Origin of the sequence: Bradyrhizobium sp. SZCCHNS30572 (genome assembly GCF_032484415.1) — a bacterium.
Lineage (GTDB): Bacteria > Pseudomonadota > Alphaproteobacteria > Rhizobiales > Xanthobacteraceae > Bradyrhizobium.
Window position 1 is genome coordinate 1 of record NZ_JAUESY010000009.1, and the last position, 110,546, is coordinate 110,546.

Annotated in this window: 108 protein-coding genes and 3 tRNA genes (1 of these 111 running past the window's edge); 53 read left to right on the forward strand and 58 right to left on the reverse strand. The window is 65.5% G+C overall.

Annotated features, from left to right (window positions below; translation table 11 throughout):
* Positions 1–631: 631 nt before the first annotated feature.
* Positions 632–1,651 (reverse strand): 1-aminocyclopropane-1-carboxylate deaminase, encoded by a 1,020-nt coding sequence (locus QX048_RS25015; protein WP_315711969.1) that lies wholly within the window; start codon positions 1,649–1,651, stop codon positions 632–634.
* 145 nt (positions 1,652–1,796) lie between these two features.
* Between QX048_RS25015 and QX048_RS25020 the strand changes: the two genes are divergently transcribed.
* Both QX048_RS25020 and QX048_RS25025 read left to right on the forward strand, forming a co-directional pair.
* Entirely contained in the window at positions 1,797–2,273 is a 477-nt protein-coding gene (locus QX048_RS25020; RefSeq protein WP_315711971.1) for an Lrp/AsnC family transcriptional regulator, read from the forward strand.
* Between the two features lie 91 nt (positions 2,274–2,364).
* Entirely contained in the window at positions 2,365–3,237 is an 873-nt protein-coding gene (locus QX048_RS25025; RefSeq protein ID WP_316200774.1) for a DUF2147 domain-containing protein, read from the forward strand.
* 77 nt (positions 3,238–3,314) lie between these two features.
* Here QX048_RS25025 and QX048_RS25030 read toward each other — a convergent pair whose 3' ends face one another.
* Positions 3,315–3,722, reverse strand: coding sequence for a cupin domain-containing protein (locus tag QX048_RS25030; protein WP_008965351.1), 408 nt, complete (start codon positions 3,720–3,722; stop codon positions 3,315–3,317).
* A 48-nt stretch (positions 3,723–3,770) separates the two neighbouring features.
* Positions 3,771–4,469, reverse strand: coding sequence for a ribonuclease activity regulator RraA (locus QX048_RS25035; protein ID WP_257164758.1), 699 nt, complete (start codon positions 4,467–4,469; stop codon positions 3,771–3,773).
* 247 nt (positions 4,470–4,716) lie between these two features.
* Between QX048_RS25035 and pxpB the strand changes: the two genes are divergently transcribed.
* Genes pxpB through QX048_RS25050 form a run of 3 tightly spaced genes read left to right on the forward strand, consistent with a single transcriptional unit; the run spans position 4,717 to position 7,297 of the window.
* Complete coding sequence (gene pxpB / locus QX048_RS25040) at positions 4,717–5,448, forward strand: 5-oxoprolinase subunit PxpB (RefSeq protein WP_316188443.1); 732 nt, start codon at positions 4,717–4,719, stop codon at positions 5,446–5,448.
* Positions 5,445–6,479: a biotin-dependent carboxyltransferase family protein gene (locus QX048_RS25045; protein ID WP_315751582.1), complete on the forward strand. Its 1,035-nt coding sequence runs from the start codon at positions 5,445–5,447 to the stop codon at positions 6,477–6,479. The genes pxpB and QX048_RS25045 overlap by 4 nt, the downstream gene beginning before the upstream one ends.
* Before the next feature lie 50 nt (positions 6,480–6,529).
* Complete coding sequence (locus tag QX048_RS25050; RefSeq protein WP_315711978.1) at positions 6,530–7,297, forward strand: 5-oxoprolinase subunit PxpA; 768 nt, start codon at positions 6,530–6,532, stop codon at positions 7,295–7,297.
* Between the two features lie 6 nt (positions 7,298–7,303).
* Here the strand turns inward: QX048_RS25050 and QX048_RS25055 are convergent, their stop codons facing one another.
* The 5 genes from QX048_RS25055 to QX048_RS25075 all read right to left on the reverse strand — a co-directional run bounded on the left by QX048_RS25055 (position 7,304) and on the right by QX048_RS25075 (position 13,092).
* On the reverse strand, positions 7,304–7,453 hold the full coding sequence (locus tag QX048_RS25055) for a hypothetical protein (protein WP_315711980.1): 150 nt from the start codon (positions 7,451–7,453) through the stop codon (positions 7,304–7,306).
* Positions 7,454–7,612: 159 nt separating this feature from the next.
* On the reverse strand, positions 7,613–9,214 hold the full coding sequence (locus QX048_RS25060; protein WP_316167947.1) for a sulfite reductase subunit alpha: 1,602 nt from the start codon (positions 9,212–9,214) through the stop codon (positions 7,613–7,615).
* An 8-nt stretch (positions 9,215–9,222) separates the two neighbouring features.
* Positions 9,223–11,004, reverse strand: coding sequence for a NirA family protein (locus tag QX048_RS25065; protein ID WP_316170517.1), 1,782 nt, complete (start codon positions 11,002–11,004; stop codon positions 9,223–9,225).
* A gap of 346 nt (positions 11,005–11,350) precedes the next feature.
* Entirely contained in the window at positions 11,351–12,505 is a 1,155-nt protein-coding gene (locus tag QX048_RS25070; RefSeq protein WP_315751585.1) for a CmpA/NrtA family ABC transporter substrate-binding protein, read from the reverse strand.
* Positions 12,502–13,092, reverse strand: a complete 591-nt coding sequence (locus tag QX048_RS25075) for an ANTAR domain-containing response regulator (protein WP_008965342.1) — start codon at positions 13,090–13,092, stop codon at positions 12,502–12,504. Before QX048_RS25075 ends, QX048_RS25070 begins: the two co-directional genes overlap by 4 nt.
* A 113-nt stretch (positions 13,093–13,205) precedes the next feature.
* Between QX048_RS25075 and rimO the strand changes: the two genes are divergently transcribed.
* The gene (gene rimO, locus QX048_RS25080; RefSeq protein ID WP_315828492.1) at positions 13,206–14,531 is read left to right on the forward strand and encodes a 30S ribosomal protein S12 methylthiotransferase RimO; all 1,326 of its coding nucleotides are present in this window, start codon (positions 13,206–13,208) and stop codon (positions 14,529–14,531) included.
* A gap of 91 nt (positions 14,532–14,622) precedes the next feature.
* Here the strand turns inward: rimO and QX048_RS25085 are convergent, their stop codons facing one another.
* Positions 14,623–15,744 (reverse strand): DUF2336 domain-containing protein, encoded by a 1,122-nt coding sequence (locus QX048_RS25085; protein ID WP_316200773.1) that lies wholly within the window; start codon positions 15,742–15,744, stop codon positions 14,623–14,625.
* A gap of 420 nt (positions 15,745–16,164) precedes the next feature.
* Here QX048_RS25085 and QX048_RS25090 point away from each other — a divergent pair, with 420 nt between their 5' ends.
* The 3 genes from QX048_RS25090 to QX048_RS25100 all read left to right on the forward strand — a co-directional run bounded on the left by QX048_RS25090 (position 16,165) and on the right by QX048_RS25100 (position 18,850).
* The gene (locus QX048_RS25090; RefSeq protein WP_316167941.1) at positions 16,165–17,361 is read left to right on the forward strand and encodes an acetylornithine transaminase; all 1,197 of its coding nucleotides are present in this window, start codon (positions 16,165–16,167) and stop codon (positions 17,359–17,361) included.
* Between the two features lie 299 nt (positions 17,362–17,660).
* The gene (locus tag QX048_RS25095) at positions 17,661–17,939 is read left to right on the forward strand and encodes a hypothetical protein (protein ID WP_315711990.1); all 279 of its coding nucleotides are present in this window, start codon (positions 17,661–17,663) and stop codon (positions 17,937–17,939) included.
* A gap of 122 nt (positions 17,940–18,061) precedes the next feature.
* On the forward strand, positions 18,062–18,850 hold the full coding sequence (locus QX048_RS25100; protein ID WP_316167939.1) for a hypothetical protein: 789 nt from the start codon (positions 18,062–18,064) through the stop codon (positions 18,848–18,850).
* Here QX048_RS25100 and QX048_RS25105 read toward each other — a convergent pair.
* From QX048_RS25105 to pcsA, 3 genes are all read right to left on the reverse strand, one after another.
* Entirely contained in the window at positions 18,840–19,814 is a 975-nt protein-coding gene (locus QX048_RS25105; protein ID WP_315751589.1) for a quinone oxidoreductase, read from the reverse strand. The two genes, QX048_RS25100 and QX048_RS25105, sit on opposite strands and share 11 nt — an antisense overlap.
* A 184-nt stretch (positions 19,815–19,998) precedes the next feature.
* A complete protein-coding gene (locus QX048_RS25110; RefSeq protein WP_315828489.1) occupies positions 19,999–20,727 on the reverse strand; it encodes a TerC family protein in 729 nt (242 codons plus the stop codon).
* The gene (pcsA, locus tag QX048_RS25115; RefSeq protein WP_315711995.1) at positions 20,724–21,458 is read right to left on the reverse strand and encodes a phosphatidylcholine synthase; all 735 of its coding nucleotides are present in this window, start codon (positions 21,456–21,458) and stop codon (positions 20,724–20,726) included. The genes QX048_RS25110 and pcsA overlap by 4 nt, the downstream gene beginning before the upstream one ends.
* A 118-nt stretch (positions 21,459–21,576) precedes the next feature.
* On the opposite strand from pcsA, the gene QX048_RS25120 reads away from it, so the two are divergent.
* Entirely contained in the window at positions 21,577–22,776 is a 1,200-nt protein-coding gene (locus QX048_RS25120) for a UbiH/UbiF family hydroxylase (protein ID WP_315828488.1), read from the forward strand.
* Positions 22,777–22,782: 6 nt separating this feature from the next.
* On the opposite strand, the gene QX048_RS25125 is transcribed toward QX048_RS25120, so the two are convergent.
* On the reverse strand, positions 22,783–23,736 hold the full coding sequence (locus QX048_RS25125) for an AEC family transporter (protein WP_316170513.1): 954 nt from the start codon (positions 23,734–23,736) through the stop codon (positions 22,783–22,785).
* A gap of 144 nt (positions 23,737–23,880) precedes the next feature.
* On the opposite strand from QX048_RS25125, the gene hspQ reads away from it, so the two are divergent.
* Entirely contained in the window at positions 23,881–24,213 is a 333-nt protein-coding gene (gene hspQ / locus QX048_RS25130) for a heat shock protein HspQ (RefSeq protein WP_315711998.1), read from the forward strand.
* A 149-nt stretch (positions 24,214–24,362) separates the two neighbouring features.
* On the opposite strand, the gene QX048_RS25135 is transcribed toward hspQ, so the two are convergent.
* Positions 24,363–25,139 (reverse strand): invasion associated locus B family protein, encoded by a 777-nt coding sequence (locus tag QX048_RS25135; protein ID WP_315751592.1) that lies wholly within the window; start codon positions 25,137–25,139, stop codon positions 24,363–24,365.
* A 261-nt stretch (positions 25,140–25,400) separates the two neighbouring features.
* Between QX048_RS25135 and QX048_RS25140 the strand changes: the two genes are divergently transcribed.
* The 3 genes from QX048_RS25140 (at position 25,401) to QX048_RS25150 (ending at position 30,132) form a co-directional block, all read left to right on the forward strand.
* Positions 25,401–27,227, forward strand: coding sequence for an extracellular solute-binding protein (locus tag QX048_RS25140; RefSeq protein ID WP_315828485.1), 1,827 nt, complete (start codon positions 25,401–25,403; stop codon positions 27,225–27,227).
* 51 nt (positions 27,228–27,278) lie between these two features.
* The gene (locus QX048_RS25145; protein ID WP_315751594.1) at positions 27,279–28,787 is read left to right on the forward strand and encodes a class I adenylate-forming enzyme family protein; all 1,509 of its coding nucleotides are present in this window, start codon (positions 27,279–27,281) and stop codon (positions 28,785–28,787) included.
* Positions 28,788–28,899: 112 nt separating this feature from the next.
* Positions 28,900–30,132, forward strand: coding sequence for a GGDEF domain-containing protein (locus tag QX048_RS25150; RefSeq protein WP_315828484.1), 1,233 nt, complete (start codon positions 28,900–28,902; stop codon positions 30,130–30,132).
* Positions 30,133–30,431: 299 nt separating this feature from the next.
* Here QX048_RS25150 and QX048_RS25160 read toward each other — a convergent pair whose 3' ends face one another.
* Both QX048_RS25160 and opgC read right to left on the reverse strand, forming a co-directional pair.
* Positions 30,432–30,665: a hypothetical protein gene (locus tag QX048_RS25160; RefSeq protein WP_315712004.1), complete on the reverse strand. Its 234-nt coding sequence runs from the start codon at positions 30,663–30,665 to the stop codon at positions 30,432–30,434.
* A 60-nt stretch (positions 30,666–30,725) separates the two neighbouring features.
* Positions 30,726–32,099: an OpgC domain-containing protein gene (opgC, locus tag QX048_RS25165; RefSeq protein WP_316159437.1), complete on the reverse strand. Its 1,374-nt coding sequence runs from the start codon at positions 32,097–32,099 to the stop codon at positions 30,726–30,728.
* Positions 32,100–32,680: 581 nt separating this feature from the next.
* Between opgC and QX048_RS25170 the strand changes: the two genes are divergently transcribed.
* Positions 32,681–33,343, forward strand: coding sequence for a response regulator transcription factor (locus tag QX048_RS25170; RefSeq protein ID WP_315751597.1), 663 nt, complete (start codon positions 32,681–32,683; stop codon positions 33,341–33,343).
* On the opposite strand, the gene QX048_RS25175 is transcribed toward QX048_RS25170, so the two are convergent.
* Entirely contained in the window at positions 33,338–35,452 is a 2,115-nt protein-coding gene (locus QX048_RS25175; RefSeq protein ID WP_315826935.1) for an MASE1 domain-containing protein, read from the reverse strand. The two genes, QX048_RS25170 and QX048_RS25175, sit on opposite strands and share 6 nt — an antisense overlap.
* Positions 35,453–35,798: 346 nt before the next feature.
* Between QX048_RS25175 and QX048_RS25185 the strand changes: the two genes are divergently transcribed.
* Entirely contained in the window at positions 35,799–36,092 is a 294-nt protein-coding gene (locus QX048_RS25185; protein WP_315712009.1) for a hypothetical protein, read from the forward strand.
* A gap of 86 nt (positions 36,093–36,178) precedes the next feature.
* On the opposite strand, the gene QX048_RS25190 is transcribed toward QX048_RS25185, so the two are convergent.
* Positions 36,179–36,385, reverse strand: coding sequence for a DUF2283 domain-containing protein (locus QX048_RS25190; RefSeq protein ID WP_315712010.1), 207 nt, complete (start codon positions 36,383–36,385; stop codon positions 36,179–36,181).
* A gap of 215 nt (positions 36,386–36,600) precedes the next feature.
* Here QX048_RS25190 and QX048_RS25195 point away from each other — a divergent pair, with 215 nt between their 5' ends.
* The gene (locus QX048_RS25195) at positions 36,601–36,822 is read left to right on the forward strand and encodes a hypothetical protein (RefSeq protein WP_315712011.1); all 222 of its coding nucleotides are present in this window, start codon (positions 36,601–36,603) and stop codon (positions 36,820–36,822) included.
* 12 nt (positions 36,823–36,834) lie between these two features.
* Here the strand turns inward: QX048_RS25195 and mfd are convergent, their stop codons facing one another.
* Positions 36,835–40,350 carry a transcription-repair coupling factor gene (gene mfd / locus QX048_RS25200; RefSeq protein ID WP_315826934.1) on the reverse strand — a complete coding sequence of 1,172 codons (3,516 nt, stop codon included), beginning with the start codon at positions 40,348–40,350 and terminating at the stop codon, positions 36,835–36,837.
* Positions 40,350–40,637 carry a succinate dehydrogenase assembly factor 2 gene (locus QX048_RS25205; protein WP_315751602.1) on the reverse strand — a complete coding sequence of 96 codons (288 nt, stop codon included), beginning with the start codon at positions 40,635–40,637 and terminating at the stop codon, positions 40,350–40,352. The genes mfd and QX048_RS25205 overlap by 1 nt, the downstream gene beginning before the upstream one ends.
* A 195-nt stretch (positions 40,638–40,832) precedes the next feature.
* Between QX048_RS25205 and recG the strand changes: the two genes are divergently transcribed.
* Positions 40,833–42,935, forward strand: coding sequence for an ATP-dependent DNA helicase RecG (recG, locus tag QX048_RS25210; RefSeq protein ID WP_315826933.1), 2,103 nt, complete (start codon positions 40,833–40,835; stop codon positions 42,933–42,935).
* 196 nt (positions 42,936–43,131) lie between these two features.
* Here the strand turns inward: recG and QX048_RS25215 are convergent, their stop codons facing one another.
* Both QX048_RS25215 and QX048_RS25220 read right to left on the reverse strand, forming a co-directional pair.
* Positions 43,132–43,983 (reverse strand): NAD(P)-dependent oxidoreductase, encoded by an 852-nt coding sequence (locus tag QX048_RS25215; protein WP_315826932.1) that lies wholly within the window; start codon positions 43,981–43,983, stop codon positions 43,132–43,134.
* Between the two features lie 163 nt (positions 43,984–44,146).
* Positions 44,147–46,024 carry an autotransporter domain-containing protein gene (locus QX048_RS25220; RefSeq protein WP_315826931.1) on the reverse strand — a complete coding sequence of 626 codons (1,878 nt, stop codon included), beginning with the start codon at positions 46,022–46,024 and terminating at the stop codon, positions 44,147–44,149.
* 281 nt (positions 46,025–46,305) lie between these two features.
* On the opposite strand from QX048_RS25220, the gene QX048_RS25225 reads away from it, so the two are divergent.
* Positions 46,306–46,680: a VOC family protein gene (locus QX048_RS25225; protein WP_315712017.1), complete on the forward strand. Its 375-nt coding sequence runs from the start codon at positions 46,306–46,308 to the stop codon at positions 46,678–46,680.
* Positions 46,681–46,724: 44 nt separating this feature from the next.
* Here QX048_RS25225 and QX048_RS25230 read toward each other — a convergent pair whose 3' ends face one another.
* The 3 genes from QX048_RS25230 to glmS all read right to left on the reverse strand — a co-directional run bounded on the left by QX048_RS25230 (position 46,725) and on the right by glmS (position 50,492).
* On the reverse strand, positions 46,725–47,522 hold the full coding sequence (locus QX048_RS25230; RefSeq protein WP_315712018.1) for a DUF502 domain-containing protein: 798 nt from the start codon (positions 47,520–47,522) through the stop codon (positions 46,725–46,727).
* Positions 47,523–47,716: 194 nt separating this feature from the next.
* The gene (locus QX048_RS25235; RefSeq protein ID WP_315751608.1) at positions 47,717–48,331 is read right to left on the reverse strand and encodes a LysE family translocator; all 615 of its coding nucleotides are present in this window, start codon (positions 48,329–48,331) and stop codon (positions 47,717–47,719) included.
* Between the two features lie 334 nt (positions 48,332–48,665).
* Positions 48,666–50,492, reverse strand: coding sequence for a glutamine--fructose-6-phosphate transaminase (isomerizing) (glmS, locus tag QX048_RS25240; protein ID WP_316200772.1), 1,827 nt, complete (start codon positions 50,490–50,492; stop codon positions 48,666–48,668).
* A 228-nt stretch (positions 50,493–50,720) separates the two neighbouring features.
* On the opposite strand from glmS, the gene QX048_RS25245 reads away from it, so the two are divergent.
* Positions 50,721–50,948, forward strand: a complete 228-nt coding sequence (locus QX048_RS25245) for a hypothetical protein (protein WP_315712023.1) — start codon at positions 50,721–50,723, stop codon at positions 50,946–50,948.
* Between the two features lie 9 nt (positions 50,949–50,957).
* Here the strand turns inward: QX048_RS25245 and glmU are convergent, their stop codons facing one another.
* A complete protein-coding gene (gene glmU / locus QX048_RS25250; RefSeq protein WP_316170504.1) occupies positions 50,958–52,304 on the reverse strand; it encodes a bifunctional UDP-N-acetylglucosamine diphosphorylase/glucosamine-1-phosphate N-acetyltransferase GlmU in 1,347 nt (448 codons plus the stop codon).
* A 135-nt stretch (positions 52,305–52,439) separates the two neighbouring features.
* Here glmU and QX048_RS25255 point away from each other — a divergent pair, with 135 nt between their 5' ends.
* A complete protein-coding gene (locus tag QX048_RS25255) occupies positions 52,440–53,792 on the forward strand; it encodes a hypothetical protein (RefSeq protein ID WP_316200771.1) in 1,353 nt (450 codons plus the stop codon).
* 108 nt (positions 53,793–53,900) lie between these two features.
* Positions 53,901–54,281, forward strand: a complete 381-nt coding sequence (locus tag QX048_RS25260; protein ID WP_284416120.1) for a hypothetical protein — start codon at positions 53,901–53,903, stop codon at positions 54,279–54,281.
* Here the strand turns inward: QX048_RS25260 and QX048_RS25265 are convergent.
* Positions 54,241–55,770, reverse strand: a complete 1,530-nt coding sequence (locus tag QX048_RS25265) for a beta-(1-6) glucans synthase (protein ID WP_316200775.1) — start codon at positions 55,768–55,770, stop codon at positions 54,241–54,243. The two genes, QX048_RS25260 and QX048_RS25265, sit on opposite strands and share 41 nt — an antisense overlap.
* 435 nt (positions 55,771–56,205) lie before the next feature.
* Between QX048_RS25265 and QX048_RS25270 the strand changes: the two genes are divergently transcribed.
* From QX048_RS25270 to QX048_RS25280, 3 genes are all read left to right on the forward strand, one after another.
* A complete protein-coding gene (locus QX048_RS25270) occupies positions 56,206–56,787 on the forward strand; it encodes a beta-1-3, beta-1-6-glucan biosynthesis protein (RefSeq protein ID WP_315712028.1) in 582 nt (193 codons plus the stop codon).
* 355 nt (positions 56,788–57,142) lie between these two features.
* Positions 57,143–59,848: a glycosyltransferase gene (locus QX048_RS25275; protein ID WP_316200770.1), complete on the forward strand. Its 2,706-nt coding sequence runs from the start codon at positions 57,143–57,145 to the stop codon at positions 59,846–59,848.
* Positions 59,849–60,278: 430 nt separating this feature from the next.
* Positions 60,279–60,354: transfer RNA gene (locus tag QX048_RS25280), tRNA-Lys, on the forward strand.
* 133 nt (positions 60,355–60,487) lie between these two features.
* On the opposite strand, the gene QX048_RS25285 is transcribed toward QX048_RS25280, so the two are convergent.
* On the reverse strand, positions 60,488–60,667 hold the full coding sequence (locus tag QX048_RS25285) for a hypothetical protein (protein WP_315826925.1): 180 nt from the start codon (positions 60,665–60,667) through the stop codon (positions 60,488–60,490).
* Between the two features lie 159 nt (positions 60,668–60,826).
* Between QX048_RS25285 and QX048_RS25290 the strand changes: the two genes are divergently transcribed.
* On the forward strand, positions 60,827–61,990 hold the full coding sequence (locus QX048_RS25290) for a TylF/MycF/NovP-related O-methyltransferase (protein WP_316200769.1): 1,164 nt from the start codon (positions 60,827–60,829) through the stop codon (positions 61,988–61,990).
* A gap of 694 nt (positions 61,991–62,684) precedes the next feature.
* Here QX048_RS25290 and QX048_RS25295 read toward each other — a convergent pair.
* The 3 genes from QX048_RS25295 to QX048_RS25305 form a co-directional block, all read right to left on the reverse strand.
* The gene (locus QX048_RS25295; protein ID WP_316200768.1) at positions 62,685–63,320 is read right to left on the reverse strand and encodes a hypothetical protein; all 636 of its coding nucleotides are present in this window, start codon (positions 63,318–63,320) and stop codon (positions 62,685–62,687) included.
* 312 nt (positions 63,321–63,632) lie between these two features.
* The gene (locus QX048_RS25300; protein WP_315712035.1) at positions 63,633–63,938 is read right to left on the reverse strand and encodes a hypothetical protein; all 306 of its coding nucleotides are present in this window, start codon (positions 63,936–63,938) and stop codon (positions 63,633–63,635) included.
* Between the two features lie 441 nt (positions 63,939–64,379).
* Complete coding sequence (locus QX048_RS25305; protein WP_316200767.1) at positions 64,380–64,940, reverse strand: hypothetical protein; 561 nt, start codon at positions 64,938–64,940, stop codon at positions 64,380–64,382.
* 1,045 nt (positions 64,941–65,985) lie between these two features.
* On the opposite strand from QX048_RS25305, the gene QX048_RS25310 reads away from it, so the two are divergent.
* The gene (locus QX048_RS25310) at positions 65,986–66,282 is read left to right on the forward strand and encodes a hypothetical protein (RefSeq protein WP_316200766.1); all 297 of its coding nucleotides are present in this window, start codon (positions 65,986–65,988) and stop codon (positions 66,280–66,282) included.
* Positions 66,283–66,405: 123 nt separating this feature from the next.
* Positions 66,406–67,026 carry a LysE family translocator gene (locus tag QX048_RS25315; protein ID WP_316200765.1) on the forward strand — a complete coding sequence of 207 codons (621 nt, stop codon included), beginning with the start codon at positions 66,406–66,408 and terminating at the stop codon, positions 67,024–67,026.
* Between the two features lie 342 nt (positions 67,027–67,368).
* Here the strand turns inward: QX048_RS25315 and QX048_RS25320 are convergent, their stop codons facing one another.
* Entirely contained in the window at positions 67,369–69,006 is a 1,638-nt protein-coding gene (locus QX048_RS25320; RefSeq protein ID WP_316200764.1) for an isocitrate lyase, read from the reverse strand.
* A gap of 144 nt (positions 69,007–69,150) precedes the next feature.
* Here QX048_RS25320 and QX048_RS25325 point away from each other — a divergent pair, with 144 nt between their 5' ends.
* From QX048_RS25325 to QX048_RS25340, 4 genes are all read left to right on the forward strand, one after another.
* Positions 69,151–70,626, forward strand: a complete 1,476-nt coding sequence (locus tag QX048_RS25325) for a short-chain fatty acyl-CoA regulator family protein (RefSeq protein ID WP_315826916.1) — start codon at positions 69,151–69,153, stop codon at positions 70,624–70,626.
* A 158-nt stretch (positions 70,627–70,784) separates the two neighbouring features.
* On the forward strand, positions 70,785–71,195 hold the full coding sequence (locus QX048_RS25330; protein ID WP_316170498.1) for a hypothetical protein: 411 nt from the start codon (positions 70,785–70,787) through the stop codon (positions 71,193–71,195).
* A gap of 141 nt (positions 71,196–71,336) precedes the next feature.
* Positions 71,337–71,750 carry a response regulator gene (locus tag QX048_RS25335; protein ID WP_315712626.1) on the forward strand — a complete coding sequence of 138 codons (414 nt, stop codon included), beginning with the start codon at positions 71,337–71,339 and terminating at the stop codon, positions 71,748–71,750.
* A gap of 95 nt (positions 71,751–71,845) precedes the next feature.
* On the forward strand, positions 71,846–72,274 hold the full coding sequence (locus tag QX048_RS25340; RefSeq protein WP_316200763.1) for a group II truncated hemoglobin: 429 nt from the start codon (positions 71,846–71,848) through the stop codon (positions 72,272–72,274).
* Positions 72,275–72,286: 12 nt separating this feature from the next.
* Here the strand turns inward: QX048_RS25340 and QX048_RS25345 are convergent, their stop codons facing one another.
* From QX048_RS25345 to QX048_RS25365, 5 genes are all read right to left on the reverse strand, one after another.
* Positions 72,287–72,481 carry a hypothetical protein gene (locus QX048_RS25345; protein ID WP_315712046.1) on the reverse strand — a complete coding sequence of 65 codons (195 nt, stop codon included), beginning with the start codon at positions 72,479–72,481 and terminating at the stop codon, positions 72,287–72,289.
* A 47-nt stretch (positions 72,482–72,528) separates the two neighbouring features.
* Complete coding sequence (locus QX048_RS25350; protein WP_315712048.1) at positions 72,529–72,915, reverse strand: NUDIX hydrolase; 387 nt, start codon at positions 72,913–72,915, stop codon at positions 72,529–72,531.
* A 152-nt stretch (positions 72,916–73,067) separates the two neighbouring features.
* Positions 73,068–73,952, reverse strand: a complete 885-nt coding sequence (locus QX048_RS25355) for a hypothetical protein (protein WP_409999247.1) — start codon at positions 73,950–73,952, stop codon at positions 73,068–73,070.
* A 279-nt stretch (positions 73,953–74,231) separates the two neighbouring features.
* A complete protein-coding gene (locus QX048_RS25360) occupies positions 74,232–74,369 on the reverse strand; it encodes a hypothetical protein (RefSeq protein WP_315826914.1) in 138 nt (45 codons plus the stop codon).
* A gap of 44 nt (positions 74,370–74,413) precedes the next feature.
* Positions 74,414–74,659 carry a hypothetical protein gene (locus QX048_RS25365; protein WP_315712050.1) on the reverse strand — a complete coding sequence of 82 codons (246 nt, stop codon included), beginning with the start codon at positions 74,657–74,659 and terminating at the stop codon, positions 74,414–74,416.
* Between the two features lie 323 nt (positions 74,660–74,982).
* On the opposite strand from QX048_RS25365, the gene QX048_RS25370 reads away from it, so the two are divergent.
* Positions 74,983–75,336: a DUF6481 family protein gene (locus tag QX048_RS25370; protein ID WP_315712052.1), complete on the forward strand. Its 354-nt coding sequence runs from the start codon at positions 74,983–74,985 to the stop codon at positions 75,334–75,336.
* Between the two features lie 119 nt (positions 75,337–75,455).
* Here the strand turns inward: QX048_RS25370 and QX048_RS25375 are convergent, their stop codons facing one another.
* Positions 75,456–75,695: a pentapeptide MXKDX repeat protein gene (locus QX048_RS25375; protein ID WP_315826913.1), complete on the reverse strand. Its 240-nt coding sequence runs from the start codon at positions 75,693–75,695 to the stop codon at positions 75,456–75,458.
* Between the two features lie 362 nt (positions 75,696–76,057).
* Here QX048_RS25375 and dctP point away from each other — a divergent pair, with 362 nt between their 5' ends.
* From dctP to QX048_RS25390, 3 genes are read left to right on the forward strand one after another with little or no spacing between them, the layout of a single operon-like run.
* Positions 76,058–77,080, forward strand: a complete 1,023-nt coding sequence (gene dctP, locus QX048_RS25380; protein ID WP_315826912.1) for a TRAP transporter substrate-binding protein DctP — start codon at positions 76,058–76,060, stop codon at positions 77,078–77,080.
* Positions 77,081–77,083: 3 nt separating this feature from the next.
* Positions 77,084–77,629: a TRAP transporter small permease gene (locus QX048_RS25385; protein WP_315751628.1), complete on the forward strand. Its 546-nt coding sequence runs from the start codon at positions 77,084–77,086 to the stop codon at positions 77,627–77,629.
* Positions 77,626–78,984 carry a TRAP transporter large permease gene (locus tag QX048_RS25390; RefSeq protein ID WP_315712058.1) on the forward strand — a complete coding sequence of 453 codons (1,359 nt, stop codon included), beginning with the start codon at positions 77,626–77,628 and terminating at the stop codon, positions 78,982–78,984. Before QX048_RS25385 ends, QX048_RS25390 begins: the two co-directional genes overlap by 4 nt.
* Positions 78,985–79,048: 64 nt before the next feature.
* On the opposite strand, the gene QX048_RS25395 is transcribed toward QX048_RS25390, so the two are convergent.
* From QX048_RS25395 to QX048_RS25405, 3 genes are read right to left on the reverse strand one after another with little or no spacing between them, the layout of a single operon-like run.
* Entirely contained in the window at positions 79,049–79,963 is a 915-nt protein-coding gene (locus tag QX048_RS25395) for a hydroxymethylglutaryl-CoA lyase (protein ID WP_315826911.1), read from the reverse strand.
* A 22-nt stretch (positions 79,964–79,985) separates the two neighbouring features.
* Positions 79,986–81,989: an acetyl/propionyl/methylcrotonyl-CoA carboxylase subunit alpha gene (locus QX048_RS25400; RefSeq protein WP_315826910.1), complete on the reverse strand. Its 2,004-nt coding sequence runs from the start codon at positions 81,987–81,989 to the stop codon at positions 79,986–79,988.
* 2 nt (positions 81,990–81,991) lie between these two features.
* A complete protein-coding gene (locus QX048_RS25405; RefSeq protein WP_315712061.1) occupies positions 81,992–83,599 on the reverse strand; it encodes a carboxyl transferase domain-containing protein in 1,608 nt (535 codons plus the stop codon).
* A 326-nt stretch (positions 83,600–83,925) separates the two neighbouring features.
* Here QX048_RS25405 and QX048_RS25410 point away from each other — a divergent pair, with 326 nt between their 5' ends.
* Both QX048_RS25410 and QX048_RS25415 read left to right on the forward strand, forming a co-directional pair.
* Positions 83,926–84,570: a TetR/AcrR family transcriptional regulator gene (locus tag QX048_RS25410; RefSeq protein ID WP_315826909.1), complete on the forward strand. Its 645-nt coding sequence runs from the start codon at positions 83,926–83,928 to the stop codon at positions 84,568–84,570.
* A 13-nt stretch (positions 84,571–84,583) separates the two neighbouring features.
* Positions 84,584–85,072 (forward strand): Lrp/AsnC family transcriptional regulator, encoded by a 489-nt coding sequence (locus QX048_RS25415; protein ID WP_315826945.1) that lies wholly within the window; start codon positions 84,584–84,586, stop codon positions 85,070–85,072.
* A 24-nt stretch (positions 85,073–85,096) separates the two neighbouring features.
* Here QX048_RS25415 and QX048_RS25420 read toward each other — a convergent pair whose 3' ends face one another.
* Entirely contained in the window at positions 85,097–85,402 is a 306-nt protein-coding gene (locus QX048_RS25420; RefSeq protein ID WP_315751632.1) for an ETC complex I subunit, read from the reverse strand.
* 222 nt (positions 85,403–85,624) lie between these two features.
* On the opposite strand from QX048_RS25420, the gene QX048_RS25425 reads away from it, so the two are divergent.
* From QX048_RS25425 to QX048_RS25445, 5 genes are all read left to right on the forward strand, one after another.
* Positions 85,625–86,767 (forward strand): OpgC domain-containing protein, encoded by a 1,143-nt coding sequence (locus tag QX048_RS25425; RefSeq protein WP_315712065.1) that lies wholly within the window; start codon positions 85,625–85,627, stop codon positions 86,765–86,767.
* Between the two features lie 172 nt (positions 86,768–86,939).
* The gene (locus QX048_RS25430) at positions 86,940–87,344 is read left to right on the forward strand and encodes a translational machinery protein (protein ID WP_315712066.1); all 405 of its coding nucleotides are present in this window, start codon (positions 86,940–86,942) and stop codon (positions 87,342–87,344) included.
* Positions 87,345–87,386: 42 nt separating this feature from the next.
* Complete coding sequence (locus QX048_RS25435; RefSeq protein WP_315712067.1) at positions 87,387–88,466, forward strand: efflux RND transporter periplasmic adaptor subunit; 1,080 nt, start codon at positions 87,387–87,389, stop codon at positions 88,464–88,466.
* On the forward strand, positions 88,463–89,698 hold the full coding sequence (locus QX048_RS25440) for an ABC transporter permease (protein ID WP_315751634.1): 1,236 nt from the start codon (positions 88,463–88,465) through the stop codon (positions 89,696–89,698). Before QX048_RS25435 ends, QX048_RS25440 begins: the two co-directional genes overlap by 4 nt.
* Positions 89,695–90,387, forward strand: coding sequence for an ABC transporter ATP-binding protein (locus QX048_RS25445; RefSeq protein WP_316191239.1), 693 nt, complete (start codon positions 89,695–89,697; stop codon positions 90,385–90,387). The genes QX048_RS25440 and QX048_RS25445 overlap by 4 nt, the downstream gene beginning before the upstream one ends.
* 326 nt (positions 90,388–90,713) lie before the next feature.
* Here QX048_RS25445 and QX048_RS25450 read toward each other — a convergent pair.
* From QX048_RS25450 to QX048_RS25460, 3 genes are all read right to left on the reverse strand, one after another.
* Positions 90,714–90,790: transfer RNA gene (locus QX048_RS25450), tRNA-Pro, on the reverse strand.
* Positions 90,791–90,952: 162 nt separating this feature from the next.
* On the reverse strand, positions 90,953–91,606 hold the full coding sequence (locus QX048_RS25455; protein WP_315712071.1) for a cold-shock protein: 654 nt from the start codon (positions 91,604–91,606) through the stop codon (positions 90,953–90,955).
* 200 nt (positions 91,607–91,806) lie between these two features.
* Entirely contained in the window at positions 91,807–92,568 is a 762-nt protein-coding gene (locus QX048_RS25460; protein WP_316173688.1) for an SIR2 family NAD-dependent protein deacylase, read from the reverse strand.
* Positions 92,569–92,936: 368 nt separating this feature from the next.
* On the opposite strand from QX048_RS25460, the gene QX048_RS25465 reads away from it, so the two are divergent.
* Positions 92,937–93,101, forward strand: coding sequence for a hypothetical protein (locus QX048_RS25465; RefSeq protein WP_315712073.1), 165 nt, complete (start codon positions 92,937–92,939; stop codon positions 93,099–93,101).
* Positions 93,102–93,163: 62 nt separating this feature from the next.
* Here the strand turns inward: QX048_RS25465 and QX048_RS25470 are convergent, their stop codons facing one another.
* Positions 93,164–93,454 (reverse strand): hypothetical protein, encoded by a 291-nt coding sequence (locus QX048_RS25470; RefSeq protein ID WP_316191238.1) that lies wholly within the window; start codon positions 93,452–93,454, stop codon positions 93,164–93,166.
* Positions 93,455–93,587: 133 nt separating this feature from the next.
* On the opposite strand from QX048_RS25470, the gene QX048_RS25475 reads away from it, so the two are divergent.
* Positions 93,588–93,737, forward strand: coding sequence for a hypothetical protein (locus QX048_RS25475; protein WP_315712075.1), 150 nt, complete (start codon positions 93,588–93,590; stop codon positions 93,735–93,737).
* 467 nt (positions 93,738–94,204) lie between these two features.
* Here QX048_RS25475 and QX048_RS25480 read toward each other — a convergent pair whose 3' ends face one another.
* Positions 94,205–94,507 carry an HU family DNA-binding protein gene (locus QX048_RS25480; RefSeq protein WP_172109121.1) on the reverse strand — a complete coding sequence of 101 codons (303 nt, stop codon included), beginning with the start codon at positions 94,505–94,507 and terminating at the stop codon, positions 94,205–94,207.
* A gap of 590 nt (positions 94,508–95,097) precedes the next feature.
* Here QX048_RS25480 and QX048_RS25485 point away from each other — a divergent pair.
* Positions 95,098–95,550, forward strand: coding sequence for a VOC family protein (locus QX048_RS25485; protein WP_315712076.1), 453 nt, complete (start codon positions 95,098–95,100; stop codon positions 95,548–95,550).
* Positions 95,551–95,817: 267 nt separating this feature from the next.
* Positions 95,818–96,459 carry a glutathione S-transferase family protein gene (locus tag QX048_RS25490; RefSeq protein WP_315712077.1) on the forward strand — a complete coding sequence of 214 codons (642 nt, stop codon included), beginning with the start codon at positions 95,818–95,820 and terminating at the stop codon, positions 96,457–96,459.
* A gap of 5 nt (positions 96,460–96,464) precedes the next feature.
* Here the strand turns inward: QX048_RS25490 and QX048_RS25495 are convergent, their stop codons facing one another.
* The 4 genes from QX048_RS25495 to QX048_RS25510 form a co-directional block, all read right to left on the reverse strand.
* Complete coding sequence (locus QX048_RS25495) at positions 96,465–96,734, reverse strand: porin (RefSeq protein ID WP_316191237.1); 270 nt, start codon at positions 96,732–96,734, stop codon at positions 96,465–96,467.
* A gap of 44 nt (positions 96,735–96,778) precedes the next feature.
* Entirely contained in the window at positions 96,779–97,036 is a 258-nt protein-coding gene (locus QX048_RS25500) for a PilZ domain-containing protein (RefSeq protein WP_315826902.1), read from the reverse strand.
* A 167-nt stretch (positions 97,037–97,203) separates the two neighbouring features.
* Positions 97,204–97,278: transfer RNA gene (locus QX048_RS25505), tRNA-Glu, on the reverse strand.
* A gap of 213 nt (positions 97,279–97,491) precedes the next feature.
* Positions 97,492–97,824 (reverse strand): Rieske 2Fe-2S domain-containing protein, encoded by a 333-nt coding sequence (locus tag QX048_RS25510; protein WP_316191236.1) that lies wholly within the window; start codon positions 97,822–97,824, stop codon positions 97,492–97,494.
* 215 nt (positions 97,825–98,039) lie between these two features.
* Here QX048_RS25510 and QX048_RS25515 point away from each other — a divergent pair, with 215 nt between their 5' ends.
* Positions 98,040–98,792, forward strand: coding sequence for a hypothetical protein (locus QX048_RS25515; protein ID WP_316191235.1), 753 nt, complete (start codon positions 98,040–98,042; stop codon positions 98,790–98,792).
* Between the two features lie 274 nt (positions 98,793–99,066).
* On the opposite strand, the gene QX048_RS25520 is transcribed toward QX048_RS25515, so the two are convergent.
* The 4 genes from QX048_RS25520 to QX048_RS25535 form a co-directional block, all read right to left on the reverse strand.
* Positions 99,067–99,285 carry a hypothetical protein gene (locus tag QX048_RS25520; RefSeq protein WP_315751642.1) on the reverse strand — a complete coding sequence of 73 codons (219 nt, stop codon included), beginning with the start codon at positions 99,283–99,285 and terminating at the stop codon, positions 99,067–99,069.
* A 78-nt stretch (positions 99,286–99,363) separates the two neighbouring features.
* Positions 99,364–99,942 carry a hemerythrin domain-containing protein gene (locus QX048_RS25525; protein ID WP_315712084.1) on the reverse strand — a complete coding sequence of 193 codons (579 nt, stop codon included), beginning with the start codon at positions 99,940–99,942 and terminating at the stop codon, positions 99,364–99,366.
* A 140-nt stretch (positions 99,943–100,082) separates the two neighbouring features.
* Positions 100,083–101,312: a 5-aminolevulinate synthase gene (gene hemA, locus QX048_RS25530; RefSeq protein WP_315712085.1), complete on the reverse strand. Its 1,230-nt coding sequence runs from the start codon at positions 101,310–101,312 to the stop codon at positions 100,083–100,085.
* Positions 101,313–101,497: 185 nt separating this feature from the next.
* On the reverse strand, positions 101,498–102,646 hold the full coding sequence (locus QX048_RS25535; protein ID WP_315712086.1) for a PLP-dependent cysteine synthase family protein: 1,149 nt from the start codon (positions 102,644–102,646) through the stop codon (positions 101,498–101,500).
* 778 nt (positions 102,647–103,424) lie between these two features.
* Between QX048_RS25535 and QX048_RS25540 the strand changes: the two genes are divergently transcribed.
* The 3 genes from QX048_RS25540 (at position 103,425) to QX048_RS25550 (ending at position 106,486) form a co-directional block, all read left to right on the forward strand.
* Positions 103,425–104,453, forward strand: coding sequence for a PrsW family intramembrane metalloprotease (locus tag QX048_RS25540; protein ID WP_316200762.1), 1,029 nt, complete (start codon positions 103,425–103,427; stop codon positions 104,451–104,453).
* Positions 104,454–104,582: 129 nt separating this feature from the next.
* The gene (locus tag QX048_RS25545; RefSeq protein WP_315712090.1) at positions 104,583–105,170 is read left to right on the forward strand and encodes an HdeD family acid-resistance protein; all 588 of its coding nucleotides are present in this window, start codon (positions 104,583–104,585) and stop codon (positions 105,168–105,170) included.
* A 230-nt stretch (positions 105,171–105,400) separates the two neighbouring features.
* On the forward strand, positions 105,401–106,486 hold the full coding sequence (locus QX048_RS25550) for a 3-deoxy-7-phosphoheptulonate synthase (protein WP_315826900.1): 1,086 nt from the start codon (positions 105,401–105,403) through the stop codon (positions 106,484–106,486).
* A gap of 49 nt (positions 106,487–106,535) precedes the next feature.
* Here QX048_RS25550 and QX048_RS25555 read toward each other — a convergent pair whose 3' ends face one another.
* The 3 genes from QX048_RS25555 to epmA are packed head-to-tail and all read right to left on the reverse strand — an operon-like array spanning position 106,536 to position 108,970.
* A complete protein-coding gene (locus tag QX048_RS25555) occupies positions 106,536–106,793 on the reverse strand; it encodes a hypothetical protein (RefSeq protein WP_315712092.1) in 258 nt (85 codons plus the stop codon).
* Between the two features lie 36 nt (positions 106,794–106,829).
* A complete protein-coding gene (locus tag QX048_RS25560; protein ID WP_315826899.1) occupies positions 106,830–107,924 on the reverse strand; it encodes a lysine-2,3-aminomutase-like protein in 1,095 nt (364 codons plus the stop codon).
* The gene (gene epmA / locus QX048_RS25565; protein WP_315751647.1) at positions 107,921–108,970 is read right to left on the reverse strand and encodes an EF-P lysine aminoacylase EpmA; all 1,050 of its coding nucleotides are present in this window, start codon (positions 108,968–108,970) and stop codon (positions 107,921–107,923) included. The genes QX048_RS25560 and epmA overlap by 4 nt, the downstream gene beginning before the upstream one ends.
* 138 nt (positions 108,971–109,108) lie before the next feature.
* Between epmA and efp the strand changes: the two genes are divergently transcribed.
* Positions 109,109–109,675, forward strand: coding sequence for an elongation factor P (gene efp / locus QX048_RS25570; RefSeq protein WP_315712097.1), 567 nt, complete (start codon positions 109,109–109,111; stop codon positions 109,673–109,675).
* A 39-nt stretch (positions 109,676–109,714) separates the two neighbouring features.
* On the forward strand, positions 109,715–110,546 hold the 5' portion of the coding sequence (locus QX048_RS25575; protein WP_315826898.1) for a M23 family peptidase. 785 nt of this gene lie beyond the right edge of the window; 832 of the gene's 1,617 nt are visible here — the first part of the coding sequence; the start codon lies at positions 109,715–109,717; its stop codon lies beyond the right edge, outside the window.

The following is a 110,546-nucleotide window of genomic DNA, read 5'->3' on the forward strand; positions in this document are numbered from 1 at the left end:
AACTCCAGCAGAAGCGCTTGACGAGCTGCTGTCACGAATGAAAACACTTGGTGTTGCGACCACCGATTGAGCCCGCCGGTTGATCGGCAGCACCTGTGGTACCTGCCGCCTGCATTTTTTACGCAGGCGGGCCATGGGTGAGGCCCTCACCCGGCATTCCCTGCGCCCTCTTGTTTTAGGGAGGGTTCGAATGAAGGATCACTCGGACGTAGATGCGTCGCGAGAACGCGGGATCATGTTTGGAGCGCTCTCTCGACAGACTCGCCGTCATTCCGGGGCGCGCGGAGCGCGAGCCCGGAATCCATACTCTGTGACGAGGTTGTTGGAGCGAGATGGAGCAGCCAGCGTGGCCAATGCCGTGCACCTGTGGTTATGGATTCCGGGCTCGCGCGACGCGCGCCCCGGAATGACAACGGCATGTGTGGATTGCTCGCGCGTCACACTCCGTGTCGTCCCGGCCTCGAGCCGGGACCCAGATTCACAGGCCAAGGTTTGTGGCAGGCGCGTCAGATGCAGCGGAGCAGAACAGCGCCGCCGGTGGTTATGGGTCCCGGCTCGGAGGCCGGGACGACGGTGTATGTGTTGCGGCACCCCGGCTCATTGCGAGGAGCACGTGCGGCGCGAGCCGCCCTCACCCGTTGCGATACGTGTAGCTGTAGCCGTTGATCGCCGGGGCGCCGCCGAGATGCGCATAGAGCACCTTCGACCCTTCCGGGAAGTAGCCCTTCTTGACCAGGTCGATCATGCCCTGCATCGACTTGCCCTCATAGACCGGGTCGGTGATCATCGCCTCGGTGCGGGCGGCCAGGCGAATGGCCTCGTTGGTCTCGGCGCTCGGCACGCCATAGGCCGGATAGGCGTAGTCGTTGAGGATCACGATCTCGTCGTCGCGGACCTTGCGGCCGAGCTCGACGAGCTCAGCGGTGTTGTCGACGATCTGCCGCACCTGGCTGCGGGTCTGCTGCGGCGTGCCGGAGGCGTCAATGCCGATGACGCGGTCGGCGCGGCCGTCGGCAGCGAAGCCGACGATCATGCCGGCCTGGGTCGAGCCGGTGACGACGCAGACGATGATGTAGTCGAACTTGATGCCCATCTCGGCTTCCTGCGCCCTCACCTCCTCGGCGAAGCCGACATAGCCGAGACCGCCGAACTTGTGCACGGAGGCGCCGGCCGGAATGCCGTAGGGCTTGCCGCCGGCATCCTTGACCGACTGGATCGCATCTTCCCAGCTCTTGCGGATGCCGATGTCGAAACCGTCCTCGACGATGCGGCTGTCGGCGCCCATCAGGCGCGTCATCAGGATGTTGCCGACCCGGTCATAGACGGCGTCCTCGTGCGGCACCCAGCTCTCCTGCACGACGACGCACTTCATGCCGATCTTGGCCGCGGTCGCCGCCACCATGCGGGTATGGTTCGACTGCACGCCGCCGATCGAGACCAGGGTGTCGGCATTCGATTCGATCGCATCGGGCACGATGTATTCGAGCTTGCGCAGCTTGTTGCCGCCCATCGCGAGACCGGAATTGCAGTCGTCGCGCTTGGCATAGATCTGCACCTTGCCGCCGAGCGCCGCGGTCAGCCGCGGCAGATGCTCGATCGGGGTGGCACCGAAGGTGAGCGGATACTTCTTGAACTTGTCGAGCCGAAGCACGGGTCTCTCCGTGGGTGGATGAAAGGGCCGGCCGAAACATACGAAAAAGGCGGAGAAAGGTGCTCTCTTTATTGGCCTGCGTTTTTGTGCTCACGTCCGCAAGAATTGATACCGGCAAGAGATATGTCCGCACATGACGGAAAAAATGAGAGAATCTTCCACCGCTGATCTCGACCGGGTCGATCGGCGCATCCTGCAACTGCTGCAGAAGGACGGCCGGATGAGCAATGCCGAGCTTGCCGCCACCGTTCATGTCAGTCCAGCCACCTGCCATCGCCGCACCCAGCGCCTGTTCGAGGAGGGCTACATCAAGGGCGTGCGCGCCCAGATCGCGCCGGAGAAGGTCGAGCGCAGCGCGCTGGTGCTGGTCGGCGTCGTGCTCGATCGCTCGACGCCGGAGAGCTTTCGCACCTTCGAGGCGGCGATCCGCAAACTGAAATTCGTGCTCGATTGCCATCTCGTCGCCGGCGATTTCGACTTCTTCCTGAAGATCCGCGTTCGCGACATGCACGACTTCAACCGGATGCATGGCGACCAGCTGATCTCGCTGCCGGGCGTGCGGCAGACGCGCACGTTTTTCGTGATGAAGGAGGTGGTCGACAATGCGCCGCTCGATTTCTGAGCAGGCCGGGCATTGAACCGGTGGCGCCGCATCGGCGACTTACCAGCGCGTGAGCTCGCTCACATCAGCAACCGACATCGCGGAGACACGGATGAAGAGGCTGTTGGCCGTCGCGGCTTTGGTTCTGGCCAGCAGTGCCGCCGAGGCGCAATACGTCATCGAGTATGGCGGCAAGACGATCCGCATCGATCCCGACCGCGGCACCGTGCAGATCCCCGGCGTCTACGACAATACCGAGCAGAAGAAGACCAAGCGCACCAAGCGCGACCAGGACAATGCGACCAAGCCGCCTCCGGCGCCCACCGAGGCGGCGGTCACGCCGGCCCCGCCCGCGCAGGCTCCGGCTACGACCGCGCCCCCTGCTCCCGTCCCTGCGGCGCCCGCTCCGACGGCAGCCGCACCAGCGAGCCCGCCGGCGGCGCCTCCTCCCGTCCAGGCGGCCGCGCCACCGGCGCCGCTGCCGCCACCTCCGGCGGCCCCAGCCGCCAACGCCACGGCACCGGTTGCGCCGCCAGCCGCTGCAACGGCCGCTGCGGCTCCTGCTGCCGCGCCGGCTCCCGCCGCCGCGCCGCCGCCACCGCGGCCAGCCCAGACGCCTGCCGTGACCACGGCAGCTGCGCCGCCCGCCGCGGCGCAGACCGCCGGTCGCGATCCCAGCTCGCCGGTCGGCATCTGGTTGACCGAGGAGAAGGAGGGCCAGATTCGCATCGAGCCCTGCGGCACCAATCTCTGCGGCTACGCCGTGGATGCGAAGACCAAGCAGAACGGCGAGCAGATCCTGATCAACATGCGGCCGAGCGACAAGGCCCAGGAGAAGAAGTGGACCGGCCGCATCTTCGATCCGAACAGCGGCAGCACCTACGATTCGACGATCGCGCTGAAGGGGTCGGACAGTCTGCGCGTGCAGGGCTGCGCCTTCGGCGGCATGTTCTGCGGCGGCCAGACCTGGACGCGGGTGAACTGAGCCCGGCGCGCGACGCGCCTCCAAACGCAAAGCGCGCGGCCCTGCGACCGCGCGCTCGCACCGTTCTCAGTGATGTATCAGCCGACCGGGGTGGCGTATTCCTCGTCGGTGACGTGCTCCATCCAGGTCACGTGCTCGCCATTGAGCGATTCATGCATCGCGACGTGGACCATGCCGGTGGTCGGCGCGGCGCCATGCCAATGCTTCTCGCCCGGCGGGATCCAGACGACGTCGCCGGCCTTGATTTCGCGCACCGGCCCGCCCTTGGCCTGCACCCGGCCGACGCCCTGGATGACATAGAGCGTCTGTCCGAGCGGATGGGTGTGCCAGGCCGTGCGCGCGCCCGGCTCGAACGCGACGCGCGCCGAGGCGACGCGGGCTGGAGCCTGCGGCGTGATGATCGGGTCCTGCCAGACCGTGCCCGTAAAGCTTTCCGCGGCTGCACGGCGCGTGGGGCGCGAGCCCGCGAGATAAACGTCGACCATTGTTCTGCCTTTCCTGAAGCTGTGTCGTTGATCAATCGGTGCCGTGAACTACTTCTTCGACGCGGCGTAGCGCGCCTTGGTCTCGGCGTTCATCGGATAGAGACCCGGCAGCACCGCGCCCTTGTTCACCTCATCGACGATCCAGGCTTCCATGCGCTCCTGCTCGGGGCCTTCCGCGAGCACGTGATCGAGCATCGCCTGCGGGATCAGCACGGCGCCATCCTGGTCGGCGACGATGACGTCGTTCGGAAACACGGCAACACCGCCGCAGCCGATCGCCTCGCCCCAGCCGACGAAGGTGAGCCCTGCGACCGACGGCGGCGCGGCGTAGCCATCACACCATACGGGAAGGCCGGTGCCGAGCACGCCTTCGAGGTCGCGCACGACTCCGTCGGTGATCAGCGCGGTGACGCCGCGCTTGACCATGCGGGCGCACAGAATGTCGCCGAAGATGCCGGCGTCCTTGACGCCCATCGCATCGACCACGGCGATGCAGCCTTCGGGCATGGCCTCGATCGCGGTGCGGGTCGAGATCGGCGACGACCAGGATTCCGGGGTCGCCAGATCCTCGCGCGCCGGCACGAAGCGCAGCGTGAAGGCGGGACCGACCAGCCGCTTCTGTCCCGGGCGCAGCGGCTTGGCGCCGCGCAGCCAGACATTGCGCAACCCCTTCTTCAGCAGGACCGTGGTGATGGTCGCGGTGGTGACTTGAGACAGGGTGGCGATGGCTTCGGGAGTGAGGGACATCTTGAGACTGGCGCTCCAAACGGGCTGGCTGAAAAAGCAGGCGCATCTTGCGAGCGACGAAGGCGGCGTCAAGGGCATGCGCGGTGCGTCCGGCGCATGCGGGGCTTGCGTGCACCCGATAAGGCCTCCTTATCGCAAGACATCCGATTAATTTATTGAATTTTCGAGACTTTTTGCCTTGGACCCAATTCCACTGGCGCATGAAAACAGCTAGATGAGGAACACCAACGCGGATCACTTCGGACTCATGGCCGATCCTTTTCCACCTCCTCGCCTGCTGCCCAGCGGCGACAGCGCCGTCACCGTCGAGTTCAGCCGGACGATCGACGAGACCGCCAACCGCCGCGTCCTGGCGCTCGACCATGCGGTGGCAGCGGCCGGGATCGAGGGCATCACGGAGACGGTGCCGACCTATCGCTCGCTGCTCGTGCACTATGATGCAGGTGTGATCGACCACGACACCCTTGGAGCAAAGCTGTTGGCGCTGTCGGCCGGGTCGCTCGCGCCGGAAAGTGAGGTCAGGCGCTGGCGGGTTCCAGTCTGCTATGGCGGAGAGAATGGCATCGACCTCGAGGATGTCGCCAAGGCGTTGAGCCTCACGCCGGACGAAGTCGTCGCACGCCATATCGCCAGCACTTATCGCGTCGCAATGATCGGCTTCACGCCGGGCTGGTCCTATTTGTCCGGTCTCGATCCCACGCTGCAGATGTCGCGCCGCCAGAATCCGCGGCTCTGGACACCGGCCGGCATCATCGCCATCGGCGGCATCCAGACCGGCATCCAATGCCTTGCCGGCCCGTGCGGCTGGCACCTGCTTGGCCGCACCGCGATGCGGACATTTCAACTGCATCGCGAGCCGACCTTTCTGCTCGAGCCCGGCGACGAGGTCAGCTTCTATGCCGTTGACGTCAAGACCTTCGCCGAGCAGGAGCGCGCCGCCGAGGGCGGCGAGCTCATCGCCGAGCGGATCGCCACATGAGCACGCTCGTCGTCTCACAGATCGGCCCGGCAAGCTCGGTCCAGGATGGCGGGCGTTTCGGCGCGCAGCGCTACGGGCTGACGCCGTCCGGCGCGATGGACAAGCTGGCGCTGGCGGCAGCCAACAGCCTCGTCGGCAATGCGCTGATGGCGGCTGCGATCGAGATCGGCCCATTCGGCGCGACGTTCGCGGCGAAGGGCGGCGCGGTGCGCGTGGCGCTCGCCGGCGCGCAACGGCTGGCGGATGTCGCCAAGCGGCAGGTCGAGATCAACACGTCGGTGACGCTGAACGACGGAGAGCAGCTCACGCTCGGCTTTGCGCGCGGCGGCTCGTTCACCTATCTCGCCATCGCCGGTGGCATCGCCGGCGAACCGATGTTCAACAGTCTCTCGGTGAATGCGCGCGCCGGGCTCGGCAGCCCCTACCCCCGCCCGCTTCAGGCCGGCGACGTGTTCGAAGTCGCCCCCGCCGGCGATGCGCCGGAACTGCGGATCGATCTGCCGAAAGCCGGCGGCGCGATTCGCGTCGTCATGGGACCGCAGGACGACGAGTTCAGCGACGAGATGAAAGCGCTATTCCTCGGCAGCGACTGGATGGTCTCGGCGACCAGCGACCGCATGGGCTATCGCCTCGAGGGGCCGCAGATGCGCCACCTGCACGGTCACAACATCGTCTCGGACGGCACCGTGGACGGCAGCATCCAGGTGCCCGGCAACGGTTCGCCGATCGTGCTGATGTCGGACCGCGGCACCAGCGGCGGCTATCCGAAGATCGCGACCGTCATCACGGCCGATTTCGGACGCCTGGCGCAGACGCCGGCCGGCACGCCGTTCCGCTTCAAGGCCGTGAGCATGGCCGAGGCGCAGGCCGAACTGCGTCGTTACAAGGATCTGCTGCGCAGCTTGCCCGGCCGCGTCACCGAGCTTGCGAGCAGCGACTTCAACGTCGATGCGCTGTTCACGGCCAATGTGGCCGGTCATGCCGTCAGCGCAACCGACGCCACCACCTGGCCCGGAGTCACTCCCGATTAGTTTGATCACATCTCACGTTGCTTCGGACCCATCAACGAGCGGACCCTGACATGACCAGCACCGTCGATCTGAACTGCGACCTCGGAGAGAGTTTTGGCCCGTGGGAAATGGGCAATGACGCCGCCATGATCGAGCTGGCGACATCGGTCAACGTCGCCTGCGGCTTTCATGCCGGTGACGCCGACATCATGCGGCGGACGGTCGAGATGGCGAAGGCCAAAGGCGTCAGCGTCGGCGCGCATCCCGGCTATCGCGATCTGCATGGTTTCGGTCGGCGTCCGATGCCGGGGCTGAAATCATCGGAGATCGAGAACCTCGTCGCCTATCAGATCGGCGCCCTGCAGGCGATCGCCACTGCGGCCGGTCACAAGGTCACGCATGTGAAGGCACACGGCGCGTTGTCCAATGTCGCCTGCGAGGACGACATGACGGCGAACGCCATCGCCAAGGCGATCAAGGCCGTCGATCCGAGCCTGATCTTCGTCGTGCTCGCCAACTCCAAGCTGGTGACCGCTGGCGAGAAGGCCAATCTGAGGATGGCTCACGAGGTGTTTGCCGATCGCGCCTATGGCGACGATGGACTCCTGGTGTCGCGCAGCAAGCCCGGCGCCGTGCTGCACGATCCCAAGGTCATCGCCGATCGTGTGGTGCGCATGGTTCAGGACGGCGCGGTGATTTCGGTGACTGGCAAGGTGATGAAGATGCGGACCGACACCGTCTGCATCCATGGCGACACCGCCGGCGCGGTCGAGATTGCGCGGGAGGTCCGCAAGGCGCTCGACGCGGCCGCCATCACGGTCGCGCCGTTCAAGAGGTGATGAGAATCAGAATGGATGCGTGAAAGACGTGCCCAGGGTGATCGCGGCAATCAGCGCCATCGCGCTGTAGAAGGCAACCAGCGCGACGGTTGCGCCGCGTTCGCGAATGGCGCGGGCCTGGGGCATCTGTCGCAGGGGCGTGGATATCGTGCGCATGGCCGGTCTCCTGAAGTTCCGGCCATGAGAAAAGCGTTCCCGCGGCCGGGTGCAAGGCAACCGGCGAAATAACGACAAGCCCCCTGTTTCGGGTCCGCTTGGAACCAAAAAATTCTCGGCCGATGTTGCGACCGAGAATATTCTCCGCCGGGTTCCAGCTCAGTAGACGTCGAGCTGGAACCGGCCCTTCTTCTTGAGGTCCGCGACGAAACTCACCGCCTCGTCCGTCGAACGCGCGCCGAACTGGGCGACGATGTCGACCAGGGCGCGCTCGACGTCCTTGGCCATGCGCTTGGCGTCGCCGCAGATGTAGAGATGGGCGCCGTCGGCGAGCCAGGTCCACACCTCGCGGCCGACCTCGCGCATGCGGTCCTGGACGTAGAATTTCTTGTCGCCGTCGCGCGACCACGCCAGCGACAGCCGCGTCAAGAGGCCGGCGGTCTTCATGGCGTTGAGCTCGTCGGCGTAGAAGAAGTCGCAGTCGCTGCGCTGATGGCCGAAGAACAGCCAGTTTTTGCCCGGCGCTCCGGTCGCCCTGCGGTCGTGCAGGAAGGCGCGGAACGGCGCAACGCCGGTGCCGGGGCCGACCATGATGATCGGCGTCTTCGGATCGGCCGGCAACGCAAAGCCATGCGCCTTCTGCACATAGACGCGCAGCTTGTCGCCGGGATTGATCCGCTCGGCCAGGAAGGTCGAGGCAAGTCCCAGCCGCTTGCGCTTGCCAACGACGTAGCGGACGCAGTCGACCGTCAGCGACAGCTTGCCGGGCGTGGCATTGTGCGACGACGAGATCGAGTAGAGCCGCGGCTGCAGCGGCTCCAGCGCCTCGACGAAGGCCTCGGGATGCGGCCGGACGCCGGAGAACTTCTGCAGCACCGCCATCACATCGAGCGTCGCCGCGTCGCCATCGGGATCCTCGCCCTGCGCCAGCTGCCGCGCCTTCTCGCGGGTCGCGCCGCCGGTGATGAAGGAGATCAGCTCGAACAGCGAATCCGGCGCCGGCGCCAGCGAGACGTCCTCGAGCAGGCACTGCCGCAGCGGCTTGCCGTTCACCTCGGTCATGTGCGAGGCGCCGAGCAGCGCGATGATCTGATCGACCAGGCCGAGATCATTCTTGGCGAAGATGCCGAAGGAATCGCCGACGACGTAGTCGAGCCCGCTCTCTCCGAGATCGAACTCGATGTGCCAGGTCTCCTTCTCCGAGCCCGGCTTGTTGAGCAGACGCCGCGACAGGAACGTCGCCTCGACCGGATTGTCGCGCGAGCGACCGGGCTCGCTGACGACGACGGAGACGGTGGCCGGCGCAGCCGCAGCGGGCTTGGCCGCGGCCGGAGCCTTGTCGATCTCCTCGTAGAGCGCCTTGAGCATCCGCGCGGTTTCCTTGCCGCCGGGGACGCACAGGTTGAGCCGCGCCTCGCTGCGATCGGCAATCGCATCCGAATAGTCGCTGCAATTGTAGCCGCATTGGCCGCAGTCCTGCTGTGCCATGGCCGCCATCATGCGCCGGCGCAGCGGACGGCCCTCGGCGAGCTTCATGCGCTCGCCGATCGGCATGGTCTGATCGTGCCATGGCGCCTCGCCGTCATCACCGTCGCCCGCGGGCGCGAGCACGGCGCCGTTCTGCGCCGGCGACAATGCCGTCGCGCCGTCGAGACCGAGCGCTCCGGCCAGGAAGCCGTTGAGCCACGAGCGCTGCGCCTCGGAAAATGGCGCCGTCGGAGGAATGATCTCGATCTTGGACATGGGCGTGATCTGGTTCATGCTGAGACCTACGACGAAATCTGGGCTTCGGCGAGATTGCGCAGCGTTTCGCCGTCGTGACGACGTGCGAACGACAGGAAGGTCTCGTCGGGTGAGGTGCGGTGCGCGAGATAGGCCTTGAGCAGCTTCTCGACGGTGCGGGGCGCATCCTCGGCCTTGAGATCGCGATAGACCTCGCGGCCGATATCGGCCTGCGGGCCGAAGCCGCCGCCGGCGAACAAATGATAGCCCTCGACGGTGTCGTCGCCATCGCCGACCGGCACCTTCGCGCCGATCATGCCGATGTCGCTGATGTAGTGCTGGGCGCAGGAGTGATGACAGCCGGTCAGATGGATGTTGAGAGGCGTGTCGACATCCACCCTCGTCTCGCACCAGTCGCCGATCTCGGCCGCATGTTTCTTGGTGTTGGATGCTGCGAACTTGCAGCCGGCGTTGCCGGTGCAGGCGATCAGTCCGGCGCGGATGTGCGAGGCCTTGACCGAAAGTCCGATCTGCTCGACCGCGGCGCAGGCCAGCGCGACCTTGTCGTCGCGGACGCCCGATAACAGCAGGTTCTGCCACACCGTGAGCCGGATCTCGCCGTCGCCGAGATCCGCAGCGATCTTGGCGAGCGCGCGCATCTGATCCGTGGTCAGCTTGCCCAGCGGCAGCACGACGCCGATCCAGTTCAACCCTTGCTGCTTCTGCTGGTGCACGCCGACATGGGCCATGCGGTCGGAGTCGGGCCGCGGCTCGAGCGCCTCGTCGGGGACGCGCGCCAGCTTGCGGCCGAGCCTTGTTTCAACGGCTTCCATGAACTTGTCGTGGCCCATGCTGTCGAGCACGTATTTGAGCCGCGCCTTGAGGCGATTGGTGCGGTCGCCGGTCTCGATGAACAGCCGCACGATGGCGTCGGCCACCTCGGTCGCCCGCTCCGGCTCGACGATGATTCCTGTCGGCTTGGCGAAATCCTTGTGTCCGGTGATGCCGCCGAGGCCGAGCTTGAACCACACGCCCGGCGCAACGCCGAATCCGTCCTTCACCTCGACCGCCGAGAACGCGATGTCGTTGGTGTCCTCCAACGCCGCGATCCGACCGGCGCCGTCGAAGGCGACATTGAACTTGCGCGGCAGGCCGTAGAGCGAGCGGTCGTTGAGGATGTGGAAGTGCCATTCGCGCGCGAAAGGACGCGTGTCCAGCAGCTCCTGCGGATCGATGCCGGCGGTCGGCGTTCCCGTCACGTTGCGGATGTTGTCGGCGCCGGAGCCGCGCGCCGTCAGGCCGAGATCCGACAGACCTTCCAGCAGCATCACGGCATGCTTGGGCGGGATCTCGCGTAGCTGCAGATTGGCGCGCGTCGTGACGTGGCTATAGGGACCGCAGAGCCGGTCGGCGAGGTCGGCAAGCCCCGCGAGCTGCCAATGCTTCATTACGCCGTTGGGAATGCGCAGGCGGCACATGTAGGAGTCCTGCGCCGGCGCGACATGAAACAGGCCGTAATAGCGCCAGCGGAAATTGTCCGCCGCGGACGGCGCAGCATTGCTGCGGGCCTGCTCCTTCAGCCGCTCATAGGCATCGAACGGGTGCAGCTCGCGCTTGACCTTCTCCTGGTCGGCGAGCTTGCGCCCGGATGCGATGACCTTGTCCTGCGCCTTGATGTGAATGGCGTCGGGCCCGGTCGGCTCGGCAATCGTCGTCGCGGCAGCAGCCTGCCCGCGGCCGGCCAGCGTGACCTTGAGGCCGGCGGCCAACCCCTCAAGGTAGCGCTTCTGCTCGTCGTTGAAGTCGACTGACAAGGGTTCGATTTTCATGATGGCGGACGAAGCTCCAGCGGCCAGGACGAATGGCGTTTGCGGATGGGACGAGGATCGCGTCGTCGAACGGCCGATGGGGGGCGGTTCAAATGAGCGATCCGACCAGCTTCGTTGCTGCGGAAATCCGGTAATGGACTGCAGTCAGCGGCATCTGTGGCGGCTGACCGCACTGCAATATTCAAATTGCGTGCCAGCCGGGACAAGCAGGAAATGTAAGAGAATTCAGAGGGCTGCTCAAATCGGCGAACCCGCACTGGCAGGCTCAAGCCCTCAAATGCGGGCACTTCGCCCAAAATTTGATCGGCGGAGCGAGTTGCCCAAATTGGGTGCTGAGTGGAAGACCTCAGGCCGTCCAGCGGCCGATCTTGAAGGCCTTGAGATGGCCGATCACGTCGTCCGCCGCGAAAGGCGGACCGGCGAAGGCGCCGATGGCGCCATCCGTGCCGACCGCGGCCGTGCCCATCGCCGCGTCGTAGATGTCCGGCCGGAACACGCCCATGGCGGTGCCCAGGGCTTCAGTGCTGAGGGGAGTCTGGCCCCACCGCACCATCTGGGCATAGAGCCAGGCCGCCTGGATCTTCTCGGGCCGTCCCGCCTCTTCCCGGCCCACCAGCAGATAGCGCGAGCTTTCGCGGAAGGTGCCGTCCGGCGAGATTTTGAGGCGGCCGTCCAGCGTGCGCTGGAGCACCTCCGCATCGACGCCGATCCGCTCCGGCTGGGCTAGGATACGCGCGGCTTCTGCGTGGTTCTGCTCGATGAATTCGGCGGCCTTGGCGCAGGCGCGGACCAGGCCGGCGAGGGCGTCGGGATTCTTGTCAGCCCAGCTCTGCCTGACCGCCAGCACCTTTTCGGCCGCGCGCACCAGCACGTCAGACACGAAGTGGAGAATATGGCCGATGCCGAGATCGACCGCGATCGAGTTCCACGGTGCTCCGACGCAGAACGCGTCGACGTGACCGTTGGCGATGCTCTCCACCATGTAGGGCGGCGGCAGCACCACGAGACGGACGTCCTCATCGGGGTCGACACCGCCTGCGGCCATCCAGAACCGCAACTGATAGTTGTGGGTCGAGAACGGAAACGTCATGCCGAACGTCAGCGGCTCGGCGCCGGCCTTGCGCCGTTCAGCGACGACGCGCGCCAGCGCCAGCGCCGTCGCCATCGGGTCGAAACGATCCCCCTCGAGGTGGGCCATGATCGCCGCATGCAGCGCTGGCGTCACGGTGATCGCGTTGCCATTCACTCCGAGATTGAAGGGAGCCACGATCGGCACCTTGACATGGCCGATGCCCAGGCTGGACGCAATGGCGACGGGAGCCAGCAGATGCGCCGCGTGGAACAGGCCGATGTTGAGCTTGTCGCGCACGTTCGACCATGACACTTCGCGGACCAGCGTGACATCGAGACCTTCAGCCGCGGTGAATCCGTTGTCGACGGCGACGATCAGCGCGGCGGCATCGACCAGCGGGATGAAGCCAATGCGAAGCGGGCCGGTCATTTCAGCATCTCCGAGGCGGTCAGGATCGATTGCGCGATCTCGCCGATCTTCTTCTTTTCGCGCATCGCCGTGGAGCGCAACAGCACATAGGCTTCCTCTTCGGTGAAGCCCTTCATCTTCATCAGAATGCCCTTGGCGCGATCGATCACCTTGCGGTCTTCGAGCGCGGACTTGGTGCGCTCGAGCTCGTCCTGAAGCTTGGAGAACGCATTGAAGCGGGAGATGCAGAGATCGAGGATCGGCTTGATCCGCTCCTTCTTCAGGCCGTCGACGATGTAGGCGGAGACGCCCGCCTCCACCGAGGCCTGGATCGAAGCCGCGTCGCTCTGGTCCACGAACATCGCGATCGGCCGGCGGACGGCGCGACTGACCTGGAACATCTGCTCCAGCACGTCGCGGCTCGGGTTCTCCAGGTCGATGACGATGACGTCCGGATCCAGGGCATAGATGCGCGCCAGGAGACCCTGCATCTCGCTGACATGCACGACGCCGGTAAAGCCCGCTTCCCGCAAGCCTTCCTCGAGGATGGCCGCGCGGATCGGGCTTTCGTCGACGATCACGATTTTAGGCGATTGCTCGGCGCTCATCGATCACCAGGTTGTCCGGGCCCTCACCCATAGCATGGACGTGGCCGCGTCAAAGCCTTGTCTTTCTGGGCAATTCGGACTAGCTGACGCCTATCTCATCAGGCAGTTCCAAGATGCAGCAGGGTTCGGCGCCCAAGATCAGCTTTGTTTCGCTCGGATGTCCCAAGGCTTTGGTCGATTCCGAGCGCATCATCACGCGCCTTCGCGCCGAGGGCTACGAGCTTGCCCGGAAGCATGACGGCGCCGACGTCGTCATCGTCAATACCTGCGGGTTCCTGGACAGCGCCAAGCAGGAATCCCTGTCGGCGATCGGCTCGGCCATGGCCGAGAACGGCAAGGTCATCGTGACCGGCTGCATGGGCGCCGAGCCGGAGCAGATCGAGCAGGCCTATCCCGGCGTGCTGTCGATCACCGGCCCGCAGCAGTACGAGAGTGTGCTGGACGCGGTCCACCGCGCATCGCCGCCTGCGCACAACCCTCACCTCGATCTGGTTCCTCCGCAGGGCATCAAGCTCACGCCCCGGCACTACGCCTATCTGAAGATCTCCGAAGGTTGCAACAACCGCTGCACCTTCTGCATCATCCCGAAGCTGCGTGGCGATCTGGTGTCGCGCCCCGCAGCCGACGTGCTGCGCGAGGCCGAGCGGCTGGTCGCAGCCGGCGTCAAGGAGCTCCTGGTCATTTCGCAGGACACCTCGGCCTATGGGCTGGACCTGAAATATGCCGAAAGCGCCTGGAAGGACCGCAGCGTCCGGGCTCGCTTCCTCGATCTGGCGCGCGAGCTCGGCGAGCTCGGCGCCTGGGTCCGGCTGCATTACGTCTACCCCTACCCGCATGTCGACGAGGTGATCGGCCTCATGGCTGACGGTAAAATATTGCCTTATCTCGACATCCCGTTCCAACATGCCAGCCCGAACGTCCTGAAGGCGATGCGCCGCCCGGCGGCGCAGGACAAGACGCTGGACCGGATCAAGGCGTGGCGGACCACCTGCCCCGACCTCGCGCTGCGCTCGACCTTCATCGTCGGCTTCCCCGGAGAGACGGACGCCGATTTCGCCTATCTGCTGGACTGGCTGGATGAGGCCGAGATCGATCGGCTCGGATGCTTCAAATACGAGCCTGTGGCCGGCGCGACCTCCAACGCCCTACCCGACCAGGTCCCGGACGCGGTCAAGCAGGAGCGCTGGGACGCCCTGATGGCTCGCCAGCAGAAGATCTCGGCACGCCGGCTCAAGCGCAAGGTTGGAACGCGTCAGCAGGTGATCATCGACGAGGTCGGGCCAAGCGTCGCCAAGGGCCGCACCAAGGCTGATGCGCCCGACATCGATGGCGCCGTTTATCTGTCCAGCCGGCGGCCGCTGCGTGTCGGCGAGATCGTCACGGTCAAGATCGAGCGGGCCGACGAATACGACCTGCACGGCACGGTCGCTGGGTTTTAGCGCGGCTCTGTCGGGTCTCGGGCCACCCGCCGGGAACTCCGGGGAATCGCAGACGGGCGTGTAGATGCGTCCTGGACCTGCGGACCGGCCCTCAGTGCGAGGAGCCCGTGGTGCGAACCGACCAGAGCTTCAGCAGGCGAAGCGCCTCGTCCTGCTTCAGTTCGAGATATTTGTTCTTGAGCTTGGTCAGCTCGTCGGGAGGCGTTGCACCTGAAACGAACCGGCTATCGAGGATCGCGGCAACCGTGACCCAGCTCAGTCCAGCGGCCTTGCACGGCACGAGAATGCCGTCGCTGCGCAGGCTCTGCATCAGCGGCCGCACCAGCTCGATGCTGCATTTCGCGAGCTCCGCGATGGCCGCGATCGTCTCGCCGTAGCGCCGCTGGCGGGCAAATTCGAGCAACTCGGCCTCGGTGAGCTTTCCGCCCTGTTTGAGTTGGCCGATCGCCGCCTTGGCGCTGCCGCCGACGCGGTTTCGTGACATCTCGCGCTCGGCGTCGAGCGTGGCCGCCGAAATGGCGCTGCGGATTTCCTCGTAGAGATGCGGCGGCGCCGAGGCGAGCAGGCGCACCCTCACCGCCTCCGTCGCGCGCTGCAACAGGGTCCTGCGCAAGGCTGCCGGCAGATCGGCGCGGATGCCGGCCGCGACCGTGAGCTCCGCATCTCCAGCCGCTTGCGCCACGATGGCGGCAAATCCGGCGGGAGACACCCGCGCACCGGGATTCTTCATCAGTTGCCGGCTCACGCTCGGATAGCGTCGCGCGAGCAGCGCATCGGTGACGATCTCCTGCAGCCACCAGCGCCCGGCGATCGCCACCAGGTGCTTCTCGCTGCGCGTCTGCGCGATCTCGATCAGATCCTCGCTGCTCAGCCGCGGCGATTCCGAAAGCACCGGCCCCGCGACGGCGATGTCGTCATGATGAGCCAGCCGCCGGATCACGCCAGCCGGCGCCTGCGGGATCGGGGCAAGCTGGGCGCTGAGTTCGGCGAGTGCGATCCGGGCACCGACGTCGGCCAGCGCGCGCAGCTCGATGGTGTTGACGAGACGCTCGAAGACGTCGGCAAACAGCGCGTGCTGCTCGATATCCAGGCTGCCGGCGGAGGCGACGAACAGGGAGGCGACTCGCTCGGCCACGCCGGAGCAGCGATCGGCTGAGCCGGTGGCTATGGCCGCCTGCACTTCTTCGGCGATCGTGAGATGGGGGTTCGACATCGCTCATCCTGAGCAGCTTGCATTTTCAAGCTGGCCGGCAAAGTAAACGCAGCCGCTAAATGTTTGGTAAAGTTGTCACTAAAGCGCGAGACCCGAGATTGGATCGTGCGGCCTTCGCGCCGGCCGGCGCTTCCCTCGCCGCTTCCCGGAGCGGCGGCCCGTATTGCACCCTGCAGGCCGGCATCTTGACACCGGTTGCGATTTGCCTGTATGGCCGCCGCATGATCTTCAACCGGACCAACCGCCGCGCCGCCGTTTGCCGTCGTCACCGCCGTGACGATGCCGGGGCGCGCCATGTCCGAAGACGTTGCTGATCAGCTAGCTCATCAGCTCCAGGTTTTCGAGAAGGCCGCTCCCGCAAAGGAGCGGCCTTCTCGCTTTTTGGCCCACCGTTTCCCCCCTGAGCACAGGAGATTGCACATGCTGACCGCCTCCCATCCCTACGACGCTCTGATGGAGATCACGGCGCGTCCGCGCACCGTCTTCGTTCAGGGCAAGGGCTCCTGGCTATGGGACGACGACGGCAAGCGCTATCTGGACTTCATCCAGGGCTGGGCCGTGAACTCGCTCGGCCATGCGCCGCCGGAGCTGGCCAGCGCGCTCGCCAGCCAGGCGGCGCGCCTGATCACGCCGAGCCCAGCGTATTTCAACGACACCAGCCTGCAGTTCGCCAAGGCACTCGTCGACCGCTCGTGCTTCGACCAGGTGTTCTTCACCAATTCGGGCGCCGAAGCCAATGAAGGCGCCATCAAGCTCGCGCGCAAATACGGCGCTCTGCGCAAGAACGGCGCGTATGAGATCATCACCTTCGAGGGCGGCTTCCACGGCCGCACGCTGGCGACGATGTCGGCTTCTGGCAAGAAGGCGTTCGAGCCGCTGTTCGAGCCCAAGGTCCCGGGCTTTCCAAAGGCACGCCTGAACGACATCGCCTCGGTCGAGGCCCTGATCTCCGACAAGACGGTGGCGATCATGCTCGAGCCGATCCAGGGCGAGGCCGGCGTGTGGCCCGCGACGGACAGTCTCCTGCAGCAGTTGCGGGCGCTGACCACCAGGCACGGGCTGCTGCTGATCGTCGACGAGATCCAGACCGGCATGGGCCGCACCGGAAAGCTGTTCGGCTATGAGCACGCCGACGTCCTCCCGGACATCATGACCTTGGGCAAGGGCATCGGCGGCGGCGTTCCGCTCGCCGCCCTGCTGGCGACCGAAGCGGCGTCTTGCTTCGAGCATGGCGATCAGGGCGGTACCTTCAACGGCAATCCGCTGATGTGTGCGGCGGGACTCGCCGTGCTCGACGTCATCGAGAAGCCGGAGTTTCTGAAGGCTGTCACGGACAACGGGATCTATCTGGAGAGCGAGTTGCAGCGCATCTCGGCAAGGCACGGCCTGGGCGAAGTGCGCGGCCGTGGTCTGTTGCTTGCGCTCGACGTGATCAGGCCGATCGCGCCGGCGATCGTCGCGCATGCCTTCGAGCTCGGCCTGCTGCTGAACGCGCCGCGTCCGGATGCGCTGCGCTTCATGCCGGCCCTCAATGTGACGCGCGATGACATCGCGGCGATGATCGACACGCTGGACGGAATCCTGACCAAGGTCGGCGCCGCGCGCTGCGTCGCCTGATCGAATGCCGTTCGGGACGCAGGCTCCGTGCCATACGCGAAGCCTGCGTCCCGCTGCCTACAGATGAGGCACAAACATCGAGGTCGGGCTCGCCGCCATTTGACCTGGATCAAGGACAGCCGTCCCTCTGAACAACGATCCTGATCGCGCCAAACACCTGCGATCCGATGACTTACGTTATATCTCTACTGATATAGCGTTGTACGGGATGTGATCAGCTCGGAGGAAAGAGGCTTGCCGGGACCAAGCTGATGATCATCCGCCGACAACGAGGTCGGCACGATAGAGGAGATGCAAGAATGGCGAGAGACAATCTGGCTCGGGCGTTGCCGGTCGAAGACAGCGGCAGCCAAATCGCCCTGGCCGCGACCGAAGAGGTGCTGATCCACGTTCGCTTCTTCCCGAACTCGGACATCAACTCGATCGGCGAGAAGCCCGCCAGCCTGACCGCCAATGAATGGTATGAGCGCCTGCTCGACATGGCGCGTCCGCATTATCAGACCTTCGCCGGCGGCCGCGGCTTCTTCCGCATCCCCCGCCCCTGTTTCGAGGCGATCCTGAAGGGCGTTGCTGCCTGACGTCGGCTCTCTCTCCGGATGAGGCCGCGAGCGTCCTCTCTGCCTCATCCCTGTCGACCGCGGTGCGCCGGGTGCGCCGCGGTCGCTGGCGTTTTGGTCCGTGCGCGCGTCGGAGGACAACATTGAGCGAAGCGGCTTTCAACGAACTGCGACGGGTCTTCAACGCGCTGCTGGCGTCCGGGTTGGCCTCGCAGAACCTGGCAGACATGCTCGCCGACCGCGCCTTCGATCTGTTCGAAGCCAACATCGATGCCCAGACGGCGCATCTGCCCACCCTCGCCTGCGCCAAGGGCTGCCCCTCCTGTTGCGCGCTGCGCGTGACCGCGACGGCACCGGAGATCTTCCTGCTCGCGCGCTACGCCCGGCAGATCGATCAGCGCATGCCGGCAACCGCGCTCGGCTCGCTGTCACGCCGGATCAAGCTCGCCAACCGCGCGACGCGTGGCCTGAGCGAGACCGAGCGAATGAAGCTGCGCCAGCCTTGCCCATTCGTCGTGCGCGGCGGCTGCATCATCCATCCCGCGCGTCCGCTCGCCTGCCGCGGCCATGCCTCGTTCGACCGGCGCGCCTGCGCGCAGGCCATGGCCGGCCGCGAGGTGGACGTGCCGGTCTCGGCGCCACACGTCGCGCTGCGCGCCCTGGTGCAGGATTCGCTCAGGGACGCGCTCGGTGCTGCGGGGCTCGCCTCTGGCCTCTATGAGCTCAACCAGGGTCTCGTTCTGGCGCTCGACGCCCCCGAGCGCGAGCGCGCCTGGCGCGACGGACAGGACAGCCTCGCGCCGGCGCGGATCGAGGCGTCGACGACGGCAGCGCAGACGGACGCGGTGCTCTGGAGCTCGGCGGCGGGTGACGCTTCGATCCGGGACGAGGTTCCAGAGGCAGAGCCAGGTCGCCAATCTCCTATGGCTTGAGGATCGAGGCCCCGGTCGTGACGCGGCTTTCGAGATCGGCGTGCGCCCGGCCCGCATCCTTCAGCGCATAGGCGTGATTGATCTGCACGTGCAGCTTGCCGCTGATCACCGCCGAGAACAGCGTGTCGGCGCCCTCCAGCAGCTCGGACCGTTTGCCGATGTAGTCGTTGAGCTTCGGCCGGGTCGCGAATAGAGAGCCGTGACTGTTGAGCTCGGCGATCGAGAATGGCGGCACCGGACCCGAGGCATTGCCGAAGCTAACGAACAAACCGCGCGGCTTCAGGCAGGACAAGGAGCCGGGGAAGGTCGACTTGCCGACGCCGTCATAGACCACGTCGCACAATTCGCCGCGGCTGATCTGCTTGACCCGCGCGACGAAGTCCTCCTCGTTGTAGAGGATGACGTGGTCGCAGCCATTGGCCAGCGCCAGATCCGCCTTCGCTGTGGAGCCGACGGTGCCGATGACGTGCGCGCCGAGCGCGCGCGCCCACTGGCAGGCCAGCAGGCCGATGCCGCCCGCGGCGGCGTGGATCAGGACGCGATGGTGCGGCTCGACCTTGAAGGTCTTGTGCAGCAGGTACCAGACCGTCAGCCCCTTGAGCATCAGCACCGCGCCCTGCTCATAGGTGATGTGGTCGGGCAGCTTGACCAGCCGCTGCCAGCCGATGTTGCGCTCGGTGGCATAGCCGCCGAGGTTCTCATAATACGCGACGCGGTCGCCGGGATGGAAATGCGTGACGCCCGGCCCCACGGCGATCACCTCGCCTGCCGCCTCGTTGCCGGCGATGAACGGCAGGCCGGGCGCCTTGTACAGTCCGGTGCGATAGTACACGTCGATGAAGTTGAGGCCGATCGCGTGCTGGCGGATGCGGACCTCGCCGGGGCCGGGCGCGACGAGATCAACCGGCTCATAGACGAGCGCTTCGGGGCCTCCCACCTTGTGCACGCGCACCGCCTTGACCATCCCGCCATCTCCCCTTCGGACTCTCCATCGCCGCCTCCGGGAATCCGGCGAAAGAACCTTCGACACTTACCTGATTCTCATCGACATCCGGCTCCGTTGAAGGAGCCGACCTCCGGCCGCGCATCCGGCGCTGCCGGCGGCAAAAGCGAAGGCGATCACGACGGCCTTGTCAACTCGGCGCCTGTCAGGCGTTGCGCTTCCTGCGGTTGCGCGAGGCCATCACGTTGAAGGCTTCGACTGCCAGCGCAAAGACGATCGCGAAGTAGATGTAGCCGCGCGGGATGTGGAACTCGAAGCCGTCGGCGACCAGCGCGACGCCGATCAGCACCAGGAAGGCCAGCGCCAGCATCTTGGTGGTCGGATGGTTTGCCACGAAACGCGCGACGGGTCCCGAGGACACGTACATGATGACGACCGCGATGATGACGGCGGCGATCATGATCTCGAGATCCTGGGCCATGCCGATCGCGGTGATGATCGAGTCCAGCGAGAACACGAGATCGATGACGATGATCTGCAGAATCACCCAGAAGAACTTGTTGGCGCCGCCGCCCTGCGACCCCTCCTCCCCCTCACGCGCCTCGACCTCGGCATGGATCTCGTGCGTGGCCTTGGCGATCAGGAACAGGCCGCCGGCGATCAGGATGATGTCGCGCCAGGAGAAGCCGAGGCCACCGATCGTGAACACCGGCTGCGTCAGCCCGATCAGCCAGACCAGCACGCTGAGCAGCAGGATGCGGAAGATCAAGGCCAACGCCAGCCCGATCTGGCGGGCGCGTGTCGCCTGCGGCTGCGGGATGCGCGAGGTGATCACCGACAGGAAGATGACGTTGTCGATGCCGAGAACGATCTCGAGGGCGGTCAGGGTGAGCAGCGCGGCCCACGCTTCGGGACTGGTCAGAAGGTCGATCATGCTTTCAAGGATCTCAACAGGCGGATCGCGGAGTCGCTCGCGACGATGTAGAGGGCGATCGCGCACAACAGCGTCGTTACAATCGGGCCCACGGCGAAGTTGTTTCCCAGCGCGTCGATGACCAGGACGCCCCAGAGCGCGACCAGCGGCAGCGTCAGCCAGCGCAGCCGCTCGACGCGCACCGGGTGGATGACATGGAATGGGACGAAGGTCAGCGCGATCAGGACCGCGAGACCCAAGGTCGCCAACGATGGCGAGGGATGCAGCAGGAACAGGTAGAATGCCGCGATGTTCCAGAGTCCCGGAAACCCGCGAAAATGATTGTCGTCGCTCTTCATGCGGCGATCGGCGAAATACAGTGCGCCGGTGACGGCGATGCCGACGCCGATGACCGGCGCGGCGAGCGGCAGCAGCATCCCGCTGGCGGTGATGGCGTAGGCCGGCACGAACACATAGGTCGTGAAATCCACCACCAGATCGAGCACGTCGCCCGACCAGTCCGGCTGCACATGGACGACGTCGAGCCGGCGCGCCAGCGGCCCGTCGATGCCGTCGATGATGAGCGCGCCGCCGAGCCACCAGAACATCGCAGTCCAATGCTCGCGCACGGCCTCGAGCATCGCGAGCAGCGCGACGCCCGCACCGAGCGCGGTGAAGACGTGCACCGAGAACGCCGCGGCACGATGCGCGGGCGTTGCGGCCACCCTGCTCTCTGGTCTCAACTGATCCATGCGACGCCAGTGCTATCAGGAATCGGAGCCAATTGCATATCCGCAGTTGCGGCCATGCGCCGCGCAGGCTCACGCAATACCCTTGAAAAAGCCCTGCAGGAACGTCAAATGTTCCCGCATGAGCAACACAGACGCCAGCTTTGATGTCATCGTCGTCGGCGGCGGACCCGCCGGGCTCGCCGCCGCGATTGCATTGTCGCAGACCGGGGCGCGGACGGCGCTCGTGGCCCGCAAGGCTCCATATGCCGACAACCGCACCACCGCCCTGCTCGGCGGCTCGGTCGATTTCCTCGACGAGATCGGCGTCTGGTCATCGTGTCGTGACCGCGCCGCCGGCCTGAAGGCGATGCGGCTGGTCGACGATACCGGCCGGCTGTTCCGAGCCCCGGAGGTGCGCTTCGTCGCCGACGAGATCGGTCTCGACGTGTTCGGCTACAACATCGCCAATGCCATCCTGGTCGAGGCGCTGGAACAACGCGCCAGCGAAATCGACGGCCTGGTGCGGATCGCCGAGGATGCGGAAAGCGTGCGCAGCGATGCCGATGCGGTGACCGTCACCAGCGCATCGGGCCGCGTGCTGACGGCGCGGCTCGTGGTCGGCGCCGATGGCCGGCATTCGCTGTGCCGCGAGGCCGCCGGCATCGGCGTGAGCCGGCGCACGCTGCAGCAGTCTGCGCTGACCTTCAACATCACCCATGCGCGGCCGCATCACAACGTGTCGACGGAATTCCACACGCCGCAGGGCCCCTGCGTGTTCGTGCCGCTGCCGGGCGACCGCTCCAGCGTCGTCTGGGTCGCAGCCCCGAAGGAGGCCGACCGGCTGTTCGCGCTCGACGACGACGCCCTGTCCGACGCCGCCGAGCGGCAGTCGCATTCGATCTTCGGACGCGTTCGCGTCGAGCCGGGCCGCCATGTGTTTCCGCTCGCGATCGAGCGGCCCCTGCGCTACGCGCAAAACCGCATCGCCCTGGTCGGCGAGGCCGCGCATGTGGTGCCGCCGATCGGTGCGCAGGGACTGAACCTCGGCCTGCGCGACGGCATCGACATCGCCGATGTCGTGCGCAAGGCCAATGCGGCCGGCGAGGATATCGGTGCCCCGCAGGTGCTCGCGCGCTACGGTGCCGCGCGCCGCGCCGACATCCTGAGCCGCACCTTCGCCATCGACGTCGCCAACCGCTCGCTGCTCAGCGATCTCCTGCCGATGCAGTCGCTGCGCGCCGTCGGCATGCACCTGATGAGCGGCATCGGTCCGCTGCGGCGGCTCGCGATGCGCGAGGGCCTGGCGCCGTCATGGAGAGCCACGCGCAAGGCCGGTTGAGCACCGTCAGGGAAACACCAGCCGGCCAGTCTGGATCAGCCACATCACGCTGGTCAGGGTGATCACCGAGGCGAAGGTGCCGATCAGCACCGCCGATGAGGCCGGCTCGATCCAGCTGTCATTCTGGCGCGCGATCACGAACACATTGAGCGCCGGCGGCAGCGCCGCCATCAGCACCGCAGTCGCCGCCCAAGGCTGCGCGAACGGCCCGAACAGCAGCATCAGCCCGAACGACAGCAGCGGGTGGACGACGAGCTTCACCACGGTCAGGACCGGCACCTCCCAGGGCAGCCGCTCGAACGGGCGCAGCGCCACGGTCACGCCGAGCGCGAACAGCGCCGTCGGCGCAGCGGCGTTTTGCAGGAACTGCAGGGTGCGGTCGAGCACGGTCGGCGGATGCAGCTGAAACGCCGCCGCCAGCATGCCGGCTGCCGTCGCCATGATCAGCGGGTTCTGCAGGATCTGGCGCAGCACCGTGCGCAGCGCATGCACCACCGAGGCGTGGTCGCGCTCGGTCAGCTCGACGAGCAGCGGCACGATCGAGAACAGGAAGATGCTGTCGCAGCAGAAGATCAGCGCGGTCGGCGCCGCCGCCTTGGTCCCGAGCACGGCCAGCGCCAGCCCAGGCCCCATATAGCCGATGTTGCCGTAGCCGCCCGCGAGCCCGGCCATGGTCGCCTCGCGTAGCGACAGCCGCCCGATGGCCTTGCCGAGCACGAGCGCCAGGGCGAAGGTGAGCATGGTAGCGAGCGTCGTTGCAACCAGGAAGGGAGGGTTGCTCAGCTCCGTGAACGGCGTGCGCGCGATGAGGTTGAACATCAAAGCGGGCAGCGAGACGTAGAGCAGGAAGAAGTTCATCCAGGCGAGCCCGGCTTCGGGCAGCCTCCTCCACTTACCGCAGGCGAAGCCTATGAAAACGACGCCGAAATAAGGCAGGGCCAGATTGAGAATGTCGAACATGGGCTCGGAAGATGACCCCCTGAGGGGGCCTGGGAAGGGCCTGGAATGCGGGGGCGTCGCGGCTTGACGCGAATCGGATCGGTCTAGATCAAATCCGCCCGCGGGGCACTAGCATCGCTCCCCATCCTGGTCTATTCGACTGGGATGATCAAAGCGCGAACTGCCAAGTTTCAGATCGGCCAGATCGTCCGGCATCGGGTGTTCTCGTTCCGGGGCGTGATTTTCGACATCGATCCGGAGTTCAACAACACCGAGGAATGGTGGTTGTCGATTCCCGAGGAGGTCCGTCCGCACAAGGACCAGCCATTTTATCACCTGCTGGCCGAGAACGCGGAATCCGAATACGTCGCCTATGTCTCCGAGCAGAACCTGGTTCCCGACGAGTCCGGCGAGCCGATCCGCCATTCCCAGGTTGCGGAGATCTTCATCAAGGACAAGTCGGGCGGCTATCGTCCGCGCAATCCGCTGATGAACTGACCTGTCGACCGGAGGGTTTCAACCCAGCGCCGCCGGCGCAGGCTTGATCTTTGGTCCCGGCGCGCAAGTTCCCCTCACATCCGTCCGCAGAACGAAAAAGGCGCTCCGAATGGAGCGCCCTTGATTTTGCGGAATGGACCCGACCGGCGTTACTGCTTCGCCTGCGGCTGGCCCGGCTGGGTCTGCTCGAGCTTCTTGCGCTGCTCCTCGGCGCGCTTCTGCAGCTCTTCCTGCAGCTTCTTCTGGGTTTCTTCGAACTGCTTCGGGTCGGTCGGCGGACCATCATAGGCCTTGGCGAAGCTGCTGTTGCCTTCCTGCAGCGGCAGCGGCAGCGTCAGCGCGGTGCCGTTCGAGTTGATCGCCTGGACGTAGAGGGTCTGGCCCTTCTTGAGGCTGTTCACGAATTCGGGCGTTGCTTCGTAGTCCGACATGCAGCCGTTCTGGAAGCAGATGACGTATTTGCCTTCCATGAACTGGTTGTTGTCGATGACGATGCGGGTGCCGGGCTGCAACTGCATGCCGAGCGGCAGGGTCACACGCAGGATCTTCTTCGGCTCGCCTTCGGGCTCGATGATGACCGCTGCAACCACAGGCTGACCGGATTCGATGCGGCCGTCCTTGCCGATGAAGCAGACCTGCTTGGCGTTGGCATCCTGCCCCTTCAGGCAGAACTTGGTCCACGGCGCATAGATCAGCTGCGGCATCTCCTGCTGAGCCTGGGCCTGAGGCTGGCCGCCGGCGGGAGGAGTGGCAGGGGCCTGGGCGGCCGGAGCGGGAGCCTTGGGAGCGGCAGCCGGAGCCTTCGCCTTCGGCGCTTGAGCCTGCGCAACCGAAGGAGCGAAGGAAACGGCCAGCGCGGTGACCGCGAGCAGCGCGACAAGCCGCCCACGCGGCCCAACCGACGAGGCCAAGTCACGGAAATTCATTGCGGAAAACCCTTTCTGAACGGCAGCGCCCGAGACCGCCAAAGGCGCCACACCAAGCCGTTGAAGCGGCTGTCTCCTCAGGAAATGAGGCGGTTGAGTGACAGGCGTTACCGCCGTAACTCAATCGCCCGCCTTCTTAACGCGGTGCGCGGAAGAATCAATGCCGCGAGACCATGTCGAAGCCGCGGTCTAGCGCTGGCGAGCGTGTGGTAAAAGCCCCTTGTGACCTGTTCCGAATCAAATGCTTGCGCCCCGATCCTGATGCTGCAGCGCATGTTCAGCGCGGCCGTGCGATGTGTCGCCGTCACCCTGGCATTGTTGCCCGAGGTCTACACTCCCATGGCGAAAGCGGCAGAAACTGCGGCGATCGCCATGCATGGTCACCCGGCCTTGCCCGCCGACTTCGACCACATGGCGTACGCGAATCCCGACGCGCCCAAGGGCGGTCGTCTGGTCTGGGGACTGCTCGGCACCTTCGATAGCCTGAACCCGTTCATCGTCCGCGGCATCGCAGTGCAGCAAATCCGCAGCTATGTGGTCGAGAGCCTGCTCACCCGCGGCAATGACGAGCCGTTCACGCTGTATGGCCTGCTGGCGAAAACCGTCGAGACCGACGAGAACAGGACCTATATCACCTTCCGGCTCGACCCGCGCGCCCGCTTCTCCGACGGCAGCCGGGTGCGCGCCGAGGACGTGGCGTTCTCCTTTGCGCTGCTGCGTGATCACGGCCGCCCCAACCACCGGCAATACTACGGCAAGGTCGCCAGGGTCGACGTGCTTGATCCGCTGACCATCCGGTTCGATTTCGGCGGCGCCGAAGACCGCGAGTTGCCGCTGATCCTCGGCCTGATGCCGATTCTGGCGAAGCACGCGACCGACCTGGCGAGCTTCGAGGACACGACGATGACCGCGCCGCTCGGGTCGGGCCCGTATCGTGTCACCGCGGTGCAGCCGGGATCCAGTGTCACCCTCATCCGCAATCCGGACTATTGGGGACGCGACCTGCCGGTCAACCGCGGATTGTGGAACTTCGACGAGGTCCGGCTCGATTACTACCGCGAGTCCAATGGACAGTTCGAAGCCTTCAAACGCGGGCTGTACGACTTCCGCGTCGAGACCGAACCGCTGCGCTGGCACGACGGCTACGACTTCCCGGCCGCGCGCAATGGCGAGGTCATCCGCGACAGCTTCACCTCGGGGATGCCGCAGCCCTCGCAGTTCCTGGTGTTCAACACGCGGCGGCCGGTGTTCGCCGACGTGAAGGTGCGCCGTGCGCTGACGCTGCTGTTCGATTTCGAATGGATCAACCGCAACTACTTCTTCGGGCTGTACCGCCGCAGCGGTGGCTATTTCGCCGGATCCGAGCTTTCGGCCTATGGACGTCCAGCCGATGCGGCCGAGCTCGATCTGTTGAAGCCGTACGCCGCGCAGATCCCCCCCGATATCATGGACGGCAGCTACCGCCTGCCGATCACCGACGGGTCCGGCCGCGACCGCGCAACGCTGAAGGCGGCGCTCGATCTGCTTGGCGAGGCCGGCTATGGCTTCGACGGGACGGTCTTGCGGTATCGGACGACGCGGGCCCCCCTCGCCTTCGAGATCCTGGTCACGACGCGCGACCAGGAGCGTATTGCGCTGGCTTACGCCGGCAGTCTCAAGCGGGCCGGCATCAATGCGTCCGTCAGGGTCGTCGATCCCGTGCAGTTCGACCAGCGCCGCCTGAGCTTCGAGTTCGACATGATCCAGAACCGCTGGGACCAGTCGCTGTCTCCCGGCAACGAGCAGGCGTTCTATTGGGGCAGCGAGGCCGCCGACCGCACCGGAACCCGCAACTACATGGGCGCCAAGGACCCGGCGATCGACGCCATGATCGCGGCGCTGTTGCGCGCCCGCGACAGGCCGGAATTTATCTCGACGGTTCGCGCATTGGACCGTACCCTGATGGCGGGGTTCTACGCTATTCCAGTGCTCAATGCCGCCGAGGAATGGATCGCGCGGTGGAATCGTATAGAACGGCCAGAGAGGACAGCTTTGACGGGAGCGCTCCCGGAGAGCTGGTGGCAGCGGCCGGAGCCGGCACGGAAGTGACCAATCGGGGCAATTGGTCGTGGCCGGGTCCGTGAAAGTACGGGGCAACAGGTGAATCAGGCCAATACGTCGCCGACGCTCGACGCGTTGTTTCAACGCATCCTGGCGCGCAAGCCGGATGCGGTTGCGCTGGTCGATCCGATCAACAAGCAGCGCGTCACCGGGCGACCGCCGATGCGCCTGACCTATGCCGAAGCCGATCGCGTGATCTCGGCGCTGGCCGCGCACTTCGTCGACGCCGGCCTGCCGGCTCATTCGGTGATCGCGGTCCAACTGCCCAACACGATCGAGTTCGTGCTGACGGTGCTGGCCGCGCATCGCGCCGGCCTCGTGGTCGCCGTATTCCCGCTGCTGTGGCGTCAGTCGGAGCTCGTGGCGGCGCTGAACCGCACCAGCGCGCGCGCCATCGTCACGATGTCGAAGATCGACGGCGTGATTCACTCCGATCTCGCGATGAATGCGGCGGCGGAGGCGTTCTCGATCCGCCACGTCTGCGGCTTCGGCTCCGACCTGCCCGAGGGGATGTATTCGCTGGACCAGTCGATCGCAAAACCCTCGCGCTCGACGCGCGGGCTCATGCCGGACGGCCGCAAGGCCGCGATCGTCTCCTTCGACGTGACCGCCGACGGCTTCCGCGCCGTGCCGCGCACCCATTTGAGCCTGATCGCCGGTGGGCTCGCCGTCTCGCTCGAGAGCGATCTGCCGCAGGGCGTGAACATGATGTCGGCCTTCCTGCCGTCGTCATTCGCCGGCCTCGCCGCCTCGGTCGTGACATGGCTGTTGTCCGGCGGCACCCTTGCGCTGCACCACCCGTTCGACGCCGACGCGCTGGAACAGCAGCTCGCAGAGCTGGCCTGCGATACGCTGGTCGCCCCGGCTCAACTCGCCTTGCGTCTCGACGAGGGCAATCTGGCCGCGCGGCTGCCGAACCTGCGCTATGTGCTCGGCCTGTGGCGCGCGCCCGAGCAGGTGGCGTCGAGCGCATCGTGGAAGACACGCGACATCGAGATGACCGACGTCTATCTGTTCGGCGAAGCCGGACTGTTCGCCGTGCGCCGCACCGCGGCCGATGGCAGTCCCGGGCCGGTCAAGCCGGGTCGCCAGGGCGCGCCGCGCGAACAGCCGGGCTCGTCGATCGCCGGCGAGATCCTGGTGACGCCGAAGGGCACGCTCGGGCTGCGTGGGCCCATGGTCGTGTTGGCCGCCTACGCGCCGCCGCAACCGCCGAGCGACTCGCTGATGCCGGCAGCGCCGCGCGACTACGTCGACACCGAATACGCCGTGCGCCTCGACCGCGCCCAGGACACGATCTCGATCACGGCGCCGCCGGCCGGCGTGATGGCCGTTGGCGGCTACCGCTTCCTCGCCCAGGATCTGCACGAATGGTCGAGGCGGCTGGGCCAGGGCGCGCTGCTGACCGCTCTGCCCGACCGTCTCAGCGGTCACCGCCTCGCGGGCCGCGCGATGGACAATGCGCGCGCGCGGGAAGCGCTTGCCGAGCTGGGACTCAATCCGCTGATGGTCGAGGCCTTCCGCGACCGCGCCGGCTCGGGCGGCTGATCCTGCCGTCCGGACAGCTACGGAACCGTCATGTTTGGAACAGTGTTGACGCTGCGTTAACGGGAGGGACCTAGGATCGCGATGTAACGTCAGCGTATCCTGAGTTCCCTGGATGTCCCCACAAGGCCCGCTTCTCATCGTCTCCTCGTCCACGCGGCCTTCGCTGAGTGCGGCCCTCGCGGTGGCGCAAATTCTCCCCTCCGTCGAGACGCGCTGGGCTGATGCGATCAGCATGATGTCCAAGGTTCAGCCGGCGGCGGTCGTTGCCGTCGTCGAGGATGTTGATGCAACCGAGCTTGCGGCGTTCTCGCGTCATGTCGGCGCGCGCAAGCCGTACGTGCCGCTGATCGCAATCGCACCCGGTGGCGCTGTCCTGCCCGACCACGCCATTCCCTTGCATGGCAGCGACAATCACGAGCGGCTGCTGGCGCGGCTGCGCGCGGCGTTGCGCGTCCGCACGCTGCACACCACCGTGCTGCGCCGTCTCGATGAGAAGAAAGCACCCGACGCCACATTGCCGGAAACAGATCCGCTCGATGACGCGACCGTGCTGCTGCTCGGCCGCGGCAGCTCCCTGCCCGGCCTGTCGGTCGCGCTCGGCGAACGCATGGCGGTCGTCGGCGCGCTGAGCATCGAAGCCGCCGCCAAACATCTGTCGAGCCGCGACATCGACGGCATCGTGCTCGGCGAAGGGTTTTCGCCGCGCGTGGTCGATGCGTTCCTCGCGGTGCTCGCCGAGGACACCCGCTTCCGCAACCTTGCCGTCGTCGTCACTGCCAACCAGCCGGCGCCGCTGCAGGAACTCGCCAATCTCGAGATCATCGCCGGCGCTCCCGCGCACATCGCGGCCAGCGCGCTGCCCTTGATCCGCCAGCACGCCTTCGAAGCCCGCCTCAACCGCACGCTGCGCGCCATCGAAGCCGGCGGCATGCTCGACCCGCAGACCGGCCTGCTCACCCGGAACGCCTTTGCGCGCGACTTTGCCACCGCCGTCAGCCAGACCCAGAAGAGCGGCGGCAGCCTGGCGGTGGCCCGCTTCGCCTTCGATCCGGTCAATCCGCGCGCCCAGTATGACGGCGCCCGCATCATCAGCCGCCTGATGCGGCGGATGGATTTCGGCACCCACGAGGACAACGGCTCCGTCGTCGTCGTGTTTGCCGAGACGGATCTGCGCTCGGCCCACGCCATCGCCCGCCGCCTCTCCAGCGTGATGCGCCACACCTCGCACGGCAAACGCGACACGCGCACGGAGCCTTCGGTCACCGTCGCCGCGCTGCAGCCGGGCGACACCGCGCGCACCTTGCTGGCCCGCGTCTACGGCGAGGCGCAACGCGCGGCTTCATAGAACGATGTTGCCTGCGTCACGGGCGTCATTGCGAGTGACCTGCCACCGAAGTTTCATCCAGGAGCATTTAGAGTCCTGTTGGGCTTTACGCCGAGTGGCGCGGGTGCCGCAACGGGCGAATGGCGGAGCTGGTGGGGGGTGCGCAGCCGATCGCCCGTTACGGTGCGGTTGGCCGCATAGGCCGCAAACTCCTAGGGGCAGGTCACTACAGCAAAGCATATAACGTCAGATCTGAGCCCTTCGTCTGGACCAAGAAAAAGGCCCGGCAACGCCGCTTCAAAGACCGCCGTATCACCGAGCTATGATTCCGGGTACCAGGTCCGCTTGCGCACGCCAGTTGAAACGGTCTCGTGTGCACGCACATGGGTGCAGATCGTGATAACGAGCGCAAGCCGGCTGCACTGCCAGTCAGCGCCGAGCGCGGCGCTAGTGGGTGACGTCACGTTGACCGACAATAATGCCGCTACGCTGGCAAACATCACGCACGCCGCGATCAGCACCGCTCCCTTGTGGGTCCTTGGGTGGGAAATCATGGCCTTGGCTCCTGTACGATGGCCGGAAGAATAAAGGGCAGGCTCCACAGTCCTTGTGAACTAATTCACGACCTGACCCACAGTTTTCGCTGGTGGCCCGAAGGCGTGCGCGATTGCTGGCGCTGGATCAGCGCCGCAGCCGGACTCGCGCACCGGAGCAAACAGCATCTTTGTTCGGCCACCTCGTCGGCCCGAGGCGGGCGGCGTGGACGGAATGTCAACGCCGAGCGCCTTGGCTGTCTTGAGATTGACGACCAGCTCAAACCTGGTTGTCTGCTCGACGGGCTTCGCGTCCGGCTGCTGCCTCGGCTCGATCTTGATCAAGTTCAGCAGCGTCGCCGCCACGATCATCACCAGGACGCCGCCAACACTGAGCGCGATCTGCATCGTCAGCCCCTCCGAGATGCCGAGCAGCGCCAGGCGGCTGGCGAACGTCAGCAGAACGCCGAGGCAGTAGATTGGCAGCGAATTCTGGCCACAGAGAATGGCGCCGCGCATCACCGCCGTCGTCAGCCCTCGCCAATTGCGAGGCACTAACCATACTACCAAAACCGCAAGGGCCAAGAAATGCAGCAGTCGCAATGGATCGAGATTAGATTTGTCCATCGGGTAAAGCAGCGTCAGCAGCGCCTGCGGGACCAGCGCTTCCAGCGGTTTGATGCTCCAGCTCAATGCGATGATGAGGCTGAACACCAGATAGAGAGCGGCAGCCACAAGCGCGGTGCGTGAGGTCACCCATGGCCGGGCTCTCTTGTCTTCGATCATCCACCACACGCCAAGCACGACCAGCAGCTGCCAAGCCAGCGGATTGAAGGCCCAGTGGCCGTTCGGCCATGCCGGGATGGTCCATCCGAAGACGTGCACCAGTGCGTAAAGCAACAGCGACGCGCCGAGCGTTGCGTTCGGCGCTCGCAGCAGCAGCCACAGCAGCGGCGCGAACAAAAGGTGATAAAGCACGAAGAGCGGCAAGACGTCGGTGTTGACGGGGCAGTATTGCAGGATCGCCGCGTGCGCGAGCGTCACGCCCGGCTGTTCCAACAGAATGCGCGTATTGCTCTCGTCGGCAAGATGGCCGCCGCCTGCGAGGTGAACCATGATGGCGCAGGCGAGCGTGAGCAGCAGAAATGCGACATAAATATCCCAGCTTCGCCACAGCGTCCGGCCGATCACGCCGGTCCACCCCCCGCAGCGCCATGCCTTGCCGTAGGCCAACGTGCAGCTTACGCCCGACACGAACATGAACACTTCCGCGGCATCGCTGAAGCCGTAGTTCCGCAGTGTCAGCCAGCTCCCGATGTTGTTGGGGACATGATCAAGAAAGATGCACCAGAGCGCGATGCCGCGGCAGGCATCAATGCGCAAATCGCGGCCGTAGCCTTTCAGCTCCGGCAACGCGCCTACCGATGGCTTCAGGTCGGCAGTTCGATCATGCATCTGATTGCCCCGTCCGGCGTACGAGCACGCTTCAAGAGGGACCGAATTTGACAGAAAGTCACCGCCGCGCTGCCGGATCGTGACAACGCCGCAATCTAGATTTGCTTCACGCCGACCCCGGCCACCAAAGCTATTACGATAATGATCATATGGCGGCTGGCGGCGCTTGGTAGAACCTGCTGGCGCGTGAGGCTGTCCGTTTGACGATCATCGTTCAAACGGCAGAGCGCGTAAATCAGCCGGAGGTCCACAGAGAGAGGTTCCTAGGTCCTATGATCAAGGTACCGTACAGATCTCGGCATCAATCACCTTTGCCTACAGGCGAAGGAGACCCTGAGTCCCACGACTTTCGTGGTCCGTACTCGCGCTCCTACCGTGCGGTGACTACAATTACACCACACAACGGCATTCGGCTCCTACCTTGAGTGCCCGGCGGCGAACCGCTGGTTGGGCCAAGGATGATGGTGGATAGACGGTATCGAGAGCCAGTCTTCCGCCAGCTTCTTCCTCGCCAAAGACCCGAAGGTGGGTGTATGTTTTTTGAGTTGGATCTCCGTGCAATGGGATGACGGAGAGCTTTTATGAAAGTTCTTATTGTCGACGACCATGCATTAATCCGCGAGGCGTTGCACGCTGTCGTGAAACAACTGAAGCGAGACTCCGTCATTTTTGAAGCTTCGAACGGCCGTGAGGCAGTGCACATAGTCGAGGAACATCCTGACATCAGCCTCATTTTGCTTGATATCAATTTGCCTGATCGAGATGGCTTCTCTGTCCTCCGCGAACTGCGTGACCGCTATGCGACCATTGCTATCGTCATTCTCTCGTCCTCGGATGATCAAGATACAGTCAAGCGTGCCTTCAAACTTGGCGCTCTGGGTTTCATCCCGAAAACTACCGAACGTGAGGTCATGCTCAACGCCATCAAGTTAGTGTTCTCTGGCGGCATTTACATTCCCTCGGAGATACTTGAGGAACCAACGTCTCCGCGGCCTGCAAATAAGCTAGCGACGCGGGACTCTCCCAAGGGTCTCGGGTTGACCGATCGGCAGATTGAAGTGCTTGCGCTCCTGATGAAGGGAAAAAGCAACAAGATCATTGCCAAGACCCTCGATATGGCCGTGCCGACCGTGAAGAACCACATCACGGTCGTTCTCAAGGCACTCAATGTAACGAGTCGCACCGAGGCAGTAATAGAAGTAGGAAAAATGGGCTGGGACTTGTCGCCGAAATCTGATTCATAACGCCGCCCCGGTGTCTCTCCTATCGCCTTGATCCCTCAAGAACTCGTGCATGACAGCGCGGAGCCGCATTGGGTCGACAGGTTTGTGCAGCAAAATGTACCCTCTGTCCTTAGCGTCACGTAATGGTTCGGGTGCCGTATCGCCGCTGGTGAGGATAGCTGGAATTGACGAGCCAAACGCCGCACTAATTTGTTCAATTGCTCGGATACCGGTCTTTCCGCTGGCAAGATGATAGTCCGAGATTATAAGATCGAGGCGTTGTTGGCGCTCAGCCAGTCGGATGAGCGCAGCTTCGTCGGATCCGGCGGTAAGGACGGAGTATCCCCATTTGCCAAGCAATCCGCCCGTCTCCTCTCGCACAATTGGAGCATCGGCAATAACAAGAATTACCTTACCCTCGACCGCTGCGGGGCGAGGTGAGTCGACGGGCTCAGTGGACCTGACGCATTTATCGGCCATCGGAATCAGGATTGAGAATCGCGAACCTCGGCCCATAGTCGAAGCTAAGTCGACTTGATGGTTGAGAAGTACGCGAAGCCTGTCGACAATAGCCAGGCCGAGCCCCAGGCCGCCGTACCGGTTCCGTTCTGGGCCGGGTAGTTGAAAAAACTCGCCAAAGATATTCTGCTTCTGATCCTCAGGAATGCCGGGACCGCTATCCCATACTTCGATACGCAACATTTCACCGCGCCGACGACATCCGACAATGATCCCGCCCCGTGACGTATAGCGCACAGCATTGGATACCAGATTGAGCAGTATGCGTTCGAGCAGCATGGCGTCGCTCCGCACCCAGGCGTCACTTCGCCGAACGCGTAGACGCAAGCCTTTTTCTCGCGTTGCCTGATCAAACGTAGTCTCAATTGTTTGCAACAGGCGCGCGATCGGGAATTCGGTAATTTTGGGTGTAAGGATTCCAGCATCGAGCCTGGAAATATCCAGGAGCGAGTTGAACATTTCATCCATTTCTTTGCGCGTTGCATCGATCCGCTCGATCGTCTTTGTCCTTTCCCCCGATTTGAGCGGCGTGCGCAGCTGTGCAACGAACAGGCCTAGTGCATGTAATGGCTGCCGCAAATCATGGCTTGCCATGGCAAGAAAGCGCGATTTTGCTGCATTGGCGAGCTCCAGCTCTTGCGTACGCTCAGCGACCTTCCGTTCGAGTTCCATCTGCGCGTGGCGCAGACTTTCCTCCGCTTTCTTGCGCACCTCGACGTCGGCGCTCAGTAGCAAGCTTGGAACGGCAATACTGATCAAAAACATCAATACCAGCAGGAATGAAACGTTGAGATCCACGGTCGTGAAGGGGCCGCCGCCCGTGAGCGTCCCCCAAATCGTGATCCCCGCAAGCACCAGCGCAACCGTTGCGGTGTCACGTGGACCGCAGCGCAGCGCCGCCCACAACATTGGCAGGATCGCGAGAAAACCCAGTGGATTTCGGCTCGGCGTTTGCTCGATCAGGGGGCTGAAAGCAATGAGTCCAACAGCCGCCGCTGTTGCGAGGACGCCGACCGCCTCCAAGAATTCCTTGCGGTTGAAAGCATGGTAGGGGCTTGATGCCCAAAGCACGATAACGGGGGCAATGACCAGCGCGCCGGTCACATCTCCCAGCCACCATGTGACCCAGGCGTTTGCGAAATTCGTCCGTTCGATGTACCCGGCGGTTGCCAGGCTGGACAGTCCAATGCTGGCGCTGATCGGTGTCGCGATCACGAGGCAAATCAGGGTAAACTTCGCGACAGAATATGGCGTCGAAAACGTATTACATCCGCTCGACCATCGATTGATTAGGTAAGCGCCAACAACCGCTTCAAGAGAGTTACCGGTCGCAATCGCAATCGCGGTGGCAACCGAGCCGGCGGTCGTCGCATTGGCGATCACCGCCGCCGTGAAAATTGCGGGCCAAGTCCGATATCCCCACAACAGCACCGCCGCCAGCGCGACACCTGTCGGTGGCCAAATTGGCGTTGCACTGGGATGAATAGAGGCGAGAGCAAGGCCACCTTTTGCCAGGGCGAAATAGATCAGTCCAATTGCGACCAGACCGCCGGCATAGCTAATGCCTCGGCGGAAATTTATCTCCGGCGATAGTGATCGTGGATCGGACATCGTCGATGCCTGAACTAGGCAGTTGGATCGCCCCCCACAACTGACCTTTGATCTTCTTGAAGATCTGCGAAACTGATCTCGTTGATAAAAATCTGTGAAACATTAATCCTCTTTAGGGACTCGTGCGACCATCTCAAGGTTGCACACGCGTTCGAGCCGGACTTAGCTAGCGCTCGCATGATGCCGATACCGGCGAGCATCGCAGGCCCGCCCTGTTCTGCAACTGACCTGCCACCGAAGTTTCATCCGGTAGGATTTAGAGTCCTGTTGGGTTTGACGCCGAGTGGCGCGGGTGCAGCAACGGGCGATTGGCGGAGCTGGTCGGGGTTGCGCAGCCGTTCGCCCGTTGCGGGGAGGTTGGCGGCTGAAGAATGGCGGCGGCCTTGCCGTCGCGCGCTTCGCCTTCGATCACGTCAACCCCCGCGCCCAATATGACGGCGCGCGCATCATCAGCCGGCTGATGCGCCGGATGGATTTCGGGACCCACGAGGACAACGGCTCGGTCGTGGTCGTGTTCGCCGAGACCGATCTGCGTTCGGCCATGCGATCGTGCGGCGGCTGTCGAGCCGTGATGCGCCATACCTCGCATGGCAAGCGCAACGCGCGCATGGAGACGGCGGTGACCGTCGCCGCGCTGTAGCAGGGCGACACCGCACGCACGCTGCTGGCCCGGGTCTATGGCGAGCCGCAGCGCGCGGCGTCGTGAAGCCCACTAGTAAGCCTGCCTCAGGCAAGCACTTCAATTCCGATGAGCCGCCCATCCGCATCGAGATCCAGGATTATGTCGGCGCCAACGTATGAAAGAAGGTCAGACAATGGTACTTGCCTGGCAGAGCACCCCTTTGTTCCTGACCCGGGATGCTCAGGCAACATCAGATACGCCACGTTCGGATCGTCTGCACTGATGCGAAGTGCGATGTTACGTTGCGTCATCGACATCTCCCAAGCAGGCGCATCAACGTCCGTAAGGTGGGTACACGCGCATGCACGATCTCGCCATATGTGAGCGCAAGACGGCGCCGTGCCCGCCATCCCAAGAAATTAGCCGAGCGTACCATAAATTGTAAGGGATCGCTTCCAGCAAGTCCAAGACACGGCGTGTGCGCGTGGCTCGCATATCCTGACTTCGGTCGTCAGATCTCATCGGCTTGGCCACGATCTCAACCGAACACTGGCATCTTCAGATCGCGCATTTGCCCCACTCGTCTGATGCTATCACCCTTAGTTCGGGGGCGTCTGACGAAGCGAAGGATGGCGCGATGCAAAACCGACAATCTCGCGATGAGACCGACTGGATCAGCGTGATCGCGATCGTCTCAGTCTTCACGATCGCCAGCCTTGCGTTGCATTTCGGCTGGATGCTTCGCTAACGCTCCATTGCGCTACGCCGCCTTCTTCTTCTCCGCGAGCTCCGCCAGGTCCTTCAGAATATCCGTGGTCCCGGCCAGCCGCTCTTCCGGCGTCTCCCAGACCTGCAGGAACACGACCTTCATGTCCGGGCGGACCTTGGCGGCCTGGCCGTGACGCTTGATGAAGGCGACGAGGCGGTCCGGATAGGCAAAACTGTTGTCGCGGAAGGCGATGACGGCGCCCTTCGGGCCGGCATCGACCTTCTCGACATTGGCGCGGCGGCAGTAGTTCTTGATCGCGGCGACCTTGAACAGATAGCGCGTCTCGTCCGGCAGCTTGCCGAAGCGATCGCGCAATTCGGCGGCGAAGTTCTCGATCTCGTCGTCGGTCTCGAGATCGGCGAGCCGGCGGTACAGCGACAGCCGCACGGAGAGGTCGGAGACGTAGTCCTCGGGGATCAGCACGGGCATGCCGATCGTGATCTGCGGCGACCAGCGGTCGACCGTCGGCTCGGTGATGCCGGCCTTGAGGTTCTCGATCGCCTCCTCCAGCATCGACTGATAGAGCTCGAAGCCGACCTCCCTGATGTGGCCGGACTGTTCGTCGCCCAGCAGATTGCCGGCGCCGCGGATGTCGAGGTCGTGGCTGGCGAGCTGGAAGCCGGCCCCCAGCGTCTCCAGCGACTGCAGCACGCCCAGGCGCTTTTCGGCCAGTGGGCTGATCTTGTGCGTCGACGGCAGGGTGAACAGCGCATAAGCGCGCAGCTTGGAGCGGCCGACGCGGCCGCGCAGCTGATAGAGCTGGGCAAGGCCGAACATGTCGGCACGGTGCACGATCAGCGTGTTGGCGCGGGGAATGTCGAGGCCGGATTCGACGATCGTGGTCGACAGCAGGATGTCGAACTTGCCGTCGTAGAATGCGCCGATGATGTCCTCGATCACGGTCGGCGCCATCTGGCCGTGCGCGACCGCGACCTTCATCTCCGGCACGGTCTTGTCGAGGAACTCCTTGACCTCGGCGAGATCGTCGATGCGCGGCACCACGTAGAACGCCTGGCCACCGCGATAGCGCTCGCGTAAGAGCGCCTCGCGGATCATCACGGGATCATGCGGCGCGACGAAGGTGCGAACGGCGAGACGATCGACTGGCGGCGAGGCGATGATCGACAACTCGCGCACACCGGTGAGAGCGAGCTGCAAGGTGCGCGGGATCGGCGTTGCCGACAGGGTCAGCACATGCACCTCGGCGCGCAGCTGCTTGAGCCGCTCCTTGTGGCTGACGCCGAAATGCTGCTCCTCGTCGACGATGACGAGGCCGAGATCGCGGAACTTGATCGCCTTGCCGAGCAGCGCATGGGTGCCGACGACGATGTCGACCGAGCCGTCGGCGAGGCCCTTCTTGACCTGATTGAGCTCCTTGGTGCTGACCAGCCGCGACGCCTGTGCGACGTTGACCGGAAAGCCCTTGAAGCGCTCAGCGAAAGTCTTTGCATGCTGGCGCGCGAGCAGCGTGGTCGGCACGACGACGGCGACCTGCTTGCCGTCGAGCGCGACCGCGAACGCGGCCCGCAACGCCACCTCGGTCTTGCCGAAACCGACGTCGCCGCAGACCAGCCGGTCCATCGGACGTCCCGCTTCGAGATCGGCGAGCGTCGCCTGGATCGCAGCGAGCTGATCCTCGGTCTCGTCATAGGGGAAGCGCGCGCAGAACTCGTCATAGAGGCCGGCCTGCACCGGCAGCTTCGGCGCCTCGTGCAGCATGCGTTTGGCGGCGATCTTGATCAGCTCGCCGGCCATCTCGCGGATTCGGTTCTTGAGCTTGGCCTTGCGTGTTTGCCAGCCGGAGCCGCCGAGCTTGTCGAGCTCGACATTGGTCTGGTCGGAACCGTAGCGCGACAACAGCTCGATGTTCTCGACCGGCAGATACAGCTTCGTTTCGCCGGCGTAGCGCAGCTCGAGACAGTCATGCGGCGCGCCGGCGACCTCGAGCGTCTGCAGCCCGACGAAGCGGCCGATGCCGTGATCGACATGAACGACGATGTCGCCGATCGCGAGGCTCGTCACCTCCGAGATGAAATTGTCGAGCTTGCGGCTCGCCCGGCGCGGCCGCACCAGGCGGTCGCCGAGAATGTCCTGCTCGGAGATGACCGCGATCTGATCGGTCTCGAAGCCGGTCTCGAGACCGAGCACCGCGAGCATGGTCTCGTTGCGCGGCGTCGCCTGCACCACGCGCCAGGTGTTGACGCTGGTGACATGGATCAGCTTGTGATCCTTCAGCATGCTCGCCATGCGGTCGCGCGAGCCTTCGCTCCACAGCGCGATCACGACCTTCTTGCGCACCGATTGCAGCGCTTGCACGTGCGCCACCACGGCCTCGAATACGTTGACGGCGGAATCGTTGCGCTCGGGCGCGAAGTTGCGGCCCTGTCGCGCGCCGATGTCGACGACGTTGGCGCTCTCCGGCACCGCGAACGGAGTGACACGCGCCAGCGGGACGGCGGCGAGCCGCTCGGCCCATTCGGAGGACGTCAGATAGAGGCGGTCGACCGTCAGCGGCTTGTAGATCGCCCCGCCGCCGGGATGCTCCATCGCCTCGCGGCGCGCGTCGTAATAATCGATGATCTGCTTGAAGCGCTCGCGCGCGGCATCCTCGCCCTGCGGCTCGATCACGATGGGTGTGTTCGGCAGATAGTCGAACAAGGTCTCCATCTTGTCGTGGAACAGCGGCAGCCAGTGCTCCATGCCCGGATAGCGGCGGCCTTCGCTGACGGCCTCGTACAGCGCATCGTCGCGCTCCGGCGCGCCGAACTCGGCGACATAGCCCATGCGGAAGCGGCGGATGGTGTCGGTGACGAGCTGGAATTCGGAAACGGGCACGAGGTCGAGCGAGCGCATGTCGAGCAGGGTGCGCTGGGTCTCGGCGTCGAAGGTGCGGATCGATTCCAGGCTATCGCCGAAAAAGTCGAAGCGCACGGGCTGGTCGAGGCCGGCCGGGAACAGGTCGAGGATGCCGCCACGCACGGCATATTCGCCGCTTTCGCGGACGGTCGACGAGCGGTGGTAGCCATTGTGCTCAAGCCAGGCGATCACCGAATCCATCGGCACGACATGGCCCGGAGCGACCGACAGCGCCTGCCCCGCCATGGTGTCGCGCGAGGGGACGCGCTGCACGATGGCGTTGACGGTGGTCAGCACGATCAGCGGCTTGTCGCTGCCGGCGAGGCGCGACAGCCGTGCGAGCGTGGTCACGCGCTGGGCGAGGATGCCGCCATGTGGCGAGACGCGGTCATAGGGCTGGCAGTCCCAGGCCGGGAACTGCATCACCGGCAGATCCGGCGCGAAGAAGTCGAGCGCTCGCGCCAGCTGCTGCATCCGGTTGCCGTCGCGGCAGACCACGGCGAGGCTCACCGCCGGCGGCTTCGGCTTGGCCGCGATGGCGCGCGCGAGGTCGGAGACGACGAGGCCTTCGGCGCCTTCCGCGACGTTGGCGAGCGTGAGCGCGCGCCCCGGCGCGAGGTGCTCGGCGGGCGACTTGACCGGGCTCTTCATCAATCGGCGCCCACCGCGCGGAACGCCTTGATGCGCTCGAACAGCGCCGGAGTCTGCTCCGGCGGCAGCGGCCGGGCGCCGGTGACCGCGGCATAGAAGTCCGGGTCGGGGACTTCGAGCAGTTGCTCAAGCTCGGCCAGCTCGCCTTCGCTGAGGGCGCCGATCTCGGCGTCGGCAAAGCGGCCGAGGATCAGATCCATCTCGCGGGTGCCGCGATGCCAGCAGCGGAACAGGAGCCGCTTGCGGCGGTCGTCAAGGCCTTGGCTCGATCGGGTCGTTCCGGTCATCGCGACATCCTGCTGTTCAACGCCAAAAGCCCGGACGGTGCCGGGCGCGGTTGATATAGCGGTGCACAGCGCCCCTGTCAGCCCCTCCCGGGCTGCAGAACCGGCATGCCCGGCACCTCGAACCTGAGAAAAAGACGTGGATGTCTCGGCATTCGCGGCTATTCCGGCTCCCAAACCGCTTTAAGTGTTCGCTCCATGCGCCCCAGCATCCTCAATCCTCTGTTTGCGCCGGTCACGACCCTGTCGGGGGTCGGACCGAAGCAGGACAAGCTGCTGCGCTACCTGCTCGGCTGCACCGAGACGCCGCGGCTGGTCGACCTGCTGCTGCATCTGCCGGCCAGCGTGATCGACCGCCGCAACCGGCCGAAGGTCCGCGACGTCGAGGTCGGAACCGTGGTGACGCTCGAAGTCACGGTCGACCGCCACCGTCCCTCGCGCAACGCGCGCGCGCCATACCTCGTTTACGCCAGCGACGAGACCGGTGACGTCGTGCTGACGTTCTTCCGGCCCAAGGGCGACTACATCGAGAAGATGCTTCCGGTCGGCGCCAAGCGCTACGTCTCCGGCACCGTGCAGATGTATGACGGCGTGCCGCAGATCGTGCATCCCGACCGCATCCTGGACGAGGCCGGCTTCGCCAAGCTCTCGGGCATCGATCCGGTCTATCCGCTGACCGAAGGCTTGGCGCTCGGCTCGCTGCGGCGGGCGATCGCTGCGGCGCTGACCAAGCTGCCTGAGCTGCCGGAATGGATCAGTCCGGAGGTGCTCCGACGCTGCAACTTCCCCTCGCTGAAGGAGGCGCTGACGCGGGTGCACGTGCCGCAGGAGCTGACCGACATCCTGCCGGAAAACCCGTTCTGGTCGCGGCTGGCCTTCGATGAGCTGCTCGCCGGCCAATTGGCACTGGCCCTGGTGCGGGCGCAACTGCGCCGGCCCGCGGGCAACCGCCATGCCGGCGACGGCCGGCTGCGCCGCAAGATCATCGACGCCCTGCCCTATGCGCTGACGAACTCGCAAGCCGAGGCGATGGCCGCGATTGCCGCCGATCTCGAAAAGCCGGTGCGGATGCTGCGGCTGCTGCAGGGCGACGTCGGCTCCGGCAAGACGGTGGTAGCGCTGCTGGCGGCGGCCGCCGTGGCCGAGGCCGGCAAGCAGGCCGCGCTGATGGCGCCGACCGAGATTCTGGCGCGCCAGCATGCCAAGACCATCGCGCCGCTCGCCGCGCGCGCCGGCATGAACGTGGTCATCCTGACCGGACGCGAGAAGGGCAAGGAACGCCGCGACATCCTCGCCCGACTCGAAGCCGGTGAGATCGACATCCTCATCGGCACGCACGCGCTGATCCAGGACGACGTGGTCTTCAAGTCGCTGGCGCTCGCCATCGTCGACGAGCAGCATCGCTTCGGTGTGCGCGAGCGGCTGGCGCTGACCTCGAAGGGCGAGGCCGTCGACGTGCTGGTTCTGTCGGCGACGCCGATCCCGCGCACCCTCGTGCTGACCTATTTCGGCGACATGGACATTTCCGAGCTGCGCGAGAAGCCGGCCGGTCGGCAGCCGATCGACACCCGCGCGGTGGCCGACACCAGGCTCGGCGAGGTCGTCGACGCCGTCGGCCGCGCGCTCGATGCCGGCAAGCTGGTGTACTGGATCTGCCCGCTGGTCGAGGAATCCGAGGCCGAGGGCATCGATCATCTCACCAACGCGACGGATCGCTTCGAGAGCCTGCGCGAGCGCTTCGGCGACAAGGTCGGCCTCGTCCACGGCAAGATGAAGGGCAGCGAGAAGGACGAGGTCATGGGGCGGTTCGCGGCCCATGAGCTGCGCCTGCTGGTTGCGACCACCGTGGTCGAGGTCGGCGTCGACGTGCCGGCGGCCAGCATCATGGTGATCGAGAACGCCGAGCGCTTCGGCCTGGCGCAGTTGCACCAGCTGCGCGGCAGGATCGGCCGCGGCTCGGAAGCCTCGACCTGCATCCTGCTCTATCGCGAACCGCTCGGGCCGATGTCGAAGGCCCGCCTCGCCGTGATCCGAGAGACTACCGACGGCTTCCGTATCGCCGAGGAGGATCTCAAGCTGCGTGGCGAAGGCGACGTGCTCGGTATCCGCCAGAGCGGCCTGCCCGGCTACCGCATCGCGCGGCCCGAGGTGCATGCCCAACTGATCACCCAGGCCCGCGACGAGGCGCTGCGGATACTCAAGGAAGACCCGAAGCTGAAGGGCCCGCGCAGCGATGCGCTGCGCTGCCTGCTGTATCTCTACGAACGCGACGAGGCGATCCCGCTGCTGACGGCGGGTTGATCAGCAGAAGGTGCATCAACAAACTCCCCTGTCGTCCCGGCCCTGAGCCGGGACCCTTAACCCCAGGGATCAGTTTGAGGCAGGATGGCGATGGGCTTTTTCGCACCTCACAACCGCCGCGGAGTATGGGTCCGGGTCTGCGCCACGATGGGCTATCGCGCGTCGTGGCTCGCACGGGACGACGAGCTGAAATCGTCTACTTCGTTTTGCAACTCTCGGCGAACGCCACCAGCTGCGCCGCGTCGGTGCCCTCGCCCTGCACGTCCGCCGCAATGTGCTCGAACAACCGCGCAAAGCCCTCGTAGATCAGAGCAGCCGGATGATCCTCGCCGAGGAACCCCGCGATCTCGCGCATTTCGGCGACCCAGCGATAGGCCTTCGGCAGCATGTCCGGCAGTGCGTTGGCGAGACGGGCCTGGACGTGCGGCAGGCTCAGCGCCAGCTCGTCGCGCAGCGCGTCGGCGGCGCCGGCGCGGGTGGCGGCCAGCACCATCGCGGCGCCGAGCCCTGTCAGTCCCTTGTTGATGCCGGCATAGGCCATCTTCAGCGCCGAAGCCGCGCCGATCGGCCCTTCGATCCGGCGCAGATCGAGCCCGAGTTCGCCCAACGCGGCGACATCGGCTGCCGCCTCGCCGCTCACATAGAAGGCCGGTCCCTTCGTGCCGGGCTTCGGCGGCAGACCGATGATGGCGGCGTCGACCAGGCGCGCGCCCGACGACAGCACGATGTCCTCGATTGTCCGGATGGTCTCGACGTTGACGGCGTTGCAGTCGACGATGATGGGCTTCTTCGAATTCCGGTTGATGACCGTCGCGAGCTGCTCCGCCAGCGCCACAGCCTCGCCCGGCGGCACGATCGACAGGATGATGTCGGCATTGGCGATCTCGGCGTCGCTGGCGCCGACCATGCCGGATGCGGCCGCCCTCGCCCGCGTCGCCGCGCTGCGCTCCTCGAGCGACGTCAGGACCTTGCAGCCGTGCTCCACGAGACGGGCGGCGATGGCGCTGCCCATGGCGCCGGGCGCGATGACGGCAATGCTGGGAGGCATGATGACGCTCCGATTCCAACGATGGTCTCGAAGACTATGCGCACCCCATGACAAAATTGAAGGCACGAAAACGAAGGGCAGCCCTTCCGGGCTGCCCTCGCCTTGGCCGCAACGTCAACGCTCCCCTCAGAGCCCCCGAGAACGCTGACCGCCGCGGCAGACCTCAGAACGCAATCTTCAAGCCTCCGCTGCCGAAGAAATCGTCGCCACCCGTGCGTCCGATCGTGCGCGACACGTTCACCGTCAGCGCCACATGGCTCCAGAACGGCGCCACGACGCCGGCGCTCACCCGGCCGTAGACGTTGTGCGAGGTGCCGTTCGGAACCGTCCAGTTGTTGACGATGACGGGCGCCGAGGTCGCGTTGTACTGAATCAGGCGGCCGTTGCCGATGATGTCGTCATCGAGCGTCAGGTTCAGGTACGGATTGATGACGTTGCCCTGCACCTGGAACGGGGTGCGCAGCTGCACGCCGACGCTGCCGATCAGGGTCTCGGCGGTCTGCGAGCCGACCGCGAGCGTGAGCGCAGGATCGCCGGTCTCAGTGAAGCCGTCGACGCGGGCGCGGGCATAGGTCAGCCCGCCGATCGGGCCGAGCTTCGCCCCGCCTGCATCGAACAGGTAACCGGCTTTGCCGGCCGCGACGAAGGTGGTGCCGCCGGGATTGGAGGTGATGGTGTCGACCACGCCCGGCCGCGTGTTGCGATAGTCCTGATGGCCGATCGTCGCCAGGCCCTCGGCAAACAGGCTGCTGCTGGCCCAGGCCCCGTAGAGGCCGAACTGATAGGAGTTGGCATCCGTGGTGCCGGCGCTGTTGAACAGCCTCGCCTTTGGATTGGAATAGTCGAAGGCGGTACCGATCATGGTGTTCGCCGACAGCCGGTACTCGACGCCGATGGTGCCGCCGATGCTGTCGAGATTGAAGCCGTTCGAGGCGGCGCTGCCCTGGCGGTCGCTGACGCCACCATTGCCCTGCATGTAGAACGACCATGGACTGACCGGCGCGAGCGGCGGCGCCTTGGTGTAGGGCGGGCGGCCCATTGCCCCATAGGCGTTCATCGTCGACGGAGCAAAGCCCGCGGTCTCGCGGAACATGTCGAGCTTGCCGAACAGGGTCGAGGCGAAGCCCATCGCGGTGATCGACCCCACCTCGCCTTGCGGCGCGAAGGTCAGCGGCGCGTTGAGGCGGTTGACGATGTACTGCCCCAGCACCTCGAAGCCGTGTGACGTCAGGTGCACGCCATCGACGTAGAACAGATACTGGTTCTGCAGCGCAGGATTGCCGATGCACGCGATCGGACAGGCGCCGACATTGGTGAAGCCATAGCGCGACGGATTGGCCTGGATCAGCGTGCCGATCAGTCCGGTGTCGACGTACTCGACACGCACGCCCGAACGCGCGACGCCAGCGAGCGACTGCTGCATCAGGCTGTTATAGGTCGTGCTGTAGGCCTTGCCGGCCGGAGCATTGGCGTTGCCAACGGCCTCCGGCAAGGTGCTGACATCGCCGACCGTGAACACGATACTGCGCGCGCCGTCGCCGACCAGCGCGTTGATGCCGGCCATGGCCTGCTGGGCCGTGACGGCCGCGGCCGTCGGCGCGCCAGCGAGCGAGCCGCCGGCGCGGTAATAGGCCCGCGCATCGTTGCCGCCGACCGAGATCTCGACCAGGTCGGTCGACGAGATCCTGCCGGAGAAGCCCGTCAGTCCGCTCCATTCCTGGAAGAAGCCGGGAATGCCCGGCGCCACCACGTTGGTATCGCCCGCCATGGCGCCGCCGATCGCGTAGTTGAGCTGGGGAATGCCGAGCAGCGCCGAGGTCGTGTCGACGAAATTCGTGCCGCCGCTGAAGCGACCGGTGGGATAGAGCGGCAGCTTGCCGGCGCCGCCGGTGAAGGTCCAGAGATTGCCCGTGTCGGCGTAGCTGTCGCCAAAAGCCTGAATGCGCGTATAGGTGGTCTGGGCCGCCGCCGGCGCGGTCAGTTGCAGGGACGCCGCGGACAGCGCGACCGCACACAACGATGTCGTCCTACTCACAGGCATCCTACGCGCCTCCCCAACGCCCTACTTTTGTTTGCCCGATGTTTCCATGGTGACCATTCGAAACACCACCGCCCATTGGTTGTAGGAACGATGACATCCGTGGCTGTGCTTTCCCCGCATCATCATGCAGTGCAAAGCGCCGCGATGCGCACGTTCGCCCGCTGGGCGGACCGGACCGCCACCGACCATGCTCACGAAGGCTGCTGACAGAATCTGGCAGAGGGCTCGGCTAGTCGTGTGGCTGAAGCGCCGCAGCCGGCGCCGCCACCGGAGAGACGACGATGCCCGACTTCAATTTCCTGATCCTCTATGTCGACAACCCGCCGAGGAGCGCGGCCTTCTATGCGGATCTGCTCGGCCGGCCCGTGATCGAACAATCGCCGACGTTCGCCATGCTGCCGCTGCGCGAGGGCGTCATGCTGGGCTTGTGGTCGCGGCACACGGTCGAGCCGCCAGCGACGGGCGCCGCAGGCTTCGGCGAGGTCGCGTTCGCGGTCGGCGATGCCGGCGAGGTCCAGCGGCTGCACGACGACTGGAAGGCGCGCGGACTTTCGATCGCGCAGGCGCCGACACGGATGGATTTCGGAACCACGTTCGTCGCGCTCGATCCGGACGGGCATCGCCTGCGCGTGTTCGTTCCGCAGGATGCGGCCTAGCTCTTCCGCAGTGGCTGGCCTTTCGCGCCAGTCGGCCTTTCAGCCTAGTCCGCCTTGGCCGGCTCGGGCTCACGGTGCGGCGATGGCTGCGCGGGTGCGTTGGCGAGGCGCGCGGCGTTGGCCATGTTGGCCAGCGCCGCGACTTTTTTCTGCTGGTCCGATCCCGGCTGCACCACGCCGCAGGACATGATCAGCGTCGCCGCGTCCTCGGCGCTCATGTCGACCTCGATGATCTTGCTCCGCGGCAGATAGAAGAAGAAGCCGGTGGTGGGGTTCGGTGCGCACGGCAAGAACACCGAGATCTGCTCGTCGTCACCGGGCAGCCGGCTCGAAATCTCCGCGCTCGGCGGCTGCGAGATCAGGACGATCGACCACATGCCGGGCGAGGGAAACTCGACCAGGCCGACACGGCGCAGGCTCGAGCCCTTGCCCGAGAACAGCGTCTCGAACACCTGCTTGAGGCCGCGATAGATCGCCCGCACCGCCGGGATGCGGCCGAGCAGCCGCTCGCCGAGGTCGACCAGGGTGCGGCCGATCAGGTTGGCCGTCAGGAAGCCGAGCAGCGTCAGCCCGATCACGGCTACGATCAGGCCGGAGCCGGGCACGCCGAACGGCAGATAGGTCTCCGGACGATAGACCAGCGGCACGAACGGCCGGACCAGCCCGTCCACCCAGGTCACGAACCACCAGGTGATGTAGAGCGTGATGGCAACGGGACCGGCGACGACGAGGCCGGTCAGGAAATAGTTGCGAAACCGGAACATCAGCCCATGGTGGGGCGTCTCGGCCGGAGCATCGGCCAAGGGATCGGTCTCAGGCGGCAGGTCGTCGCGGGAACTCATGCGAACTTCCGGGTCGGATCAAATCTCACCTAGGGGTCTTAGCAGATTTTTGAAGGGCGAAGGCCCTCTTTCCGACACATGCGCGCTTTGCCGCTGACCTGTGGCCCGGCAGCCGGGCACCAAGTCAACGCGCAAGGCGTCGAATTCAATCCCTGCTGCGGCGAGGAGCCACTCATAAGGGCCAACGCGCCGCCCTAGGCGCTACGCAGCGGCAGGGCCAGCCCGACCGCCACGAAGATGCCGCCGCAGACCTGGTTGAAGCGCCGCCCGACCCGCGCGAGCCATGGACGAACCTGGGCCGCCGCGCTGGCAATGGCGCATTCGGTGACAAACTCGGTCACCGTATAGGTGACGGCCACGACGGCGAACTGCACCGCCAGGCTGCGATCGGGGTCGATGAACTGTGGCAGCAAGGCGCTGAAGAACAGCAGGCATTTCGGGTTGGTCGCCGCGGTCAGGAAGCCCTGGCGGAACAGCACGTGCGAGCGGGCCGCCACGATCTGGCCGGCCAGATCGACGCCCACCGGCGGCGCGAACCATAGCTTGATCCCGAGCCAGGCGAGATAGAGTCCGCCGACCCACTTCAGGACCACGAGCCAGGTGATCGACGATTGCACCAGCGCACCGATGCCGAACATGCACAGCGCGATGACGAGGATGAAGCCGATCAGGCCGCCCGCGATCGTGAACAATGTCCTGCGGCCGCCATGCAGCGCCCCGTGGGTCAAGGCGAGCAGACCGTTCGGCCCGGGCGTCAGGGAGATGCCCACCGACGTGACGAAGAACAGCAGCCAGGTGTTGAGGGCCATCGGGATCCCTATCCGGAAGCGGACCGGCCGATCCGCTGCCGGGGTCGTCGCGACATGCTGATGTCGGATTATGGATCAGATGACAAGCGCGTCGTCGGTAAAATCAGGGCAGCGCCAAATCCGGCAATTAACTCCGGGTCATGCCCGGGCTCGTCCCGCCTGCGCGGCCGAAGCCGCTTCGGCGCGGCGACGGCCCCGTCCTCCACGTCGTGCTCAGCGCGCCGGAGAACGTGGATGGCCGGGACAAGCCCGGCCATGACGATGTGACGAGATCGAGGCATGAGCCCACAAGGTGCTGGCTCCAGCAGCGAAGCATCCCAGGCGACGTCGCCGCCTACTCCACCGTGACCGACTTGGCGAGATTGCGCGGCTGGTCGACGTCCGTCCCCATCACCACGGCAGTGTGATAGGCCAGGAGCTGGACCGGGATGGCGTAGACGATCGGCGTGAATGTCGCGGCCATGTCCGGCATGGTGATCGTCACCAGCGAGTCCACGGTCGCCTCCTCGGCGCCCTTGGCATCGGTCATCAGGATGATCTTGCCGCCGCGCGCGGCGACCTCCTGCATGTTCGACACCGTCTTCTCGAACACGCGATCATAGGGTGCGATGACGACGACCGGCATGGTCTCGTCGATCAGCGCGATCGGGCCGTGCTTGAGCTCACCGGCGGCGTAGCCCTCGGCGTGGATGTAGGAGATCTCCTTCAGCTTCAGCGCGCCTTCCAGCGCCAGCGGATAGGAGGTGCCGCGGCCGAGATACAGCACGTCCTTCGACTTGGCGATCTCGCGCGCGAGCTTCTCGATCTGCGGCTCGGTCGTCAGCGCGGCCGCGATCAGACGGGGCACCTCGACCAGGCCGTGGACCAGCTTGGTCTCGTCGGCCTCAGAGAGTTCGCCGCGGCCGCGACCGGCGGCGATCGCGAGCGCCGCCAGCACCATCAACTGGCAGGTGAAGGCCTTGGTCGAGGCGACGCCGATCTCGGGACCGGCCAGCGTCGGCATCACGATCTCGCTCTCGCGCGCGATCGTCGATGTCGGCACGTTGACGACGGAGAGCGTATGCACGCCTTGCGACTTGGCGTAGCGCAGCGCCGCCAGGGTGTCGGCGGTCTCGCCGGATTGCGAGATGAAGATGGCGAGATCGCCCTGGCGGAGCGGCGCCTCGCGATAGCGGAACTCGGAGGCGACGTCGAGCTCGACCGGCACCCGCGCGAAGCGCTCGAACCAGTATTTGGCGACGAAGCCGGCGTAGCTTGCGGTGCCGCAGGCGGTGATCGAGATGCGCTGGATATCTTTGAAGTCGAACGGCAGCCGCGCCGGCAGCATCACGCGCTCGGTGCCCATGTCGACGTAGCGTGCCAAGGTGTGGCCGACGACCTCCGGCTGCTCGTGGATTTCCTTGGCCATGAAATGGCGATAGTTGGCCTTGTCGACCAGGAACGACGACGCGCCGGATTTCAGCACCTCGCGCTTCACCACCGCGCCCGTTGCATCGTGGATGATGCCGGCGTCGCGGGTGATCTCGACCCAGTCGCCGTCATCGAGATAGCTGATCGTATCGGTGAACGGCGCCAGCGCGATCGCGTCCGAGCCCAGGAACATCTCGCCGTCGCCATAGCCCATCGCCAGCGGCGAGCCCTTGCGGGCGCCGATCAGGAGATTGCCGTGGCCCTTGAACAGGAAGGCCAGCGCGAATGCGCCCTTCAACTGCGGCAGCGACGCAGCCACGGCCTGTTGCGGCGTGTGGCCCTTCAGCAGATAGGAATTGACCAGATGGACCACGGTCTCGGTGTCGGTCTCGGACGCGAACTTGGCGCCCTGCTTTTCGAGCTCGGCCCGTAGTTCGCGAAAATTCTCGATGATGCCGTTGTGCACTACGGCAACGTTGTCAGTCGCATGCGGATGCGCGTTGCTCTCGGTCGGTTTGCCGTGGGTGGCCCAGCGGGTATGACCGATGCCGGCGTGTCCCTTCAGCGGCTGCTGCCCGAGCCGCTTCTCGAGGTTCTTCAGCTTGCCCTCGGCGCGCCGCCGGTCCAGATGATCGCCCTCGAGCGTGGCGACGCCCGCGGAATCGTAGCCGCGATATTCGAGACGTTTCAGGGAATCGACGAGATGCTCGGCAACCGGCCCGCGTCCCAGGATCCCGATGATTCCGCACATCAGCGCCAGTCCCCAAATCGTCGAGAGAGATTCAAAAGCGTGGCATTGTCTTAACGAAAACGGCGCGCTTTCAGGTTCAATAATTATTGCGGATTGCGACAGGGTTAAGTGGGAGCCCTAACCGAGGGCCTGCAGGCAACTCCGGTTCGATGCGGAGGTCCAGTTCGGAGCGCACTTAACGCCAGGTCAACGCTTTTGCGCAGAGACTGTCGCGTCGGAGAGGACGCCATGACCTATAGCCGCCGCCCAACTGATCCCAAGGGCACCAGCCCGCTGAGCCTGTCGCATCCGACGTCCGGGAGCCATCTGGCGCACTGGCCGCCGCCGACCTTGAGCAACGAGCTCAAGCCGATGCCGATCAAGCACCGTACCAACGAGCCGGTCAAGCACGCCACCCGCCGCGGCTGGCGCCTGACGCGTGCGATGTTCGCCGAGTTCCAGGACGACGAAAGCTGATGTTTCAGCTCACTTCTTGTGGCGTTGCTTGGCATTCCGAAAGCGCGCCGCGGCGCCTTCGCGCGTCGTCTGCGGACTGCGCTCCAGCGCCAGCGCATCGTCGGGCACGTCGCGCGTGATCACCGAGCCTGAGCCGATATAGGCGCGCGCGCCGATGTTGATCGGCGCCACCAGCGAGGTGTTGGTGCCGATGAAGGCGCCCTCGCCGATGTTCGTCTTGTGCTTGTTGAAGCCGTCATAGTTGCAGGTGATGGTGCCGGCGCCGATGTTGGAATTGGCGCCGACATGGGCGTCGCCGATATAGGACAGGTGATTGACCTTCACGCCCGCCTCCAGCACCGCGGCCTTGGCCTCGACGAAATTGCCGATCTTGGCGCCGTCGCCGAGCGACGTACCGGGCCGCAGCCGCGCGAACGGCCCGAGCAGGCTGTTGCGGCCGAGCTTGGATTGCACGATGTGCGAGAACGAATGCACCACCGCGCCGTCGCCGATCGACACGCCGGGGCCGATCACGACGAACGGCTCGATGGTCACGTCCTTGCCGAACGTCGTATCCGCGGCGAGATAGACGGTCTCCGGCGCGATCAGCGTCACGCCCGCATCCATCGCCGCGCGGCGCAACCGGGTCTGCATCACGGCCTCGGCCTCGGCGAGCTGCGCCTTGGTGTTGATGCCGCGCACTTCGTCTTCAGACGTCTCGATCACGACCGCGTCGAGCCCCTGCTCGCGCGCGATCGCCACCGCGTCAACGAGATAATACTCGCCCTTGCTGTTGGCATTGCCGATCCGGTCGAGGATCGCGAGCGCGCGACGACCGTCCATCGCCATCACGCCGGCGTTGCACAGCGTGATCGCCCGCTCCGCTTCGCTTGCATCGGCCTGCTCGCGGATCGCGACCAGCTTCGATCCGTCGAGCAGCAGGCGTCCGTAGCCGGTCGGATCGGCGGCGCGAAAGCCGAGCACGGCGAGCGCTGCGCCCTGCGCCAGCGCCGCCCGCAGCCGCGCGAACGTCTCGGCCGTGATCAGCGGCGTGTCGCCGAATGCGACCAGCAGATCGTCTGCGCCGCGCGCGATCGCCTGCCGCGCCGCCAGCACCGCATGCGCCGTCCCCAGCCGGTCGCGCTGGACGAAGATATCCGCATCCGGGCGCAGGCGCCTGGCTTCCTTTTCGACCGCGTCGTGCCCCGGCCCCACCACCACGGCGATGCTGGCGCCATCCCCGTGCGGCGCCGCCGCCAGGACGTGCGCGAGCAATGATTCGCCGGCGATGGGATGCAACACCTTGGGCACGCTCGTGCGCATCCGGGTGCCCTCGCCTGCCGCAAGCACGATGGTCAGACTGGATCGAGCGGTCATGAAACACCTGGGATGAAGGGAGCGCATAGGTCGCGCTGTCATAATGCGTTTTCTGCGCGGGGCAAACCGCACCGGCTGAAGCCCCTGGTGGTTTTCCTGTTAATGTTCGCTTCGTGATTCGATTAAGGCAGGTTCATGGCTAAGGACTCCCGCAAATCCGCCGGCGCAAATGCAGCTGAGAAGACGGGCACCACTCTGTCTGGACTGTTTGCCGACGAGAACGAGTTCGATCGCCGCGCGCTGTGGCGGCTCGGCTGGTGGGGGGCTGGCGCCGTCGGCGCCGTCGGCCTGGCCGTTTTCACCAATCAGGCCGCACAGGGATGGCGGCAGGACCGTGTTTCCGCGGCCGATCTGTCGCGCCAGGCGCAACTGCTGCAGTCGCTGGCCCGTGAGACCCAGGGCGAGGCGCGCCAGCTCGGCGCGGCCATCGAGACGCTCAACACCGATCGCGACCGGCTGTACGCGCGCGTGACGGTGCTCGAGCAGGGATTGGACTCGGTGACCGGCGCGCTGGCCAAGCAGAGCGCCCAGGCGACTGCGAATACCGCCCCCGGCAGCAAGCCGGCCCCCGCGCCGCAGATCGCTGCCGTCGAGTCCCAGGCCCCGGTGGCGGCCCCGTCAGGTTCCCCGCCACCTGGCCCCTTGCCCGCATACGCGAACGCGTCGCCGTTCATGCCGGTTCCCAACGGGGCGGCCGGAACCAATCCGGCTCAGCCGAGTACCCCACCGGCTGCCGCGAGCGCCGACAAGACGAAGCAGGAGCAGGCCAAGCCGATGTCGGCCGGGCTATCGGCGGCTTCGTCATCGCCGGTCTCTTCCGCCCCGTCGCCGACACCGTCAGCCTCGTCCGCATCGCCGGCTGCGACCGGTTCCAAGCCGACTGGTGGTGCCTCGGACCCGGCCGGCAAGCCGGCCGAGACCGACAAGCTCGCAAAAGCCGAACCCGCAGAGGCCGCCGGCGCCAAGGGCAGCGACAGCACCGACGCCGCGGTCACGGCGGTCCAGAAGACCGAATTCGCCGTCGATCTCGGCGGAGCCAACTCGCTCGGCGGCCTGCGGGCGCTGTGGCGGGATCTCGTGAAGACCCATGCCGACCTCGCCTTGCTCAGGCCGATCATCATCCTGAAGGAAGGCCGGAGCGGTCCGGGTATGCAACTGCGGCTCGGCGCCGGCCCATTGGGCGACGCGGCGACGGCGGCGAAGATCTGCGCGGTCCTCGCCGAGAGCCAGCGCGCTTGCGAGACCACCGTCTATGACGGCCAGCGCCTCGCGGTCCGCGAGGAGCCGGAGGCGGCCAAGCCGGCCGCTCCCGCGGCTGCCGCCCAGAAGCCGGTGCAGCGCCGGCGCACCTATCAGCCGCAGGCCCAGCAGCAGCGTCACGGCAAGCGCGAGGAGCCGCCGGCTGCGGCCGCGCCCGCACCGCCGCCGGCAGAGGCGCCCAAGCCCGAGCAGCCGTCGGCGCTGTCGTCGTTCTTCCGCCGCTCCTGAGGCTCGAATCGACGTGCGGCCAAAGCCGGTTGGGACGGATTGTGAAAGCAGTCCGCGAACCGGCTTTGCGGCTTGTCCGCACGTCCTTTCCGCAGCATAGTCCCGCGCATGAAAAAGACCCCGTTCCGCCTCTCGCCCTATCAGGTGCAATGGCTCCTGATCATAGGCTTCGTCACCGTCGGCTATGCCCTCTATCTGCGCTATCTGGCGATCGAGCTGTCGAGCGTCGCGCTCGCCTGCGACGCCGGCCTGCAGACGCTGGCCTGCAAGAGCCGGGCGGTTGCGACCACGCTGTTCAAGAATTCGGTATTCGGCGCCACGGCGCTGGTGATCGCGGTGCTGCACGTGATGCGGCCGTCGATCGTGCTGCTGACCGGCGGGCTGATTGCCGCCGGCCTCGGCATCGTGCTCTACAACATCGTGCTGTCGGGGTTGGCGATCGGCCTGCTCATCCTCGGCTTTGCGCGGCCCGCGCCCGCCACAGCGTGAACGCCAGCAGCAGATACATCGCGCAGGTCCACATCGCCTGCCAGTTGTCGCGGCCCTCGTTGTAGATCACGTAGACCGAGGAGATCGCGAGTAGGCCGGCGAAGCTGGCCTCGGCGATCGGCCGGGGACCCTGCGCCGGACGATTGCCGAGCAGCATCGCGAACGGCACCACCGCCATGGTCAGGCTGGCGAACGGGAAATCGCGGTAGCGCGGGTCGAACACGAAGCCGAGCGCCGTCTCGGCCGCAATCAGCACCGTCACGACGAGGACCAGGCCCAGCAGGTAGGTGATCTTCAACTGCTTGCGGCCGTCATTCGGTCCGAGCAGGTCGAGGAAGGTCGGCAACGGCCGCCCGGCCATCGTCGCATTGGCGCTGAGGATCGGCGCCAGGACGCCGGCCGCGAGCAGCGCCCCCCAATGCAGCCAGCCGCCGGCACCGAGACTCTCATAGAACATCTTGTCCGCGGCCATGCCGAACAGCACGCCCGCCGTCGTCGCGGAGATCCCGACCCCGACCCAGGCCGAGAGGTGCGGCGGCCAGGGCCGGCGCCGCACCGTCAGCCAGCCGGCCAGGAACACCACGAAGGACAAGATCATGCCGCCGCCCATCTGCAACTTCCACAGCGGATAGTTGCTAACCGGTTCGCCCGGCGGATATTTCAGCGCCCGCGTATCGTCGCTAATCAGGCCCCAATAGCCGCCGACCGTGCCTTCGAGCTTGCGCTTCCACGGCTGGTCATAGGCCTCGATCAGGTTGACGCGGAAGTTCTCGCGCTTGGCGAGGCTGAGGATCTCCGACACCACGCGGGCCTGGTTGGCCCGCGACGGCAGCGCGCCCTCGCGCATGCGCCCCTCGCTCGGCCAGCCGGTCTCGCCGATCAGGATCTCCTTCCCCGGAAAGGCGACGCCGACCTGCTGGCGGATGGCGTCGACATGGGACGCGGCGAATTTCGCGCGCACCGGGATGTCCTCCCAATACGGCAGGATATGAACCGTGACGAAGTCGACGATGTCGTAGAGCTCGCGGTTGCGCAGCCAGAACTCCCAGACGTCGGCATAGGTGACGGGAATCGTGACCTGCGCCTTGACGCTGCGGATGGTCGCGGCCAGATCGGCGGTCGTCATCTCGCCGCGCAGCAGCACCTCGTTGCCGACCACCACGGCCGTGATCACCTTCGGGTAGCGCTTGATCAGGTCGACCGCGATGCCAATCTGCTGCTGGTTCTTCAGCTTGTTGGAGCCGAGCCAGATGCCCTGGATCACCTTGATGCCGACGCGGGCGGCGATTCCCGGCACCTGGTCGAGACCGTTCTCGATCGAATAGGTGCGCACGCATTCGGAGATCTTGGCGAGCTGCACCAAGTCCTGCTCGATCTGCTCGGGGTCGATATGGGTGGTCGGATCCAGCGGGCTCTGCTGGCCGCGGAACGGCGCATAGGACACGCACTGCAGCTTCGAAGCTGGCTCGATCGGCGCGCGCGCGAGCATGATCGGCTGGGCCAGCCACCACCACGCGGCGGCGATGACACCCAAGGATATGAGCAGAAGCGCCAGCGGCGTAGGAAGGGATTTCAGTTCCGTGTCTCCAGGCAGGGTGGTGTCGATTACCCGGTCGGCGGCGATCTGCCAAGTAGGCGATCGGGCCCTCCGGCGCTCCCGGCGTACCTGCTCCACATCGCCCTTTTACGATGACGCGAGAAAGTTGGTACGTTGCTGGACAAAATCCGAGATTCCGGTCATTGGGAATCCCGGTTGGCCCCGGCCGTCGCAACGTCGCAACCCAGATTGGGCCCCTGCGCAAGCGCCCGTTAGGAACGCTCTGCGACAGTCGGAATCAATCTCCCGCCGCAATCGGGGCTGATTTGATCGGCATCAACACTGCGTCCGTCAGGGGACGGCACGAAGGCAACAATCGGGGAATTTATGGGTCGACGCGTGCTCCACTCCAAGTTTTCGGTTTCGCGCCTGTCGGCGGCTCTGGGCCTCGTGCTCCTCATCGGCGCGCCCGGCGCGCTCGCCCAGAGCGGCAGCGACCATCCCCAGGACCAAAAGCCGCAGGCGGCCAATCCGGCCGACGTGTCGAAGGAGAACCAGCGCAAGGCCGACGAATTCACCGAAGCGTCCCAGGCGCTCAGTGGCGGCCCGGCCGGCAATCCCGAATGCGTCTGGCTCGGCCGCCGCGTCGTCCAGTTGATGTACAACGACGACCTCGATACCGCCTTCCGCCACCTTGATCTCTATGACCGGTTCGGCTGCCCCGGCGGCCACGTTCAGGCCGCCTTCCGCTGCCTGACGCGCTTCATCCCGCAGATCGATCCGAAGGTGCCGAACTCGCTGAACAACCACGTCCACGGCTGCTGGATCAATCCGGACGCCAAGCCGCAGGTGGCTGCGGCGCCTGCGCCGGGCCCGGCCTCGACCCCGGCCGCGCAGGCTTCGCCAGCACCGACGCAGCAGCCCGCTCCCCAGGCCTCGCCCTCACCCGCGCAGCCTCCGGCGAAGTGACCGGCGCCTGAAGGCAGGCGGGACGCACGATCCCGACGACCGGACGCCATGCGCGGCTGCGGCATGACAGCGCTCCGATCACGTGGCAGGATACGGCCGAGATACGATCGAGGTCGTCGACGCGCGCCTGAGCCTCGCCTCGGTTCAGGCACCGTTCAGCAGGATTGGGCTCTGTTGGGATGACATATGATGTCGCGGCCTTCGGCTGTGACGGCGTGAGAATGATCGCCTTCGCCGCTCGTCGTCGAGCGTCACCCGCGAACGTGATCCCGGTAGCATCGCATACCCGAGATGGAACGGCGATCGACCGCTCCGCTTCACCGCTGACTTGATCCTAGGAATGGTTGCCCCTCCAATGCGTGCCGTTGTCGCCGTCCTGCTCCTCGTCACCGCTGTGCACGCCGCCCTCTGGGGACTGCTGCAGGACAAACAGGAGGCCCCCAGTTTCACCGGCCTGCTGCAGAGCGTCTCCTACGATCCGCATGAAGGAACCGGGGCTCCCGGCGCCAACACCGTGGCCTCGCCGGAACGCATCCGCGCCGACATGAAGAAGCTCGCCACGATGACGCGGGCCATCCGGCTCTACTCGTCTACCGGCGGCCTCGAGATCGTGCCGCCGCTGGCGGCGGAGGCTGGGCTGAAGGTGATGCTCGGCGCCTGGATCGACAAGGATCCGGACCGCAACGAGCGCGAGATCCAGTCGGCCATCACCCTTGCCCGCCGCAACAGCAACGTCATCGGCATCGTGGTCGGCAACGAGACCATCCTCACGGCGACCCAGAAGGTCGATGAGCTGATCGAGAAGATCAAGCGCGTGAAGAAGTCGGTCAACGTGCCCGTCACCACCGGCGACGTCTGGAACACCTGGCGCGACAACCCCGAGCTCGCGGCCAATGTCGACTTCATCGCCGCGCACGTCCTGCCCTATTGGGAATTCTTCACCGACGACCAGGCCGTCGATCAGGCGGTGGATCGCTATCAGCTCCTGAAGAAGCAGTTCACCGGCAAGCGCATCATGATCGCCGAGTTCGGTTGGCCGAGCCAGGGCTACAGCCGCAGCGGCGACGGCCGCGGCCCCGCCGTGCCGGGCCCGCTCCGCCAGGCCAAGGTGCTGCGGAATTTCCTGGCCCAGGCCGCCTCGATCGGCATGGAATACAACATCGTCGAGGCGATCGATCAGCCCTGGAAATATTTCGAAGGCGGCGTCGGCCCGTACTGGGGCGTCCTCAACGCCGAGCGCGAAGCGAAATTCGCCTGGACCGGCCCGATCGTGAATCCCGACTATTGGCAGCTCGCGACCATCGCGCTCCTGGTCGGCGTGCTCTTGTCGCTGCCGATCGTGCGGCTGCGCCAGCCGACCGTGCTGCAGGCGACGATGCTCGCCATCACGGCACACGGCGTCGGCGCCTGGGTCTCCAACGTCTTCGCCTATTGGAACGTGCACTATTTCGTCTGGGGCTCGACCTTCGCGCTGACGCTGGGCCTGATCCTCCTGGTTCCCCTGATCCTCATCGCGATGGCCCGCATCGAGGAGATCGCCGCGATCGCCTTCGGCCGCGAGCCGCAGCGCCTCTTGACCCGCGACAAGGTCGCGCAAGAGCGCGCCGCGATGCCGGAGGGCTATTGCCCGAAGGTGTCGATCCACGTGCCGGCCTATTTCGAGCCGGTCGACATGATGAAGCAGACGCTCGATGCGCTGGCGCGGCTCGACTACCCGAACTACGAGGTCGTCTGCATCATCAACAACACGCCCGACCCGGCGTTCTGGCAGCCGATCCAGGATCACTGCCGCATGCTCGGCGAGCGCTTCAAGTTCATCAACGCCGAGAAGGTCAAGGGCTTCAAGGCCGGCGCGCTGCGCATCGCGATGGAGCGCACCGCAGTTGACGCCGAGATCATCGGCATCATCGACGCCGACTATGTCGTGACGCCGGACTGGCTCTCCGACCTCGTGCCCGCCTTCGCCGACCCCGCCGTGGGCCTGGTGCAGGCGCCGCAGGAGCATCGCGACGAGCATCTGTCGCTGATGCACTACATCATGAACGGCGAGTACGCCGGCTTCTTCGACATCGGCATGGTTCAGCGCAACGAGGAGAACGCGATCATCGTGCACGGCACGATGTGCCTGATCCGGCGCGCGGCGATGGACATGGCCGGCGGCTGGTCGAGCGACACGATCTGCGAGGACACCGATCTCGGCCTCGCGATCCAGGAGCTCGGCTGGCAGACCCACTACACCAACACCCGCTACGGCCAGGGCCTGCTGCCCGACACCTACGAGGCGTTCAAGAAGCAGCGCCATCGCTGGGCCTATGGCGGCTTCCAGATCGTCAAGAAGCACTGGCGCCGCTTCCTGCCCGGCCACAGCCGGCTGACCTCGGACCAGAAGCGCGAGTTCTCGCTCGGCTGGCTCAACTGGCTCGGTGCCGAGAGCCTCGGCGTCGTGGTCGCGATCCTCAACCTGATCTGGACGCCGATCGTTGCCTTCGCCGGCATCGCCATTCCCGACAAGATCCTGACCATCCCGATCCTCGCCGCCTTCGTGGTCTCGCTCGCCCACTTCCTGATCCTCTACCGGCTGCGGGTGGCGGTGAAGCCGTGGCAGATGCTGGGCGCGATGGTCGCGGCGATGAGCGTGCAGTGGACGGTCAGCCGCGCCGTGGCGCAAGGCCTGATCACCGAGCACCTGGCGTTCGCCCGCACGTCCAAAGGCGGCCTGTCGCGGATGTCGATCGAGTTCCAGGCGTTCTGGGAGGCCGTGATCGGCGCCCTGCTCCTGATCGGCGCCACCATCCTGATCGTGACCAACACGCTTGCCATCACCGAGCTCTACATCTTCGCCGCCGTCCTGATCCTGGAGAGCCTGCCGTTCCTCTCGGCGGTCGCCATCGCGCTGCTGGAGATGTCCCGCATCAACTCCTTCGAGTTCTGGCGCCACGCCACCGTCCGCACCGCCGAGCTGATCGGCCTGCGCCCGGTCTGGGTGCCCGAGCTGGCGGGGCCCGGGATGCAACCGGCGCCGTTGAGCGCGGCGGCAACGAAGGCGGCGGACAAGGTGTAGCGCCGAGCGAGGCCTGCGGAAGCCTGCGCCGCGTAGCCCGAATGAGCGGACGCAAGGGCCCGAAGGGCGCAGGCGGCAGCGACGTCCGGGGTCATCGCGACGGCCCATGAGACCCCGCATGTCGCCTCCGCCGTCGCTCTGTCGAGCGCCGACGGCGGCTCATGATGGCGGCTCATGGCGGGCTACGGCACCGTCATCGCCGCGCCCGAAACGATCGTCGATCTCCCGTGGTTTCCCCCGCCCGCCCTATTGACCGGAACGGACCCACCCCCTACACAGCGCCCACGACAGCATGCGGACCAAGGTCGGGTTTTTTTGCCGCCCCGATCTCATGCCGCAGTGAACCACGGCCACGCCTAAAGCGTTCCGATGGGGACCTGCCGACGATCCGGACCGTGACGGCCCTGCCGTCGCACCGCTTCTTGGAAGCGAGCGCGTAGCTCAGCCGGTAGAGCACGTGACTTTTAATCATGGGGTCCCGGGTTCGAGTCCCGGCGCGCTCACCAAGATCCCGAACGATCGAATAGTCAGCCTGGCAGACGCCTCCCTTGGCCACGTCGGAACATCGGTAAGACGATGCGTGGCCTCGATCGCCCGTAAGCGGCGGGCTGGAGATGGGTCTCGATCGCAAACTCGATTTCATATTCGATGAGTCGAACGCCCTCGATCCTCACGCGGCTTTGGATCCTCAGTCATTTCCTTGGCTACGATGCTCGTGCGAACCTGGCGAGACGTCTCCATGATCTCTTCCACCAAGGCGATGTCACGAAGAAGCTGCCCGATCACCGCGCGTCCGCTCTCGCGCGTCAGCTCGATCATGTCCGCACCTCCGCGTCTGCCGAAATTGCAGTCTGCGCAAGCAGGGTGCTAAGGTCGACAACCAAAGGCATCGCAAGTCATTTTCATCGAATTCCAGTAAGGCCTTTTTGGCAAGGCGTTCGCGCCAGTGGAGCCAGCATGTCTGCAAGCTATGGCGCCGTGATCAACCGGCTGCTCAACGGCGTCGGCTTCCAACTCATTCGCCAATCGACGCTCCATCAGCTGGTCTCGTCGGCCCGCAATGGACATGCAAGCGAGCAGGACAACGAGGCAGGACCGAACGACGTCGTCGAACTCGATCCCGCGCGATCGGGCAACGAAGGTGAGGATCAGGTCCCAACGGATTCGCAAGCCAGCGAACCGACGGAGACGGTATCGGCCAGCTATCTCCAGAACCTGCAGCGCGAGAGTTTGGCGCTTCGTGAGATGTCGACCGAGCTCATCAAGCTCAAGCTGCAGCTGGCCGGAGCGAACGACGGCACCAACACGAGCGAGCCCTCGACTCCGGACGTTGCCGGCCCCCGGCTCTACACGCCCGTATACGACTACGCGGGACTGCGGACCGATCCCGCGATCGTGCACAACCATGACTTCATGCGGGATCCCCGCTTCGTCGCCGCCTACGAACGTGGCGCCGCCGCCGAGGGCTATGAGCCTCGCTATTTCTGGCGGACGCATGTTGCACTGTGGTGCGCCAGCATCGGCGTCAGCCTTGGCGGCGATTTCGTCGAATGCGGCGTCTGTCGCGGCATGCTCAGCTCTTCAATCATGCACTATCTCGACTGGAACACCCTCCAACGTCGATTTTTCCTGTTTGATACGTTTACCGGTGTCGACGAGCGCCTCGTCACCGATGAAGAGGTCGCAAGCGGCAACCTCGGCTACTTCAGAGAGATGTACAAGACCGACATCTATGAGGATACCGTTCGCAACTTCTCCGAATACAACAACGTCGAAATCATCCGTGGCAGTGTCCCATCGAGCCTGTCGACCGTCGACATCAATGCCGTCGCATATCTGTCGATCGACATGAACAACGTCACGCCCGAGCTCGCGGCCATCGACCACTTCTGGAGCAAGCTCCAGCCGGGCGCCCCGGTTCTGCTCGACGATTATGGTTTCGTTCGCTACGAGGCCCAGAAGCGTGCGTTCGACGCTTGGGCCTCTCAGCATGGCGTCGCCATTCTCGCGCTTCCCACAGGACAAGGCCTGATCATCAAGCCGCCACCGGCGCCGGGGGCTGTGCGCCGGAAGCGGCGCCACATAGCTCCATTTTTGCGCACCGCCACGGTGAAGCGGTTTTTTGGGATGACGACGGCGTAAGGTTGTCCACATGCCGACTGGCTTGTTCGGCCAATCCAAGGCACAATCGAACGTTGCAGTCCTTGATTTATTGCCGGGGCGCTTCGATGAATTGGGCAAGAACAGTCGTCGCGATTCCATTGGCTGCCATTCGAATTACGGTGACAGTGCAGAATATTAGCCGTCGCCTTCACCCAGCTAATTAGCGCACTGTCACCGTAATCCAAAGCCGATCATGTCGCGCAGAAGATCGGCGTCTGGGGCCTTCTCCACGAGCACGCAAAGGTTCATCATCTCGTCGGTCATCGGTGGTTCCTCGAATCAGGTCGGTGTCGGCAACCCGACGGCCCTACCGGGCAATCGCCGGTAACCACCGCAAGGCCGTCCACACGCTACGGCGCAATTGGAATGCGCGCGGGCGGACGGCTTTGCTCTACCGAGTTACACCACGCCCTGGGACACGACCCGATATCCTTTTAGCACATGCCCGCAAGGACGCGGCGGAAGCCCTCGCCAATAGCCGCACGCTGTTGAGGGAAGTTCGCAGGCTCACGAGCACGCTCGATGAAATCAACCGCGTGCTGTTTTGGTTGCTGCCGGCCTACCTGCTCTGGAGTTGGTGGAAGTCCGGCTTCGCTCTTTGGTGGCAGTGAGCGGCTGCACGGATTTCCGGTGCAACCATTCGACGGCGATCAGCGGCGACCGCCCGGCCGGATCATGTGCGGCTTCCGACATCGAGGACCGCAATGACATTCCAGCGCACGATCAATTCCTTAATGGACCGCTGCGGCAGAACATCTTCCATTCCACGTACGAGCCGTTGATCTTCGTCCTTAAGTCGCTCAAATGCAACATCCGCTTGACGCAGACTACGAGCGACTAGCCGTGCCACGGCGCGCAAGTCCCTGCGTTTCTGGTCGTCCCGCAGGGTATCCCAGCCCGCCGTCAGCGAACGAGTTGCGTCGCGGGACCCCTTCATGAGGCCATAGCATGCCGCAATGGGACCGACCACAGACTGGTCCAACGAGCCTAGGTTGGCGGTATTCGCCTCAAATATTCTGAAATAGTTTTCCGTGCTCACACCGCTCTTTGCCCACTCCGGGCTGAGTTCCGTCGGGTTTTTGATTAGCAATTCGATTTCATCGGCCAACCCCCTACTTTCGATCACAGCTACGAAAGAAAAAATCTCGGCAAAAAGCATGCGTCGAAGCGCGGCGCTCGTTCGGCGCTCATCAAGCCTCCTGCCGACAATCCCCAAGACGCCTGCACCAACAGCCCCCAACACGGCCCCGACGACAGCTGCAACGACATCTGGATGAAGCACGACTGCGAGTGAGCCCGGATCAGCCATTTGTGGAATGCTCCATAGGTCAAAGACGCCAAGCTACAAACTAGACGGCCATTGCAAATATCCACCTGCCCATTGCCGCCTCACCACATTCGAAACGTCCCACTTCCACGCTTGGAAACCAAACACCATCCTCTGGTCGTGTGATTGCGTTATATCAATCTGTGGTGTAATTCTGCCCGCACCGGGCGGCACGGTGCTTGATGCCGAGCCTGTCGAGGCGCAATGGTTCGGCTATCCTGCGGACGAGGTTACGGTGACAGTGCACTAAACTTCCATCGACGTCAGGTAACGCGGCCGCACTGCCTTAGCCCCTCACCCGCTCACTGCAAACCCAAGCACCAGCTGCTTCGGGCTCTGCTTGAATTCCTTGATCACCGCGGCCCGGACCTTCTCCGACAGCTCCGGCAGCGGCTTGGCGGTGTAGAGCTTGGGGAAGGTCACCATGACCGACGTCAGCGTGCCGTTGTTCCAGTTGAAGCCGACTGCGGGACGCACGCCGGTTTCGGCGAGGAGGTCGGCTTCGACAGCCCGGCTGTAGGCAAGTCCGTTTTGAACGGCGTCGACCATCCCGCAGCCGGCGAGGCATGCGATCAGGGGGATCAGCGCGAGGGCTCTCATGGTCGTCCACTCCAGGGTTCAGTGTCCGGCGACGCGCCGTCGCCACGCGTGGCGCCTGCCGAGGTTGCAGCGGCCGGCCAGCATGAAATGCGGCCACGGCCGGATCATGGCGCGACGGCGCAACGTTTTCCAGCGTGACGCGCCGGGACAGGTTAGACTGGCGTGAGCCATCCATGAAGGCAGACAATCGTCAGGCATTGGCGTGCATGGTGCTGATCGCTGTCCTGATGGTCGCGCTCCTGTCGACCAAGTATCAAGTATGACGACTGCCGGTGGCGCGGACAGTCCGAGACCGAGTGCTTGCGGCAGGCCCGGGGACTGCCTCCGGTCGGGCGGCCTTGAGCGAGAAATCCCGTGCGCTAAATTGACCTCGCTACTTGGCGCGGCAGTTTCATGCACTGTCACCGCAACCGTAACCGCCAATGACGAAAGATCCGTCCCTTACCCGCCGGGGGCATCGGCCTCCAGCACGACCTTCGCCACGGGATAACGCCAGTCGTTCTTCGTGTTGTCGGCGGCGGCATCGATGCCTGCCACGATGACCGCACCAAGGATCCCGCCATTGACGCCGCTGGCCAGACGAGCCTGGCGCGTCGCATCGAACGGCGCGACCGTGATCATCCGCTTCTGATAGCCGGGCTTCTGGCAGGTCACGGCAAGCGTGCTCGACTGTCCGCGATAGAGCGGCACGCGCACCTTCGCGGGGCTCGTCATGGTTGCGCTGAAACCGGAGGCTTCCAGCGAGCATGAGGCCCCGGCCATCTCGACCTCGCCTCCTCCGCCGGGATTGTGAAAAGTCCGCACTTCCACAAGCTGGTCACCCGCGAACTCGGGCACGCTTGCGTCGGTTCGGCGCTTCGGCTCGTAGACGTCAATTCCTCGGCTGCCCGTGCTGGACCTGATGTCGGTCACATTGTTGACCGCAAGCGGCGCAGCACACCCGCCAAGACACGCCCCTCCGACGATGGCCAGCCAGGTGGCCATCCAACGCAAATAGTCCATTTGAGCCCCCACAGCACCCCTACTGTTGTTGACTAGCGGTAGCAGGGGCCGATCTGGGGAACAATAGCCGCAACCTCAGGGGGAATAGAAACAACTAACAAAAAGCCGGCTTCGTTGCGGGCCGGCCACATGCGCTGTCGTCCCGGCACGCAATGCTCGCATGAGTTGCAGTGGTCGTTGGGCCTTCATGGGGCAGCTTCTTGGGACAGACACCGGATCATGGCGCGACGGCCCTGCGCTTTCCAGCAGCGTTGCCGTGAGGATGCGCGGAAAAACTCATTTCATCAGGTCCTTCAAGGCGATCACCCCTGTCCAGTCCCTCCGCCAAAAATATTCGACTTCACTTTTTCCGAATTTCATGGTTGACTGTCCCCATCCCGTGCTCCTCGAGAGGGGCGGATCGCGATCGTCACGGACGTTGGGCGCGGGATGCGGTGGCCGCAGGCGGGTCGCAGCGTGCTTGAGGCGCGCGGACGAACGACTCCGTGCGGACGTGAAATCGCGTGGTCCTGGCGCCCCGAAGCTGGCGCCAAGTCCTCCGGGGAATGATGACCCCGAGGGCGACGGTGGCTATCAAGCCGGACACCGGGGAGATCGCGTATAAGCGTGAAGACCATCGCGCGGGGAATGCCGGGTTGATCCGGCTGAACCTGTGGTGACTGCCGCCTGCTTTTTCTTCTGCAGGCGGGCCATGGGTGAGGCCCTCACCCGGCATTCCCCGCGCCCTCTGTTTCATGGGGGCGAGACGACCGGCACAGCTCGGGCGCGCAAGGCGTCGCGATGACGGTCGAACACGTCCCCTGCCCCGCCCCCCCCTGCAACGTGATGAGGTTCAGATGATCAGGCCGATAGGTCGTCATGCGGCGGGACTGAGCGACGTCGCCCGTTGCGTCCCTGCGGTGCGGACACGCGCGGCTTGCAATCACCGGCTGCCGGGAGTGCGCGCACGAACAGCAACAAGATCTTACATGGCGACATCCGACCTGCGCAAAAGCGCCGCGTCCGCGGCGTGTGTTCGCATGTGTGGCCGCACCCGATCGAACCGATGGCGATCGTCGCGGTGCAGCCGCGATCGCGTCAACCGTATCGTGAGGAAGTCCCGATGTCGTCACCCACGCAAACAGGACGGCGGGCCATGCTCGTCCTGCTCGCCGTTCTCCTCCTCGGCAACATCGCCGCCATCATCGCCTGGCCTTCGCATTGCGGCACGAGCCCACGGCTCACGATCGGCGGGGTCATGCTCGCCGGCTGCGGCGAGGCCGACGCCGCCGGCCCTCGCCTCGAGGCGATGCAGCGGCCGCATCGGGCGTCCGAGCCGGTTGAAATGGCGAGGGCTCCCTGACATCGTGGCCATCACCCGTGTTCAGCGATCAGCAGCCCGCCGAGATCGAGCGCGGCGACGCGCTGAGGCTGCTGCCGCGCCTTGCGGGCTGATGCGCCTCGTCTCGCCCAAGGAGCTTCCCCGATGTCCACCGCCTTCCTCTTGACCTCGCTGATCGTGGTGGCCTCGCCCGGCACCGGCGTGCTCTACACGCTCGCGGTGGCGCTGACGAAGGGGTCGCGGATGAGCGTGGCCGCGGCGTTCGGCTGCACGCTCGGCATCATCCCGGCGATGCTCGCTGCGATCATCGGGCTTGCCGCCGTGCTGCACACCAGCGCGCTGGCCTTCGCCGCGCTGAAATGGTGTGGCGTTGCCTATCTTCTCTACATGGCCTGGCAGACGCTCGGCGAACGCGGCGCGCTCTCCGTGGAAGCCAAAGACGCCAAGGATGAGGTGCGCTCGGCTGGGCGCGTGGTACTGACCGGCTTTCTGATCAACATCCTCAATCCCAAGCTGTCGATCTTCTTCCTCGCCTTCCTGCCGCAGTTCATCGCCGCCGACGAAGTGCATCCGCTCGCCGCCATGCTCGAGCTGTCGGGCACGTTCATGGCGATGACGTTTGCAGTGTTCGTGGTCTACGGGCTGTTCGCCTCGGCGGTGCGCGATCGCGTCGTCAGCCGCCCCCGGGTGATGGCGTGGCTGCGCCGGGCGTTCGCCGGCGGCTTCGCACTGCTCGGCGCGCGGCTGGCGCTGAGCGAGCGCTGAGGTGGTCGCGCTGGGGCGAAGCGGTCGCGGATGACGAGACAATCCTCAGCCACACGAAGTTGGTCAATTTGTTACTCGTCATGCCCGGGCTTGTCCCGCCTGCGCGGCCGAAGCCGCTTCGGCGCGGCGAAGGCCCGGGCATCCATGGCGTTCCAAGGGCGCCGATCGACGTGGATGGCCGGCACAAGCCCGGCCATGACGGTGTGGAGGGAGTGCGCCACAAACCTTAAGCCGCGTACGCGACCGCACTCCGCCGTTAGGCGTACCATCAAAAAGCGAAACCCGCCTGAAGCCATTGGCTCCAGACGGGTCTCATCAGTTCAGCAGTTCACCCGGCAGAGATCAGCCGAACTGGTTCATCGTGTTGTGCGCGCCGCCGGCCTTCAGGGCCTTCTCGCCAGCAAAGTACTCCTTGTGGTCATCGCCGATGTCGGAGCCGGCCATGTTCTGGTGCTTGACGCAGGCGATGCCCTGGCGGATCTCGGCGCGCTGGACGTTCTTGACGTAGCCCAGCATGCCCTGCTCGCCGAAGTACTCGCGGGCGAGGTTGTCGGTCGAGAGCGCGGCCGTGTGGTAGGTCGGCAGCGTGATCAGGTGGTGGAAGATGCCGGCGCGCTTGGCCGAATCCGCCTGGAAGGTGCGGATGCGCTCGTCGGCTTCCTTCGCCAGCGGGGTGTCGTCGTACTCCGCCTTCATCAGCTCGGCGCGGTTGTACTTGCTGACGTCCTGGCCCGCCTCCTTCATCGCGTCATAGACCTGCCAACGGAAGTTGAGGGTCCAGTTGAACGACGGCGAGTTGTTGTAGGCCAGCTTGGCGTTCGGGATCACCTTGCGGATGCGGTCGACCATCTTGGCGATCTGCTCGATATGCGGCTTCTCGGTCTCGATCCACAACAGGTCGGCGCCGTTCTGCAGCGAGGTGATGCAGTCGAGCACGCAACGGTCCTCACCGGTGCCGGGACGGAACTGGTAGAGGTTGGAGGGCAGCCGCTTCGGACGCATCATCTTGCCGTCGCGGTTGATGATGACGTCGCCGTTGCGGGCGTTCTCGGGCGTGACCTCCTCGCAGTCGAGGAAGCTGTTGTACTGGTCGCCGAGATCGCCGGGCTGGCTCGAGAAGGCGATCTGCTGCGTCAGGCCGGCGCCGAGCGAGTCGGTGCGGGTGACGATGATGCCGTCCTCGACGCCGAGCTCCAGGAAGGCGTGGCGGCAGGCGCGGATCTTGGCCAGGAAGACGTCATGCGGCACGGTGACCTTGCCGTCCTGATGGCCGCACTGCTTCTCGTCGGAGACCTGGTTCTCGATCTGCAGCGCGCAGGCGCCCGCCTCGATCATCTTCTTGGCGAGCAGATAGGTCGCCTCGGCATTGCCGAAGCCGGCATCGATGTCGGCGATCACAGGGACGACGTGGGTCTGGAAGCCGTCGATCTTGGCGATGATCTCGGTCTCCTTCGCCTTGTCGCCGGCCTTGCGGGCCGCGTCGAGGCTGCGGAACAGGTCATTGAGCTCGCGCGAGTCGGCCTGGCGCAGGAAGGTGTAGAGCTCCTCGATCAGCGCGGGCACCGAGGTCTTCTCGTGCATCGACTGGTCCGGCAGCGGGCCGAACTCGGAGCGCAGCGCCGCGATCATCCAGCCCGAGAGATAGAGGTAGCGGCGGTCGGTCTTGCCGAAATGCTTCTTGATCGAGATCAGCTTCTGCTGCGCGATGAAGCCATGCCAGCAGCCCAGCGACTGGGTGTACTTGGTGCTATCATTGTCATAGGCGGCCATGTCGGCGCGCATCACGGCCGCGGTGTAGCGGGCGACGTCGAGGCCGGTCCTGAAGCGGTTCTGCAGGCGCATGCGCGCCACGGCTTCGGCGGTGACGCCGTTCCAGGTCGGGTTGGTCTCGAGCAGCGCACGCGCCGCCTCGACCTCGGCCTGGTAGGACGAGGGGCCCTGGAGAGCCTGGTCGTTCAGTCCACGCGGTTGAAAGTTCATGTCCGTGATCCCTTGGTTAAGGACAACCTGGGACCTGTTGTAAGCACCCGGCGCGAGCGGACCAGACATTGCGCGGAAAACTTGTCACACTTTACAAACCTCTCGTGTATAGCTGTAAGGAGATTACAAAACCGGGATTTGGCCATGACCACCGCCACGGCACGATCGATCTTCATGGGCCCGCGCCTGCGCCGGCTCCGGCGCGAGCTCGGCCTGACCCAGGCCGACATGGCCGCGGACCTCGAAATCTCAGCGCCTTACGTGGCGCTCCTGGAGCGGAACCAGAGGCCGGTGACGGCCGACATGCTGCTGCGGCTGGCGCGGACCTACAAGATCGACCTCGCCGATCTCGCCGGCGACGGCGGCGCCGACCACACCGCGCGGATGCAGTCGGTCCTCAAGGACCCGATGTTCTCCGACATCGACATCCCCGCGCTGGAGATCAGCGATCTCGCCGTCAGCTATCCCGGCATGACCGAGGCCTTCCTGCGCCTCTACACGGCGTATCGCGAGGAGCAGCTCGCGCTGGCCGAGCAGCGCGCTCCGGTGCCGGCCGGCAGCGCGCCGCGCGTTGGCAATGACGGCTTCGACGCCAACGATCCCGTCGCCGATGTCCGCCGCTTCCTCGCCGCCCGCCGTAACAACTTTGCCCAGCTCGACGATGCCGCCGAGCGGCTGGCGCAGGCCATCTTCCAGGGGGCGCCGACGGGGGCTCCGCAGGTCTCCGCCGGGCCGGCCGGCTTCATCGAGCGCTTTCGCGCCCGGCATAATCTCCAGGTCCGCTACATGCCGCCGAACGTGATGCTCGGCTCGCTCAGGCGGCTCGACCTGCACCGCCGTCAGTTGCTGATCGAGGACTCGCTGGACAGCGCGAGCCTGAAATTCGAGCTCGCCCGGCAGCTCGCTTATCTCGAGCTCGACACCGAAATCGGCGCGGCACTCGAGGATGGCAAGTTCGCCAGCAAGACCGCCGAGCTGCTGGCGCGCCGCGCGCTCGCGGCCTACGCGGCGGCTGCGATCATCATGCCCTATTCGATCTTCGCCAAAGCCGTCGATGCCAGGGCCTACGATCTCGAGGCGCTGGCGCGGCAGTTCGGCACCAGCTTCGAGCAGACGGCGCATCGCGTCACCACCCTGCAGAAGCCGGGCGCGGAGCGGATCCCGTTCTTCCTGATCCGCGTCGATCCCGCCGGCAACGTGTCGAAGCTGCTCGACGGCGCCGGCTTCCCGTTCGCCCGGCATGGCGGCGCCTGCCCGCTGTGGTCGGTGCACGGCATCTTCAAGACGCCGCGCCAGATCGTGACGCAATGGCTGGAGCTGCCGGACGGCCGCCGCTTCTTCTCGATCGCGCGCACGGTGACCGCCGGCGGTGGCTCCTACGGCGCGGTGCGCGTCGAGCGGGCGATTGCGGTCGGCTGCGCCGCCGAGCATGCGGGGCAGCTGATCTATACCCGCGACGGCCACGGGCCTGACGCCGACGCGCCGACGCCGATCGGCGTCGCCTGCCGGGTCTGCCACCGGCCGAAATGCGCGGCACGCTCCGCGCCGCCGATCGGGCGCGAGATCCTGCCGGACGATTTCAGGACGTCGTCGGTTCCGTTCGGGTTTTCGGCGGATTGAGCAGGGGATGGTCGTGGAACCAGGAACTGGTCGGTCCCTGGCCGTGGGCGATAATCCACCGGATCGGGCTGCAAATCGGCGCGGGACGCCATGGCCCTTGACGGAACAGCCATAAACCGGACAAAGATTGCGCCAAAATGTCGCGGCGGAGGTTGGCCATGAGATACGTCGACGGCGTTGTGATGTTCCTCAGCCTGTGGCTGCTGGCATCGATGGTTCTGGACGCCGTGACGCCGCCCGAGCTGAACTTCTACATGATCGGCCCGATCATTGCGCCGGCCGCGATCATCACCGGCTTCCTGTACTGGCTCCGCATCCCCTCGCGCGACTTCGTGCTGGCGTCCGCAGCCATCTGGATGGTCTGCGAGATGACGATGGAGATGGTCACCCCCAAGCCGCTGTCGCCGCTGCTGGCGGTGGCCGCCGTCGCGCCGCTGCTGGTGGCCGGCATCCTTCTGCACGTCCAGCACTGGCGCCAATCGCGCGGCCGCTTGCCACCGCCCGCTTCGGCGCCGCCGACCAATCTGTCGGACTCCTCCCATGCGATGTCGAGCCGGCGGCCGTTCTGAGCCGCGCGACGCCGCGGCAATGGCGGATAGCGTGCAGATTTTCCGTTGTTCTACGGGACCGAATGTTTACGAGGAAATCAGAAACCCCCTCTTAAGTTCCGCGGGTCCATCTGTAGCCGACACACCAGCCGCGCGGGGACCATGCTGAACGAACTTCTCGTGATCGAAGATGCCGACGTTCATCTGTCGATCCTGCGCAAGATCGCCGTGCAGGCAGGCTTTGCGACGACCGGCGTGAACTCGGTCGACGGCGCGATGAGCGTGCTGCGCCGGCGCAATTTCGAATGCATCACGCTCGACCTGAATCTCGGCGAGCGCTCCGGCACCGAGGTGTTGCAGCTGTTGGCGGACATCAAATCCCGCACCCCGGTGCTGATCATCAGCGGCTCCGACGATCAAACCCGCGACGTCACGGTCCGCGCCGGCAAGATCCTCGGCCTGAACGTCTATCCGCCGTTCTCCAAGCCGGTCGACCTCGCTTTGCTCCGACAGACGCTGCGCCAGATCGCCGCCGACACCGACCGGCAGCGCCTCGTCAAAGCCAGCATCCGCTAGCCCGAACGCACGCTCGTTTTCCCGCTTGATCCAGATCAAGGCGCCATACCTCTGCCGCTTGTTGGCTGCAGAGGGGCGAGCGGAAATGAGATGCGATGACGGCAGCGAATTCGGCCAACGAAGCAGAAGCAGTTGTGAACGAGGCGACGCCCTATGAGCTCGTCGGCGGCGAAGCCGGCGTGCGCCGTCTGGCGGAGCGCTTTTACACCATCATGGACCAGGAGCCCGGCGCCAGTCGCATCCGCGCGATGCACGACGCCGATCTCGGTCCGATCAAGCAGTTACTGTTCGAATTTCTCAGTGGATGGCTGGGCGGGCCAGCGCTTTACTTCGAGCGGACCGAACATCGCTGCATCATGTCCGCGCACCGTCCGTATCCGATCGGCGACGCCGAGCGCGACGAGTGGATGACATGCATGCGCCGCGCGATGTTCGATTGCGACATCACCGGCGACATGTATGCGTTGCTGGATCAAGCGTTCCTGCGGATGGCGAACGCGTTCCGGAGCCGCAAGGCGAGCTGACAGGAACGCCCGTCAGCCCGACTTGGTGGCGGCCTCCCGTGCCAGACGCTCGGCCCTGAGCCGCTCGCGGTTGGCGTAAAAGGCCCGCTGGGCCGCCTCGTGATCGCGCATGGCCTGCTCGGCATCAGCCCTGCGGGTGGCGTCACGCGCCCGACGCTCTTCCGGCGTGAGGACGCGAGGCTGTCTGTCTGTGCTATCGTAAGGCATGGGCAGATAACGCCCAAGCGGCCGGGATGTTCCCAGCATACGATGGTTCAGTCCGACTTTCGTGGAAACAGCTGATCGCGGATGTAGCGCGACGTCGGCGTCAGGCTGAGTCCGTAGGGCTTTTGCCACACCGCGCGGTCGATCTCCTTCTTGTCTCCGATCTCCAGGCGCCCTTTGGCATGCTTGGCGATGAAGATGGCGTCGCTCATCTTGCGACCCGAGCGCTTGTTCTTGGCGGTGACTTCCTTCCATAGCCGCAGCCGGCCGAGCTTGAGCTTGGGAAGCTCCTCCTTGATTTCGCGCTTCAGGCAGTCCTTCGCCGTCTCCTGCGCGCGTTTGCGGCCACCCGGAAACATCCAGCGCCCGTCGGCCCGGCGCCGGACCAGGAGAACCCTTCCGCCCTTGGCGGCAACCAGCTTGGACGCCTTGGTCATGGCCCCGGAGCTCTCACCTCTCGAACAGTGACGAACAATGAAGTGGAGTCTATCAAGATTCGCTCCAACTCCCGCTCCGGAGCTTTGCGGAGATTCGGCCAGAGCTCCGCAGCGGCCAACCAAGCTCACTGCAGCGCGACCGTCGGCAGCGCTCAGTAGCAGGAGCGCGGATCGACCGCCACATACTCTCCCGACGGATATCGATAGTAGCAATCGCCCTGCGATAGATAGTAGCCTGGTCGCGCCGCAGCCGTAGCGCCGGCGATCGCGCCGGTGGCACCACCAAGCACGGCGCCCGCCGCGGCACCGCCCGCCTTGCCGGTGAGGATACCGCCGAGCACCCCGCCGATGATCGCGCCCCCGAGCGCGCTGGCGCCCGGATCGACTTCGGCCGGAGGCGGCGCCGGCTCGTAGGCAACCGGCGGGGGCGCCTCGTAGGCCGCCGACGGCGCATAGACCACATCGTCAGCATAGTCCTCCGACACGTAGGTCGGCGGCCCTTCCATGGGCTCGGGATAATAGTACCAGACGCCGCCGACGTCCCACCACCAGCCCGGGCGGCCGTTGTGAACCTCGTGCCGCCATCGGCCACCCTCCCAGCCGACCCGGCCGCGATAAGACTGCCCACCATAGTCGCGCACCGCGACCCGGCCGTGCGCATAACGCGCATCCGGTCCCCGCCCGGCCATCGCCGGACCAGGGCCCGGGCCGTGGCCCGCTGCGAAGCCCTGACCGGCTCCCGGCGGACGTCCCTGAGGGCCAACGGCAGCCCGCGGCGGTGCGCCCGGCTGTGCTCCCTGCGGCTGGCCGGCCATGGGGCCGGCTTGCCGCGGGATCTGGACATGGGGCTGGCCGGCCGGTTGCCCACCCTGGGTCGGCGCTTGGCGAATGACACCCGGCGGGCGGGCCTGGGGCGAATGCCCGGCGCCAGGACCAGCCTGGTCCTGGGTTTGCGCCCAGGCTTGGGCGGGGATCACGACCGCGGTCAGGATCGCGATCGCGGGCAGCCACCGTGTGCTCTGGTTGGACAACGTCATTCTCCCCTACCCTTGATCGCCCGCCGTCTGCGCTGGTTGCCGCGCACGCGGGGTGTGATGCGGATTGATGATCCCGGATCGCCGGCTTCGGCGTGGATGGTCCGGACACACCATAGTTTGCGCGACAAACGGGTAAAATCCCGACGATTTTGCGGCCAAGTCAACCTGCTGCCGTCAACCTGCTGCCGTCAGGTTAACCGAGACGCCGGCTGATTCGCCGCTCCGATCATGCAAACTCGCCGGCGCGGCCTTGCCGATCCGGTACGGGCAGATCGGCGGTCACCGGTCGGGCACGATCACATTGCAGTTGGTTCGTCCCGACATCAGGCAGTCCTGCATCCGGCTTGCGGAGGTCAGGCTGCGGGCCAGCCACAAGCCGAAGGCCACGACGAGCGCCGCGAACACGAGTGCCGCCACGGCGCCACGTCTATCCGGCCCCTGCGTACTCATCGCCGGTGCGCCTAGGCGGCACGCAGGCCAGCGGCCTCACCGTGCGGTTGCTGCTGCTGGCGCGATGCCGGCGAGATCGATTCGATCCGGGTACAGCTCGTCACCCAGAACAGCTGCCCGCATTCCCATTCGGAACCCAGCACACCGGCCGAAACGGGCCTCGGGCGGGCGAGGACCGCCGTCATCACGCATGCGCTGACCACGAGAGCGACGAGCGCGAGGCCGAGCGCCATGCGCCCGCGGCGAACAGAGGTCATGCCGGTCAACTCCGTTGGATGTCGCACCCGGGCGGTGCGCTGGTGCCCGCGAGGCGTGAAGCGACTCACGGCCGGCCGACCTGCGTCAGCGACGGGGATGGTTACATAGCCTCCGGCGAGCGCCATGCAAGCGCCAGGCAGGACGGATGTGGAGGAGCGGCGATAAAGCATTTGTCATCGACGCATGCGATCCTATACACACGGGCTCGCGTCGGCCTCCGCTCGTGTTCACGATCTCGTGGAAGAATTGCCTGGCGGCGCGTGCAGCCCCTGACCGACCACACCCTGATCGAACACCCAAATAGCGAAGTGACGACGTCTCCATGAGAGGATTCAAGGAACCTGGATTTGCCGATCGGCAGAAGGCCGCGCAGCAGGCCCGCCAGAGCATCGTGCAGAAGTTCAAATCGCAGCCGGGACCGGACGATCCCGAAGTCGTGAAGCGACGGCAGGAGCGCGAGGCCGCCGCCGCCCGCCGCGAGCAGCAGCGATTGGAGCGCGAGGCCGCCAAGGCTGAGCAGCAGCGTCTCGAGGAAGAGGCCAAGGCCGCCGAGAGTGCCCGGCTTGCGCGCGAGGCGGAAGAAGAAGCCGCCCGCTTGGCCGAGATGGAAGCCGAGCAGAAGGCGAAGCGTGATGCGCGCTACGCCGCGCGCAAGGCCCGTGGAAAGAAGAAGTAAGCGGCGACGTCGCCGCCACCAGACCTGCGCGTCGTCGCGTCCGGCATCGCGCGACTCCTCAATTCATCGGCGATGGGACTGATACGGTCGTCCCATCGCACGATGCCGTGCGAGACGAGCTAGTTCTTCTTCATCATGCCGTCGTCCTTCTTCATCCCGTCCTTGGACATGGCATCGTCCTTCTTCATGGCGTCTTTCGCCATCGAGTCCTTCTTCATGCCGTCGTGGGACATCGCGCCCTTTTTCATCCCATCGTCCTTGCTCATCTTGTCTTCCGCGAAGGCCGCCGGCGCGACGGCCACGTTGAACGCGAGGGCGGCAGCGGAGATACTGAGGATGAGGCGGCTACGATTGGTCATGATGATCGCTCCTTCGTATGACGGGGTTCGACGGCGACGGACGCGCCGTTCTTGGATATCGACGTTCCGATGAAGGCGATTGTTACGAGCGCGGGCGAGAATTTTGTTCGATCAAATTTGACTCGAATGCGTCCCGTTCCGGAATCGAGGACACAATTTTGCCCGGCAAGATCATGTTAGTACAACCGCGCAAGGGATTCACAGGCCGGTACGTGCGCCGCAGCAATATGTCGCTTCCCATGCATTTGGCCTCGAACGAACTGTCTAGTTCGGCTAGAGGTAAGCTCGACAGATTGGCTGGTATAAGTCACGCCAACGAACCGGGTCGGGAACCCAACCAGAAGTTGTTCAGGGGAAATCTCATGCTCACACGCCGTCATGTCATCGCATCCGCGCTCGCTGCGCCGGCCATGCTGCGTTTTGGAACCGGTACGGCCCACGCAGCAACGACGCTGAAGATCTCTCACCAGTTTCCCGGCGGCACCATTGACAAGGGCGATTTCCGCGACCGGCTCTGCCGGGTGTTCTCCGAGGAGGTTGCGAAGCGCTCCGGCGGCGAGATCGCGACCGAGATCTATCCCAACTCCTCGCTCATCAAGACCGTCGCGCAGTTCTCGGCCATGCGGAAGGGCGCGCTCGACATCAGCCTCTATCCGATGCCTTACGCCGGCGGCGAAGTGCCTGAGACCAACATCGCGCTGATGCCGGGTCTGGTCACGACCTACGACCAGGGCATGCGCTGGAAGAATGAGCCGGTCGGCAAGACGCTGAGCGATTTTCTGGCCGACAAGGGCATCATCCTGCTGACCTGGGTCTGGCAGGCGGGCGGCGTTGCAAGCCGATCGCGGCCGCTGGTGACGCCGGAGGACGCCAAGGGCATGAAGGTGCGCGGCGGCTCGCGCGAGATGGACATGGTGCTGCAGACCGCCGGCGCCTCGGTGCTGTCGGTGCCATCGAACGAAATCTACACCGCGATGCAGACCGGCGCCTGCGATGCCGGCATCACCTCGTCGACCAGCCTGATCTCGTTCCGCCTGGAGGAAGTGTCGAAGGCCCTGACCTCCGGCGCCAAGGCGTCGTACTGGTTCATGCTCGAGCCGCTGATGATGTCCAAGGCCTCGTTCGACAAGCTGCCGAAGAACCAGCAGGACATCCTCCTCGCGGTCGGCGCGGAGATGGAGGCGTTCGGGCGCAAGGGCGCGCAGGACGACGACATCGAAGTTGCCAAGGTCTACGAAAAGGCGGGCGCGAAGGTTGTGGAGCTCGATGTCGAGACCGTCAACAAATGGCGCGACATTGCCCGTGACACGGCCTGGAAGGACTATGGCGGCAAGTCTGCGAACTGCGCCAAGCTCCTCAAGCTCGCTTCCGACGTCGCGGCCTGATTGATGCACGCGCCCGTTATCGATACCGAGGCCACGACAGCCATCGGCGCCAGCGGTCCGCTGGCGCCGCTCCAGCGTGTTGTCTCGCTGCTCAATCGCATCATCGTGGTTCTGGCCGCGTTCGCACTGGTCGCGGCCTGCCTCATCCTGAGCTACAGCGTGGCGGGCCGTGCACTGTTCAAGGCCGCCAACTACTGGCAGGACGAAGCCGCCGTGTTCTTGCTCGTCGGCGCCACCTTCATGACTGCGGCCTATGTGCAGGAGCATCGCGGCCACGTCAGCATCGAAGCCTTCGTTGGGCTGATGTCGCCGCTCGCCAACAAGATCAGGCTCTGGCTGGTCGACGTCGCGAGCTTTTTGTTTTGTGCCTTCTTTACTTGGAAATCCTGGACCCTGACACATGAGGCCTGGGTCGATGGTCAGGTCTCGAATTCGATGTGGTCGCCGCCGCTGGCGATTCCTTACGGCCTGATGGCCGCCGGGATGACCCTGCTGTGCCTGCAGATGCTGCTGCAGATCGTGGCTCCGCTGACCGGAGCGCGTCGATGAGCGTGTTCGGAATTGGGGTTGCCTACGGACTCTCGACCCTGTTTGCGATGTTCGCGGGCATGCCGATCGCGTTCGCGCTCGGCGCCGTGGCCGTCGTGTTCATGGCCATCTACATGCCTGCCGCGTCGCTCGATACGGTCACGCAGAACGTCTACGAGGAAATGGCGTCGATCACGCTGCTGTCGATCCCGCTGTTCATCCTCAAGGGCGCGGCGATCGGCCGCTCCCGCGCAGGCCAGGACCTCTACTCGGCGCTGCATGCGTGGCTGCATCGCGTGCCCGGCGGATTGGGCGTCGCCAACGTGTTCGCCTGCGCGCTGTTCGCGGCGATGGCGGGGTCATCCCCCGCGACCTGCTCGGCGATCGGCTCGGCCGGAATTCCCGAGATGCGCAAGCGCGGCTATTCCGGCGGCTTCGCCGCCGGCATCATCGCGGCCGGCGGCACGCTCGGCATTCTGCTGCCGCCCTCGATTACGATGATCCTGTTCGCGATCGCAGCGGAGAAATCGCTGGGACGGCTGTTCCTGGCCGGTATCGGCCCCGGGCTGCTGCTGGTGACCCTGTTCGGCGTCTATTCGGTGGTGCGCTTCCGGCAGGAATATGCGCGCGCGAAAGCCGTCTATGAGAAATCGGGCGCGTGGTCGGACATCCTGACCAAGGACGATTTTACGATGGCGCAGCGCTTCTCCGTGCTGCCACGCGTGATTCCGTTCGTGCTGCTGCTGACCGGCGTCATGGTCGCGCTCTATGGCGGCCTCGCCACGCCATCGGAAACAGCCGGTCTCGGTGGCATCCTCGCGCTCGTGCTGATCGCGATCATCTACCGCGTCTGGAGCCCGGCCGATCTCGCGCCCATCATGAAGGCGACGCTGCGCGAATCGACCATGCTGATGCTGATCATCGGCATGTCGCTGCTGTACTCCTACGTGATGAGCTACCTGCACATCTCGCAGTCGGTGGCGGAGTCCATCGTGGCGATGCACCTGCCGCGCTGGGAACTGTTGTTCGCGATCCTGCTGATGGTGGTCGTGCTCGGCTTCTTCCTGCCGCCGGTATCGATCATCCTGATGACTGCCCCGATCATCCTGCCGCCTCTGCGGGCAGCAAACTTCGACATCATCTGGTTCGGCGTGGTGATGACGATCGTGATGGAGATGGGCCTGATTCACCCGCCGGTGGGTCTGAACATCTTCGTCATCAGGAACGTCGCGCCGGACATCCCGCTGCGCGAGGTGATCTGGGGCACGCTGCCGTTCGTCCTGCTGATGATGGCCGCCGTGCTGCTGCTCTGCTTCGTGCCGCAGATCTCGACGGCGCTGCCGGATCTCGTGATGGGGCCGGATCTGAGCCGCTGACGCGGCCCGTGAATGGCGAATAGGGAGTAGCGAATAGGGATCTAGCGAGTGGGCCCCCTATTCGCTACTCGCCATTCGCTATTCGCCTGATCTTCGCGTTCAGCGCCGCTGCAACACGGCTGACGGGTGGCCGACCGAGCAGCCGGCTCATGTCGTTGGTGGCGGCCAGCAGTTTCGTCATGTCGACGCCGGTGCGGATGCCCATGCCTTCGAGCATGTAGACGACGTCCTCGGTCGCGACGTTGCCAGTCGCGCCCGGCGCGAACGGGCAGCCGCCGAGGCCGCCGGCCGCGGCATCGATGACGCGGACGCCCTCCTCCATGCCCGCATAGAGATTGGCCAGCGCCTGGCCGTAGGTGTCGTGGAAATGCATCGCCAGATGCGTCACCGGCACGTCGTCGCAGACGGCGCGCAGCATCTGCTTTGCCTTGAGCGGCGTCCCGACACCGATCGTGTCACCCAGCGAGACCTCGTAGCAGCCCAGATCCCACAGCGCCTTGGCCACGCCGGCTACGGCCTGCGGCTTGATCTCGCCCTCATACGGGCAGCCCAGCGCGCAGGAGACGTAGCCCCGCACCCTGATGCCGTCGGTCCTGGCGTGGGCGATCACCGGCTTGAAGCGCTCCAGCGACTCCGCGATCGAACAGTTGATGTTGGCGCGGGAGAAGCTCTCGGAGGCCGCAGTGAACACGGAAATCACCCTGGCGCCGGCGGCGCGCGCGGCCTCATAGCCCTTCACGTTGGGCACCAGCACATGGAATTCGCCGGGCAGCGCAGCCACGCTGCGCATGACCTCGTCCGAGCCCACCATCTGCGGGATCGCCTTGGGCGAGACGAAGGCGCCGACCTCGACCGTGGTCAGGCCCGCCGCGACCAGCGCGCGGACGAAGGCGATGCGATCGGCGACGCTGATCGACATCTTCTCGTTCTGCAGGCCGTCCCGCGGGCCCATTTCGATGATGCGCACGCTCTCGCTCATGCCGACCTCTTCGGTTCGAGGATCAGGCGGACGGTTCGAGGTCCGCCAGTTCGACGCCTTCCTGCACGATGTCGCCGACCTTGCACTTGATCGCCTTGAGCCGGCCTGCGAACGGCGCCCGCAGGGTCTGCTCCATCTTCATGACTTCGAGCGTCAGGATCGCCGCACCCTTCTCCAGGACGGCGCCTTCCTGCGCAAGCAGCGCCACGACGGTCCCTGGCAACGGTGCCACGATCTTGTCCTCGCCGGCCTGCTCCTCGTCGTCACCGCCGAACGGATCGATCCAATGCAGATCGAAACGGCCGTTGCGGGTCCGCAGGTACAGCTCATGGCCCTCGATGACGGCCACCACATGGGATTTGACGCCGTCGCACACAAGGTCGAAGCCGCCGTCATCAGTCGGAAGTGCCGAGAACGAGGTCTCACGACCCTCGATCGACAGGCGCTGCACGCTGGGACCATAGGCCAGCGTGGCGGTCCGCGGTTCATTCGCCGCGCTTTGGCGGAACGAGAACACGCGCTGCCGCAGCCCCACCGGCATCCAACCGGATGCGCGCCACGGCGAGCCTTGCTCCTTGGCCGCGGTCTGCTCGCCGATGAGAATGGCCGCGACGGCGGCACTGAGCTCGAGGTCGCCGGCCACCGCCCCCGACGGGGTCAGATGTGTCAGATGGCGCTCGATGAAACCGGTGTCGATCGCGTTGGCCACGACGTCGGGATGCGTTAGCAGCGACGACAGGAACGGGATGTTGCTGACGATGCCTCGGACGTCGGTGTCCTCAAGGCCGCGGTTGAGCCGCTCGATCGCGACCTCGCGGGTCGGCGCCCAGGCGATCATCTTGGCGAGCATCGCGTCGTAATAGGGCGAGACCACATCCCTCTCGCGATAGCCGGCATCGATGCGCAGGCCGCCGGTTTCAGCGGGAAACCGCCAGGTCTTGATCGTGCCGACCGAGGGCATGAAATTCTTGGCGGGATTCTCCGCGTAGACGCGTGCCTCGATGGCATGGCCATGCAAGCGGATCTGGTCCTGCGTCAGCGGCAGCGCGTCGCCGAAGGCGACGCGCAACTGCCATTCGACGAGATCGACGCCGGTGATCAACTCGGTGACGGGATGCTCGACCTGCAGGCGCGTGTTCATCTCTATGAAGAACACGTCGCGGCCGTCGGAGACGAACTCGATGGTGCCCGCCCCGACATAGTTGACCGCGCCGGCCGCGCGACGCGCCGCGGCGCAGACCGTCTCCCGCTGCTCCGGCGTCAGCGTCGGCGACGGCGCCTCCTCGATCACCTTCTGGTGCCGACGCTGCAAGGTGCATTCGCGCTCGAACAGCGACACCAGATTGCCGTGGCTGTCGCCGATGATCTGCACCTCGATGTGGCGCGGGTTCTGGACGAATTTCTCGATCAGCACACGGTCGTCGCCAAACGCCGCCTTGGCCTCGCGCTTGGCGCTGGTGACGGCATCAGCGAGATCGCCGGCTGCATTGACCACGCGCATGCCGCGGCCGCCGCCACCGGCGGAGGCCTTGATCAGAACGGGAAAGCCGATCCGCGCGGCTTCATTGGCGAGCGTCGCCTCGTCCTGCGCCTCGCCGTGATAGCCGGGCACCAGCGGCACGCCGGCCTGCTCCATCAGGAATTTGGAGCCGGACTTGGAACCCATCGCGGTGATCATCGCGGCCGTCGGCCCGACGAACACCAGGCCCGCGTCGAGACAGGTCTGCGCGAATTCGGCGCTCTCGGACAGGAAGCCATAGCCGGGATGAACCGCCTCGGCGCCTGTCTGCCTCGCAGCCTCGATCAAGCGCTCGATGTTAAGATAGGAATCGCGGGCGCGTGCGGGGCCGAGCAGCACCGCCTCGTCGGCGAGCGCGACATGCAGCGCGTTTCGATCCGCCTCGGAGTAGACCGCGACGGTCTTCAATCCCATCGCGCGTGCCGTGCGGATGACGCGCACGGCGATCTCGCCGCGGTTGGCGATCAGGAGCTTGCGAAAACGACGATACAATCCGGGACGAGCCATGATCACATCCTGAACAGGCCGAATTTGGTCGGCTCGACCGGGGCATTGGCGGCGGCAGACAATCCGAGCCCGAGCACAAGGCGGGTATCGGCGGGATCGATCACGCCGTCGTCCCACAGCCGCGCCGTCGCGTAGTAGGGATTGCCCTGGGCCTCGTATTGCGCACGGATGGGGCTGCGGAATTTCTCTTCCTCTTCCGCAGGCCAGCTCTCGCCCTTGGCCTCGATGCCGTCGCGGCGGACCTGGCTCAGCACCATCGCGGCCTGCTCGCCGCCCATCACCGAGATGCGCGCGTTCGGCCACATCCAGAGGAAACGCGGCGCATAGGCGCGGCCGCACATGCCGTAATTGCCGGCGCCGTAGGAGCCGCCGATCACCACGGTGAACTTGGGAACCGACGCGGTCGCGACCGCAGTCACCAGCTTGGCGCCGTCACGGGCGATACCGCCGGCCTCGTATTTCTTGCCGACCATGAAGCCGGTGATGTTCTGCAGGAACACCAGCGGAATGTTGCGCTGGCAGCACAGTTCGATGAAATGCGCACCCTTCAGCGAGCTCTCGCTGAACAGGATGCCGTTGTTGGCGATGATGCCGACCGGATGACCCCAGATGTGGGCGAAGCCGCACACCAGCGTCTGGCCGTAGAGCTTCTTGAACTCGTCGAACTCCGAGCCGTCGACCACCCGCGCGATGATGTCGCGCACGTCGAACGGCTTGCGGCCGTCGACCGGCACGACGCCGTAGATCTCTTCCGCCGCATAGCGCGGCTCGCGCACCTCGCGCATATTCAGCGCGCTGCGCGCGCCCGGCGGCTTCAGCGTGCCGACGATGCGACGCGCGATGCCGATCGCATGGGCGTCGTTCTGTGCGTAGTGATCGGTGACGCCCGACTGGCGTGAATGCACGTCGGCGCCGCCCAGTTCCTCGGCCGTGACGACCTCGCCGGTCGCCGCCTTCACCAGCGGCGGGCCGCCAAGAAAAATCGTGCCCTGATTGCGCACGATGATGCTCTCGTCCGACATCGCCGGCACATAGGCGCCGCCGGCGGTGCACGAGCCCATCACGATCGCGATCTGCGGGATGCCTTGCGCCGACATCTGCGCCTGATTGTAGAAGATGCGGCCGAAATGCCGCTCGTCCGGGAAGATCTCGTCCTGCAGCGGCAGGAACGCGCCCCCGGAATCGACCATGTAGACGCAAGGAAGGTTGTTCTGCCGCGCGATGTCCTGGGCGCGCAGGTGCTTCTTCACCGTCATCGGGTAGTAGGTGCCGCCCTTGATGGTGGCGTCGTTGGCGACGACGACGCATTCGCGGCCGGCAATGCGGCCGATGCCGGTGACGATGCTCGCCGAATGGACGTCGCCGCCATAGAGCCCGTGCGCGGCCAATGGCGACAGCTCCAGGAACGCCGTTCCAGGGTCGAGCAGCAGGTCCACACGCTGACGCGCCAGCATCTTGCCGCGCGACAGATGCCGCTTGCGCGAGGCCTCGCCGCCGCCCTCGGCGACCTGCCCCAGCTTCGTCCTGAGGTCGGCGACCAGCGCGCGCATGGCGTCGGCATTGCGGGCGAAATCGGAGGACGATGGATCGATCGTGGAGTGAAGCGTCATGACCGGCGTCTTCGTTGCGAGGCTGGAGGGGGAAGCCGTGGGAGCACGCGTCAGAGCGGTCGCGGCCGTTCAGGCCGCTGAGAGCCCGGGTGTACCATCTTTGCCCGCATGCTGTCCTCCCTGCCCGTCGGCGGCCCGGTCTGCGGCCGTCCGTCCTTCTCGAATTAAACGATCATACGTTTTTAAATTCTATTCTCAAGCGGATTGTTGTAGGGTCCGGGGCGAGCAGCATTTGCTTGAGACCACGGAATTTTCAGACTTCACTACGGGCCCCTCCCGTGGCGGATCCGCCGCGATCGGCACCGGGACGGTCCAGCGAGGACGAGATGGCGCGCACGATCGGGTCACATGGTCCGACGACGATGGAGGCGATCCGCAAGGCCGGCCTGCGGCTGATCTTCCAGCACGGCTATGAGGCCATGAGCCTCCGCCAGCTCGCCGCCGAGGTCGGCATCCAGCCAGGCTCGCTCTACAATCACATCAGCACCAAGCAGGAGCTGCTGGCGGAGCTGATCCAGGACCACATCAACAATCTCCTGCGCGAGCTCGACCAAGCGCTGCGCGACACCCATGGCCCCGTCGAACGCCTGCGGGCGTTCGTCGCCTTCCACGTCAGCTATCACATGACCCGGAAGCGCGAGGTCTTCATCGCCAATTCGGAGCTGCGCAGCCTCGATCCCCGCAACTATGAGGCGGTGGTGGCGCTGCGCGGCGCCTATGAGCGCCGGCTGGCCGACATCCTCGGCGACGGTGTGGCGCAAGGCGTGTTCGACGTCGACGACATCCAGGTCGCGACCTTTGCCATCATCGCGCTCCTGACCGGGCTGTGCAGCTGGTACCGTCCTGGCGGCCGGCTCACCAGGGAGGCGATCATCGCGGCCCACGAGAAGCTCGTGCTCTCCGGCGTCATGCCGCGCACCGCCGGGCCCGATCAGGCCGGCGGTGGCCGGCCTGATCACCCGACCGGCTGAACGGGCGGCGCCGATGGCTGGCAGCCCGGAGCTCGACGCGATCGATCGCAGGATCCTGGCGGAGCTCCAGGCCGATGGCCGGATCCGCATGAACGAGCTCGCCGACCGGGTGGGGATCTCGCATCCGAACTGCCTGCGCCGGGTGCGGACGCTGCGCAGCAGCGGCGTGATCAAGTCCATCCGCGCCAGCGTCGATGAACGGTCGCTGGGCTATGAGGTGGTCGTGTTCGTGTCGATTCAGCTCGACAGCCAGCACCAGACGGCGCTGGAATCGTTCGAGGCCGCGATCGTGACGTTGCCCTGGGTCCAGCAATGCTGGCGGCTGTCGGGAGATGCGGATTTTCTGCTGAAATGCGTGTCGACCGGGGTCGAAGGCATGAGCCGCCAGCTCCGCCAGTTCGCCGCCCTGCCCGGCGTCCGGGCCATCAGGAGCTTCCCGGTGCTCGGCCTGTCCAAGGACGCGCCGCTGCCCAACCCCGGCGGGCCGCCTCAAACAGGGTGAACGGACGACGGCCGGGCCGGCCCCTCAATGCGTCCAGGGCTCGCCGCGGCGGAACGAGAAATTGTCGGCATAGGCGATCTGCCGCTTCACCGGCTCCTTCGGCTCGATCACCTGATAGGGAATGCCCTTGCGCTCGCAATAGGCGATCGCCTCGTCCTTGGTGTCGAAGCGCAAGGTGACCTGCTGCTTCATGTCCGAGGAGGACGTCCAGCCCATCAGCGGCTCGACCGAACGCGGCTGCTCCGGCTCATAATCCAACTGCCAGTCCCGGGTCTTGGCCTTGCCCGATTGCATCGCGTTCTTGGCGGGCTTGAAAATGCGTGCGGTCATGGCTGGAAGAGCCCCTGGAAGCTGCGTCGTCATGCGTTTGGCGGAAACGGCCGGGATGGGGTACAGGCAAGCGTCGGCACGGAACGGTGATTCCCATCCTGGACATGACCGTCTATCGTGCCCCGTATAGTCATTCTGCCGTCCCGTGACAATCTCGGTCGACTGCCACGGCGCCTCTGCTCCCCGAACGCTTTCCATTCAAAACAGTGCGTTGAAGCGGCCATGAAAATCAATGCCACGCTGCCCGAGCGAGGGCGCGACCTTCGGCTCGACCTGTTTCGCGGAATCGCCAACTGGGCGATCTTTCTCGATCACATCCCGGACAATGTGGTGAACTGGATCACCACGCGGAATTACGGCTTCAGCGACGCCGCCGACCTGTTCGTGTTCATCTCCGGCTATACCGCCTCGTTCGTCTATGCGCGCATGATGATCGACCGCGGCTTCATCGTCGGCGCCACCCGGCTGTTCAAGCGGGTGTGGCAGCTCTACGTCGCCCACATCGTGCTGTTCGTGATTTATATCGTGGCCATCAGCTATCTGGCGACGCGGTTCGGCGTCTCCGAGATCATCGACGAGTTCAACGTCGCAGGCCTCGTCGACCACGCCAGCGATACGCTGGCCCAGGGACTGATCCTGAAGTTCAAGCCGGTCAATCTCGACGTGCTGCCGCTCTACATCGTGCTGATGGGCTTCTTCCCGCCGGTGCTGTGGATGATGCTGCGCCAGCCCGACCTGACCATGATCGCCTCGATCGTGCTTTGGCTCGTGGCGCGACAGATGGGCTGGAATTTCGCGGCCTATCCGGCGGGCACCTGGTACTTCAATCCGTATTGCTGGCAGGTGCTGTTCGTGTTCGGCTCGTGGTGCGCGCTCGGCGGAGCCCGCCGCTCGATGGGCATCATCATGGCGCCGGCCACGCTGTATTTCTGCATCGCCTATATGGTGCTCGCGCTGGTCATGACGATGGCCGGCCGCTTCCCCGAACTCGGATCGATGTTTCCGAACTGGCTCTATTCGGCCTTCAATCCCAACGACAAGACCAATCTCGCGCCGTACCGCTTCCTGCATTTCGTGGTGATCGTCATTTTGGTCATCCGGTTCGTGCCGAAGGAATGGCCGGGCCTGGAGTGGAAGGCGTTCGATCCCCTCATCGTCTGCGGCCAACAGTCGCTGGCGGTGTTCTGCGTCGGCGTGTTCCTGTCCTTCATCGGCCACTTCACCCTGATGCTGAGCTCAGGTTCGCTGCTGGCGCAGATCCTCGTCAGCGCGGCGGGCATCGCGATCATGACCACCGTGGCCTACTACATCTCCTGGTCGAAGCGGCAGGACAAGCCGCTGCCGAAGCCGCCTGCGCCGAAGTAAACCCCGCGCATCAGGGGCGCGGGGGCGGTCCCGCGTCCGTTGACCTGCATCAAGCCGGCCACGATCGGGCTCGCTAAGGTTTGCTTCACAACGAGTGCCGCCTTCCGCGGCGCGCGTTCCATGGCGAACGCGCAAGGCCGCCACGCGGCGATTTGCTGACAAGGACCAGAATATGCCGACCCATTTCCATGCCGTCGTGTGGCTCGATCACAGCGAGGCCAAGGTGTTCCATATCGGACTGACCGGTGCCGACGAGCTGACGCTGCATCCACACCTGCAGACCAAGCACCTGCACCACAAGGCCAACGAGATCGGCAGCGGCCACGCGGCGCCCGACAAGAATTTCCTCGAGGAGGTCGCGCACGCGCTCGATGACGCCGGCGAGATCCTGATCATCGGCCCGGCCGGCGCCAAGACCGAGCTTGCCAAGTACCTGCACGAGAAGCATCCTGCGGTCGGAAAGCGCATCGTCGGCGTCGAAGCTGCCGATCACCCGACCGATCGCCAGATCGTCGCCTATGCCAAACAGCACTTCAAGATGGCTCCGCCCCGCGTGGCGACGGGCACTGCCGGCTAAGTATAGCCTTTCTCCCGTCGCAGGGTCCGTTCGATCATGGACATGCTGACGCCGGACCGATCCAACGCCATTGCTGCCCCGCCGGCCGTCGATCGCGGCCGGCGTCGTTTTCCGTGGCGCGGCCTGCTCTCGATCATCCTGCTGTTCGGCGCGCTGGCTGGGCTTGCCGCATGGTGGCTGCGTGGACCGCTGATCGCGACCGCCCGCATCACCCGCGGCACGGCGGCCGAGATCGTGTATGCGACCGGCGCGGTGGAGCCGGAGACGTGGTCGCGGAGCACGCCCCTGGTCCGCGGCCGCATCGTCGAGCGCTGCCGCTGCGAAGGCAAACTGGTCAAGGCCGGCGACGTGCTGGCGCGGCTCGACGACAAGGAGGCGCTGGCCACCTTGAACGATCTGCGCGCACAGGAGGAATTCCAGCGCCTCGAATTCGAGCGGCAGACGCAGCTACTGGCACGCGGCGCGGCCACCTCGCAAGCGTACCAGCGCTCCGAAAGCGATCTCGCCCGCATCCGCGCCCAGATCGCGGCCCAGACCCAGCGCCTCGACTACTTCAAGCTGGTGGCGCCGATGGACGGCGTCGTCCTCAAGGAGGACGGCGAGGTCGGCGACATGGTTGATCCCGGCACCATCCTCTACCGCGTCGGCCTGGAGAAGCCGCTCTGGGTCGTCGCCGACGTCAACGAGGAGGACATCCCCCGTGTCCAGGTCGGGCAGAAGGCGCTGCTACGCGCCGATGCGTTTGGCAACCAGGCCCTGCCCGGGACGGTGAAGCAGATCACGCCGGCGGGTGATCCCGTGGCCAAGACGTTCCGCGTGCGGATCGGCTTGCCCGACAACACGCCGCTGCGCGTCGGCATGAGCGTCGAGGCCAACATCGTCAGCCGCGAGACGGGTGACACGCTGCTTGCGCCGGCCAATGCCGTCGTCAACAACAGCCTCATGGTGATCGATGGCGGCCGTGTGCACCGGCGCGCGGTGCGGATCGGCATCCGCGGCTCCGCGGCGGTCGAGATCCTCGACGGCGCCCGCGAGGGCGAGCTGGTCGCGGCGCCGGCGACCGCCGACATCAAGGACGGCGAGCGGATTCGCGTGATCGAGCCCGAGACGTCCGTGCCATGAGCCTCGTCCTGACCATCGCCTGGACCCATGTGCGCCACCGCGCCCGCCAGACGCTGGTCGCGATCGCCGGCGTCATGACCGGCGTGGCGTTTTCGGTGATGATGGCGGCGATGATGGAGGGCTCCCAGGACGACTTCATCCGCACGCTGGTCGACGCGCTGCCGCACATTTCGATCACCGACGAACTGCGCCAGCCGACCCGCCAGCCGGCCGACCAAGTCTATGCGGCGGCCGAATATCATCGATTGACCCCGAATATCCGCCGTCCCGGCATCAAGAACCCGATGGCCACCATCGCCTCGCTGCAGGGCTGGGTGCCGGGCGCGCTGACGGCGTCGGTGCAGTCCAAAGCCGTGCTGCGCTTCGCCGGCCGCAACCTGACGGTCGCAATCATCGGCATCGATCCGCGCACGGAGGGCCAAGTCTCGACGCTGGCGAGCCACATGCGGCAGGGCAACCTCAATTCGCTGTACCGGTCCTCGCACGCGATCCTGCTCGGCGACCGGCTCGCGGCCAAGATCGGCGCGCGGGTGAACTCCAACATCACGCTCGCCTCGGCCCAGGGCATCAGCATGAACGCGACCGTCGTCGGCATCTTCCATTCCGGCTTCCGCGGCACCGACGAGACCACCGGCTACGTGCTGCTGCGCACCGCGCAGATCCTGGAGCGCCAGACCGGGATCATCAACGAGATCCGCGTCCGCACCAACGATCCGATGCAGGCGCGCCTGATCAGCGAGCGCATCGGCGAGCAGACCGGCTACAAGGCGGTCTCCTGGCAGGAGGCGCAGGAGGACCTGCTGGCGGCGATCACGCTGCGCAACGTGCTGATGTACACCATCGTCGGCGCCATCCTGCTGGTCGCGAGCTTCGGCACCTACAACATCATCTCGACCATCACCCACGAGAAGACCCGCGACATCGCCATCCTCAAGTCGCTCGGCTTCCGCGACCGCACGGTCCGAACCATCTTCATCGTCGAGGCGCTGTTCATCGGCCTGACCGGTGCCGCCCTCGGCTGGGCGCTCGGCTACCTGCTTACCCGCGGGCTGGCCTCGCTTGAGTTCAAGACGCCGTTCTCCGACTACAATCATCTGCCCGTGCTGTATTCGCTGAAGCACTATCTGCTGGCCGGCGCGGTCGCGCTGATCTCCAGCGCGGTCGCCGGCTACTTTCCGGCCCGCGCCGCGGCGCGGTTGCATCCGGTCGACATCATCCGGGGGGCGACGTGAGCCCGCCCCTGATCGAGGCGCGGCAAGTGACGAAGGTGCTGCCTGGCGAGGTGCCGGTGACGCTGGTCGCCGACATCGATCTCGTGATCCATCCGCGCGAGCTCATCGCCATCACCGGACCGTCGGGCTCGGGCAAATCCTCCCTGCTCTACCTGCTTGGCCTGCTCGACCTGCCGAGCCAGGGCGACGTGCTGATCGACGGCCGCTCGACGACCGGCATGAGCGAGGATGAGCGCGCCGCGGTGCGGCTGTCGCGGCTCGGCTTCGTCTTCCAGTTTCATTTCCTGCTGCCCGAATTCTCGATCACCGAGAACGTCGCGCTGCCGATGCGCGCGCTGGCACGGCTGTCGCCGCGCGCCATCACCCAGCGCGCCGAGGAGCTGCTGGCGTCGCTTGGGCTGGCCGAGCATCTGCGCAAGACGCCGGACAAATTGTCGGGCGGCCAGCGCCAGCGCGTGGCGGTGGCGCGCGCGCTCGCCAACGATCCGCCGGTGATCCTCGCCGATGAGCCGACCGGCAGCCTCGACACCGCCGCGACCGCGCAGGTGTTCGGCATCCTGCGCGATCTGGTCACGCTGCGCGGCAAGACTGTCGTCGCGGTCACGCACGACCTCAACCTCGCCGCTCAGATGCACCGGCGCGTGCACATCATCGACGGCCGGCTGGCGCAGGACGAGCTGGCGCGCTGATCCGCCCGCCGCGACCTCGGCACGGTCGGCGCGCGAACCGCCTCCTGCGCCTGATTTGATTTAGCGCAAAGACGCGAGATTTCGATTCAGAGGATGCTGACGACCAGCGGATGTTCCTTCCCCGGATTCACCCGCACACTTCGGATGCTCCCGGGTTTTGCCGCTGCGGGAGCATCCGAATTTTTTTTTGGCCCAGCCGCGCTCGCGGTCGCTCGTGCCGATTGACGGCTGGCGGCCTGGCCGAAATCCTTCTCGCTATCGTGAGCGTCGAGCCGGAGTTCGCACCAGCAATTGGCCTCACCTGGGAAGCCGCGCCGCTGCGGAGATGGTCGGGGCAGCTGGATTCGAACCAACGACCTGCAGTACCCAAAACTGCCGCGCTACCAGGCTGCGCTATACCCCGATGGTCTCGAAGGACGATTGTCCTCGAGGACCCGTCACTACACGGTCGCGGCCTCCGCAGCAAGACTGCGGCCCGTCCGTGAAGATGGAGCCGGCATGAAAAACGGCCCCAGGAAACGCCGTTCCGGGGCCGTCAAATGCGGTGGTCGCAGGAAACATCCGCTCAGTGCGAGGACAATGCCGGCGAGCCCGTCTCGGGGTGGATCTCGGCCGCCATCATGCCCTTGGAGCCGGGCCCGTAGCGGACCAGCACCCATTGGCCGGGGCGCAGCTCGGTCATGCCGTAGCGGCGCAGGGTCTCCATGTGGACGAAGATGTCCGGGCTCCCTTCCCCGCAGGTCACGAAGCCGAAGCCGCGCAGCCGGTTGAACCACTTGACCTGGGCTCGCTCCAGCCCGCTGGTCGGCGTGACCGTCACATGGGTGCGCGGCGGCAGCATCTGCGCCGGATGGATCGCCGTCGACTCGTCCATCGAGACGATGCGGAAGGCCTGGTAGCCCTTGGAGCGCTGCACGCACTCCACCACCAGGCGAGCACCTTCATAGGCGGTCTGGTAGCCGTCGCGCCTGAGCACCGTGACGTGCAGCAGCACGTCCGGCCAGCCATTGTCGGGAACGATGAAACCGTATCCCTTGGAGGCGTCGAACCATTTGATGACACCGCTGATTTCGACGAGGTTCTCGCCAAGACCGGTCATCGCATCGATTGCCGAGTCGCGCGCGACGCCGGTTTGATATTCCGCCCCGAGCCGGGTTGGTGTCGATACACCAACGACCGGCACCCCAAGCTTCTTGGACTCAAATCCGTCCGACCCCATAACCCCGGACCTCACATATGAATTGTGAGCCGCCACCCCTGCAACGGCGCCCTCATACACGTGCTCACCACCTATACCCACGATGAGTCACGCGAATCTCTCGAATCAAAGATAACATTCCCTCGTGCCGCGCATAGATAAAAATCGGTTTCAGTGAGGCATATGAACAGAGATGCCGACAAAAATGCATCAATTTCCGTTCAATTACGGACGAACGATCCGAGTACTTCGCCGATGTCGTGGTGGATAACGAGGTCTGCAACGTCGTCCTGATCGGTCGGTTCCCGGTTGATGATCACGAGTTGCGCGCCAGCCCGCTTTGCCATCAATGGAAAGCCCGCGGCCGGCCACACAACCAGCGACGAGCCGATCGCGACGAACAGATCGCAGTGCTGCGCGAGTTCGCTGGCACGCTGCATTTCATGCTCGGGCATCGACTGACCAAAGGATACCGTCGCGGTCTTCACCGGCTCCGCGCATTCGGGGCAATCCGGCGCGGCACCGTCGGCCTCGAAGCGCTCGCGCACCCAGTTGAGCTCATAGCGCTGCCCGCATCCGATGCATCGCGCGTAGGTGGTGTTGCCGTGCAGCTCGATGACGTGATCCGGGGCGAAACCGGAGTCCTGGTGCAGGTTGTCGATGTTCTGAGTGATGACGGCCGGAATTTTCCCCGCACGGTAGAGCGACGAAAGCGCCAGGTGGCCGCGGCCGGGCCGCGCCGCGGCAAACGTCCCCTGCATCGCGAAGCGCCGCCGCCAAGCCTCGTCCCGCGCCTCCTGGCTGGCGACGAATTCGTCGAAATGGATCGGCCGGTTGCGCGTCCATAGACCGCCGGGAGAACGGAAATCCGGAATGCCCGTCTCGGTCGATATTCCAGCACCGGTGAAGGGGACGATCACCCGCGCCGCAGCGATCATGTCTCCCAGGCGGTTCACCCCGTCGTGCAGATCGGATGCAATCATCAGCGGCGGCCCCGAACCATGAAACCTCGCATCATCATCGTCCTCCCTTCATAGCACGGCAAGCTGGCTCCCGCCTCTGAGCGTGGCCGGCCCCGGCTGTGTCGTTGCGTCACTCCGCATCCGCCGGAACCAGTCGTGAACGACGCAACTGCAAGCGAAACGAGTCGGATTGTTCCGTGTCTACCGGAAGACGTAGGCGTTGCTCGCCCACCGTCCCCAGCAAAACGCGCGAGCCGCCCGCAGCCGGCGCCGAGCGTCCGCAATCACGCCCCAATCGGACATCCACATCGCGCCAGCGATTCGCCAGGAAGTTTGTCACGCGTCTCAGGGCGAGGCTCGCCGGATAGCGACCGGAGCAGAGAGGATCCGTGAGGCAGAACGAGACGCAGGACGACCGCCGCGCGAAGGAGCGCGCCGACATCACCGCAAGGATTGCACGGTTCAAGTCGACCCAGGAGAAGTTCGCGCGCGAACGCGAGGAATATGCCCGCTTGGCGTGGAAGAAGGCGCAGCGCGGCGAGGCCGCGGAATAGCAGGGATGAAAAAAGAGCCCGGAGGCTTTCGCCATCCGGGCTCTCCTTTTCACGACCGGCGCTTACCAGTGATGACGCCAGTGGTGGTAGCGATGATAGTACGGTCCGCCGTAATAGGCATACGGCCCGGGCGCGTAGACGTAACGCGGGCCGTAGTCGTAGTACCCGTAGCCGTAGCCCGGACCATAGTAATACGGGTGCGAGGCCGCGATCGCGCCGGCGGTCAACGCTCCCGCCGCGAGGCCGAATGCGAGACCCGGGCCGATGCCGCGCGCCTGTGCCGGTGCGGGTGCCGCGAGTGCGGTGATGGCGACGGCGCCCGCGGTCGCCAGAACAGCCAATGTCTTTCTCATGATCGAATGTCCTCCAATTCCCATGCGTCCAAACAACGCAGATGCGGGGGAGTTGGTTGCAGCCCGGCTCACCGCCGCGCGCGTTGGAACCGTGACCGTCGCCACACGTTCACCGCCATGAGGGAAATCCGCGATGGCATCCTGGCTGGAACTTCTGTTCAACATCATCGGCTATGGCGGATTCGTCGTGCTTGCGTCCTGTCATCCCAGGACCGAGGCGGCCGGTGCGGCGCCTGAAATAGCAGCGGACGACGGAGCGGATCTGACCGGCGAGCGCCGCTGAAGCCGAGCTTTGCGGGCGAGCGCCGGGCCTTCATCCACAGCCGATCCAACGCTTATCCACAGCTCCTCGCCTGGGCCCTTCGGATCGCGGATCAACGGCTTGCTGCGCCATATCCACCGGCTTCTCCCCAGCGCGCGCGACGGCGCTCCCGCGCAGGCCGGAGGGCGTACGGGCCGGTCAATGTTCCCGCAAAGACCGTTGAACCTTCCTGCACCTCCCCGAGACACATCAGTACTGGGGATTTCAGGGCCCAGTTTCGAGGGTGGCGCCACGCGACGAAGATATTCCGTCGCGCTGGCGCTGCTGTCGTTTTTCGGGCCCCCGCGGTGCCAACCTTCGCGGTCCGGGGACGTCGGCGCTTCGGCGACCGCAACGCTCAGCCGCGCTGCAACCCCACAGCCCGCAACGAAAAAGGCCTCCTTTTCAGGAGGCCTCTGACGTGATCACGACCGTGACTGACGGTCAGATCAGGCAACCGCGTCCTTGGCGGCCTTGACCGGGCGGGCGCGCACGATCTTGCGGGCCGGCTTGGCCTTGAACATCATCTCTTCGCCGGTGAAGGGGTTGGTGCCCTTGCGCGCCTTCACGGCGGGCTTCTTGACGACGACGAACTTGGCGAAGCCCGGCACCAGGAACACGCCGTTCTTCTTCAGCTCCTTGTGGCCGACGTCGGTGAGCGTCTCCATGACGTTCTTGACGTCGCGCTTGGACAGCTCGGTCGAGGTCGCAATCTTCTCGATCAGTTGCGACTTGGAAAGTTGGGTAGCCATCGTATCTCCTTGTGATTGATACCGGTGAATGACGTGACGACTGCGCGGCTATCAGCGCATTGCTGCGCAGACTGGTCGGGGCTTTCTGGCTGCATTGCACAGCCGGGACTTCAGTCGTCTAGTGGCGTATCACCCCGCGATTTTCGGGATTCTCCTGCATTTCAAGGGGCCCCGAAGCACCCACAGCGGCGCCAAAATTCCAACGGAGCGCGCAGAAGTCAAGCTGCGATGGCGATCGAACGGAGCAAGCGATTCATTTTCCCCTATATTTCCAGGCATTTTCGACGGTGCTGCGTGATTTTGGCCGCACATTGCAGGCGAAACATGCTGAAATCCCTGCATGCGGTCGCATCGCGCTCGTCCATCCATGCCGCGAATCACTGCCAAAACAGCGATTCGCTGGCATACGGAGGGGCTCTCGCAACACCGCGCAGCCCCGTCGAATGCGTCGTCGCGCGCACCGCACATCCGAGCGAGCCGGCGCCGCCGCAGCATCAGGCTCGATACACGGGCGGGCGAATTGCTGCTATGGATCGGCGTCCGCAGGCGGCCGTTGACCATCCGCTTCGAGTTCAGGGAGAGAAGACACGATGCGTTATCTCCACACCATGCTGCGCGTGCGCAATCTCGACGCCGCGCTCAAATTCTATTCCGATGCGCTCGGCCTCAAGGAGGTGCGCCGGATCGACAACGACAAGGGTCGCTTCACACTGGTGTTTCTCTGCGCACCCGAAGATGAATACCTGCTGAAGAGCCTGCCGCCGACGCGTGGCGCCCCGCTGGTCGAGCTCACCTACAATTGGGACGAGGAGAGCTATGGCGAGGACCGCTTCTTCGGCCATCTCGCCTATGAGGTCGACGACATCTACGCCACCTGCGACCGGCTGATGAAGCTCGGCATTACCATCAACCGGCCGCCGCGCGACGGCAACATGGCCTTCATCCGCTCGCCCGATCTGCACTCGATCGAGCTGTTGCAGAAGGGCGAGCCGAAGGCGCCGGCCGAGCCCTGGCTGTCGATGCCGAACACCGGACATTGGTGAGTCATTCGCCTTCATGATCAAGCCGGAACATCGTGGCCACCCTCGCGTTGTCGCTCCGATTGATGGAGAGGATACGAGGAGGCCGAGATGGGTCGAGGACTTCTATTGTGGTTGTTGGGCGTGCCGATTCCGGTGATCATTCTGCTCTGGCTGTTCTTCGGCCACTGATCGCCGCGAACGATGCGTTCGTCGGAAAAGCCCCGCTTCGAGCGGGGCTTTTTGCGTAACATGCGCTAATGATGACGCTCGCCCAGAGAGGAGCCGAACGTGTCCGCCGACGACAGACTGACGATCTGGGGCCGCCCCAATTCGGTGAACGTGCAGAAGGTGCTGTGGTGTCTCGCCGAGCTCGATGTCGCTTATGACCGTATCGACGCGGGCATGCAGTACGGCCGCAACAACGAGGCGGACTATCTCGCAATGAATCCGAACGGCCGCATCCCGACGCTGGTCGATGGCGATTTCGTGCTGTGGGAGAGCAACGCGATCATGCGCTATCTCTGCCTCGCTTATGGCGACGGCACGCCGCTTTATCCAACGACGCCACAGCACCGCGCCGCGGTGGAGCGCTGGCTGGACTGGACGCTGTCGACGGTGCAGCCGATCGAGCGTCCGCTGTTCTGGGGCTTGGTGCGAACGCCGCCGGAGCAGCGCGACATGGCCGCCTTGCAGAAGGCGGCCGACGACGCCGCGGCGATGTGGCGCATCCTCGACGCGCATCTGACCACGCGCAGCCACGTCGAGGCCGAGCATTTCACGCTCGCCGACATTGCGCTTGGCGCCTATGCCCGGCGCTGGTTCGGAGTCGAAGGTGTCGTCAAGCCGGAGCTGCCGAGCCTCGCGCGCTGGTACGGACAGATCGCGCAACGCCCGGCCTTCATCCGCCACATCGCGCCGCCGCTGTCGTGAGCACCTCAGCGGCTGGTCGAGGTGCCCATCTCGACGCGCAGGGCGCCGCCGACCTTCACGCAGGTATCGGTTCCCTCGACGCGTACGAAGTTGGCGCCGTAGGACGCGCAGGGATTGCTGATGGCGGCGCCTGAACGGGGTGCGGCCTTATTCGGTCCAGCCGCCTTCGGCCCGGGAAGCGATGGCGCAAGAAGCGACGACCCCGGCGAGCCAGCGGCTGCCACGGTCACGGCGGCGAGCACCGCGAGGACGCCCAGGATGAGAGATCGACACATGCCGCTTGTTAGCGCGTCTGCCGCAGCGAAGCGACACCGGCCGTCTATTTGCCGATGAACTTGACGCCGACCGAGGCGCCGCGGCGCCACACCACCCGGCACTGGCGGCCCGTTCTTGCGTCGCGCGCGAAGGCGAGCCGGATGGTCGCCGGCAGCGCCGCCGCGTCCTGCAGGGTCAGCTTGGCGCCGGCGCTGGAAATGTCCTGAACCAGGCAATGGCGCACGGCGAACCCGCCATCCAGCGTGATCCACGCCGGCTGCTTCATCGATTTGCGGGCTTCCCGCTTCTTGGGCGCGGCCATCATCCTGCTCCTGCTCGCCCGTTGCAGTACGGCAAGGACCCTAATGGACGGTTGACCGGACCCCCGAACTGCACGTGCGATTCATGGCTGCAGAACCTCGCGCCAACCGCGTCTCGGCGCAAACCGTCCGTTTCAAGATCGGAGATGGAAGGAAAGCCGGCGCGGAGTGGCGCTCCCTAGCGGAATCGAACCGCTCTCTCCACCGTGAAAGGGTGGCGTCCTGACCGATAGACGAAGGGAGCAATACGCACGATGCCAGAGGGCACGAGGCCCCGGTGCCATCGCCGCTTGCACGTTTCGGTAAAACCTTCAGCAAATCAGCCGCTTGAGGCGATGATCTGCGAGGTCGGCTGAACCACCGACGGTGATTCCGTGCCGCGCGCCGAACGTATAGAGGCGTTTCGCCGGCCGGGCAAGCCACCCCGTGGCGGTGTTTCCGGTCTCTTCCCGCGTGCTCAACGCGCTGCAAACAGCGGAGCAATACCGTCCGTGTCGATGGAGACCACGCCGTCCTCGACCTTGACCGGATATAGCGCCAGCGCGCTCTCCGGCGGGCGGAGCGGCGTACCGGTGAAAGCATCCCACGTCCAATTGTGCACGGGGCAACTGAGCACGCGGCCGTCGAAGCCGGCCTCCTCCATCGGCGCCGCCGTGTGCGGGCAGACGCCCTGGAACGCTTTGAGCTCGCCATTGTCGGGCCAGGCAAGGATGATGAGCTGGGCGTCGGCGATGACGAGGCGCATGCCGCCTTCGTCGATGGTGTCGGCCTTGCAGACGCGGGTGAACATTCGCTGGCCTCGTGCTCCATTGCGACCCATCGCAATCGAAGGACCACGAGCAAAACTCGTTCCGCGGACCGCGCTGTGGCCGCGAGCCCGACAAGACCAAGCCTGACAAGACCATGGCACCCTTCTTGCTGCCCTTCCCGGCATCTCTCGTCGAACGAGCCATCGTGTCGCAAAGGCGACAGACCGCTCGGCGGCGAGTTGCGGCGGAGTGCGACATGACCGACATGACCGAGCTGAGAACACGCAAGGAGCCGCTCAATCTCGCCATCGTGCATGTCGATCCCGACGCCTTCATCGCCAACCTCATAGCTTGGCTCGAGATCACCGCCTTCATCAAGGCGCAGCGCGCCGGCGAGGCCGCGGTGCCTGCCGACGGCAAGACACCCGCATTGTCGGCGGCGCAATTGCAGAACGGCGGCGTCCACGAGGTCGGCAACGACGCGCTGTTCGCCTTCGCGATGACGGCGTCGCTGAAGGGCGACAAGGCCGCGGTCGACAAGGTCGAGACCGCCTTGCTCGACGGCATGGGCAAGGATTTTCCCGGCTCGTTCGCGCTGTGGCACTTCCGCGCCACGATCGATGCGCCGACCACGCTCGACGATTTCGTCGGCCAGGCCGGCAAGAAGATGCTGACAGGCGATCTGCCGCCACCGCCGCTGCGCGCCAAGGAATATTGGAGCGCCGGACTGCGCTTCTTCGAGAAGGCGCGCAAGTCGAACTTCGTCCACGAGATCATGTATCCGCTGGCGAAATGGACGCGGGCGCGCTGGACCGAGACGGCGGAGAAAGGCGTCGCCTTTCTGCATCACATCGAGGACAACGTCCCGGTGCTGCGCGAGGTGCTGGAGGAGCCGCGCAACGACCAGGCGTTCATCGCCAATGTCCTGCTGAAGCTCGCGCCTGCCGTCGATATGGAGTTGAACGAGGAATATCAGGGCTTCCTACGCTCGCTGGCGCGGCGCAACTGACGCAAGGGTGCGGTGTCAATTCCAGCTGACCCGCCCACGCAAAAAGGCCGGCGGGCGTTACGCCGCCGGCCTCTTGTCGCGACTGCCGGCTCCGGCCGTCCGGTTCCGTCGCATTCCTGGGGTATGCGAACAGGGTCGCGCGATCTGGTTAATGATAGGTTAACGCACGTATACCGGAATAACCACGATCATGAACTACAACCATGATCCGGGGTTTGCGTTCCGGCCATGAACCAGCGCGGGGACCATCGAGCGGCGAGATCGGACAAGACCGTCAGCTCAGTTGCAAGGCGCGCTTCGTCTCACGGCGCAGCGCCTGCTCCTGGCAACCCGACAGCCGGACGAGTTCCTGGGGATACATGTCATAGCCGTGGCTACCAAAGGCACTCTGCTGCGCCATCGGGACCTGCGCAGGCGTTCGGGCCGCATCTGCCCCTGCCCCTGCATTCGACGAACCTCGGACCGGATCGAGCCCAGTGTTCAAAGCGGCCATAGCCAGCTCCGCGAAAGAGTGCCTGCCCCGCTGGAACTATAGTCCACCGGTCGCGGGGCGCAATTGGGCAAAACGCCATCAACCGGCGGTGGCGCGCGCCTGCTCCGCCTCCTGTTCCCAGCGCAGGATGGTCCGCTCGAGATTGTGGAATTTCTCGGCGACGTCGCCGTCGAACAGCGGGTCCTTGCGGTCCGACATGCGGGCGTCGATATCGGCCCAATCCTCCGCCTGAAGGGCGCGCAGCGCCGCGGGAAACAGCAGGGTCTCCTCCTTGCGCAGATGCTCGCGTTGGCTGTCGATGAACTCATGCACGGCGGCGTGGAAGCTCTCGCGCAGGATCTCCTGGTCCGACAGCACCGCGTTCACGGCGTCGGCAAAGCCGCGCAGCCGCTGCGCCTCGGTCTCGTGCTCGTCGTCGACGTCGCCATAGGCTGCGGCCGCGGCAGGGTCGCGTTCGCGCAGCTTGCCGAAGATCATCTCCTCCTTGGGATGATGACAGCGCTGCGGATAGTCCTCGAAATAGGCGATGATGCTCTGCAGGATGTCGTAGTCCGGCCGCCGATTGTGATCGAACAGCTCCAATTCGTGCTCGAGCACCGAGAGAAGCTTCTCGAGATTCTCGTGCTCCTGCAGCAGCGCTTCGATGATCCTTGCCATGGCCGCCCTCGCCTGTGCGCCGGCTGGGCCTTGCCGAACCGGCATTTTCCCTGAACGCAACAGACTACGCCCGCGCGAGCGCGGGCGGCATTGCGGCAGATCAAACTGACAGACCGATGTGACAGGTCAGCGGAAACGGCTCACTCCGCGGCCAGCGCCTGCGGCGCCCGCGCAAGGCCGAGCCGGTCCCAGACGTCGACCAGCGCCTCGGCCAGGGCGTCGATCAGGCCGTCATCATGGTAAGGCGATGGCGTGATGCGCAGCCGCTCCAGGCCGCGCGGCACGGTCGGATAGTTGATCGGCTGGATGTAGATGCCGTGCTCGGACAACAGCAGGTCGGACGCCGTCTTGCACTTCTCGGGATCGCCGACATGCACCGGCACGATGTGGGTGTCGGACGGCATGACCGGCAGCCCGGAGGCGTTCAGCACGGCCTTGAGCCGCGCCGCCCGGTCCTGGTGCCGGTCACGCTCCCACTGCGAGGTCTTGAGATGGCGGATCGCGGCGGTCGCGGCGGCGCAAACCGGCGGCGGCAAGGCTGTGGTGAAGATGAAGCCCGGCGCATAGGAGCGGACGGCGTCGATCAGATTGGCATTGGCGGCAATGTAGCCGCCGAGGCAGCCGAAGGCCTTGGCGAGCGTGCCCTCGAGGATGTCGATGCGGGCCATCGCGCCGTCGCGCTCGGCGATGCCGCCGCCGCGCGGGCCGTACATGCCGACCGCATGGACCTCGTCGACGTATGTGAGCGCGCCATAACGCTCGGCGAGATCGCAGATCCGGTGCAAGGGCGCGACATCCCCATCCATCGAATACAGGCTCTCGCAGACGATCAGCTTGGGACGGTCGGGATCGGCCGCCCGCAGCAGCTCTTCGAGATGGGCGAGGTCGTTGTGCCGCCAGACCTGCTTCTCGCTCCCGGCCTTGCGGACGCCCTCGATCATCGAATTGTGGTTGAGCGCGTCCGACAGCAGCAGGCAGTTCGGCAGCAGTTTCGCGATGGTCGAGATGCCGGTCTCGTTGGAGACGTAGCCCGAGGTGAACACCAGCGCCGCTTCCTTGCCGTGGAGATCGGCAAGCTCGCGCTCGAGCTCGATCAGCGGATGGTTGGTGCCGGCGATGTTGCGGGTGCCGCCGGCGCCGGTGCCCATGCGCGCGGCAACGTCGACCATGGCGCCGATCACCTTCGGATGCTGGCCCATGCCAAGATAGTCATTGGAGCACCAGATCACGACATCCTTCGGCCCCTCCGGCGAATGCCAGATCGCGCGGGGGAAGCGGCCGGCGAGGCGCTCCAGATCGGCGAAGACGCGATAGCGCCGTTCCTGGTGCAACTGGTCGAGGGCACGGTCGAAATAGCTGTCGTAGTTCATCACCTGATCCGTCCTTCCCCTGCTCGCGTCCCGAACCTGCGTTCCGGCGCGCCCTTGGAGGCCTGTTCGGGGTCGGACCAAAGCGCAATCCGTCGCGTCCTTCGTTGATCCAGATCAGGGATCGCGCACGATGCCGGGCATCCGGATGCCGCTCGCCGCGGTCCGCGACGCCCCCCCGGAGGCGTTCAGGCGCGCAGCGGGTTCTCCGCATCGGCAACCTCGAGCCGCAGCGGCGCACCGGTGTCGAGGAAGGCGGACAGAGCTGCCTCGTACGGCGCGGGGTCGAGACCGCGCGCGGAGAGCCATTGCGGCTCGTAATAGGTTTGGCGATAGCGCTCCCCGGAATCGCAGATCAGCGTGACCAGTGAGCCGCTCTGTCCATCCTGCCGCATCTCGGCCGCCAGCCGGCACAGCGCCAGGAAGTTGGTCCCGGTCGAGCCGCCGACCGGCCGGCGCAGCCGCCGCGTCAGGACGTTCATCGCCGCGACCGAGGCGGCATCCGGCACCTTCATCATGCGATCCACGACCCCCGGCACGAAGGATGGCTCGCAGCGCGGACGGCCGACGCCCTCGATCAGCGACGGCCGTTCGCACGTCCGGGCGCTGTCGCCGTTGCAGAAGGCGTCGAAGAAGGCCGAATGCTCGACATCGGCGACGCACAGCCGCGTCGGATGCCGGCGGTAGCGCAGATAGCGGCCGATCGTCGCCGACGTGCCGCCGGTGCCCGCGCCCATCACGATCCATTCCGGGAGCGGACGGCGCTCGCCCTGCAACTGGTTGAAGATCGACTCGGCGATGTTGTTGTTGCCGCGCCAGTCGGTAGCGCGCTCGGCGAAGGTGAACTGGTCCATGTAATGGCCGCCGAGCCGGCTCGCGAGCGCGGCCGCCTCGGCATAGAGAAACCGGCCGTCATCGATGAGATGGCAATTGCCGCCGTAATGCGTGATCGCGGCGATCTTCTCTTCCGAGGTGGTGCGCGGCATCACCGCGTAGAACGGCACGCCGATCATCTGCGCGAAATAGGCTTCCGATACCGCTGTCGACCCGGAGGAGGCCTCGACCACGGGCGTGCCTTCCCGGATGTGGCCGTTGCAAAGCGCATAGAGAAACAGCGATCGAGCCAGCCGATGCTTGAGGCTCCCGGTCGGGTGGGTCGATTCGTCCTTCAGGTAGATGTCGATGCCGGCGAGCGCGGGCACGATCAGCCGGATCAAGTGCGTGTCGGCGGTCCGGCACTGGTCGGCCTCGATGGCCGCCACGGCGTCGTCGACCCAGCCACGGCGATAGCGTGGACCACAGGCTCTGTCGGAAGCTGACCAAGACGGCGAATTCATCGCGGCAACCGACCATGATCCCTTCGCCGCATCAAGCCCGCCCGGCCGCCCATGCCGAGCAAGCTGGGGGCAAATGGCAGTTCGGCGCCGGCTGCCGCGCCTTGGCACCGCAACGGAGCGAAAGGGCTTCGCGTTTGCGCCAGCGAAAAACGCTCGCATCGCTTGCAACTCATGGAATGCACGCGCGAATTTCGGAAGAATTTTTGAATGACGGCGAGAATGGTCAAATATTTGCACGCTTTTGCGGCCAAGCTGGGCATCATCGAATGGCACGACCGAGTCGAGCCTGCATCACGGGCGACCCAAGCCTGCTCCGAGGGGCACCATGAGAGTTCTTTCGATTGTTCTGGTTGCGTGCGCGATCAGTCAGGCCGCTTTCGCTGAAGGTCTGGAATGCCGGCGTGTGGCCGACCCGACACCACGATTGAGCTGCGTGGAAACGCCGACGACCGCCCAGGCGCCAACCACCTCCCGCACCGACGCCTGGACCCCGGTCGAACCGCGCCAGGAGGCCCCGGTGCGCGGCGGCGATGCGACGGCGCCGAGAGCCTCCCGGCCCCGTTGAGACCAGCCGGGCGGCAGCCGACGGCGGCTGCACTCGGCCCTGCAGCGGTCCCTCCCCCAATCGAGCCCCCGGACGGGGTTCTTTCCCTTGAAGGGCGGCTCATTCTGCCGACATGTAGATCTTGCCGTGCGGCCACGGACCGATGTCAAATCCATTCTCCGCGCGGGTGGTGGAGGGTCGGTTCGGCCCCGCCGCATTGGATGATCGGAGACCATGGCTTACTTGCCATCGCAAATGAACCTTCTCGAAGCCCTCGCGACCGTGATCGGCACCGCCGCGATCGCGCCCGCGCTGCTGATCCTCTGGCTGGTGGTCGCCGCCGGTGACAATTCAGGCCCTCCGCTCAAGATCTGGACCGCCTTCCTGCTCGGGGCGGCCAGCGTGCTCCTGCTCGGCATTATCAGGACGCCGTTCCAGCATGTCGGGCTGACATTGGAGAATCCCTGGATCGCCCAGGCGGTCCGGGCCCTTTTTGGCGTCGCCTTGCCGGAAGAGCTCGCCAAGGTCGCGGTGATCGCCGCGCTGTGGTCGCGGCGCCGGCAGGTCGGCAATGCCATGGACACGGTATTCTACGGTGCCGCCGTCGGGCTCGGCTTCGCGGCTTACGAGAACTTGGCTTATCTCGTCCAGCATGCCGAGATGTGGCGCTCGCTGGCGGTGCTGCGCAGCGTGCTCACCGTGCCGTTTCATGGCGCGCTCGGCATCATTGCCGGTGCCTATCTCGCGATCGCCCGCACCAGTACGGCGCTTGGCGCCAACCGCCACAATCGCGAAGGGGCGCGGCTGTCGAGCTGGGCGCTGGTGCTGGCCGCACCCGTGATGCTGCATGCGGCCTTCGACTATCCATTGCTGTTGCTGCAGCGGGCATCGACCCTCGACACCGCCGCGCGCCTCTGGCTCGGCGGCATCAGCGTGCTGATCGGGTTCTCGTCGATCGCCCTTGCCGTGCGGCTGGTGCGCCGGGTCGCCCATCACCACACGCCGCGCACCGAGGTGGCGCGGGCAAGGCTGAGCCAGCTGCGCAGGATGTGGGCGCTGCTCCTGCTCGGCGGCGCCGCCGGCTTCGTCGGGCTCGGATTCGTGCTGACCTCCATCCGGCATTGGCTGCTCAACCCTGACCGCAATGTCGCCGCGGTTCTGGTTCCCCTCGGTCTCACCGCGATCATCATCGGGATGGCCCTTCTGATTGTCACAACGACGATCTATGTTTTCGGTCGCAACCGGATTCGGACGACGGCATAATCCCGGCATCGCGGGGCCGGCAGAGCAACCAAATGCGCATTGCGCGCTTGTCCGGGCCGCAGGTCCTCACCATGTGCGTGGGCAGGCGGCCGCGGCGTTAAGCGCGTGAGCTTGCCCGGAGTGACGATCATGACCCTTCCCCAGGATACGATTCCGCCCGAGCTCGAGCGCATGAAGTCGCAGATGGGCGCAGCCGTGCGCGCGCATTGGAAGGCCTTCCTGATCGAGGGCATCCTGCTCGCCGTTCTCGGCCTGCTCGCGATGATCCTCACCCCGCTGGCAAGCCTCGCGGTCACGATCTTCCTCGGCTGGATGTTCCTGATCTCGGGCATCGCGGGACTCGCGCTCACCTTCTGGGCCCGCGGCATGCCCGGCTTCTGGTGGTCGCTGTTGTCGGCAGTGCTCGCCATCGTCGCCGGAGTCATCCTGGTGGCGCAGCCGGTCCAGGGGACGGTGACGCTAACGATCGTGATCGGCGTCTATTTTCTCGCAGAAGGCGTCGCCACCATCATGTATGCGCTGGAGCACCGCCGCGAGCTGTCCGGGCGCTGGTCGTGGCTGGCAATCTCGGGCGTGGTCGACATCGCGATCGCCGGCATCATCATTTCCGGTCTGCCCGGCACGGCGTTGTGGGCGATCGGTCTGCTGGTCGGCATCAACCTGCTGTTCGGCGGGCTGTCGATGATCGGCATGGCGCTCGCCGCGCGCAACGGTTGACGCCGGAGGGCTCGATTTTCGGGATGACAAGCGGCCGCGCGGCCGCTATAGGATGGGCATGATCAACGCCGCCACCAGCTTTTATTGGTACTTTAGCTACGACAGCTCGCTGGCGGCGGGAGGATCGCGCTCAATCTGACACATTGCAGCAAGATATCCGAACGAGCCGCCAGACCTGGCGGCTTTTTTATTGCCGGCAGGTGCCCACCCAAGAGACCCAGGAGCCCGCTGTGCTGAGCACAACAGACGATCTTCGTATCAAGGAAATCAAGGAATTGAGCCTGCCGGCGGAGGTGATGGGTGAAATCCCCCGCACCCTCACCGCCACCCGTGTGGTGATGGCCGCGCGCAATGCGATCCACGCTATCCTGACCGGCAGCGACGACCGCCTGCTGGTCATCGTCGGCCCCTGCTCCATCCACGATCCCGACGCGGCGATCGACTATGCCGGCCGCCTCGCCGCCTTGCGCGAACGCCTCGCCGACCGCCTCGAAATCGTGATGCGGGTCTATTTCGAGAAGCCGCGCACGACCGTCGGCTGGAAAGGCCTGATCAACGATCCCGGCCTCGACAATTCCTTCGATATCAACAAGGGCCTGCGGCTCGCGCGCAGCGTGCTGTCCGCCGTCAACAATCTCGGCCTGCCGGCGGGATGCGAATTCCTCGACATGACGACGCCGCAGTACATCGCCGACCTCGTCGCCTGGGCCGCGATCGGCGCGCGCACCACCGAGAGCCAGATCCACCGCGAGCTGGCCTCCGGCCTGTCGTGCCCGGTCGGCTTCAAGAACGGCACCGACGGCAACATCCGCATCGCCGCTGATGCGGTCAAATCCGCGGCCCACCCGCACCATTTCATGGCGGTGACCAAGGGCGGCCGTTCGGGGATTGCGGCCACAACCGGCAACGAGGACTGCCACATCATCCTGCGCGGCGGCAGCGGCCCCAATTACGACGCCGCCCATGTCGAGCAGGCCGCGGCCGAGCTGATCAAGTCCGGACTGCCGGCGCGGCTGATGATCGACACCAGCCATGCTAATTCGAGCAAGAAGCCGGAGAACCAGCCGCTGGTCGCCGCCGACGTCGGCCGCCAGCTCGCCGCAGGCGAGCAGCGCATCATGGGCGTGATGATCGAGAGTCACCTCATCGCGGGACGCCAGGACGTCAAGCCGGGCGTGGCACTGACCTACGGCCAGAGCATCACCGACGGCTGTATCGGCTGGGACACGACGGTGGAGGTGCTGGAGCAGCTCGCCGAAGCCGTCGCCGCCCGGCGTGCGGCGCTTCGCAACTCCCCGCGTGAGCGCTCGGCGTAACACTCACGACCGATCAAGCGGCGCGCGTCGGGCGCGCCGCAGATCGCGCTCAGCAGCCGCGGCAGATGCCCTTGATCTTGCGATCGAGCTCGCGGTCTTCCTTGGTCGTGCCGCTCATCGAATTGTCCTCGGCCTGCTCGGCCTTCGGCAGGTCGCTGGGGCGCACCTGACGATGGCCGACCGGCGCCTGCGGCGGCATGCCGCTCTTCGATCCGGTGCCGGCGGAGGAGCCGCTGCCGCTCTGCGCCAGCGCGATGCCATCGGTGACGGCCATCAGGAGCCCCATCGCGATCGCAAATTTCTTCATGTTGCTCCTCCGTGTCAGCGGAATCGGCAGGACACTTCATCCCGCGGCGGGCGGATAGAGGTGCGCCTCACCGCAATAGTCAATCACACGATAGCGCGTTTGCGCAGCTGCCGCATGATCCTGCTCAACAGTTTCATCCGCAGTGAGGTATTGCGGCCCCACTGGCGCCTTGCCGTAGCCGCCGGGAATGTCGAGCACGTAGTCGGGCTGGCACAGGCCGGACACCCGGCCGCGTAGCGTTCGAATCAGCGCCTGCCCTTGCGCCAGCGTGGTGCGCAGATGCGCCGTGCCCGGCGCGAGGTCGCCATGGTGCAGGTAATACGGCTTGATGCGGGTCTCCACGAAGCCGCGCATCAGCGCCTCCAGGGTCGCCGCGTCATCATTGACGCCGCGCAGCAGCACCGACTGGCTGACCATGGGAATGCCGGCATCGATCAGCCGCGCGCAGGCCGCGCGCACCGGCGGACTCAATTCGCGCGGATGATTGGCATGCAGCGCGATCCAGGTCGTTGCGCCCGGCGCCTTCAGCGCGTCAACCAGCGCCGGCGTGATGCGCTGGGGATCGGCGACCGGCAAACGGGTGTGGATACGGACGATCCTGACGTGATCGATGCCGGCGAGATCGGCCATGATCTCCTTCAGCCGCCGCGGCGACAGCATCAGCGGATCGCCGCCGGTGAGGATCACCTCCCAGATCTCGTCATGTGCGCGGATGTAGTCGAGCGCCGCGCGATAGGCCTCCTCCGACAGCGCATTGTCCTTGCCGGGCCCGACCATCTCGCGACGGAAGCAGAAGCGGCAATAGACCGCGCAGACATGCACCAGCTTGAGCAGCACCCGATCGGGATAGCGGTGCACGATGCCCGGCACCGGCGCATGCGAATCGTCGCCGATCGGATCGCCGCGCTCGCCAGGCGCGGCCTTCAGCTCATCCGTGCTGGGCACGAACTGGCGCGCAATCGGATCATTCGGATCGTCGACGTCGATCAGGTCGGCGAGATGCGTCGTCACCGCCACGGCATAGCGCTGCGCCACGCGCGCCAGCGCCGGCTGGTCCGCCGCGTCAGCCAAGCCCTGCGCGACGAGATCCTCGGCGCTGCGCAACGTGGTCGGACGTTCGATCCTGTTCATCGCTCACCTGCCGGCGGCGTCCACACCACCTGATCGATCCTGGTGGCGCCGGCCGCCAGCATCACCAGGCGGTCGAAGCCGAGCGCCACGCCGCTCGCCTGCGGCATCGCGGCCACGGCGGCGAGGAAGTCCTCGTCGAGCGGATAGCGCTCGCCATAGCGGCGCTCCTTCTCGGCCATCTCCTGCTCGAAGCGGCGGCGCTGCTCGGCGGCGTCGGTGAGCTCGCCGAAGCCGTTGGCGAGCTCGACGCCGCAGGCATAGACCTCGAACCGCTCGGCGACGCGGGGGTCGGCCGCCACCCGCGCCAGCGCGGCCTCCGGCGCCGGATATTCATGGAGCACCGTGAGCCGACCCTGCCCGAGATGCGGCTCGACATGCTCGACCAGCACCTTGCTGAACAGGTCCGACCAGGTGTCGTCGTCGCTGATCCGGATCTTGCCGGCGGCGGCCTGGGCCAGCGCCCCACGGTCGCCCGCACCGTCGCGGATGGTCGCGAGCAGGTCGATCCCGGCATGGCGCGCGAACGCGCCGGCAACCGTCAGCAGCTCTGGCTCGGCGAAGGGATCCGCGGTGCGGCCACGGAAGGCGAACCGCCGGATTCCGGTCGCCTGAGCCGCATGGGCGATCACCACGACCGTGTCGGCCATGATCGCGTCGTAGGGCACCTCCGCCCGATACCATTCCAGCATGGTGAATTCCGGCAGATGCAGGTCGCCGCGCTCGCGGTCGCGGAACACGCGGGCGAACTCGAAGATCCGCCGCTCCCCGGCCGCCAGCAGCTTCTTGCAGGCGAATTCCGGCGAGGTCCGAAAATACCGCCGGTGCCGGGTCCCGTCCGGCGCCGTCAGGTCGGTGCGCGGTGCGTGCAGATGGGTCTCGTTGCCCGGCGACACCTGCAGGATGCCGGTCTCGACCTCGGTAAACCCCTGCTCGTCGAACCAGGCCCGCAACGCCCTGGTGATGGCGGTCCGGGCGAGCAGGAACGGCCTGACATCGGCGTGCCGCTGCGGCGACCACCACGGCGAAGGCGCGGGCTCCCGGGACATCAGGAGGTCGCCCGTTCGGGCCGCAAAAGACTGGCAACCCCGGACAAAATCAGTATGTTGCCGCCCGAAACCGCATTCCGCGTCGCGTGGCGCCCCGGCTTTGTCCGGCGCCCCCTTTTCAGTGTCAGGAAAACAGCTTTGAAAGTCATCGCCAGCTCTATTCGCAAGGGTAACGTCATTGAGCAAGATGGAAAGCTCTATGTCGTCGTGACCGCCGAGAACATCCATCCCGGCAAGGGCACCCCGGTCAGCCAGATCGAAATGCGCCGAATCAGCGACGGCGTGAAGATCTCCGAGCGCTTCAAGACCACCGACCAGGTCGAGAAGGCGACGATCGAGGAGCGCAACTTCACGTACCTCTACGAGGATGCCGACGGCTTCCACTTCATGAACCCGGAGACCTACGACCAGGTCCAGGTGCCGAAGGACGTGGTCGGCAACCAGGCCGCCTATCTCCAGGAGAACATGACGGTCAAGCTGTCGATGCACGACGTGGTCCCGGTGGCGATCACGCTGCCGCAGCGCGTCACGCTCGAGGTCGTCGAGACCGAGCCGGTCACCAAGGGCCAGACCGCGTCGTCATCCTACAAGCCGGCGGTGCTCTCCAACGGCGTTCGCACCGGCGTGCCGGCGCACATCACGGTCGGCACCCGCATCGTCGTCATGACCGAGGACGGCTCCTACTGCGAGCGCGCCAAGGACTGAGGCATCTCGAGGATCTGACGCCGGGGGGCGCGGGGGGATTTGGGGGCACGGGTCATCACACTCATCGCCGCCCTGGCGGCGATCATCACGCTGGCCGCGCCGTCCACGACGCGCGCGGCCGATGACTTTGCTCCGCCCGCCCTCACCATCAACCGCGCCGACTGGCGCGCGGCGCTGGAGCAGCTCCGCTCCGAACTCAACGCGGCGCCCGAGGTCGCTGCCGACTTCGCTCTGTCCGCGCACCGGAGCAGCGTTTCGGCCGGCGATGCGCGGCGCAGGCCCGCGCTGGTCCAGCTCAACGGCGTGACCTCGACCATCTTCACGGGGATCGGACGCAGTCCGGTCCCTGTTTTGCTGCCGTTCGACGCCACGTCTTATCTCGCTGCGCGCCGCAGCGCCGCCATCGCGGCGCGCGATCTGCCGCGCTATCAGGCCGACTTCCAGACCGACCTGTTCGATGCCGGCCCGTCCGGCTACGACGCCGTGTTCTCGCTGCCGCCGGAGATGACCTCCGGCCTTCCGCCGCGCGTCTTCGCAAAGCCGGTCGAGATCCAGATCACCGGCTCGCTCCTCACCTACGAGGTCGCCGATCCCGCCGGCGGCAAGGGCGAAGGCGTCAAGGCGCTGTCAGCGCAATATCCCGATCTGCGCCGCTTCATCCGCGAGGGCTATGTCCGCTACGCCTTCACGCGTTTCGGCGTGCCCTATGTGGTCTCGATCCAGTGCCTGGACAGCGCGCCGCGGCCGCGCCGGCTCGCCTGCCGCGAGGCCTATCCCATCGCCGAGCGCTTCCTCAAGGCGCTCCGCATCGCCGGCGGGCAGCCGTCGCGAATCCCGCCGGAGATCGCGCCGCTCGCCGCCGAGCGCCCGC

Excerpts from the sequence above, each read along its gene's own strand:
- QX048_RS25055 (WP_315711980.1), bottom strand. The coding sequence starts at position 7,453 with ATGCGCACGATATCCACGCCCCTGCGACAGATGCCCCAGGCCCGCGCC.
- QX048_RS25255 (WP_316200771.1), top strand. The coding sequence starts at position 52,440 with ATGGCTAAGGACTCCCGCAAATCCGCCGGCGCAAATGCAGCTGAGAAG.
- QX048_RS25225 (WP_315712017.1), top strand. The coding sequence starts at position 46,306 with ATGCCCGACTTCAATTTCCTGATCCTCTATGTCGACAACCCGCCGAGG.
- QX048_RS25395 (WP_315826911.1), bottom strand. The coding sequence starts at position 79,963 with ATGAGCGAGAGCGTGCGCATCATCGAAATGGGCCCGCGGGACGGCCTG.
- QX048_RS25070 (WP_315751585.1), bottom strand. The coding sequence starts at position 12,505 with ATGACCGGCCCGCTTCGCATTGGCTTCATCCCGCTGGTCGATGCCGCC.
- QX048_RS25020 (WP_315711971.1), top strand. The coding sequence starts at position 1,797 with ATGAGAGAATCTTCCACCGCTGATCTCGACCGGGTCGATCGGCGCATC.
- QX048_RS25510 (WP_316191236.1), bottom strand. The coding sequence starts at position 97,824 with ATGTTCACCCGCGTCTGCAAGGCCGACACCATCGACGAAGGCGGCATG.
- QX048_RS25535 (WP_315712086.1), bottom strand. The coding sequence starts at position 102,646 with ATGAATTCGCCGTCTTGGTCAGCTTCCGACAGAGCCTGTGGTCCACGC.
- hspQ (WP_315711998.1), top strand. The coding sequence starts at position 23,881 with ATGATCAAAGCGCGAACTGCCAAGTTTCAGATCGGCCAGATCGTCCGG.
- QX048_RS25275 (WP_316200770.1), top strand. The coding sequence starts at position 57,143 with ATGCGTGCCGTTGTCGCCGTCCTGCTCCTCGTCACCGCTGTGCACGCC.
- mfd (WP_315826934.1), bottom strand. The coding sequence starts at position 40,350 with ATGAAGAGCCCGGTCAAGTCGCCCGCCGAGCACCTCGCGCCGGGGCGC.
- QX048_RS25540 (WP_316200762.1), top strand. The coding sequence starts at position 103,425 with ATGGCTTACTTGCCATCGCAAATGAACCTTCTCGAAGCCCTCGCGACC.
- QX048_RS25230 (WP_315712018.1), bottom strand. The coding sequence starts at position 47,522 with ATGAGTTCCCGCGACGACCTGCCGCCTGAGACCGATCCCTTGGCCGAT.
- QX048_RS25120 (WP_315828488.1), top strand. The coding sequence starts at position 21,577 with ATGAGCAACACAGACGCCAGCTTTGATGTCATCGTCGTCGGCGGCGGA.
- QX048_RS25350 (WP_315712048.1), bottom strand. The coding sequence starts at position 72,915 with ATGACCAAGGCGTCCAAGCTGGTTGCCGCCAAGGGCGGAAGGGTTCTC.
- QX048_RS25150 (WP_315828484.1), top strand. The coding sequence starts at position 28,900 with ATGTCCCCACAAGGCCCGCTTCTCATCGTCTCCTCGTCCACGCGGCCT.
- QX048_RS25310 (WP_316200766.1), top strand. The coding sequence starts at position 65,986 with ATGGCGATCGTCGCGGTGCAGCCGCGATCGCGTCAACCGTATCGTGAG.
- QX048_RS25430 (WP_315712066.1), top strand. The coding sequence starts at position 86,940 with ATGCCGACCCATTTCCATGCCGTCGTGTGGCTCGATCACAGCGAGGCC.
- QX048_RS25340 (WP_316200763.1), top strand. The coding sequence starts at position 71,846 with ATGACGGCAGCGAATTCGGCCAACGAAGCAGAAGCAGTTGTGAACGAG.
- QX048_RS25285 (WP_315826925.1), bottom strand. The coding sequence starts at position 60,667 with ATGATCGAGCTGACGCGCGAGAGCGGACGCGCGGTGATCGGGCAGCTT.
- QX048_RS25295 (WP_316200768.1), bottom strand. The coding sequence starts at position 63,320 with ATGGCTGATCCGGGCTCACTCGCAGTCGTGCTTCATCCAGATGTCGTT.
- QX048_RS25060 (WP_316167947.1), bottom strand. The coding sequence starts at position 9,214 with ATGAACCAGATCACGCCCATGTCCAAGATCGAGATCATTCCTCCGACG.
- QX048_RS25260 (WP_284416120.1), top strand. The coding sequence starts at position 53,901 with ATGAAAAAGACCCCGTTCCGCCTCTCGCCCTATCAGGTGCAATGGCTC.
- QX048_RS25330 (WP_316170498.1), top strand. The coding sequence starts at position 70,785 with ATGAGATACGTCGACGGCGTTGTGATGTTCCTCAGCCTGTGGCTGCTG.
- QX048_RS25435 (WP_315712067.1), top strand. The coding sequence starts at position 87,387 with ATGCTGACGCCGGACCGATCCAACGCCATTGCTGCCCCGCCGGCCGTC.
- QX048_RS25425 (WP_315712065.1), top strand. The coding sequence starts at position 85,625 with ATGAAAATCAATGCCACGCTGCCCGAGCGAGGGCGCGACCTTCGGCTC.
- QX048_RS25205 (WP_315751602.1), bottom strand. The coding sequence starts at position 40,637 with ATGACCGGAACGACCCGATCGAGCCAAGGCCTTGACGACCGCCGCAAG.
- QX048_RS25170 (WP_315751597.1), top strand. The coding sequence starts at position 32,681 with ATGAAAGTTCTTATTGTCGACGACCATGCATTAATCCGCGAGGCGTTG.
- QX048_RS25345 (WP_315712046.1), bottom strand. The coding sequence starts at position 72,481 with ATGCCTTACGATAGCACAGACAGACAGCCTCGCGTCCTCACGCCGGAA.
- opgC (WP_316159437.1), bottom strand. The coding sequence starts at position 32,099 with ATGCATGATCGAACTGCCGACCTGAAGCCATCGGTAGGCGCGTTGCCG.
- QX048_RS25095 (WP_315711990.1), top strand. The coding sequence starts at position 17,661 with ATGGCGAGAGACAATCTGGCTCGGGCGTTGCCGGTCGAAGACAGCGGC.
- QX048_RS25520 (WP_315751642.1), bottom strand. The coding sequence starts at position 99,285 with ATGGCCGCTTTGAACACTGGGCTCGATCCGGTCCGAGGTTCGTCGAAT.
- QX048_RS25105 (WP_315751589.1), bottom strand. The coding sequence starts at position 19,814 with ATGGTCAAGGCGGTGCGCGTGCACAAGGTGGGAGGCCCCGAAGCGCTC.
- QX048_RS25385 (WP_315751628.1), top strand. The coding sequence starts at position 77,084 with ATGCACGCGCCCGTTATCGATACCGAGGCCACGACAGCCATCGGCGCC.
- QX048_RS25355 (WP_409999247.1), bottom strand. The coding sequence starts at position 73,952 with ATGACGTTGTCCAACCAGAGCACACGGTGGCTGCCCGCGATCGCGATC.
- QX048_RS25325 (WP_315826916.1), top strand. The coding sequence starts at position 69,151 with ATGACCACCGCCACGGCACGATCGATCTTCATGGGCCCGCGCCTGCGC.
- QX048_RS25090 (WP_316167941.1), top strand. The coding sequence starts at position 16,165 with ATGCTGACCGCCTCCCATCCCTACGACGCTCTGATGGAGATCACGGCG.
- dctP (WP_315826912.1), top strand. The coding sequence starts at position 76,058 with ATGCTCACACGCCGTCATGTCATCGCATCCGCGCTCGCTGCGCCGGCC.
- QX048_RS25480 (WP_172109121.1), bottom strand. The coding sequence starts at position 94,507 with ATGGCTACCCAACTTTCCAAGTCGCAACTGATCGAGAAGATTGCGACC.
- QX048_RS25405 (WP_315712061.1), bottom strand. The coding sequence starts at position 83,599 with ATGACGCTTCACTCCACGATCGATCCATCGTCCTCCGATTTCGCCCGC.
- recG (WP_315826933.1), top strand. The coding sequence starts at position 40,833 with ATGCGCCCCAGCATCCTCAATCCTCTGTTTGCGCCGGTCACGACCCTG.
- QX048_RS25370 (WP_315712052.1), top strand. The coding sequence starts at position 74,983 with ATGAGAGGATTCAAGGAACCTGGATTTGCCGATCGGCAGAAGGCCGCG.
- rimO (WP_315828492.1), top strand. The coding sequence starts at position 13,206 with ATGCAGCAGGGTTCGGCGCCCAAGATCAGCTTTGTTTCGCTCGGATGT.
- QX048_RS25335 (WP_315712626.1), top strand. The coding sequence starts at position 71,337 with ATGCTGAACGAACTTCTCGTGATCGAAGATGCCGACGTTCATCTGTCG.
- QX048_RS25215 (WP_315826932.1), bottom strand. The coding sequence starts at position 43,983 with ATGCCTCCCAGCATTGCCGTCATCGCGCCCGGCGCCATGGGCAGCGCC.
- QX048_RS25460 (WP_316173688.1), bottom strand. The coding sequence starts at position 92,568 with ATGATTGCATCCGATCTGCACGACGGGGTGAACCGCCTGGGAGACATG.
- QX048_RS25025 (WP_316200774.1), top strand. The coding sequence starts at position 2,365 with ATGAAGAGGCTGTTGGCCGTCGCGGCTTTGGTTCTGGCCAGCAGTGCC.
- QX048_RS25110 (WP_315828489.1), bottom strand. The coding sequence starts at position 20,727 with ATGATCGACCTTCTGACCAGTCCCGAAGCGTGGGCCGCGCTGCTCACC.
- QX048_RS25525 (WP_315712084.1), bottom strand. The coding sequence starts at position 99,942 with ATGGCAAGGATCATCGAAGCGCTGCTGCAGGAGCACGAGAATCTCGAG.
- QX048_RS25190 (WP_315712010.1), bottom strand. The coding sequence starts at position 36,385 with ATGACGCAACGTAACATCGCACTTCGCATCAGTGCAGACGATCCGAAC.
- QX048_RS25160 (WP_315712004.1), bottom strand. The coding sequence starts at position 30,665 with ATGATTTCCCACCCAAGGACCCACAAGGGAGCGGTGCTGATCGCGGCG.
- QX048_RS25235 (WP_315751608.1), bottom strand. The coding sequence starts at position 48,331 with ATGGCCCTCAACACCTGGCTGCTGTTCTTCGTCACGTCGGTGGGCATC.
- QX048_RS25420 (WP_315751632.1), bottom strand. The coding sequence starts at position 85,402 with ATGACCGCACGCATTTTCAAGCCCGCCAAGAACGCGATGCAATCGGGC.
- QX048_RS25545 (WP_315712090.1), top strand. The coding sequence starts at position 104,583 with ATGACCCTTCCCCAGGATACGATTCCGCCCGAGCTCGAGCGCATGAAG.
- QX048_RS25500 (WP_315826902.1), bottom strand. The coding sequence starts at position 97,036 with ATGGCCGCGCCCAAGAAGCGGGAAGCCCGCAAATCGATGAAGCAGCCG.
- QX048_RS25320 (WP_316200764.1), bottom strand. The coding sequence starts at position 69,006 with ATGAACTTTCAACCGCGTGGACTGAACGACCAGGCTCTCCAGGGCCCC.
- QX048_RS25035 (WP_257164758.1), bottom strand. The coding sequence starts at position 4,469 with ATGTCCCTCACTCCCGAAGCCATCGCCACCCTGTCTCAAGTCACCACC.
- QX048_RS25515 (WP_316191235.1), top strand. The coding sequence starts at position 98,040 with ATGACCGACATGACCGAGCTGAGAACACGCAAGGAGCCGCTCAATCTC.
- epmA (WP_315751647.1), bottom strand. The coding sequence starts at position 108,970 with ATGTCCCGGGAGCCCGCGCCTTCGCCGTGGTGGTCGCCGCAGCGGCAC.
- QX048_RS25485 (WP_315712076.1), top strand. The coding sequence starts at position 95,098 with ATGCGTTATCTCCACACCATGCTGCGCGTGCGCAATCTCGACGCCGCG.
- QX048_RS25470 (WP_316191238.1), bottom strand. The coding sequence starts at position 93,454 with ATGAGAAAGACATTGGCTGTTCTGGCGACCGCGGGCGCCGTCGCCATC.
- QX048_RS25030 (WP_008965351.1), bottom strand. The coding sequence starts at position 3,722 with ATGGTCGACGTTTATCTCGCGGGCTCGCGCCCCACGCGCCGTGCAGCC.
- QX048_RS25270 (WP_315712028.1), top strand. The coding sequence starts at position 56,206 with ATGGGTCGACGCGTGCTCCACTCCAAGTTTTCGGTTTCGCGCCTGTCG.
- QX048_RS25075 (WP_008965342.1), bottom strand. The coding sequence starts at position 13,092 with ATGAGCGCCGAGCAATCGCCTAAAATCGTGATCGTCGACGAAAGCCCG.
- pxpB (WP_316188443.1), top strand. The coding sequence starts at position 4,717 with ATGGCCGATCCTTTTCCACCTCCTCGCCTGCTGCCCAGCGGCGACAGC.
- QX048_RS25415 (WP_315826945.1), top strand. The coding sequence starts at position 84,584 with ATGGCTGGCAGCCCGGAGCTCGACGCGATCGATCGCAGGATCCTGGCG.
- glmS (WP_316200772.1), bottom strand. The coding sequence starts at position 50,492 with ATGTGCGGAATCATCGGGATCCTGGGACGCGGGCCGGTTGCCGAGCAT.
- QX048_RS25375 (WP_315826913.1), bottom strand. The coding sequence starts at position 75,695 with ATGACCAATCGTAGCCGCCTCATCCTCAGTATCTCCGCTGCCGCCCTC.
- QX048_RS25265 (WP_316200775.1), bottom strand. The coding sequence starts at position 55,770 with ATGCTCGCGCGCGCGCCGATCGAGCCAGCTTCGAAGCTGCAGTGCGTG.
- hemA (WP_315712085.1), bottom strand. The coding sequence starts at position 101,312 with ATGAACTACGACAGCTATTTCGACCGTGCCCTCGACCAGTTGCACCAG.
- QX048_RS25560 (WP_315826899.1), bottom strand. The coding sequence starts at position 107,924 with ATGAACAGGATCGAACGTCCGACCACGTTGCGCAGCGCCGAGGATCTC.
- QX048_RS25365 (WP_315712050.1), bottom strand. The coding sequence starts at position 74,659 with ATGACCTCTGTTCGCCGCGGGCGCATGGCGCTCGGCCTCGCGCTCGTC.
- QX048_RS25475 (WP_315712075.1), top strand. The coding sequence starts at position 93,588 with ATGGCATCCTGGCTGGAACTTCTGTTCAACATCATCGGCTATGGCGGA.
- QX048_RS25305 (WP_316200767.1), bottom strand. The coding sequence starts at position 64,940 with ATGGACTATTTGCGTTGGATGGCCACCTGGCTGGCCATCGTCGGAGGG.
- QX048_RS25400 (WP_315826910.1), bottom strand. The coding sequence starts at position 81,989 with ATGGCTCGTCCCGGATTGTATCGTCGTTTTCGCAAGCTCCTGATCGCC.
- QX048_RS25315 (WP_316200765.1), top strand. The coding sequence starts at position 66,406 with ATGTCCACCGCCTTCCTCTTGACCTCGCTGATCGTGGTGGCCTCGCCC.
- QX048_RS25125 (WP_316170513.1), bottom strand. The coding sequence starts at position 23,736 with ATGTTCGACATTCTCAATCTGGCCCTGCCTTATTTCGGCGTCGTTTTC.
- QX048_RS25390 (WP_315712058.1), top strand. The coding sequence starts at position 77,626 with ATGAGCGTGTTCGGAATTGGGGTTGCCTACGGACTCTCGACCCTGTTT.
- QX048_RS25495 (WP_316191237.1), bottom strand. The coding sequence starts at position 96,734 with ATGTGTCGATCTCTCATCCTGGGCGTCCTCGCGGTGCTCGCCGCCGTG.
- QX048_RS25050 (WP_315711978.1), top strand. The coding sequence starts at position 6,530 with ATGACCAGCACCGTCGATCTGAACTGCGACCTCGGAGAGAGTTTTGGC.
- pcsA (WP_315711995.1), bottom strand. The coding sequence starts at position 21,458 with ATGGATCAGTTGAGACCAGAGAGCAGGGTGGCCGCAACGCCCGCGCAT.
- QX048_RS25065 (WP_316170517.1), bottom strand. The coding sequence starts at position 11,004 with ATGAAAATCGAACCCTTGTCAGTCGACTTCAACGACGAGCAGAAGCGC.
- QX048_RS25135 (WP_315751592.1), bottom strand. The coding sequence starts at position 25,139 with ATGAATTTCCGTGACTTGGCCTCGTCGGTTGGGCCGCGTGGGCGGCTT.
- QX048_RS25220 (WP_315826931.1), bottom strand. The coding sequence starts at position 46,024 with ATGCCTGTGAGTAGGACGACATCGTTGTGTGCGGTCGCGCTGTCCGCG.
- QX048_RS25245 (WP_315712023.1), top strand. The coding sequence starts at position 50,721 with ATGACCTATAGCCGCCGCCCAACTGATCCCAAGGGCACCAGCCCGCTG.
- glmU (WP_316170504.1), bottom strand. The coding sequence starts at position 52,304 with ATGACCGCTCGATCCAGTCTGACCATCGTGCTTGCGGCAGGCGAGGGC.
- QX048_RS25455 (WP_315712071.1), bottom strand. The coding sequence starts at position 91,606 with ATGGGGTCGGACGGATTTGAGTCCAAGAAGCTTGGGGTGCCGGTCGTT.
- QX048_RS25085 (WP_316200773.1), bottom strand. The coding sequence starts at position 15,744 with ATGTCGAACCCCCATCTCACGATCGCCGAAGAAGTGCAGGCGGCCATA.
- QX048_RS25140 (WP_315828485.1), top strand. The coding sequence starts at position 25,401 with ATGCTGCAGCGCATGTTCAGCGCGGCCGTGCGATGTGTCGCCGTCACC.
- QX048_RS25045 (WP_315751582.1), top strand. The coding sequence starts at position 5,445 with ATGAGCACGCTCGTCGTCTCACAGATCGGCCCGGCAAGCTCGGTCCAG.
- QX048_RS25300 (WP_315712035.1), bottom strand. The coding sequence starts at position 63,938 with ATGAGAGCCCTCGCGCTGATCCCCCTGATCGCATGCCTCGCCGGCTGC.
- QX048_RS25440 (WP_315751634.1), top strand. The coding sequence starts at position 88,463 with ATGAGCCTCGTCCTGACCATCGCCTGGACCCATGTGCGCCACCGCGCC.
- QX048_RS25175 (WP_315826935.1), bottom strand. The coding sequence starts at position 35,452 with ATGTCCGATCCACGATCACTATCGCCGGAGATAAATTTCCGCCGAGGC.
- QX048_RS25410 (WP_315826909.1), top strand. The coding sequence starts at position 83,926 with ATGGCGCGCACGATCGGGTCACATGGTCCGACGACGATGGAGGCGATC.
- QX048_RS25555 (WP_315712092.1), bottom strand. The coding sequence starts at position 106,793 with ATGAAGAAATTTGCGATCGCGATGGGGCTCCTGATGGCCGTCACCGAT.